The 112,863-nt window shown below is 72.4% G+C and carries 108 protein-coding genes (1 of these 108 only partly in view); 48 read left to right on the top strand and 60 right to left on the bottom strand.

All coding sequences use genetic code 11. The features are described 5' to 3' along the window. Together ACFY1S_RS21095 and ACFY1S_RS21090 are read left to right on the top strand one after the other, a co-directional pair. Positions 1-364, top strand: the 3' portion of a protein-coding gene (locus ACFY1S_RS21095; RefSeq protein ID WP_364373980.1) for a helix-turn-helix domain-containing protein. 224 nt of this gene lie to the left of the window's left edge; only the last 364 of its 588 coding nucleotides appear in the window; its start codon lies off the left edge, out of view; it ends in the stop codon at positions 362-364. Beyond that, on the top strand, positions 364-2,565 hold the full coding sequence (locus ACFY1S_RS21090; RefSeq protein WP_387120559.1) for an MMPL family transporter: 2,202 nt from the start codon (positions 364-366) through the stop codon (positions 2,563-2,565). Before ACFY1S_RS21095 ends, ACFY1S_RS21090 begins: the two co-directional genes overlap by 1 nt. Before the next feature lie 66 nt (positions 2,566-2,631). Here ACFY1S_RS21090 and ACFY1S_RS21085 read toward each other — a convergent pair whose 3' ends face one another. Further along, a complete protein-coding gene (locus ACFY1S_RS21085; RefSeq protein WP_387120556.1) occupies positions 2,632-3,888 on the bottom strand; it encodes an erythromycin esterase family protein in 1,257 nt (418 codons plus the stop codon). 100 nt (positions 3,889-3,988) lie between these two features. Here ACFY1S_RS21085 and ACFY1S_RS21080 point away from each other — a divergent pair, with 100 nt between their 5' ends. Then, on the top strand, positions 3,989-4,180 hold the full coding sequence (locus ACFY1S_RS21080) for a DUF2795 domain-containing protein (protein WP_234585931.1): 192 nt from the start codon (positions 3,989-3,991) through the stop codon (positions 4,178-4,180). 9 nt (positions 4,181-4,189) lie between these two features. Here ACFY1S_RS21080 and erm read toward each other — a convergent pair whose 3' ends face one another. Together erm and ACFY1S_RS21070 are read right to left on the bottom strand one after the other, a co-directional pair. Beyond that, the gene (erm, locus tag ACFY1S_RS21075) at positions 4,190-4,987 is read right to left on the bottom strand and encodes an ErmE/ErmH/ErmO/ErmR family 23S rRNA (adenine(2058)-N(6))-methyltransferase (RefSeq protein ID WP_387120552.1); all 798 of its coding nucleotides are present in this window, start codon (positions 4,985-4,987) and stop codon (positions 4,190-4,192) included. Positions 4,988-5,380: 393 nt separating this feature from the next. Continuing rightward, the gene (locus ACFY1S_RS21070) at positions 5,381-6,280 is read right to left on the bottom strand and encodes a Gfo/Idh/MocA family protein (RefSeq protein ID WP_387121092.1); all 900 of its coding nucleotides are present in this window, start codon (positions 6,278-6,280) and stop codon (positions 5,381-5,383) included. 74 nt (positions 6,281-6,354) lie between these two features. On the opposite strand from ACFY1S_RS21070, the gene ACFY1S_RS21065 reads away from it, so the two are divergent. From ACFY1S_RS21065 to ACFY1S_RS21055, 3 genes are all read left to right on the top strand, one after another. Continuing rightward, positions 6,355-6,828: a cupin domain-containing protein gene (locus ACFY1S_RS21065; protein ID WP_387120549.1), complete on the top strand. Its 474-nt coding sequence runs from the start codon at positions 6,355-6,357 to the stop codon at positions 6,826-6,828. A 137-nt stretch (positions 6,829-6,965) separates the two neighbouring features. Beyond that, entirely contained in the window at positions 6,966-7,358 is a 393-nt protein-coding gene (locus ACFY1S_RS21060) for a hypothetical protein (RefSeq protein ID WP_387120546.1), read from the top strand. Continuing rightward, positions 7,351-7,767 carry a hypothetical protein gene (locus ACFY1S_RS21055; protein ID WP_387120544.1) on the top strand — a complete coding sequence of 139 codons (417 nt, stop codon included), beginning with the start codon at positions 7,351-7,353 and terminating at the stop codon, positions 7,765-7,767. Before ACFY1S_RS21060 ends, ACFY1S_RS21055 begins: the two co-directional genes overlap by 8 nt. A gap of 6 nt (positions 7,768-7,773) precedes the next feature. Here the strand turns inward: ACFY1S_RS21055 and fabG are convergent, their stop codons facing one another. Both fabG and ACFY1S_RS21045 read right to left on the bottom strand, forming a co-directional pair. Next, complete coding sequence (fabG, locus tag ACFY1S_RS21050) at positions 7,774-8,532, bottom strand: 3-oxoacyl-ACP reductase FabG (RefSeq protein ID WP_387120541.1); 759 nt, start codon at positions 8,530-8,532, stop codon at positions 7,774-7,776. A gap of 43 nt (positions 8,533-8,575) precedes the next feature. Next, positions 8,576-10,228 carry an alpha-amylase family protein gene (locus ACFY1S_RS21045; RefSeq protein WP_387120538.1) on the bottom strand — a complete coding sequence of 551 codons (1,653 nt, stop codon included), beginning with the start codon at positions 10,226-10,228 and terminating at the stop codon, positions 8,576-8,578. Positions 10,229-10,291: 63 nt separating this feature from the next. On the opposite strand from ACFY1S_RS21045, the gene ACFY1S_RS21040 reads away from it, so the two are divergent. Both ACFY1S_RS21040 and ACFY1S_RS21035 read left to right on the top strand, forming a co-directional pair. Next, on the top strand, positions 10,292-10,906 hold the full coding sequence (locus ACFY1S_RS21040) for a DUF1349 domain-containing protein (RefSeq protein WP_364374009.1): 615 nt from the start codon (positions 10,292-10,294) through the stop codon (positions 10,904-10,906). Between the two features lie 70 nt (positions 10,907-10,976). Next, positions 10,977-11,648, top strand: coding sequence for a DedA family protein (locus tag ACFY1S_RS21035; protein WP_387120535.1), 672 nt, complete (start codon positions 10,977-10,979; stop codon positions 11,646-11,648). A 12-nt stretch (positions 11,649-11,660) separates the two neighbouring features. Here the strand turns inward: ACFY1S_RS21035 and ACFY1S_RS21030 are convergent, their stop codons facing one another. The 5 genes from ACFY1S_RS21030 to ACFY1S_RS21010 form a co-directional block, all read right to left on the bottom strand. Then, positions 11,661-13,226 (bottom strand): cellulose binding domain-containing protein, encoded by a 1,566-nt coding sequence (locus tag ACFY1S_RS21030; RefSeq protein WP_387120532.1) that lies wholly within the window; start codon positions 13,224-13,226, stop codon positions 11,661-11,663. Between the two features lie 106 nt (positions 13,227-13,332). Continuing rightward, positions 13,333-14,718 (bottom strand): chitinase, encoded by a 1,386-nt coding sequence (locus ACFY1S_RS21025; protein WP_387120529.1) that lies wholly within the window; start codon positions 14,716-14,718, stop codon positions 13,333-13,335. A gap of 148 nt (positions 14,719-14,866) precedes the next feature. Further along, positions 14,867-16,270 carry a carbohydrate-binding protein gene (locus ACFY1S_RS21020; RefSeq protein WP_387120526.1) on the bottom strand — a complete coding sequence of 468 codons (1,404 nt, stop codon included), beginning with the start codon at positions 16,268-16,270 and terminating at the stop codon, positions 14,867-14,869. A gap of 84 nt (positions 16,271-16,354) precedes the next feature. Further along, a complete protein-coding gene (yidC, locus tag ACFY1S_RS21015) occupies positions 16,355-17,098 on the bottom strand; it encodes a membrane protein insertase YidC (RefSeq protein WP_387120523.1) in 744 nt (247 codons plus the stop codon). A gap of 97 nt (positions 17,099-17,195) precedes the next feature. After that, complete coding sequence (locus tag ACFY1S_RS21010; RefSeq protein WP_387120520.1) at positions 17,196-17,489, bottom strand: DUF6412 domain-containing protein; 294 nt, start codon at positions 17,487-17,489, stop codon at positions 17,196-17,198. Positions 17,490-17,718: 229 nt separating this feature from the next. On the opposite strand from ACFY1S_RS21010, the gene ACFY1S_RS21005 reads away from it, so the two are divergent. The 3 genes from ACFY1S_RS21005 to ACFY1S_RS20995 are packed head-to-tail and all read left to right on the top strand — an operon-like array spanning position 17,719 to position 21,301. Further along, complete coding sequence (locus ACFY1S_RS21005; RefSeq protein WP_387120517.1) at positions 17,719-18,855, top strand: glutamate--cysteine ligase; 1,137 nt, start codon at positions 17,719-17,721, stop codon at positions 18,853-18,855. Between the two features lie 23 nt (positions 18,856-18,878). Then, a complete protein-coding gene (locus ACFY1S_RS21000) occupies positions 18,879-20,258 on the top strand; it encodes an FAD-dependent oxidoreductase (protein ID WP_387120514.1) in 1,380 nt (459 codons plus the stop codon). A 26-nt stretch (positions 20,259-20,284) separates the two neighbouring features. Beyond that, positions 20,285-21,301, top strand: coding sequence for a LacI family DNA-binding transcriptional regulator (locus tag ACFY1S_RS20995; protein WP_387120511.1), 1,017 nt, complete (start codon positions 20,285-20,287; stop codon positions 21,299-21,301). 162 nt (positions 21,302-21,463) lie between these two features. Here the strand turns inward: ACFY1S_RS20995 and ACFY1S_RS20990 are convergent, their stop codons facing one another. After that, positions 21,464-22,417 carry a carbohydrate kinase gene (locus tag ACFY1S_RS20990; protein WP_387120508.1) on the bottom strand — a complete coding sequence of 318 codons (954 nt, stop codon included), beginning with the start codon at positions 22,415-22,417 and terminating at the stop codon, positions 21,464-21,466. After that, complete coding sequence (locus ACFY1S_RS20985) at positions 22,414-23,679, bottom strand: AGE family epimerase/isomerase (protein ID WP_387120505.1); 1,266 nt, start codon at positions 23,677-23,679, stop codon at positions 22,414-22,416. Before ACFY1S_RS20985 ends, ACFY1S_RS20990 begins: the two co-directional genes overlap by 4 nt. Before the next feature lie 255 nt (positions 23,680-23,934). Between ACFY1S_RS20985 and ACFY1S_RS20980 the strand changes: the two genes are divergently transcribed. After that, positions 23,935-24,801, top strand: coding sequence for an aminoglycoside phosphotransferase family protein (locus ACFY1S_RS20980; RefSeq protein WP_387120502.1), 867 nt, complete (start codon positions 23,935-23,937; stop codon positions 24,799-24,801). Positions 24,802-24,805: 4 nt separating this feature from the next. Here ACFY1S_RS20980 and ACFY1S_RS20975 read toward each other — a convergent pair whose 3' ends face one another. Beyond that, positions 24,806-25,615 carry an Fpg/Nei family DNA glycosylase gene (locus ACFY1S_RS20975; RefSeq protein ID WP_387120499.1) on the bottom strand — a complete coding sequence of 270 codons (810 nt, stop codon included), beginning with the start codon at positions 25,613-25,615 and terminating at the stop codon, positions 24,806-24,808. Positions 25,616-25,786: 171 nt separating this feature from the next. On the opposite strand from ACFY1S_RS20975, the gene ACFY1S_RS20970 reads away from it, so the two are divergent. The 3 genes from ACFY1S_RS20970 to rocD all read left to right on the top strand — a co-directional run bounded on the left by ACFY1S_RS20970 (position 25,787) and on the right by rocD (position 28,963). Further along, positions 25,787-26,614: a thrombospondin gene (locus ACFY1S_RS20970; protein WP_387120496.1), complete on the top strand. Its 828-nt coding sequence runs from the start codon at positions 25,787-25,789 to the stop codon at positions 26,612-26,614. A gap of 319 nt (positions 26,615-26,933) precedes the next feature. Next, positions 26,934-27,749 carry a dimethylargininase gene (gene ddaH, locus ACFY1S_RS20965; RefSeq protein ID WP_387121088.1) on the top strand — a complete coding sequence of 272 codons (816 nt, stop codon included), beginning with the start codon at positions 26,934-26,936 and terminating at the stop codon, positions 27,747-27,749. Then, on the top strand, positions 27,749-28,963 hold the full coding sequence (rocD, locus tag ACFY1S_RS20960; protein ID WP_387121085.1) for an ornithine--oxo-acid transaminase: 1,215 nt from the start codon (positions 27,749-27,751) through the stop codon (positions 28,961-28,963). The genes ddaH and rocD overlap by 1 nt, the downstream gene beginning before the upstream one ends. Positions 28,964-29,080: 117 nt before the next feature. On the opposite strand, the gene ACFY1S_RS20955 is transcribed toward rocD, so the two are convergent. From ACFY1S_RS20955 to ACFY1S_RS20925, 7 genes are all read right to left on the bottom strand, one after another. Further along, on the bottom strand, positions 29,081-30,235 hold the full coding sequence (locus ACFY1S_RS20955; RefSeq protein WP_387120493.1) for an FHA domain-containing protein: 1,155 nt from the start codon (positions 30,233-30,235) through the stop codon (positions 29,081-29,083). After that, positions 30,232-30,525, bottom strand: coding sequence for a 4a-hydroxytetrahydrobiopterin dehydratase (locus tag ACFY1S_RS20950; RefSeq protein ID WP_364374053.1), 294 nt, complete (start codon positions 30,523-30,525; stop codon positions 30,232-30,234). The genes ACFY1S_RS20955 and ACFY1S_RS20950 overlap by 4 nt, the downstream gene beginning before the upstream one ends. A 139-nt stretch (positions 30,526-30,664) precedes the next feature. Continuing rightward, entirely contained in the window at positions 30,665-31,714 is a 1,050-nt protein-coding gene (locus tag ACFY1S_RS20945) for a fatty acid desaturase family protein (protein WP_387120490.1), read from the bottom strand. A gap of 129 nt (positions 31,715-31,843) precedes the next feature. Next, positions 31,844-35,407, bottom strand: a complete 3,564-nt coding sequence (locus ACFY1S_RS20940) for an SCO7613 C-terminal domain-containing membrane protein (protein WP_387120487.1) — start codon at positions 35,405-35,407, stop codon at positions 31,844-31,846. 48 nt (positions 35,408-35,455) lie between these two features. Next, positions 35,456-35,776, bottom strand: coding sequence for a divalent-cation tolerance protein CutA (cutA, locus tag ACFY1S_RS20935; protein ID WP_139587248.1), 321 nt, complete (start codon positions 35,774-35,776; stop codon positions 35,456-35,458). Positions 35,777-35,910: 134 nt separating this feature from the next. Beyond that, on the bottom strand, positions 35,911-36,915 hold the full coding sequence (locus ACFY1S_RS20930; protein WP_387120484.1) for a 1-acyl-sn-glycerol-3-phosphate acyltransferase: 1,005 nt from the start codon (positions 36,913-36,915) through the stop codon (positions 35,911-35,913). Then, positions 36,915-37,748 (bottom strand): patatin-like phospholipase family protein, encoded by an 834-nt coding sequence (locus tag ACFY1S_RS20925; protein ID WP_387120481.1) that lies wholly within the window; start codon positions 37,746-37,748, stop codon positions 36,915-36,917. The genes ACFY1S_RS20930 and ACFY1S_RS20925 overlap by 1 nt, the downstream gene beginning before the upstream one ends. 144 nt (positions 37,749-37,892) lie before the next feature. Between ACFY1S_RS20925 and ACFY1S_RS20920 the strand changes: the two genes are divergently transcribed. After that, positions 37,893-39,329, top strand: coding sequence for a protein kinase (locus tag ACFY1S_RS20920; protein ID WP_387120478.1), 1,437 nt, complete (start codon positions 37,893-37,895; stop codon positions 39,327-39,329). Between the two features lie 21 nt (positions 39,330-39,350). Here ACFY1S_RS20920 and ACFY1S_RS20915 read toward each other — a convergent pair whose 3' ends face one another. The 9 genes from ACFY1S_RS20915 to ACFY1S_RS20875 form a co-directional block, all read right to left on the bottom strand. Continuing rightward, positions 39,351-40,406 (bottom strand): glycosyltransferase family 4 protein, encoded by a 1,056-nt coding sequence (locus ACFY1S_RS20915; RefSeq protein WP_387121082.1) that lies wholly within the window; start codon positions 40,404-40,406, stop codon positions 39,351-39,353. A 158-nt stretch (positions 40,407-40,564) separates the two neighbouring features. Next, a complete protein-coding gene (locus ACFY1S_RS20910; protein ID WP_387120475.1) occupies positions 40,565-41,224 on the bottom strand; it encodes a BON domain-containing protein in 660 nt (219 codons plus the stop codon). Positions 41,225-41,395: 171 nt separating this feature from the next. After that, positions 41,396-42,943, bottom strand: a complete 1,548-nt coding sequence (locus ACFY1S_RS20905) for a trypsin-like peptidase domain-containing protein (protein ID WP_387120473.1) — start codon at positions 42,941-42,943, stop codon at positions 41,396-41,398. Positions 42,944-43,005: 62 nt separating this feature from the next. Next, positions 43,006-44,562, bottom strand: a complete 1,557-nt coding sequence (locus ACFY1S_RS20900) for an ATP-binding protein (RefSeq protein ID WP_387120470.1) — start codon at positions 44,560-44,562, stop codon at positions 43,006-43,008. Further along, entirely contained in the window at positions 44,559-45,260 is a 702-nt protein-coding gene (locus tag ACFY1S_RS20895) for a response regulator transcription factor (RefSeq protein WP_184178241.1), read from the bottom strand. Before ACFY1S_RS20895 ends, ACFY1S_RS20900 begins: the two co-directional genes overlap by 4 nt. An 80-nt stretch (positions 45,261-45,340) precedes the next feature. Next, on the bottom strand, positions 45,341-45,952 hold the full coding sequence (locus ACFY1S_RS20890) for a helix-turn-helix transcriptional regulator (RefSeq protein WP_387120467.1): 612 nt from the start codon (positions 45,950-45,952) through the stop codon (positions 45,341-45,343). Further along, positions 45,949-46,773 carry a DUF4097 domain-containing protein gene (locus ACFY1S_RS20885; RefSeq protein ID WP_387120464.1) on the bottom strand — a complete coding sequence of 275 codons (825 nt, stop codon included), beginning with the start codon at positions 46,771-46,773 and terminating at the stop codon, positions 45,949-45,951. Before ACFY1S_RS20885 ends, ACFY1S_RS20890 begins: the two co-directional genes overlap by 4 nt. Before the next feature lie 157 nt (positions 46,774-46,930). Further along, positions 46,931-47,860 carry a lysophospholipid acyltransferase family protein gene (locus tag ACFY1S_RS20880; protein ID WP_387120461.1) on the bottom strand — a complete coding sequence of 310 codons (930 nt, stop codon included), beginning with the start codon at positions 47,858-47,860 and terminating at the stop codon, positions 46,931-46,933. Then, positions 47,857-48,621, bottom strand: a complete 765-nt coding sequence (locus ACFY1S_RS20875; RefSeq protein WP_387120458.1) for a GNAT family N-acetyltransferase — start codon at positions 48,619-48,621, stop codon at positions 47,857-47,859. The genes ACFY1S_RS20880 and ACFY1S_RS20875 overlap by 4 nt, the downstream gene beginning before the upstream one ends. A gap of 151 nt (positions 48,622-48,772) precedes the next feature. Between ACFY1S_RS20875 and ACFY1S_RS20870 the strand changes: the two genes are divergently transcribed. From ACFY1S_RS20870 to ACFY1S_RS20860, 3 genes are all read left to right on the top strand, one after another. After that, the gene (locus ACFY1S_RS20870; RefSeq protein WP_387120455.1) at positions 48,773-49,420 is read left to right on the top strand and encodes a hypothetical protein; all 648 of its coding nucleotides are present in this window, start codon (positions 48,773-48,775) and stop codon (positions 49,418-49,420) included. Positions 49,421-49,562: 142 nt separating this feature from the next. Next, complete coding sequence (locus ACFY1S_RS20865; protein ID WP_387120452.1) at positions 49,563-50,498, top strand: ABC transporter ATP-binding protein; 936 nt, start codon at positions 49,563-49,565, stop codon at positions 50,496-50,498. Beyond that, positions 50,495-51,319, top strand: a complete 825-nt coding sequence (locus tag ACFY1S_RS20860; protein ID WP_387120450.1) for an ABC transporter permease — start codon at positions 50,495-50,497, stop codon at positions 51,317-51,319. The genes ACFY1S_RS20865 and ACFY1S_RS20860 overlap by 4 nt, the downstream gene beginning before the upstream one ends. A gap of 50 nt (positions 51,320-51,369) precedes the next feature. Here the strand turns inward: ACFY1S_RS20860 and ACFY1S_RS20855 are convergent, their stop codons facing one another. Next, on the bottom strand, positions 51,370-51,774 hold the full coding sequence (locus tag ACFY1S_RS20855; RefSeq protein ID WP_387120447.1) for a hypothetical protein: 405 nt from the start codon (positions 51,772-51,774) through the stop codon (positions 51,370-51,372). After that, positions 51,771-52,109, bottom strand: coding sequence for a hypothetical protein (locus ACFY1S_RS20850; RefSeq protein ID WP_387120444.1), 339 nt, complete (start codon positions 52,107-52,109; stop codon positions 51,771-51,773). The genes ACFY1S_RS20855 and ACFY1S_RS20850 overlap by 4 nt, the downstream gene beginning before the upstream one ends. 255 nt (positions 52,110-52,364) lie before the next feature. On the opposite strand from ACFY1S_RS20850, the gene ACFY1S_RS20845 reads away from it, so the two are divergent. The 4 genes from ACFY1S_RS20845 to ACFY1S_RS20830 all read left to right on the top strand — a co-directional run bounded on the left by ACFY1S_RS20845 (position 52,365) and on the right by ACFY1S_RS20830 (position 59,896). Further along, positions 52,365-56,120, top strand: a complete 3,756-nt coding sequence (locus ACFY1S_RS20845) for a multifunctional oxoglutarate decarboxylase/oxoglutarate dehydrogenase thiamine pyrophosphate-binding subunit/dihydrolipoyllysine-residue succinyltransferase subunit (RefSeq protein WP_387120441.1) — start codon at positions 52,365-52,367, stop codon at positions 56,118-56,120. 111 nt (positions 56,121-56,231) lie between these two features. Further along, positions 56,232-56,411, top strand: coding sequence for a DUF6104 family protein (locus tag ACFY1S_RS20840; RefSeq protein ID WP_357495886.1), 180 nt, complete (start codon positions 56,232-56,234; stop codon positions 56,409-56,411). Between the two features lie 303 nt (positions 56,412-56,714). Then, positions 56,715-58,784, top strand: a complete 2,070-nt coding sequence (gene pta / locus ACFY1S_RS20835) for a phosphate acetyltransferase (protein WP_387120437.1) — start codon at positions 56,715-56,717, stop codon at positions 58,782-58,784. After that, the gene (locus tag ACFY1S_RS20830; RefSeq protein WP_387120434.1) at positions 58,781-59,896 is read left to right on the top strand and encodes an acetate/propionate family kinase; all 1,116 of its coding nucleotides are present in this window, start codon (positions 58,781-58,783) and stop codon (positions 59,894-59,896) included. The genes pta and ACFY1S_RS20830 overlap by 4 nt, the downstream gene beginning before the upstream one ends. A gap of 1 nt (position 59,897) precedes the next feature. Here ACFY1S_RS20830 and ACFY1S_RS20825 read toward each other — a convergent pair whose 3' ends face one another. Continuing rightward, positions 59,898-60,071 (bottom strand): hypothetical protein, encoded by a 174-nt coding sequence (locus ACFY1S_RS20825; protein WP_364374125.1) that lies wholly within the window; start codon positions 60,069-60,071, stop codon positions 59,898-59,900. Positions 60,072-60,227: 156 nt separating this feature from the next. Between ACFY1S_RS20825 and ACFY1S_RS20820 the strand changes: the two genes are divergently transcribed. Further along, positions 60,228-61,124 carry an alpha/beta hydrolase family protein gene (locus ACFY1S_RS20820; RefSeq protein WP_387120431.1) on the top strand — a complete coding sequence of 299 codons (897 nt, stop codon included), beginning with the start codon at positions 60,228-60,230 and terminating at the stop codon, positions 61,122-61,124. Positions 61,125-61,151: 27 nt separating this feature from the next. Beyond that, positions 61,152-61,697: a nucleotidyltransferase domain-containing protein gene (locus ACFY1S_RS20815; protein ID WP_387120428.1), complete on the top strand. Its 546-nt coding sequence runs from the start codon at positions 61,152-61,154 to the stop codon at positions 61,695-61,697. Here the strand turns inward: ACFY1S_RS20815 and ACFY1S_RS20810 are convergent. Further along, a complete protein-coding gene (locus tag ACFY1S_RS20810; RefSeq protein ID WP_387120425.1) occupies positions 61,579-62,040 on the bottom strand; it encodes a MerR family transcriptional regulator in 462 nt (153 codons plus the stop codon). The genes ACFY1S_RS20815 and ACFY1S_RS20810 overlap by 119 nt on opposite strands. 88 nt (positions 62,041-62,128) lie before the next feature. On the opposite strand from ACFY1S_RS20810, the gene ACFY1S_RS20805 reads away from it, so the two are divergent. Both ACFY1S_RS20805 and ACFY1S_RS20800 read left to right on the top strand, forming a co-directional pair. Continuing rightward, the gene (locus ACFY1S_RS20805; RefSeq protein WP_387120422.1) at positions 62,129-63,178 is read left to right on the top strand and encodes an aldo/keto reductase; all 1,050 of its coding nucleotides are present in this window, start codon (positions 62,129-62,131) and stop codon (positions 63,176-63,178) included. A gap of 97 nt (positions 63,179-63,275) precedes the next feature. Then, complete coding sequence (locus tag ACFY1S_RS20800; RefSeq protein WP_387120419.1) at positions 63,276-64,244, top strand: alpha/beta hydrolase family protein; 969 nt, start codon at positions 63,276-63,278, stop codon at positions 64,242-64,244. A gap of 121 nt (positions 64,245-64,365) precedes the next feature. Here the strand turns inward: ACFY1S_RS20800 and ACFY1S_RS20795 are convergent, their stop codons facing one another. From ACFY1S_RS20795 to ACFY1S_RS20785, 3 genes are all read right to left on the bottom strand, one after another. Beyond that, positions 64,366-65,328 (bottom strand): zinc-binding dehydrogenase, encoded by a 963-nt coding sequence (locus ACFY1S_RS20795; protein WP_387120416.1) that lies wholly within the window; start codon positions 65,326-65,328, stop codon positions 64,366-64,368. 31 nt (positions 65,329-65,359) lie between these two features. Beyond that, positions 65,360-66,538, bottom strand: coding sequence for an NADP-dependent malic enzyme (locus ACFY1S_RS20790; RefSeq protein ID WP_364374140.1), 1,179 nt, complete (start codon positions 66,536-66,538; stop codon positions 65,360-65,362). A 143-nt stretch (positions 66,539-66,681) separates the two neighbouring features. Next, positions 66,682-67,032, bottom strand: coding sequence for a S24/S26 family peptidase (locus tag ACFY1S_RS20785; protein WP_387120413.1), 351 nt, complete (start codon positions 67,030-67,032; stop codon positions 66,682-66,684). Between the two features lie 84 nt (positions 67,033-67,116). Between ACFY1S_RS20785 and sodN the strand changes: the two genes are divergently transcribed. From sodN to ACFY1S_RS20770, 3 genes are all read left to right on the top strand, one after another. Continuing rightward, entirely contained in the window at positions 67,117-67,521 is a 405-nt protein-coding gene (sodN, locus tag ACFY1S_RS20780) for a superoxide dismutase, Ni (RefSeq protein WP_387120410.1), read from the top strand. Between the two features lie 62 nt (positions 67,522-67,583). Beyond that, complete coding sequence (locus tag ACFY1S_RS20775; RefSeq protein ID WP_387121079.1) at positions 67,584-68,039, top strand: GNAT family N-acetyltransferase; 456 nt, start codon at positions 67,584-67,586, stop codon at positions 68,037-68,039. Between the two features lie 32 nt (positions 68,040-68,071). Continuing rightward, on the top strand, positions 68,072-68,479 hold the full coding sequence (locus tag ACFY1S_RS20770) for an ATP-binding protein (protein WP_364374152.1): 408 nt from the start codon (positions 68,072-68,074) through the stop codon (positions 68,477-68,479). A 13-nt stretch (positions 68,480-68,492) separates the two neighbouring features. On the opposite strand, the gene ACFY1S_RS20765 is transcribed toward ACFY1S_RS20770, so the two are convergent. Beyond that, positions 68,493-68,882 carry a hypothetical protein gene (locus ACFY1S_RS20765; protein ID WP_387120407.1) on the bottom strand — a complete coding sequence of 130 codons (390 nt, stop codon included), beginning with the start codon at positions 68,880-68,882 and terminating at the stop codon, positions 68,493-68,495. A 43-nt stretch (positions 68,883-68,925) separates the two neighbouring features. On the opposite strand from ACFY1S_RS20765, the gene ACFY1S_RS20760 reads away from it, so the two are divergent. Both ACFY1S_RS20760 and ACFY1S_RS20755 read left to right on the top strand, forming a co-directional pair. Continuing rightward, positions 68,926-69,876: a diacylglycerol/lipid kinase family protein gene (locus ACFY1S_RS20760; RefSeq protein WP_387120404.1), complete on the top strand. Its 951-nt coding sequence runs from the start codon at positions 68,926-68,928 to the stop codon at positions 69,874-69,876. 447 nt (positions 69,877-70,323) lie between these two features. Next, a complete protein-coding gene (locus ACFY1S_RS20755; protein WP_007072794.1) occupies positions 70,324-70,581 on the top strand; it encodes a WhiB family transcriptional regulator in 258 nt (85 codons plus the stop codon). Positions 70,582-70,669: 88 nt separating this feature from the next. Here the strand turns inward: ACFY1S_RS20755 and ACFY1S_RS20750 are convergent, their stop codons facing one another. The 5 genes from ACFY1S_RS20750 to ACFY1S_RS20730 all read right to left on the bottom strand — a co-directional run bounded on the left by ACFY1S_RS20750 (position 70,670) and on the right by ACFY1S_RS20730 (position 75,292). Beyond that, positions 70,670-71,479 (bottom strand): sirohydrochlorin chelatase, encoded by an 810-nt coding sequence (locus ACFY1S_RS20750; RefSeq protein ID WP_387120401.1) that lies wholly within the window; start codon positions 71,477-71,479, stop codon positions 70,670-70,672. Then, positions 71,461-72,222 carry a phosphoadenylyl-sulfate reductase gene (locus ACFY1S_RS20745; protein WP_364374162.1) on the bottom strand — a complete coding sequence of 254 codons (762 nt, stop codon included), beginning with the start codon at positions 72,220-72,222 and terminating at the stop codon, positions 71,461-71,463. Before ACFY1S_RS20745 ends, ACFY1S_RS20750 begins: the two co-directional genes overlap by 19 nt. Next, positions 72,219-72,380: a hypothetical protein gene (locus tag ACFY1S_RS20740; RefSeq protein WP_167517323.1), complete on the bottom strand. Its 162-nt coding sequence runs from the start codon at positions 72,378-72,380 to the stop codon at positions 72,219-72,221. The genes ACFY1S_RS20745 and ACFY1S_RS20740 overlap by 4 nt, the downstream gene beginning before the upstream one ends. Then, positions 72,377-74,089, bottom strand: coding sequence for a nitrite/sulfite reductase (locus ACFY1S_RS20735; RefSeq protein ID WP_387120396.1), 1,713 nt, complete (start codon positions 74,087-74,089; stop codon positions 72,377-72,379). Before ACFY1S_RS20735 ends, ACFY1S_RS20740 begins: the two co-directional genes overlap by 4 nt. 291 nt (positions 74,090-74,380) lie before the next feature. Then, complete coding sequence (locus tag ACFY1S_RS20730; protein ID WP_387120393.1) at positions 74,381-75,292, bottom strand: helix-turn-helix domain-containing protein; 912 nt, start codon at positions 75,290-75,292, stop codon at positions 74,381-74,383. Between the two features lie 63 nt (positions 75,293-75,355). Between ACFY1S_RS20730 and ACFY1S_RS20725 the strand changes: the two genes are divergently transcribed. After that, positions 75,356-76,381, top strand: a complete 1,026-nt coding sequence (locus ACFY1S_RS20725) for an aldo/keto reductase family protein (protein WP_387120390.1) — start codon at positions 75,356-75,358, stop codon at positions 76,379-76,381. Positions 76,382-76,417: 36 nt separating this feature from the next. After that, positions 76,418-77,947 (top strand): glycosyltransferase family 39 protein, encoded by a 1,530-nt coding sequence (locus ACFY1S_RS20720; protein ID WP_387120387.1) that lies wholly within the window; start codon positions 76,418-76,420, stop codon positions 77,945-77,947. A 108-nt stretch (positions 77,948-78,055) separates the two neighbouring features. Here ACFY1S_RS20720 and ACFY1S_RS20715 read toward each other — a convergent pair whose 3' ends face one another. Together ACFY1S_RS20715 and ACFY1S_RS20710 are read right to left on the bottom strand one after the other, a co-directional pair. Then, positions 78,056-79,639 (bottom strand): histidine kinase N-terminal domain-containing protein, encoded by a 1,584-nt coding sequence (locus ACFY1S_RS20715; RefSeq protein ID WP_387120384.1) that lies wholly within the window; start codon positions 79,637-79,639, stop codon positions 78,056-78,058. A gap of 25 nt (positions 79,640-79,664) precedes the next feature. Next, positions 79,665-80,696, bottom strand: coding sequence for an SIS domain-containing protein (locus tag ACFY1S_RS20710; RefSeq protein WP_387121076.1), 1,032 nt, complete (start codon positions 80,694-80,696; stop codon positions 79,665-79,667). Positions 80,697-80,884: 188 nt separating this feature from the next. On the opposite strand from ACFY1S_RS20710, the gene ACFY1S_RS20705 reads away from it, so the two are divergent. Further along, positions 80,885-82,720 carry a tetratricopeptide repeat protein gene (locus ACFY1S_RS20705; RefSeq protein ID WP_387120381.1) on the top strand — a complete coding sequence of 612 codons (1,836 nt, stop codon included), beginning with the start codon at positions 80,885-80,887 and terminating at the stop codon, positions 82,718-82,720. Positions 82,721-82,772: 52 nt separating this feature from the next. Here the strand turns inward: ACFY1S_RS20705 and ACFY1S_RS20700 are convergent, their stop codons facing one another. The 3 genes from ACFY1S_RS20700 to ACFY1S_RS20690 all read right to left on the bottom strand — a co-directional run bounded on the left by ACFY1S_RS20700 (position 82,773) and on the right by ACFY1S_RS20690 (position 87,945). Then, positions 82,773-83,783 carry a hypothetical protein gene (locus tag ACFY1S_RS20700; RefSeq protein ID WP_387120378.1) on the bottom strand — a complete coding sequence of 337 codons (1,011 nt, stop codon included), beginning with the start codon at positions 83,781-83,783 and terminating at the stop codon, positions 82,773-82,775. Between the two features lie 16 nt (positions 83,784-83,799). Next, positions 83,800-85,995 (bottom strand): hypothetical protein, encoded by a 2,196-nt coding sequence (locus ACFY1S_RS20695; protein WP_387120376.1) that lies wholly within the window; start codon positions 85,993-85,995, stop codon positions 83,800-83,802. A 369-nt stretch (positions 85,996-86,364) separates the two neighbouring features. Then, positions 86,365-87,945, bottom strand: a complete 1,581-nt coding sequence (locus tag ACFY1S_RS20690) for an MDR family MFS transporter (RefSeq protein WP_387120374.1) — start codon at positions 87,943-87,945, stop codon at positions 86,365-86,367. Between the two features lie 111 nt (positions 87,946-88,056). Between ACFY1S_RS20690 and ACFY1S_RS20685 the strand changes: the two genes are divergently transcribed. Beyond that, a complete protein-coding gene (locus ACFY1S_RS20685) occupies positions 88,057-88,668 on the top strand; it encodes a TetR/AcrR family transcriptional regulator (protein WP_387120371.1) in 612 nt (203 codons plus the stop codon). A gap of 13 nt (positions 88,669-88,681) precedes the next feature. Here ACFY1S_RS20685 and ACFY1S_RS20680 read toward each other — a convergent pair whose 3' ends face one another. Beyond that, positions 88,682-89,191, bottom strand: a complete 510-nt coding sequence (locus ACFY1S_RS20680) for a GNAT family N-acetyltransferase (RefSeq protein WP_387120368.1) — start codon at positions 89,189-89,191, stop codon at positions 88,682-88,684. Further along, positions 89,188-89,409 carry a biotin/lipoyl-binding carrier protein gene (locus ACFY1S_RS20675; protein ID WP_364374320.1) on the bottom strand — a complete coding sequence of 74 codons (222 nt, stop codon included), beginning with the start codon at positions 89,407-89,409 and terminating at the stop codon, positions 89,188-89,190. Before ACFY1S_RS20675 ends, ACFY1S_RS20680 begins: the two co-directional genes overlap by 4 nt. A 222-nt stretch (positions 89,410-89,631) precedes the next feature. Between ACFY1S_RS20675 and ACFY1S_RS20670 the strand changes: the two genes are divergently transcribed. Next, positions 89,632-89,706 carry a 50S ribosomal protein bL37 gene (locus ACFY1S_RS20670; RefSeq protein WP_369814844.1) on the top strand — a complete coding sequence of 25 codons (75 nt, stop codon included), beginning with the start codon at positions 89,632-89,634 and terminating at the stop codon, positions 89,704-89,706. 126 nt (positions 89,707-89,832) lie between these two features. Here the strand turns inward: ACFY1S_RS20670 and rsrA are convergent, their stop codons facing one another. The 5 genes from rsrA to ACFY1S_RS20645 form a co-directional block, all read right to left on the bottom strand. Then, positions 89,833-90,120: a mycothiol system anti-sigma-R factor gene (gene rsrA, locus ACFY1S_RS20665; RefSeq protein ID WP_089019138.1), complete on the bottom strand. Its 288-nt coding sequence runs from the start codon at positions 90,118-90,120 to the stop codon at positions 89,833-89,835. A gap of 1 nt (position 90,121) precedes the next feature. Then, positions 90,122-90,949 carry a sigma-70 family RNA polymerase sigma factor gene (locus tag ACFY1S_RS20660; RefSeq protein ID WP_357984315.1) on the bottom strand — a complete coding sequence of 276 codons (828 nt, stop codon included), beginning with the start codon at positions 90,947-90,949 and terminating at the stop codon, positions 90,122-90,124. Between the two features lie 231 nt (positions 90,950-91,180). Continuing rightward, positions 91,181-91,798, bottom strand: coding sequence for an alpha/beta family hydrolase (locus ACFY1S_RS20655; RefSeq protein ID WP_364374195.1), 618 nt, complete (start codon positions 91,796-91,798; stop codon positions 91,181-91,183). A gap of 52 nt (positions 91,799-91,850) precedes the next feature. After that, the gene (locus tag ACFY1S_RS20650; RefSeq protein WP_364374198.1) at positions 91,851-92,243 is read right to left on the bottom strand and encodes a WhiB family transcriptional regulator; all 393 of its coding nucleotides are present in this window, start codon (positions 92,241-92,243) and stop codon (positions 91,851-91,853) included. A 194-nt stretch (positions 92,244-92,437) separates the two neighbouring features. After that, positions 92,438-93,142 (bottom strand): SOS response-associated peptidase, encoded by a 705-nt coding sequence (locus tag ACFY1S_RS20645; RefSeq protein WP_387120363.1) that lies wholly within the window; start codon positions 93,140-93,142, stop codon positions 92,438-92,440. A gap of 103 nt (positions 93,143-93,245) precedes the next feature. On the opposite strand from ACFY1S_RS20645, the gene aroA reads away from it, so the two are divergent. From aroA to ACFY1S_RS20625, 4 genes are read left to right on the top strand one after another with little or no spacing between them, the layout of a single operon-like run. Continuing rightward, positions 93,246-94,547 carry a 3-phosphoshikimate 1-carboxyvinyltransferase gene (gene aroA / locus ACFY1S_RS20640; protein WP_387120360.1) on the top strand — a complete coding sequence of 434 codons (1,302 nt, stop codon included), beginning with the start codon at positions 93,246-93,248 and terminating at the stop codon, positions 94,545-94,547. Further along, positions 94,517-95,680 (top strand): ribosome small subunit-dependent GTPase A, encoded by a 1,164-nt coding sequence (gene rsgA / locus ACFY1S_RS20635; protein WP_387120357.1) that lies wholly within the window; start codon positions 94,517-94,519, stop codon positions 95,678-95,680. Before aroA ends, rsgA begins: the two co-directional genes overlap by 31 nt. Positions 95,681-95,708: 28 nt before the next feature. Beyond that, a complete protein-coding gene (gene hisN, locus ACFY1S_RS20630) occupies positions 95,709-96,527 on the top strand; it encodes a histidinol-phosphatase (RefSeq protein ID WP_387120354.1) in 819 nt (272 codons plus the stop codon). A gap of 26 nt (positions 96,528-96,553) precedes the next feature. After that, on the top strand, positions 96,554-97,441 hold the full coding sequence (locus tag ACFY1S_RS20625; RefSeq protein WP_387120351.1) for a hypothetical protein: 888 nt from the start codon (positions 96,554-96,556) through the stop codon (positions 97,439-97,441). Between the two features lie 16 nt (positions 97,442-97,457). Here the strand turns inward: ACFY1S_RS20625 and ACFY1S_RS20620 are convergent, their stop codons facing one another. After that, entirely contained in the window at positions 97,458-98,657 is a 1,200-nt protein-coding gene (locus ACFY1S_RS20620) for a glycosyltransferase (RefSeq protein WP_387120348.1), read from the bottom strand. Positions 98,658-98,867: 210 nt separating this feature from the next. On the opposite strand from ACFY1S_RS20620, the gene ACFY1S_RS20615 reads away from it, so the two are divergent. The 3 genes from ACFY1S_RS20615 to ACFY1S_RS20605 all read left to right on the top strand — a co-directional run bounded on the left by ACFY1S_RS20615 (position 98,868) and on the right by ACFY1S_RS20605 (position 101,312). After that, the gene (locus ACFY1S_RS20615) at positions 98,868-99,866 is read left to right on the top strand and encodes an SDR family oxidoreductase (protein WP_387120345.1); all 999 of its coding nucleotides are present in this window, start codon (positions 98,868-98,870) and stop codon (positions 99,864-99,866) included. A gap of 59 nt (positions 99,867-99,925) precedes the next feature. Next, complete coding sequence (locus tag ACFY1S_RS20610; protein ID WP_387120342.1) at positions 99,926-100,663, top strand: ATP-binding protein; 738 nt, start codon at positions 99,926-99,928, stop codon at positions 100,661-100,663. 76 nt (positions 100,664-100,739) lie between these two features. Continuing rightward, positions 100,740-101,312, top strand: coding sequence for a DUF5709 domain-containing protein (locus ACFY1S_RS20605; RefSeq protein ID WP_203175605.1), 573 nt, complete (start codon positions 100,740-100,742; stop codon positions 101,310-101,312). 6 nt (positions 101,313-101,318) lie between these two features. Here the strand turns inward: ACFY1S_RS20605 and ACFY1S_RS20600 are convergent, their stop codons facing one another. Then, entirely contained in the window at positions 101,319-101,984 is a 666-nt protein-coding gene (locus tag ACFY1S_RS20600) for a response regulator transcription factor (RefSeq protein WP_364374222.1), read from the bottom strand. Continuing rightward, the gene (gene macS, locus ACFY1S_RS20595) at positions 101,981-103,105 is read right to left on the bottom strand and encodes a MacS family sensor histidine kinase (RefSeq protein WP_387120339.1); all 1,125 of its coding nucleotides are present in this window, start codon (positions 103,103-103,105) and stop codon (positions 101,981-101,983) included. The genes ACFY1S_RS20600 and macS overlap by 4 nt, the downstream gene beginning before the upstream one ends. 120 nt (positions 103,106-103,225) lie before the next feature. Here macS and ACFY1S_RS20590 point away from each other — a divergent pair, with 120 nt between their 5' ends. Next, the gene (locus ACFY1S_RS20590; protein ID WP_364374227.1) at positions 103,226-103,681 is read left to right on the top strand and encodes an ATP-binding protein; all 456 of its coding nucleotides are present in this window, start codon (positions 103,226-103,228) and stop codon (positions 103,679-103,681) included. Positions 103,682-103,736: 55 nt separating this feature from the next. Here the strand turns inward: ACFY1S_RS20590 and ACFY1S_RS20585 are convergent, their stop codons facing one another. Further along, the gene (locus ACFY1S_RS20585; RefSeq protein WP_357984278.1) at positions 103,737-104,675 is read right to left on the bottom strand and encodes a ribose-phosphate pyrophosphokinase; all 939 of its coding nucleotides are present in this window, start codon (positions 104,673-104,675) and stop codon (positions 103,737-103,739) included. 77 nt (positions 104,676-104,752) lie between these two features. Here ACFY1S_RS20585 and glpK point away from each other — a divergent pair, with 77 nt between their 5' ends. Beyond that, on the top strand, positions 104,753-106,237 hold the full coding sequence (glpK, locus tag ACFY1S_RS20580; RefSeq protein ID WP_387120335.1) for a glycerol kinase GlpK: 1,485 nt from the start codon (positions 104,753-104,755) through the stop codon (positions 106,235-106,237). 10 nt (positions 106,238-106,247) lie between these two features. Here glpK and ACFY1S_RS20575 read toward each other — a convergent pair whose 3' ends face one another. Continuing rightward, positions 106,248-107,081: a phosphoribosylaminoimidazolesuccinocarboxamide synthase gene (locus ACFY1S_RS20575; RefSeq protein WP_387120332.1), complete on the bottom strand. Its 834-nt coding sequence runs from the start codon at positions 107,079-107,081 to the stop codon at positions 106,248-106,250. 151 nt (positions 107,082-107,232) lie between these two features. On the opposite strand from ACFY1S_RS20575, the gene ACFY1S_RS20570 reads away from it, so the two are divergent. Further along, positions 107,233-108,555 carry an ABC transporter substrate-binding protein gene (locus ACFY1S_RS20570; protein WP_387120329.1) on the top strand — a complete coding sequence of 441 codons (1,323 nt, stop codon included), beginning with the start codon at positions 107,233-107,235 and terminating at the stop codon, positions 108,553-108,555. Between the two features lie 14 nt (positions 108,556-108,569). Here ACFY1S_RS20570 and ACFY1S_RS20565 read toward each other — a convergent pair whose 3' ends face one another. Beyond that, positions 108,570-108,821: a hypothetical protein gene (locus tag ACFY1S_RS20565; protein ID WP_357984266.1), complete on the bottom strand. Its 252-nt coding sequence runs from the start codon at positions 108,819-108,821 to the stop codon at positions 108,570-108,572. Between the two features lie 169 nt (positions 108,822-108,990). Between ACFY1S_RS20565 and ACFY1S_RS20560 the strand changes: the two genes are divergently transcribed. After that, a complete protein-coding gene (locus ACFY1S_RS20560) occupies positions 108,991-112,758 on the top strand; it encodes a S8 family serine peptidase (protein ID WP_387120325.1) in 3,768 nt (1,255 codons plus the stop codon). The last annotated feature ends 105 nt before the right edge of the window (positions 112,759-112,863 follow it).

Genomic DNA, 112,863 nt, shown 5'->3' with positions numbered 1-112,863 from the left:
CCTGACCGGGGCCGCCGCCCAGGAGGTCGCCGCGACCGGCTTCGTCGACCTCGCGGTCCGGTTCCGCCGGGAGATCGCGGTCCTGCGCGGCGAGTTCCCCGAGCTGCTGTGCCAGCCGGCCTTCACGCACATCCAGGAGATCTCCGACCGGCTGCGGAACGCGCTGGCCGGGTACTCCGACCGACCGAGCGCCCAGATCGCCGCGCTGGTGCTGCTGGCCGGCATCTCCGAGGCGTGCGCCGAGTTCGTCGACGTGCCCGAGGACGACCTGCGCCCCGCCCTGCTCACCCTCGTCCGGCGGGCCGTCGAACCCGTCGACGCACCCCAGCCCCAAACACCCACGACCGAGGACAAGGAATCCTGATGGCCACCCTGCTCTACCGGCTCGGCCGGGGCGCGTTGCGCCGGCGACGGCTCGTCGTCGCGCTCTGGCTCGTCGTACTCGTCGGCGCCGGCATCGCCGCGGCGACCCTGCGCGGCCCGACGGCGAGCAACTTCACCATGCCGGGCACCGAGAGCCAGCAGGCGCTGGACCTGCTCTCCGAGCAGTTCCCGGCCGCCAGCGGGGCCACCGGCACCATCGCGGTCAAGGCACCAGGTGACGGCCAACTGGCCACGCCGGAGGGCCAGGCCGTCGTCCGGGAGCTGGTCCAGCAGGCCGCCACGCTGCCCGGCGTGGTCGGCGCCGTCGACCCGTTCCAGGCCGGCGCGGTCTCGCCAAACGGCCGGTACGCGCTGATCCAGGTCCAGTTCGCCACAGGTGGCGACGAGGTGACCGACGAGCAGCGCACCGCGTACGAGGAGGTCGGCTCGGCCGCCGAGGCGAAGGGTTGGCAGGTCGCCCCGGGCGGCGAGGTGCTGGGTGGCGAGCCGGAGATCGGCTCCACCGAGGCGCTCGGCGTGCTCGTCGCCGCGATCGTCCTGATCATCACCTTCGGTTCCCTGGTCGCCGCCGGGATGACGATGCTCAACGCGCTGATCGGCGTGGGTGTCGGCATGGCCGGACTGTTCGCGCTGAGCGGTGTCATCGAGTTGACCACCACGGCGCCGATCCTGGCGCTGATGCTCGGTCTCGCGGTAGGCATCGACTACTCGCTGTTCATCACGTCCCGGCACCGGCAGAACCTGCTCGAGGGCCTGTCCCCCGAGGAGGCGGTCGGCCGGGCCGTGGGTACCGCCGGTTCCGCTGTGGTCTTCGCTGGTGCCACGGTGGTCATCGCCCTCGCCGGGTTGGCCGTGGTCAACATCCCGTTCCTCACCGTGATGGGTCTCGCCGCCGCCGGTACCGTCACCATCGCCGTGCTCGTGGCGATCACCCTCCAGCCCGCGCTGCTCGGCTTCGCCGGCAACCGGGTGCTCCCGCGCCGGCTGCGCTCGGCCGTCGATGCCGCAGCTCCGGGCGACGCGGTGGGCGAAGAGAAGCTGCCGGTCGAGGACCGCTCCGGGTTCGGCTTCCGCTGGGCGCGGTTCGTCACCCGCTTCCGGGTGCCGGTCATCCTGGTCGCGCTGCTCGGCCTGGGCCTGCTCGCGCTGCCCACGCCGGACATGCGGCTGGCCCTGCCGGACGCCAGCACAGCGACCGAGGGCTCCCCGGCCCGGGTGGCGAGCGACCTGACCACCGAGGGCTTCGGTCCGGGCTTCACCGGTCGACTCGCGGTGGTCGTGGCGGGCGACGACGCGCAGGCGACCGCAGCCGCGGTGCCGCAGGTGACCGCGATGATCCAGCGCACCGACAATGTCCTCGCCGTGGCACCGCCGCAGCTCAGCCCCGACGGCCGGACCGCGCTGCTCGGCGTGGTGCCGAAGACCGGCCCGACCGACGAGGCCACCGAAACCCTGGTGCACGACGTCCGCGACGCGGTCGGCGGGGTGCAGGACGCCGAGGTGCTGCTCACCGGCGCCACCGCGATCGGGATCGACGTCTCGGAGAAGCTCTCCGACGCCCTGCCGATCTACCTGCTGCTGGTCGTCGGGCTGTCGGTGCTGCTGCTGATGCTGGTGTTCCGCTCGCTGCTGGTGCCACTCAAGGCGGCGCTCGGCTTCCTGCTCACCGTGGCCGCCACGTTCGGCATCACCGTGGCGATCTTCCAGCAGGGCCACCTGGCGGACCTGGTCGGCCTGGACACCCCGGCGCCGCTGGTCAGCTTCCTGCCCATCCTGCTGATCGGCATCCTGTTCGGGCTGGCCATGGACTACGAGGTGTTCCTGGTGTCCCGGATGCGGGAGGACTTCGTGCACGGCGACACCGCGCGCGAGGCCACGATCAGCGGCATGGGCCACGGCGCCCGGGTGGTCACCGCCGCCGCGCTGATCATGATGTCCGTCTTCGGCGGCTTCGTTTTCCTCGACGACCCGATCATCAAGTCGATGGGCTTCGCGCTCGCCATCGGCGTGGCCATCGACGCGTTCGTGGTCCGGATGACAATCGTCCCGGCGGTGATGTCCCTGCTCGGCGACCGCGCCTGGTGGCTCCCCCGCTGGCTCGACCGGGCCCTGCCGAACGTCGACATCGAGGGTGAGGGCCTGCGCACCCACCTGGAGGACCGCACTCCGACCCGGGTGTGACCCGGTAGACGAACGAAGGCGCGGTGTCCGCTCGGGCACCGCGCCTTCGTCACGTCCGGACCGTGCTCAGACGCCCGCCGGGTACGTCTCCATCTCACCTGCCGCGGCCGGGACGGGCAGCGGGTGCAGGGCAGTCGTCTCGTCGCACCAGATGAAGGCGTCGTAGCGTTCGCCCAGGCGGGTGGGCACGTAGTTGCCCCAGGACTCGAACGACGGGTCGTAGACCACCCCTATCGCCCGGTGGTCCGCCGTCCCGGTGACCCACCCCGGCTGGTCGTCGCCACCGAAGACCAGCACCGCCCGCTCCGGCATCAGCTTGTGCAACAGGCGCTCCACCGAGCCCTCCCGGGCCGGCGGGACGACCATCGCCTCCGACGGCGAGCCCCACCGCGGCGCGGCGATCACCGTGCCCCGGTAGCTGCCGAACCCGACGAGCGCCACCGCGTCGTCGCCGTGCCGCTCCCGCGCCAACTGACCGATGTTGACCATCCCGTCGGCGGCCATGTCGGTGGCCCGCGCGTCCCCGACGTGCGTGTTGTGCGCCCAGACGATCCCCCGCGCGTCCGGGCCGTACCTCTCGAGCAGCCGGTCCAGCGTGTCCTGCATGTGCGTGTCCCGGATGTTCCACGAGTCGGGCCCACCGGCCACCATCGCCCGGTAGTAGCGCTCCGCGCCGGCCACCACCTCCGCGTTCTGCCAGGCCGAGAAGCGGTCCGGGCCGTCCGACATGGCCTGTTCCCGGGTACGGGCCAACAGCCGGACGACCTCCTCCTCACAGCGTGCGGAGACGAACCGGCTGGCCGCGCCGTACTCCTCGACCCGCTTGCCGTACGGCTCGAAGCACCGGTACGCGTCCTGCGCCGCCTCCAGCGAGGTCGGATCCTCCTCCCCCAGATAGTCGAAGATCGCCTGCATCGACTCCCAGAGGCTGTACACGTCGAGGCCGTGGAACCCGGCCCGCTGACCGTCCGGCCGCTCCAGGTTCCACGCGCGCAGCCAGCGGCAGAACCGGGACACCTCGGCGTTCGCCCACATCCAGGTAGGCCAGCGTTCGAAGCCCTCCAGCGCGATCTGCGGATCGTGGGCCCCGCCGGGCGCGGCGGTCACCGACCGGTGCACCCGGTCGCAGTCCGGCCAGTCGCCCTCCACCGCCACGAACGAGAAGCCGCACTCCGCGATGAGCCGGCGGGTGAGCTGTTCGCGCAGCCGGTAGTAGTCGTAGCTGCCGTGGGTGGACTCCCCGATCATCACCACCCGGGCGTCCCGGACGCGCTCCAGCAACGGGTCGAAGTCGCTCGGCGCGCCGAGCCGCTGAACCAGCATGGCAGCGGCTACCCGGCGCTCGCGCCGACAAACCGTCGGCGCGCCGCCCGGCGACACGCCGACGGCGTGTACGGGTGGTCCGAGCGGGTAGCCGACCGGCATGACCGTCACCGGGGTGCAGTTGCAGGAGTACCTGGCCGGGCTCGACTACCCGGTCTCCCGCGAGGACCTCGTCCGCTGGGGGCAGGAGAACGGGGCCAGCACGGCCATGTTGCAGATGTTGCAGGCGTTGCCGGCCGAGCAGTTCGAGTCGCCTGCCGAGTTGAGCGAGGCGCTGACCACCCTCGCCTGACTGCCCGGTTCACCGCGCGTGCAGCAGCCGGAACAGCACCAGCCACTGTTCCGGCCAGACGTACCCCACAGGGGTTTGCGGCGCGATCCGCGTCGCCCGCAGGGCGGCCGCGACCCGGGCCGGCGGGTGGTGCCGGCGCAGGGTCGCGTCGAGGGAACCGCCGAGGCCCTCGAAACCCCACCCCACGAGCCTCCGGTACGCCGGCAGCGCCGCCGCCGACAGCAGCGGCTCTGACCGCCGTTCGATGCGCAGGATCCCGGCGTCGACAGCCGGCACCGGCCGGAACGCGGTACGCGGCACCCGCCCGGCCAGCCGCCACTCGATCTCCGGCCAGGTCTGCACGGTGAGCCGGGTCCACCTGCCGTAGTCGCCGCTGCGCCGACGGGCGTACTCCAACTGGGTGAGCAGGGTCGCCGAACGTAACCGGGGCGCGGCGAGGCACCAGCGCACCACGGCGGAGGTCAGCGACCACGGGATGTTGCCGACCACCGCGAACGGCTCCGGTGGAGGTTCCGCCGCGAGGAAGTCGGCCTGCCGGTGCTCGACGTTGGGCAGGGCCGCGCAGGCGGCGGCCAACTCCCGGCCCGCGGCCGGGTCCACCTCGTACGCCGTCAGTCGCCCGCAGCGGGCGGCGAGCGGCCGGGTCAGCTGACCGCGGCCGGCGCCGACCTCCAGCAGGAGCCCGGTGGGGTCGGGGTCGGCGACGCGGACCAGCCGCGCCACGGCGGCCCGGTCGGTGAGGAAGTTCTGGCTGAGTACGCGACGGGACCTGTCACGTTCGGTCCGTCGAAGGTTGCGGGGCGCCACGGGTCGTCGTCCTGTCTGTCGCCACTCGGCGACGGGCTGGACAGGCAGCCGGGATTCCGGGCCTGTCCGAGTGGATCGGGACTCGGACGGCCCTGGACGATGGCACGGGTACGCGACGACGAGGCGACAGCCTCGTGCCGTTGCGGAAGATCAGCGGGGTGGGGCGACGGCCCCGACTCACCGCGAGAATGGACCGATCAGCGGCAGGTTGCGTCCCAGCCGGCCAGGGCCGGACGCCGGACTCGCGGACGGGACACCAGCAGGGCGGCCCGGGCGGCCGGCGCACCGACCCCCTCGATCAGGGCATGCGTGAACATGCCCGCCACCCTACCGATCCCACTCCCCCATCCCCACCGATTTCCTCCCACCCCTCCCGACCGGGGTTGGCTGGGGTTACGGGAGGGGGATGGTGCGGGATTCGGTGCGGGCGGTTTCGGCGGCGGAGAGGATGGTGACCACCTCGCGGCCGAAGCGCACGTCGCAGCGGTGGTCACGGGTGCCGGCACGGACCTGCTCGACGAGCTGGTCGATGGCCACGCCGAACGCGGTCGCGGCGTCGTTCTCGCCGTACGGCACGGTCTCGATGCCGTTCTCCCCGTAGAACACGAACTCGCGGGTCATCGACTCCTGCGGCGCGTCCAGGGAGAGCGAGGCGCTGCTGGTGGCACCGCCCTCGTGGGTGAGCAGCAGGTGCACCATCCCGCTCGGCCCGTCCATCGCGGCGACCTGGGTCACCCGGCCCAGCACCGGCAGCAGGATGGAGAGCGCGTGCGGGGCGATGTCCCAGAGTGCTCCGTGCTCCCGACGCCACAACGAGCCGCCGTACGGGCTGCCGTCCTGGAAGATCGACGCGAAGGCGACGGTCCGCCCGTGCTGCCAGCCCCCGGCGGCGGCGGTGGCGGCGAGGAACGCCGTCACGTTCGGCTGGAACCGCTGGGTGAAGAAGACGACCGAGGCGACCCCGGAGGCCTCGGCGGCGGCAACCACCCGGTCGGCGTCGGCGACGCTGAGCGCCAGCGGCTTGTCCAGCAGCAGGTGCCGGCCCGCGGAGGCGGCCCGGACCGCGATGTCGGCCTGGATGTCCGGGGGCAGCGCCACGGCCACCGCCTCGCACTGCTCGATAAGCGCGTCCACGTCGCCGTACGCGGGCACCCCGTACCGTTCGGCGAGCGCGGAGGCCCGCTCCGGGTTGCGCCCCCACACCCCGACCAGTTCCGCGTCCGGGTGCGCGTGCAACGCCTTGCCGTGCGTCTCGATCGCCCAGTGACCGGTGCCGAACAACCCGAACCGCAGCACGTGTACCTCCGCTGTCTCCCCCGCCCGCGGCAACGCCACGGACGTGATCCACGCTAGTCGCACCGGCAGCCGTGACGGCGGCGGGTTCAACCAATCGAAGCAGCCCACCCTGGTCTGATCCCGGTAGCGCCGGGTCCGATTGCCGCCAGACGCACCGGGTGCGGCGCGGCAGTCTCGACGACATGCCGAGCAACGATCCAGCGATCACCAGCGGTGTCGCGACCTTTGAACACTGGTACGACTTCACCGAGGGCGGTCCCGTGCACCGCGCCCTGCTGCCGTTCCCGTCGACGGCACCCGCCCCGTTCGAGGTTGCCCGCTGGTCGGTCGCCCCGAACACCTCGAACGACCTCGACGTCCATCGGTCTCGCGAGGTGTGGATCATCGTGTCCGGTACCGGAACCCTGACGTTCGCCGATCGGACGGACGTCCTGCGGGCCGGCGACGTCGCGGCGTTCGACAGCACGGTGCCGCACCAGATCCGGAACGACGGACCGGAACCGCTCCTCGCCGTATCCGTCTACTGGCTGCAGGCAGGCGACTGACGCCGGCCCGGGAAGCGGAGGGCTTGCGGAACACGCCACCTCGACGGCGCGCGTCACAGGCGGAGAGGCAGGGCACGCCTTTACTACGACGGTTAGTAGGCTGTGCCGGTGACCGAGGCAACGACCGGGTGGGTCCGGTGACCGGCGTGGGCGCCGACTCGCCTGTGGACGGGATCGTCGCGACCGTGCCGATCGTGCTGTCGCTGCTCGTCGCGGCGTGGGCGCTGGTGGCGGCGGTACGCCACAGGCCACCGGACCGGGTGCAGTTCGTCGGTCTGGCCGTCCTCGAGGTGGCGTTGCTCGTGTTGGGCGTGCTGGCGCTCGTCGCGGTGGGCAGCGGGGATCGGCCCGGCGAGCCCGGCGCCTTCTTCGGCTACCTGGTCACGCTTGTCTGCCTGCCGCCGCTGGCCTGGGTGCTGGCCCGGATGGAGCCGACCCGTTGGGGGTCGGCGATCGTGTGCGCCGTCTGCCTGGTGGCCCCGGTGGTGGTGGTCCGGTTGCAGCAGACCTGGGAGGTGCTCGGTGGTTGAGACCGGAACGGCCAGGCCTCGCACGAACTCCGGCCCGGGCCGACTGCTGATCGCTGTCTACCTGCTGTTCGCCATCGCGGCGACGAGCCGGGCCGGCCTGCAGATCGCCACGAAGTTCGGCGAGGCGCCTGTGGCGTACCTGCTGTCCGCGCTGGCCGCGCTCATCTACATCGTGGCGGCGGTGGGCCTGGCCCGGGCCGGGCACACCGGCCGGCGCGTCGCGTTGGCGTGCTGCTCGGTGGAGCTGGTCGGCGTGGTCGCGGTCGGCGTCCTGAGCCTCGTCGACAGGGAACTCTTCCCCGACGAGACGGTCTGGTCGCAGTTCGGCAGCGGGTACGGCTACATTCCGCTGGTGCTGCCGGTGCTCGGCCTGTTCTGGCTGTGGCGCACCCGCCACGACCACGCCTGACCAGGCTCAGTTCCGGGGGCCGCCGGCGACGTAGATGACCTGCCCGGAGACGAAGCCCGCGCCCTCGCTCACCAGGAACGAGATGGTGTGCGCGACGTCCTCCGGCCGGCCCGGTCGGCGGACCGGGATCTCGGCTGCGGCGTGCTTCTGCAGGTCCTCGAAGTCGACCTTCATCCGGGCGGCGGTGGCCGCGGTCATGTCGGTGACGATGAAGCCTGGCGCCACCGCGTTGGCGGTGATCCCGAACGGCCCCAACTCGATGGCGAGCGTCTTGGTGAAGCCCTGGAGGCCGGCCTTGGCGGCGGCGTAGTTCGCCTGGCCCCGGTTGCCGAGCGCGGAGGTGCTGGACAGGTTGACGATCCGGCCCCACTTGCGGTCCACCATGTGCTTCTGGGCGGCCTGGCTGAACAGGAACGCGCCGCGCAGGTGCACACCCATGACGGTGTCCCAGTCGGCGTTCGTCATCTTGAACAGCAGATTGTCGCGGAGCACGCCCGCGTTGTTGACGAGCACTGTGGGCGCGCCCATCTCGGCGGCGATGCGGGCCACCGCCGCCTCGACCTGGTCCCGGTCGGACACGTCGGCGCCCACGCCGAGCGCCCGGCCGCCGTCCGCCGCGATGGCGTCCACCGTCTCCTTGGTTGCCGACTCCTCGATGTCGACAACGGCGACGGCCAGACCGTCAGCGGCCAGCCGCCGGGCGGTGGCCGCGCCGATACCGCGCGCGGCTCCGGTGACGATGGCGACGCGGGGCTCCTCCGACATGACTACCTCCGGGTAACTTTGGGGTGATCGGAGGAGCTTAGCGTCAGAACCCCCGACCCCGGCATAGGCGAATCCACCGGTATCCGTGGCCGGAGACCTTCACCGCGCCGAGCTTGCCCAACTCGCCGTAGCCCCTGTCGCTGAGCACGTCGATGGGCAGGTCGGCCTCCGGCTCCAGGCTGCTCAGGTCCACCTCGACGTCGTCGGTGCCGAGGTTGTGCACGAAAACCATGGTCCCGGTCGGCCCGTCCGCCCGGTGCGCCAGCACCCCTGCGGGCATCGCCACGTCGATGTGCGTGGTCGAGCCGGAGCCGATCTCCGGGGCCTCCCGCAGCGTACGGATCATGCGCTCGAACCAGGCGAGCAGCGACTTCGAGTCGCTCCGCTGGGCGGTGACGTTGACGTTCTGGTAGCCGAACTCACCCTTGTCGATCACCGGGCGGACCAGCTTCTCCGGGTCCGCGGTGGAGAAGCCGGCGTTCGGCTGGTACGACCACTGCATCGGGGTACGGATCGCCTCCCGACCGGGAAGCGACAGGTCCTCGCCCATCCCGATCTCCTCGCCGTAACGCAGCACCGGTGTGCCGCGCATCGAGAACTGCAGGGCGTACGCCAGTTCGAGGTGCCGCCTGTCGTTGCCGAGCATCGGGGCGAGCCGGCGACGGATACCCCGGTCGTAGATGCGCATGTTCTCGTCCGGGCCGAACTTCGCGTACACCTGGTTGCGTTGTTCGGTGGTCAGCCGGGACAGGTCGATCTCGTCGTGGTTGCGCAGGAACGTGGCCCACTGACCTCCGACGGGCAGCTTCGGGGTGTCCCGCAGTGCCTCGATCAGCGACTCCGGGTCCTCGCGCGCCAGGGCGAGCATGAGCCGGCCGTTGAGCATGAAGTCGAAGAGCATGTGGATGCGGTTGCCGGAGCCGCTGCCGTCACCGAAGAACGTCGGGAGCTGGTCCGGTTCGACGTTCGCCTCGGCCAGCAGGACGGCGTCGCCGCGCCGCCACTGCACGTGCTGGCGCATCTCGGTGAGGAACTCGAAGTCCTTCGGCGAGTTCGGGTTGCCCGGCTCGGTCAGCTCGATGATGAACGGCACCGCATCCATCCGGAACCCGGAGACGCCGAGCTGGAGCCAGAACGACATGATCTTCTTGACCTCGGCCCGGACCTGCGGGTTGGCGAAGTTGAGGTCCGGCTGGAACTTGTAGAACCGGTGGTAGAACCACGCCTTGGCGGTCCGGTCGTAGCTCCAGGTCTCCTTCTGCTCGCCGGGGAAGACCATGCCCTGGTGCCTGTCGTCCGGCTCGGTGTCGGACCAGACGAACCAGTCCCGGTACGGCGAGTCCGGCGACGAGCGGGCGGACTGGAACCACGGGTGCTCGTCGGAGGTGTGGTTGACCACCAGGTCGATGATCACGCGGATGCCCCGGTTCTGCGCCTGGTGCAGCAGCTCGGCGAAGTCACCGAGGGTGCCGAAGCGGGGGTCGACGTTGTAGAAGTCGGTGACGTCGTACCCGTCGTCGCGGTTCGGTGACGGGTGGATCGGGTGCAGCCACAGGCAGGTCACGCCCAGCCGGGCCAGATAGTCCAGCCGGCCGATCAGCCCACGGATGTCACCGACCCCGTCGCCGTCCGAGTCGGCGTACGTGTCGATGTCGAGGCAGTAGACGACGGCTTCGGAATACCAACGGTCACCCATGCCTGAGGAACATCTCCCAACGACCACGGCGGCAAACCGGATCCGGCAAGTACCGTGCCGGTCATGAACACCGACCTCGTACCGCCTGGCGAACCGTTGGACTGGTCCCAGGGCCGGTGGTTGAACCCGCCGCTGCGCGCCGAGCAGGGCCCGGCCGGCGAGTTGGTCGTCGAGGCCGCCGCGGAGACCGACTTCTGGCGGCGGACCAGCTACGGCTTCGTCCACGACAACGGCCCCGCCCTGCTGGCACCGCTGCCGGTCGGCAGCGCCATGGAGGTGAGCTTCCGGCTGGATCTGAGCGGGCAGTTCGACCAGGCCGGCGCGCTGGTGCGGGTGGACGAGCGGACCTGGACCAAGGCCGGCGTCGAGATGAGCGACGGCGAGCTGCAACTCGGCGCGGTGGTGACCAGGGAGTTCTCCGACTGGTCGGTGGGGCCCGTGCCGAGGTGGGCGGGTCGGCAGGTGACCGTCCGGGTCAGCCGGGCCGGCGACGCGCTCACCGTACGGGCCCGGGCCGACGACGAGCCGTGGCAGCTGGTCCGGCTCGCCCCACTGGACCCGGCGGCCGAGGCCGTGGCGGGCCCGTTCTGCTGCGCTCCGGTCCGCGCCGGCCTGAGCGTGGTGTTCACCGGTTGGCGGCGGGGGCCGGCAGACACCGCGCTGCACCCGGAGCACTGAGCGCAGGTGTGGGACCGGCGCTGCGGGGTATCACCCTCCGATCCCCGACAGCCGACCCGGAAGGACGACCATGGCCTACGCCCAGACTGGTGACCCGTCCGAGTTCACCGGGTTGACCGGTTGGGTGGCCTCGGTGATCGAGGCGATGGGCCCGGTCGGTGTCGCGTTGCTGGTCGCCCTGGAGAGCATCATCCCGCCGATCCCCAGCGAGATCGTGCTGGCGATGGCCGGCTTCCTGGCCCACGAGGGCCAGTTCAACGTCGTGCTCGTGGTGGTCGCCGCGACGGTCGGCTCGCTCGTCGGTGCGCTGGTGCTCTACTGGCTCGGCGCGGCACTGGGCGAGGAACGGCTCAAGCGCTGGCTGGACCACATCCCGCTGGTGGACCGCGACGACCTGGAGAAGGCCGACCGCTGGTTCGAGCGGCACGGCCGGTGGGCGGTGCTGATCGGCCGGATGGTGCCTGTGGTCCGCAGCCTGGTGTCCGTCCCGGCGGGGGCCAACCGGATGCCGCTTGGCGAGTTCGTCCTGCTCACCACGATCGGCAGCGGGCTGTGGAACGCTCTCATCGTCGGCGCCGGCTACGCGCTCGGCAGCCGCTGGCAGAACGTCGAGCGCTACAGCGACTGGTTCAACTACGCGATCATCGCGGTCTTCGCGGTCATGCTCGTCACCTGGGTGATCCGTAAGGTCCGCCGCCGCCGGGAACGCGACGACCGGCGGTCGGTGACCGCCGGTCGCTGATCCGCGTCGCGCTCAGTTGAACTGCGCGCTGATCGACGTGAACTCCCACGTGTTCTGCGCGATGCCTGAGCAGTTGGAGACGACTCCCCCGCCCGGGCACGGCCGGTCCCGGTTGACCGACCAGAACGTGAACCGGCTCAGCCCACGCGCCTTCGCCCAGTCCCGGATCTGGGTCCAGGTGGCCGGCGTGGTCAACTCCTGCTGGTCGGAGAGCCCGTTCATCCCGGAGATTCCCATGTGGGCGTACGCCGTCGCGTCGGACCAGCCGAAGGCCGTCTTCAGCGTGTTCTTCAGCCCCTCGGCGGCGTTGACAGTGCTCTGGTACATGTTGGCCCCGCCACCGAAGTCGAACGGCATGATGGTGAAGGTGTCGATGTTGGCGCCCAGCGCGGCGGCCTGGTTGATCAGGCGGGTGCCGTAGTACGACGGGCCGGTGGTCGACGTGCCGAACGTGATGATCGTCTTCAGGCCCGGGTTGTTCTGCTTCACGATCTTCAGCGCGCCGAGGATCCGGTCCTGTACCACCTCGTTCTCGAACTCGTCGCTGTTCTCGATGTCGATGTCGATCGCCTTGAGCCCGAACGCGTTGATCACCTGCTGGTACGCGCCGGCCAGGGCGCTGGCCGAGGAGCAGTTCGGGCCGAGCTTGTTGCCGCTCCAGCCGCCGATGGACGGGATCACGTCGCCGCCGGCCGCCCGGATCGCCGCGATGGTACTGGCGTGCGCGCCGCCGGTGAGCGGGCCGCCGCCGTCCCAGGCCGGGGTGCAACCGCCACCGGAGAGCACGAAGGCGATGGTGAACCACTTCACGCCTGTCGCCGACATGACGGTCCCCGGGGCGGGCGGGTCACCCCAGCCCGGGTAGAGGTAGGGCGCGACGGCCATCGAGCCGCCGCCACCGGTGCAGCCTGTGGTGTTCGCGGCGACCGCCGCCGAGCGGGCCGACTCCCCCGCCGAGTTGTACGCGGCGACCGTGTAGCTGTGCGCCGAGCAGGCGGCCAGGCCGGAGACGGTCGTCGAGGTGCCGGTGACCGTGGCGCGCACCGTCGAACCCTCGTACACCCGGTAGCCGGTCACCGTGCCACCCACCGCGTTCCAGGCCAGCGATACCGCCGAGGCGGTCGTGCCGGTGACCCGCAGGCCGCCGGGCGTGCCGGGGGCGCCCGGTGGCGTGGTGGGACCGCCGGAGCAGGACGCGCCGTTGACCGTGCAGTTGGTGGGGTCACCGGTGCCGGCGACGATGAAGCCGAACGAGGTGCTCGCACCTGCCGACAGGGCACCGTTCCAGGACAGGTTGCGGGCGGTCACGTGCTGACCGGAGCTGCTCACCTGGGCGTCCCAGGCGGACCCGACGGTGCTGCCGGCCGGCAGGTCGAACTGCACGTCCCAGGAGGTGATCGCCGTTGACGTGTTGTTGGTGACTGTGAACTTCGCCTCGTACCCGCTGCTCCAGCTGCTGGTGCGGGCGAAGGCGGCGGTGGCGGCCGACGCGGCCGGCGGTGCCACGACGGTGGCCGCCACCAGTGCGGCGGCCAGCGCGACGGCGAACGTCGCCGCGCGGGGGGATCGGAGTTTCACGGTGGCCTCCAGGGACCGGTGTGGTGGGGGATGGTGCCCTGCGCGGCCGGGTGGTGCGCCGGCCGCGCAGGTGGTGCGCCGACGCCGGTACGGGCGTCGGCGCCGCTCAGGGCAGGGTGTCCAGGTGCGGGGCGACCGTGCGGGCGAAGCCGTTGCCGTTGCTGACGTCCCAGTTCACCGACCAGGTCATCGCGCCTCGGATGCCGGGGTAGGTGCGCGGCGGCCGGAAGCTGCCGCAGTTGGTGCCCCGGGCCAGGCAGTCCAACGCGGCGTTGACCACGCTTGGCGCGACGATGCCGCCACCGGCCGCGCCCGGTCCGGCGGGCAGGCCGAGGCCGACCTGGTCGGGGCGCAACCCGGCCTCCAGTTGGATGCAGGCAAGCGCGACGATGAAGTTCACGGTGCCCTGGCCGTACGCGGCGTTCTGGTCGCAGCCGAGCATTGCCCCGGAGTTGTAGAACTGGGTGTTGACGACCGTCAGAATGTCCCTGATGTCGAGCGCCAGCTTGAAGTAGCCGCCGGCCGGGTTCTGCATGTCGATGGTCTGCGGCGCCATCGCGATGATCAGACCCGACCCGATCTTGGCCCGCAGGGCGCGCAGCGCCTGTGCCATGTACGTCGGGTTGAGCCCGTTCTCCAGGTCGATGTCGATGCCGTCGAAGCCGTAGCGGGCGATCAGCGTGGCGGCAGTGTCGGCGAAGACGGTGGCCGAGGCGGCGTCATTGACGGTGACCCGGCCGGTCTCGCCGCCCACGGAGAGGATGACCCGTTGGCCGCGGCTGTGCAGGGTACGGACATCTGCGGTGAAGTCCGCGTCGGTGTAACCGCCGAGCGCGGCGGAGAGCCCGGGGTCGATACCGAAGGTGAGCGCGCCAGGCGTCGTGGTGGCCTCGGCGAAGGCGACGGCTACGAGGTCGTACTCGGTGGGGACGTCGCGCAGTCGCAGTTCGACGGCGGGGTTGTCGAAGTTGTGCCAGTAGCCGGTGAGCAGGTGCTTCGGCAGCCCGCCGGTGGGCGGTTCCGTCGGGGGTGGCGTGGTCGGCGGTGGCGTGGTGGGCGGTGGCGTGGTCGGCGGGGGCGTGGTGGGCGGGGTGCTGCCGCCGCACGGCACGCCGTTGAGCTGGCAGCCGGTCGGGGCGCCGGAGCCGCCGGCCAGGAAGCCGAAGGAGACCGAGGCACCCGGGGCGACCGTGCCGTTCCAGGACCGGTTGGTGAAGGTGTGCCGCTGACCGGCGGAGCTGAGTGTCGCGTCCCAGTAGCTGCCCAGGGTGGTGCCGGAGGGCAGGTCGAAGACGAGGCTCCAGCCGTTGATCGTCGATCCGCCGCCGTTGGTGATCGTGTACTTCCCCTCCCAACCGGAGCCCCAGTCGGCGGTCTTGACGAAGCTGGCGGTGGCACCGGCGGCGAAGGCGGGCAGCGCGACCCAGGCCGCACCGAGCGTCGCGGCCAACGCGGTGACCAGGGACAGGACAAGGGATCTGGCAGGCTTCATGCGGCCCTCCGCGCCCGGCTGGGCATCCATGTACGTCAACGTTGGCGCTAATTATTAAGACAGTTAACTGTTTCTGTCCAGAGGCCGACGCGAATGATTGGGTCTCCCGCCGCGCGACGACGCGACGGGAGACCCGCACAGGCCCCCCTCAGCGGCGGAAGGTGAACCAGTTGACGTTGACGAAGTCGTTCGGTTGACCGCTGGTGAAGGTGAGGTAGACCGCGTGCCGCCCGGTCACCGCCCCGACGTTCCCGGGCACCGAGCGCCAGCTCTGCCAGCCACCGGTGTTGCCGATCGCGAAGCTGCCGATGGGTGCCGCCGTCGGGCTGTCCACCCGCACCTCGACCAGGCCGCTCACCCCGCTGCCCGCCCCGGAGGCGACACGCGCCACGAAGTCCCGGGGCCCGGTGGAGCCGAACTCGACGTTGTCGTACCGCACCCAGTCCCCGTTGCGCAGCGCGCCGAGGTTCTGCCCACCCTCGGCGCACGCCTCGACGATCACACCGTTCTGCGCGCTGAACGCCTCGGCCTCGATCTGCCCGTACGCGTCCCTCGTGCCACCGGGCGGCGGAGTGGTGGGCGGGGTGGTTCCGCCACCCCGGCGGTACACCGCCACGTAGTCGACGAGCATCGGTCGACCCGGGACGGTCGCCGCGGTGGGCGTGCCGCTGCCGGCCACGCCGTTCGGGAACGCTCCGCCCATCGCCACGTTGAGCAGCAGGAAGTAGCCCGCGTGCGAGGTCATCTGCGACCAGGCCGGCTCACCGACGCGACTCTGGGTGACGGTGTGGAAGAGCTGTCCGTCGACGTACCAGCGCAGTTGCTGCGGGCTGATGGAGGCGTCCCACTCGAACCGGTAGGTGTGGAACGCGGACTGGCAGCTCGCGCCCGGGCAGGCCCGCGAGGCGCCGATGCCGTTGAACTCGTCGCAGGGTCCGCCGGGAGCGACGCCGCAGTGCAGCACCCCCCACACCGAGTTGATGCCGTTGACGTTCTCCATCACGTCGAACTCGCCGATGCCGGGCCAGTTCTGGTAGTTGCCGCGGTAGGGCGCGCCGAGCGCCCAGAAGGCGGGCCAGTAGCCCGCCGCCGCGGCACCCGTGACGTTCGGCATCTGGATGCGGCCCTCGATCGCGAGCACACCGCCGGCCGGGGCCTTGAAGTCGCTGCGCACGGTCTCGATGCGGGCGGAGGTCCAGCCGCCCCCACCGTCGCGCAGTGGTGTGATCCGCAGGTTGCCGCCGCCGTCGTGGCTGACGTTGGCGGTGCTGGCGGTGTAGGTCTGGATCTCGCCGGTGCCCCAGTTCGCCGGGCCGCCTGGGTAGTTGTGCCCGGTGTCGATGATCCAGTTCGCGGCCGAGGGCAGGGTGCCGGCCGCGCCGGTGAAGTCGTCGCTCCAGACGGTGCTCCAGCCGGTCGGTGGAGGCGGAACGGCCGCCTGCGCGGTCAGGGCGACGCCGGCCAGGGCGGTGGTGGTGGCGATGAGCAGGGCGGACGCCAGCAGGCGGCGTCGGATGGGCGGGGCGGTGGGGGCCGCCGGAGGTGGGGACATGGACGTGCCTCTCTTGCGGGGGACGGTCGAGAGAGCGCTCTCTCAGTGGTTGTACGTCCCGCCGGGACAGTTGTCAACGTCGATCTATGAGGTGCTTGCCGGAACCGCCTGCGGCCGACGGAGCACCACCTGCTCCAACGCCGACCACGCCGTCGTGGCCACCAGGTAGATCACCGCCGCGAGCGGCAGCACCAGCGCCACAAGCACAGTCGTGAACGGCAACAGTGGCAGCAGCCGGCCGAGCGTGGCGGCACCCGGCCCCTCGGTGGGCGTACCGGCCACCGTGCCGACCGCCGCGGACGCCCGACGCGCACGCCGCGACGACCACCAGGCAAACACCAGCAGCAGGACCAGCAGAACGGCGAAGAGCGGACCGGCCGCACCTGTCAACCCGTCGCTGACGTGGTGGCCCAGCGGCACACCGGCCAGCCGCTCGTCCAGCAGCCCCGTGCCGCCCTCGCTGGTGCTGAACAGCCGGTACAGCACCAGCAGGAACGGCAGTTGGAGCAGCAACGGCAGGCAGCCGGCGATCGGGTTGGCACCCGCCGAGCGGTACAGCGTGAACACCTCCCGCTGAAGCGTCGCCGGATCGTCGGCGTACCGCCGTTGCAGCTCGCGCACCTGCGGGGCGAGCGCCGCGCGGCGCCGCTCCCCACGCACCTGCGCGACTGTCAACGGTGAGATCAGCAGCCGCACGGCGACCGTGAACAGCACGATGGCGGCGGCGGTGGCCATGCCGCCGGCCAGCGGTTCGAGCAGGTCGGTGAGCCAGGACAGCGCCGCGCCGGCGGCGGCGACACTGTCGTGCAGTGGTGCGAAGGCGAGCATGGGAAACCCCTCGGTCCGATTCCGGTGGGGTCCTTCCCCGGCGGTGTCCGCCGGGGAAGGACCGGTGACGGCGGGATCGGCCGCGCGGCGCGACGCGCTACGCGACCGAGGGGAGCCCGGGTGCGCGGGGCCGAGGCCGTCCGGCGGCGTCCGGGTCGATCTGACGGGGCATCCGACGCCCCCGGGAGCGGGCCCGCAGCCCGGCCCAGCGACGCGCGACGCCCACCGCCCCCGAGCAGCGCGGCACCCGCGCCGCGAGCAGCGTGGTGAGCAGCACCAGGGCGGTGAGCGCGGCGCCCGCCAGCAGGTCGGTCGGGCGTTCCGCGAGCAGGGTGAGCTGGGTGAACGCGGTCATCCACGCGACCCAGAAGAACCCCAGCGGTACCGGCACAGGCTGAGCATAGGACCCGATGTCACGTCACCTGACCGAATCGCGGGCCCTGCCCGGCACCGCGGGCGCGACGCCGCCCGGCGACGGTGTGCCGGCCGGCGACACCGATCCGGGAGAAACGACGCGCGACGCGCCGCCATCACGTTTCCAGGCATCGCCACGTTGGGTAACCGAACACCCGACCGACGCGGACGGACCGTGGACGGCAGGAACGGACGGTGGTGTCGCGATGACGGGCCAGGTGACGGAGGCGCCAAGCGGAACGACTGCGGGGGCCGAGTTGCTCACCGTGGGTGTCGAGGAGGAGTTCCTTCTCGTCGACCCGCACACCGGAGCCGCGGTCCCCGCCGTCGACCTGGTACTGGAGCAGGTGCCGGCGGAACTGCGCGGGCAGGTGGAGCGCGAGTTCCAGACCAGCCAGATCGAGATCGGCAGTCCGCCCGGCCTGGAACTCTCCTCGATCCGGCACTCCCTCGGCGTGCTGCGCGGCGCGCTCGCCGACGCCGCCGAGCGGGCCGGCGTACGACTGCTGGCCATCGGCACCGGTCCGGTGGACGGCCCGGTTCCGCCGGTGGTGGACAAGCCCCGCTTCGACCGGATGATCGAACGGTTCCGGCTGCTCGTCCCCGGCCCCGGCAACAACGGCATGCACGTGCACGTGGGCGTCCCGGACCCGGACACCGGTGTGCAGGTGCTCAACCACGTACGGCCGTGGCTGCCGCTGTTGCACGCCGTCACCACCAACTCCCCGTTCTCCAGGGGTGAGGACACCGGCTACGCCAGTTGGCGTTCGGTGGAGTGGGAGCGCTGGCCGTCGGTGGCGCCGACGCCCTGGCTGGAGTCGTACGAGCACTACCAGCGGTTGATCCGTCAGTTGATCTCCAGCGGGGTGATGCTCGACGAGGGGATGCTCTACTGGTACGCCCGACTGTCGGCGAAGTACCCGACCGTGGAGCTGCGGATCGGCGACGTCTGCCCGTCGGTGGACGACGCGGTGCTGGTCGCCGCGCTGGTGCGGGCCCTGGTGGCCACCGCCATGTCGGACGTCGAGGCCGGCCGGCCGGCGATCCAGACCGACCACCACCTGCTGGTCGGCGCGCACTGGCGGGCCGCGCACGACGGCCTGGAGGGCGAGGGCGTCGACGTGACCACCGGGGAGCTCCGCCCGGCCTGGGAGCTGCTGGACGAGTTCGTGCAGCGGATGCGGCCGGCGTTGGAGCAGCACGGCGACTGGGCCGAGGTGACCGACCTGCTGGGTGGGCTGCGCCGCCACGGCACCGGCGCCGCCCGACAGCGTGCGGTGTTCGCCCGCACCGGGAAGCTCACCGACGTGGTGCAGGACGTCGCACGACAGACCCGTGGCTGAACACCTCGTGACAGGATGATCCCGTGGCCCAACGGCTGATCGTCATCGGTGGGGACGCCGCCGGCATGTCCGCGGCGTCCCAGGCCCGCCGCCGCCGTGGCCGCGAAGACCTGGAGATTGTGGTCTTCGAGCGCGGTCACTTCACCTCCTACTCGGCGTGCGGCATCCCCTACTGGATCAGCGGCCTGGTGCCCGGCCCGGACGCGTTGATCGCCCGGGATCCGGAGACCTTCCGCACCACGTACGCCATGGACGTGCGGATGCGCCACGAGGTCACGACAATCGACCTGGAGCGCCGAGAGGTCGTGGCCCGGGACCTGGAGGGCGGCGGCGAGGTCCGCGAGCGTTTCGACGACCTGATGTACGCGACCGGCGCGGAGCCGGTGAAGCCGCCGTGGGCGGACACCGACGCGGACGGCGTGTTCGGCATGCAGACCCTCGACGACGGGGCCGCCCTGCGCCTCTGGCTGGACGCCGAGCCGCAGCCACGCCGGGCCGTGGTGGTCGGTGGCGGCTACATCGGCGTCGAGATCGCCGAGGCCATGATCCAACGTGGTCTCTCGGTGACCCTGGTCGAGGCGGGCGACCAACCGATGTCGACGGTGGACGCCGACATGGGCGAGCTGGTCGCCGAGGCCATGCGGGGCCTCGGCATCGCGATCCGCACCGGCCTGCCGGTGACCGGCCTGGAGCAGCGGGACGGCCGGGTGTCCGCCGTGGTCACGGCCGAGGGGCCGATTCCGGCCGACGTCGTGGTCCTGGGCCTCGGCGTACGCCCCAACGCCGCGCTCGCCGAGACGGCCGGACTGCCGATCGGCCCGACCGGCGCGATCCGGGTGGACCGCCGGATGCGGGTGGCCGAGGTGCCGGGCGTCTGGGCGGCCGGTGACTGCGTGGAGACGCTCCACCGGGTCAGCGGACTGCCTGTGCACGTGCCGCTCGGCACGCACGCCAACAAGCAGGGTCGGGTCGCCGGGATCAACATCGGTGGCGGGTACGCCACCTTCGCCGGGGTGATCGGCACGGCTGTGACGAAGGTCTGCGACCTGGAGGTAGGCCGGACGGGCCTGCGCGAGCGCGAGGCGTCGGCGGCCGGTTTCGACTTCGTCTCGGTGATCGCCGAGTCGACCAACCGGGCCGGCTACTACCCCGGCGCCCGACCGATGACCGTCAAGTTGATCGCCGAACGGCCCAGCGGCCGGCTGCTCGGCGCGCAGATCGTCGGCTGGTCCGAGGCGGCCAAGCGGATCGACACGCTGGCAGTCGCTCTGTGGAACGGCATGACGGTGGACGACATGACGGCGCTCGACCTGGGCTACGCTCCGCCGTACGCGCCGGTGTGGGATCCGGTGCTCATCGCTGCCCGAAAGGCGGTCGACGCGCTCGCCGCCCTCGACCGCTGACCCGCGCCTCCGTGGAGGACCACCCCGTGACGCAGACCCCCACCCGGCCGGCCGCACGCCGCCGCCCGACCATGGTCGACGTGGCCCGGCATGCCGGGGTCAGCCTGAAGACGGTGTCCCGGGTGGTCAACGACGAACCCGTGGGGCAGGAACTGGTGGGTCGGGTCCTCGCCGCCATCGCCGAACTGGGCTTCCGGCGTAACGACATCGCCCGCAACCTGCGTTCGCGGCAGCTCAACGCCACGGTGGGGCTGCTCATCGAGGAGATCGCCAACCCGTTCTACGCCACCATCGCCAGTGTGGCCGCCGAGATCGCCGCCGCGCACGGCACGATGTTGATCACCGCCTCGTCGGAGGAGGACCCGGAGCGGGAACGCGCCCTGCTCCAGGACTTCACCCAGCGCCGGGTCGACGGGCTGCTCGTGGTGCCGGCCGGCCCCGACCACTCTTTCCTGCGACGGGAGGTCGAGCTGGGCATGCCTGTGGTGTTCCTGGACCGGCCGCCGCAGGGGTTGCAGGCGGACGCCGTCCTGCTGGACAACCGGGGTGGCAGCCAGGCCGGCGTCGGCGCGCTGCTGGCCGAGGGGCACCGCCGGGTGGGGTTGCTGCTCGGTGCGCCGAGCGTGTCCACGATGCGCGAGCGGCTGGTCGGTGCGCGCGCGGCGCTGGAGGCGGCGGGGGTCGAGCCGGACGAGTCGCTGGTCCGGGAGCGCCTCATCGCGCCGGAGGAGGCGGGCCGGGCGGTCGCCGAGTTGCTCGACCTTCCGGAGCCGCCGACCGCGTTCTTCTGCGCGAACAACAGGCTCACCGTCGGCGCGCTCCAGGAGTTGCACCGGCGGGGCAGTGACGCCGCGCTTGTCGGCTTCGACGACTTCGAGCTGGCCCACCTGATGCCCAGGCCGCTGACCGTCGTCGCCTACGACACCCGTGAGCTGGCGAGAGTCGCCACCGAACGCCTCTTCCAGCGGATTGCCGGCGACGACGACAGCCCTCCGTCAACCACTGTCCTCCCCACCCAACTCCTTCCCCGAGGCCTGTCCTGACCCCGCCCCACCTCGCCCGCTGCCGCCACCGCGAGCGTTGAGCACCGCGTCTTCGCACCGCAGGCCAGGCAGCTGACACCTACTCCCCCTTTGCTCTGCACCCCGATGTGCACCGGTCACGCACCGTAGCCGTCGCATCCGCGGGTGCAGAGCAAAGGATGGTCAGCCTGCGGGAGCGAGGAGGGCCTCCACCTCGGCGCGGCGGGGTGGGTCGGCACCTCGGCGGGCGCAGGTCAACGCGGCCACCGTGGCGGCCCGCCGCAGCACCTCCGCCCACTGCTGGGCGCTCACCGCGGCCAGTCGCTCGGCCGGACGGTCACCGAGCGCGTCGAGGTCGGCCAGCGCGGCCAGCAGACCGCCGGTGAACGAGTCGCCGGCCCCGACGGTGTCGACCACGGTGGTGGGCACCGCCGGCTGCTCGTGCAGCGACCCGTCCGGGGCGAGCAGGACGACGCCGTCCCCACCCCGGGTCACCACGGCGCAGGACACCCCGGCCGCGCGCCACTCGGTCATCACGTCGGCGAGCGTCCGGTCCGGGTGGAGCCAGGCCAGATCCTCGTCGCTGGCCTTGACCACGTGCGCGAGGCGTACCTGCCGCCGTACCCTCTCCTGCTCGGCCGCCCGGTCCGTGACGATGCTCGGACGCAGGTTGAGGTCGATGGAGAGGGTCAGCCCGTCCCGACGGTGTTCGCTGGCGAGCAGGTCCTCCAGCACCTGCGCGCCGGGGGCCAGCGCGAGCGCGAGCGACCCGGTGTGAAAGGCGGTCGCCGGTGATCCGGCCAGCTCGGGCAGCTCGTGTGGCGTCCACTGCCAGTCCGCCGTTCCGGCCAGCCGGAACTCGTAGCTGGCCTGGCCGGTGGCGTCCAGGGTGGCCACCGCCACCGAGGTGGGCTCCTCGGCGCGGACCGCCCATCCCAGGTCGACCCGGTTGGCGCCCAGGTACTCGGTGAGCTGCCGGCCGTACCCGTCGGTGCCGATCCGGGCCAGCAGCCGTACCGGCTCGTCGAGCCGGGCCAGGGTGACCGCCACGTTCGCCGGGGAGCCGCCGGGCACGGCCCGCTCCCCCTCGGCGGTGACCACCAGGTCGATAAGCGCCTCCCCCGCTACCACGATCACGCGGCCACCTCGCCCGGGGCGAGCGGGCCGGGCCCGCCGAGGCCGTGGGCCGAGCGGGACAACAGCACCGCCTGGTACGCGTGGTAGACGTCCGGTCGGCCGTGCCAGACCGTGTCGGCGGGACGGTTCCCCGGGTCCAGCTCGTGCCGCCACCCGGTGCCGTCGACGAGGTGCTGGCGGGCGTACGCCCAGAAGACCCGGTACCAGTCGGCGTAGACCTCGTCGCCGGTGCGCCGGTGCAGGGTGACCGCCGCGCCGACGGCCTCGGCGAGCACCCAGTGCATCCGGGCGCGTACCACAGGCCGGTCGTCCCAGTCGATCGTGTAGACGAAACCGTCGGCGCCGTCGACCGCCCAGCCGCGCCGCACCGAGGCGGCGAACAGCGCACGGGCGTCGTCCAGCAGCCAGCGGGGTGGCTGCGGCAGGACCGCCTCCAGGTCGAGCAGCAGTCGAGCCCATTCGAGCCAGTGGCCGATCGTGGAGCCGTACGGCCGGAACGGGTCGGCGGGCTGGTCCCGGTTGTAGTCGGGCAGCGGCGTCCAGTCGGCGGTGTAGTGCTCGGGCAGCCGCCAGTCGTGCCGGGCGGCTTCGCCGTGCACGAGGTGGTCGGCGATGCGCAGGGCCCGTTCGGTCCAGCTCGCGTCGCCGGTCGCGGCGGCAGCGGCGATGAACGCCTCGACCATGTGCATGCTGCTGTTGGCGCCGCGGTAGTCCTCGGTGACCGTCCAGTCCCTGTTCCACGACTCGCGGACCGAGCCGGTGGCGGCGTCCCAGAACCGGTCCCGCACCACGGCCTGCGCGTCGGCGAGCAACCGGTCCGCGCCGGGTCGTCCGGCGCGCGCGGCACTCGACGCGGCGAGCAGGACGAACGCGTGGTCGTAGCCGGCCTTGTGGTCGTCGACGGGCGTGCCCTGCTGGTCCACGGCACTGAACCAGCCGCCGTACCGCTCGTCGCGCAGCAGTGTGGTGAGCGCGGCGATCCCGTGGTCGACGAGGGCGGCGGCGTCCGGGTCACCATTGCGGTGGGCGAGGGCGGCCACGTGGGTCATCCGGCAGGTGATCCAGGTGAAGACCGGTTCGCCGCGATCCGGTGTGCGGTCGTCGGCCAGCCACCAGAAGCCGCCCTCGGGCCGCACCGAGCGGCGGGCCGTGTCGAGCAGAGTCCGGGTCTGGTCGACGAGGAACTCGTCCAGATCGGGCAGATGGGGTGACCCGGCGGGAGCGGGGGTCGTGTCGGCGTCGGGTCGGGGCACGTCGGTCATCTCAGCTGGTCACCGTCGGGTAGGAAACGGACATACGGTCGGGGTCGGTGCGGATCATGTCCGCGCCGGGACATTGTGAACGCAAAGGCGGACCCAGGTCGGCCCGCCCGGCACTAATTCATGCGTTATGTCCTTTGACATCGTTGTCACTGATCAACCCTGCTCCGGCGGTCGGGTCACTGTCAACTCCGCTCGCGTCACACCGCGCCGCTGCCGCGCGCCTCGCCGACACGATGGATGCCCCAGGATGACCGGATGGATCTACCCAAGGGTCTCGACTGGGTACGTGGGTCACCGGCCGGCCGGGACTGGCTGGCCGTGCTCCCGAGGCGGCTGGCGGAGTGCGCCGAGCAGTGGTCGCTGCGGCTCGGGCCGCCGTTCGAGCAGGCGTACGCCTCCCTGGCTCTGCCCGCCGAACTGCGCGACGGCACGGCGGCGGTGCTGAAGCTCCAGTACCCGGACGACGACAGCCGGTACGAGGCCGACGCGCTGGCCCTCTGGGACGGCGACGGGGCGATCCGCCTGCTCGCGCACGACAGGGAACGCCGCGCCCTGCTTGTGGAACGCTGCCAGCCCGGCACCGCCCTGCACGAGCTGCCGATGGACCGGGCGCTGGACGCGGTGACCGGGCTGCTGCCCCGGCTCTGGCGACCGGCCGGCGGGCCGTTCACCCGGTTGGCCGAGGAGGCCGCCGGCTGGATCGACCGGATACCGCGCAGCTGGGAGCGGGTTGGCCGACCGTACGAACGGCGGCTGCTGGACACGGCACTCGACCTGCTCAGCGGGCTGGCGTCGAGCCAGGGCGAGCAGGTGCTCGTCAATCAGGACCTGCACGCCGGAAACGTGCTCGCCGCCGACCGGGAACCGTGGCTGGCGATCGACCCGAAGCCGCTTACCGGCGAGCGGGAGTTCTCGGTCGTGCCGATGGTGCGCTGCCCGGAACTGGGCCACTCGCCGCCCGCCGTCCGGCACCGGCTCGACCGGCTGAGCGCCGAGCTGGGGCTGGACCGGGAGCGGGTACACGGTTGGACGGTCGGGCAGACGCTCGCCTGGAGCATCGACGGCGACGTCGTGTTCGCGCACCAGATCGAGGTGGTCCGCTGGCTGCTCGGCGGCGACTGACGGCTCAGCCGGCCTGGCAGGTACGGCACCAGTAGAGGTTGCGGCCGGCCAACTCTCCACGGCTGACCTCGGTGCCGCAGACGTGACAGGGCGCGCCGGGGCGGCGGTAGACGTACACCTCGCCGCCGTGCCGGTCCACCCGGGCCGGCCGGCCCATCGCCTCGGGCAGGTGCGGGTCGCGCACGGTGTCGATCCGGCCGTGTTCGGCCGCGAGCCGCATCAACCCGACGAGGTCGGCCCAGAGCGCGTCCCAGCCGTCGCGGGTAAGCAACCGGCCGGGCATCGTCGGCGGCAGCCCCGCCCGGAACAGCGCCTCGGTCACGAAGATCAGACCGGTGCCGGCCACCACCGACTGGTCCAGCAGGAGCGCGGCCAGGGGAGAGGGGCTGCGGGAGATCCGGGCGTACGCCCGCAGTGGATCGGCGTCGGCGCGCAGCGGATCCGGCCCGAGGCGGTCCCGCAGCGCGGCCACCTCGGGCGGGGTGAGCAGTTCGCAGGCCGTGGGACCGCGCAGGTCGAGCCAGTTGCGGTCGCTGGCCAGCCGCAGCCGGATCTGGCCGACCGGGTCCGGCGGCTCGCCCGACCCGTCGGTGAACTTGCCGTACAGCCCGAGGTGCACGTGCAGGGTCAGGTCGGCGGCGTAGTGGTGCAGGAGGTGCTTGCCGTACGCCTCGGTGCCCTCCAGGACGCTGCCGGAGAGCCGGGCGGCGCCCTCGGCGAAGCGGCCCTGCGGGCTGGCGGCGTGCACCTTGTCCCCGGCGAACAGCTCGGCGTGCCGGGCCGCCAGGCGGTGGATCGTGTGTCCCTCTGGCACGGGTGCCAAGGATAGTCAGCCGAAGCCGGACAGGCCCGGGCCTGTCCGGGTTGAGCGCGACAGCCGTACCCGGAATCGGTGTCAGGAAACACCCAGGTGGGTACGTCAGGGCGGTACCGCGTGGATGCCACCCTCTCCGTCGGCCACCACGCATTCATCAGGAGGTGTGTAGTGGTCAGGATTCCTTCGCTGTCCCGCCGGTCCGAGCCGGCACCGACCCGGGACGAGAACCTCGACGGCCGCGTGGACGGCCGCGACACCCCGGTCACCGACCGGAACGACACGACGCTCACCGGCAGCCGGACGGACGACAAGACCGCGGACCGTCCGGTGGTGACCGACCGGGACGCCGACCAGACGACGTACCGCAGCACCACTGCGACCGGCGACCAGGCCAGCGAGGCCGAGCGACGGGCCGCCGAGCGCGCGGCGGTGGCCCGCGCCGCCACCGCCCGGCCGGTGGACGGCGACGCCCGGGCCGTGACCACGGCGACCCCCACCCGTGACCGCACCGCCGACCGGGACGTCGACCTCGACCGGGACCGGGTGACCCCGACCGACACGACGGACCGCGCCATCCGGCCCGCCGACACGACCGACCGGGTCACCACGGACCGCCCGGTCGACCCCACCCCGGACCGGACGGCGCCGGAGCCGCAGGTGACGCGCGGCCCGAAGCCGCGAGCCAGCCTGCTCGCCACCCTCGGCCTGATCGTCGCCGTCGCCGGCGCGCTGTTCGTGCTGACCGGCACCCTGGCCGGTTACGGCATCGGGCTCGGCGCGTTCGGCGCGGTGCTCTCGGTGTTCGGCCTCATGGCCACCCGCCGCCGACACATCGCCGGCAAGACCGACGCGTTGTTCGGCGTGCTGATCGGTCTGGCCGCGGTGGTGCTCGGCGTGCTGGCGATGACCGGCCAGTTCGACTGGCCGACCACCGACGGCGACTGGGTGCAGCGTTTCCGCGAGTGGCTCGACTCACAGTTTGTCGACCGTTTCTAGCGGGCACTGTTCCGCTCGCCGGTGATGCAACCGGCGAAAAGCCGGCGGTTCGCCGGCAGCCCGGACACCCGGTGGTTCACCGGCCGGGCGACACCCTTTCAGGGGCGGCGGTTCGCCGCCCCTGAAGTGTTTCCGGGGTACGGCACGCGCTGACGCAACAAATCACCTTCGGCAGCCGCCCAGACGCAACGAATGTTCGGTCTGCGCAACTCTCGGTGGTGGATCCTGCCGCTGACGCCGCATAACGTTGAGCAACGGCGCCAGCCCGTGGGCCACGGTGGCCGGGCGCGCCCGACCCCTGGGAGCAGGACCAATGACGATGGACGCCACCAGCCAGCGCCTGTTGATGTGCCGGCCGACGTACTTCGCCGTCGACTACGCCATCAACCCCTGGATGGACCCGAGCGCGCCGGTCGACGCCGCGCTGGCCGTCCGGCAGTGGGAGCAGCTGCGCCAGACGTACCGCGACCTGGGCCACACCGTCGAGGAGATCGCTCCGGTGCCCGGCCTGCCCGACATGGTCTTCGCCGCGAACGGCGGCACCGTGATCGACGGCAAGGCGATGGCCGTGCAGTTCCGCGACCCGCAGCGCTCCGACGAGGCACCCGCCTACCGGGCCTGGTTCGAGGCCGCCGGCTTCGAGATGCACGACCCGAAGCACGTCAACGAGGGCGAGGGCGACGTCCTGCTCGCCGGCGACCACCTGCTGGCCGGCACCGGCTTCCGCACCGCGCACGCCTCGCACGCCCAGTTGCAGGAGGTCTTCGGCTACCCGGTGGTCACCATGCAGCTCGTCGACCCGCGCTTCTACCACCTGGACACCGCGCTGACAGTCCTCGACGAGCGGACCGTGGCGTACCTGCCGGAGGCGTTCTCCCCCGGCAGCCAGGCAGTGCTGCGGCGGCTCTTCCCCGACGCCGTGCGCGCCACCATGGCCGACGCGGAGGTGCTGGGCCTCAACGCGGTGAGCGACGGCCGGCACGTGGTGCTGCCCGCGCAGGCCACCGACCTCGCCGCCAAGCTGCGCGACCGGGGCTACGAAACCATCGGTGTCGACCTGTCCGAGCTGCGTAAGGCCGGCGGCGGACCGAAGTGCTGCACGCTGCGACTCCGTCAGGGAAAGGCAAGCAAGTGATCGTGGATGACATCCTGCGTACGCCGGGAGCGGTCCGGGACGCCGAGCGCTGGACGGCGCACAACTACCACCCCCTGCCCGTGGTGATCTCGTCCGCCGAGGGCGCGTGGCTCACCGACGTGGACGGCAAGCGCTACCTGGACTGCCTGGCCGGCTACTCCGCGCTCAACTTCGGCCACCGGCACCCGCAGCTCATCGCCGCCGCGCACGCCCAACTGGACCGGCTCACGCTCACCAGCCGGGCGTTCATCCACGACCAGTTCGCCGACTTCTGCCGGGAGCTGGCCGAGCTGTGCGGCAAGGACCTCGTGCTGCCCATGAACACCGGCGCCGAGGCCGTGGAGACCGGGATCAAGGTGGCCCGCAAGTGGGGCTACCAGGTCAAGGGTGTGCCCGCCGGGCAGGCCACCATCGTGGTCGCCGAGGGCAACTTCCACGGCCGGACCACCACCATCGTGAGCTTCTCCACCGACGAGGACGCTCGCGCCGACTTCGGGCCGTACACCCCGGGCTTCACAGTCGTGCCGTACGGCGACCTGGACGCGCTGGCCGCCGCGATCGACGAGAACACAGTCGCCGTGCTGCTGGAGCCCATCCAGGGCGAGCAGGGCGTGGTGGTGCCGCCGGAGGGCTACCTGCCCGGCGTACGCCAGGTCTGCACCGACCGGAACGTGCTGTTCATCGCCGACGAGATCCAGTCCGGTCTGGGGCGTACCGGCGCGACCTTCGCCTGTGACCACGAGGGCGTCGTGCCCGACATGTACCTGCTGGGCAAGGCCCTCGGCGGCGGCATCGTGCCGGTCTCCGCGGTGGCCGCGAACAGCGACGTGCTCGGCGTGCTCAAGCCCGGCCAGCACGGCTCCACCTTCGGCGGCAACCCGCTGGCCTGCGCGGTGGCGATCGAGGTGGTCCGGCTGCTGGCCACAGGCGAGTTCCAGCGCCGCTCGTCGGAGCTGGGCGAGCGCCTGCGCGCCGGCCTGGAAGGGCTGGTCGGCAAGGGTCTCGTCGCCGTACGCGTCCGCGGCCTGTGGGCCGGTCTGGACATCGACCCGACGCTGATGAGCGGCCGGGAGGCGTGCGAGCGGCTCGCCGCGCGCGGAGTGCTCGCCAAGGACACCCACGGTTCCACCATCCGCCTCGCCCCTCCGCTGGTCATCAGCGAGGAGGAGATCGACCTGGCGGTGGCCGCGCTCGCCGAGGTGCTGGCCGCCTGACGGACCGCACTTGCCAAGATCTGCGCAACTACAGGGAAAGTGCTGCCTCGACACCATCTGAGGCAGCACTTTCCCTGTTCTTGTGCGGATCTTGTCGCGCCGCACCGGCGCTCGGCGTCAGGGTCGGGGTAGGCGCATCGCCATCGTCGGAGCCTCCGCCATCACCGAGGTGGGCGTGAACGGGGCGCCGGTCGGCAGCTCCTCGGCGCGGCCGATCTGCACACCCGGGTACAGCTCCACCATGTCGTTCTCACCGAGCACCCGGGACTGCTGCGGCGCCAGGGGGATCCGGTCCGCCTCGGCCATCGAACCGGCCGGCCGGATGCCCGAGCCGTTTGTGCTCACGTCGGTCACGATGACCTCGCCGACCCGCAGCTCGAAGCGGACGTGACCCCTGCTGATCCACCGCCGGGCCTCGTCGTTGAGCCACTGCCCGAGCATGATCCCGCCTTCCTGCTCGGGCGCGCGGCCAGCCACCACCGGCTGCTCCTCGCTCAACACGAACCGCCGCCGGACCAGACCGCCGACGCGCACCGCCAGCACCTCCGTACGCGGCCGGGGCCCGCCGTCGCCGAGACGCGCGCCATGTCGGGGGCAGGTCGGCACGCCGTTGCGCAGCGAGGGCGGCGGCTGCGCGGCCGGGCTGCGGTCCGCCCCTCCAGCCAGGTCGGCGAACGCTCCGCCCCCACCGCCACCGCCGAACAGCGCGCAGCCCGACTCCGGGCACCGCCACTGCCGGGCCAGCAGCTTCATCCCGGTCGGCGAACGCTTGCCGGCGACCGGGGCGTGCCCGCCACCGACGTGCGCGATGAACACCGGCCCACCCGCGCCGGGCACCGGAGCGACCACCCGGCCGGGCTGCTCGACCAGCCACGGGAACCGCCCGCGCAGCCCGTCGAAACGGACCCGGCTGAGCACCGGCAACCCGAGCAGGTCGGCCACCTCCAGCATCCGGTCACCCGGGTTGTCGAGCACCTCGACGAGCCCGTCGTCGGCCCAACGGCGAACCACCATGCGCTCGTTCGAGGTCAGGTCCGCGTCGGAGAGCAACGCCCGGTGTACGACCGCGTACACCTGGACGCTGTCCTCCTCCAGCTCGCGGGAGAGCGCGTCGATGACCATGCCGAGCCGCAGCAGGCTGGCCGGCCGGCCACCGTCGATGTCCTGGTAACGGATCACCTCGGCCAGGTCGAGCACCGCCCGGGCCAGCGACGGGTCCGTACAGACCCGCCCCTCGATGGCGTCCAGAACCTTGCTGATCTCGAATCTCATGCCGCACTCCGGACGATGTCGTCGATCCGCCGGGCCAACTCGATGTCCCGGTGGGTGACCCCGCCGGCCGAGTGCGTGACACAGCGGAAGGTCAGGGTCCGCCATCGGATGTCGATGTCGGGATGGTGGTCGAGGTCCTCGGCCACCGCCGCCACCCGGTCCACCACCGCGATGGCGTCCGGGAAACTGCCGAGCTGGACCGTACGGCCGATGCCTGTCGGGTCACCCGACCAGTCGGACAACCCGCCCAGCTCTTCTCGCACCGCGTCCGCGGTGAGCAGGTCTGCCATGACCAGACCCTACCGGTGACGCCTGCACCGGACCGGACGCGCCACCGGTGCCGACGGGAGACGGGACGGCCGTGGGGTGGCATCAGGAGATGCCGCCCCACCGGTACGTCTCGCGTCGGCCGCGCCGCGGCCGGTCCGTTCAGCCGCGCAACGGCCGGCCCACCTCGTGCAGGTGACCGAGCGCCTGCCGGTACGACTCGACCAGCCCGGTCTCCGCGTACCCGATGCCCTGCTCGACGCAGTAGGCACGGACGATGGGTTGCGCCCGGCGCAGGTTGGCCCGGGGCATGTTCGGGAACAGGTGGTGCTCGATCTGGTAGTTGAGCCCGCCCAGCGCGGTGTCCACCAGCCGGCTGCCCCGCACGTTGCGGGAGGTCAACACCTGCTTACGCAGGAAGTCCAGCTCGTCCTCGGCGGTCGGCATCGGCATGCCCTTGTGGTTCGGCGCGAACGCGCAGCCCATGTAGAGACCCCACAACGCCTGGTGCACGACGGCGAAGAGCAGCGCCTTGACCGGCGACATGACGGCCAGCAGCAACGCCACGTAGCCGACTGTGTGCGCGACGAGCAGCGCCGCCTCGACCGCCCGGTGCCGCATCGGGGTCGTGTACCGGCCGTTCTCCCGGCCGACGATCGCCCGGATGCTCGCCACGTGCAGGTTCAGACCCTCAAGCAGCAGCATCGGGAAGAAGAAGTACGCCTGCCGCCGGGCCATCCACCGACCGAACCCCCGGGTCTGGAGCGCCTGCTCGGGCGTCCACACCAGGGCGCCCGCGCCGACGTCCGGGTCCTCGTCCTCGTGGTTCGGGTTGGCGTGGTGCCGATTGTGCTTGTCGACCCACCAGCCGTAGCTGAGCCCGACCGCCAGATTGCCGGCCGACAACCCGACCAGCTCGCTGGGGCCGCGCCGGCGGAACATCTGCCGGTGCCCGGCGTCGTGCCCGAGGAACGCGACCTGCGTGGTGGCCACCGCCATCACGGCCGCGAGCGCCAACTGCCACCAGGAGTCGCCGACCAGGAACACGCCGACCCAACCGGCCACGAAGGCGCCGAGGGTGAGCACGATGCGGGTGACGTACCAGCCGGGGCGCCGTTCGAGCAGACCCGCCTGGCTGATCCGTCGGGACAACTGTGCGTAGTCACTTCCTCGCCGCCGTACCGGCGGTTCTGCCACCGCTCCGAGCGCCATCGCTGCTCCCGTTCCACTTGGGCCCGTACCGGGGTGGTTCGGGCCTATTGCCAAGTGTCCCGGCAGCGGTAGCGCAGAGTAACCCTGACAACCCCCGGATGGGGGGTAGGGCGAGCCCTACCCCCCGGCTCAGCCGAGCCTCGTCACGGCGGCCCGCAGCCGGGCCAGGTCGCGGCGGCGGCGCTCGTATGTGGCCGCGAGCCCGACCAGCGCCAGCCCTCCGACAGCCAGGTAGATCCACCGGGGCAGCAGGTCCCATCCGCGCGCCAACTCGTGCAGCGCGAGCAGGGTCAGCACGCCACCGCCGAGCACGACTGGCGCCTGCCAGCGGCGGGCCGCACCGGCCAGCACCACGACCAGCGCCGCCGCGCCGAGCAGCAGCCGTCGCCACGGCTGCGGATCCGGCCCGCTCAGCACCGACACCAGGCTCGGCAGCAGCGCCGCGACGAGCCCCGGGCCGAGGGCCGGCCAGCTGGTCAGCCCCGGCCTGGTCCGCAACGCCAGCAGACCCGCGCCGAGGGCCAGCGCCGCGGCCGGCAGGGTGTACGCCTCCAGCACTGTCACCCCGCCGGCGGCCAGCAACACCCACGCCCCGAGCAGTTCGCTGCCGGCGGCGATGCCCGCGAACGCCCACCGGCGTCCGGCCGGCTCGCCACGGCGCAGCAGCCGCAGCGCCACGGCGACACCCCAGAGCACGCAGACGGTCGCGAGGTGCCGCGCCACCTCGACGGCGAACACGGCAGCCACCAGCGCCACCGCCTGGGCGGCGGCGTCCAGCACCCGCCCGAGCAGTGCCCGCGCCGCAAGCACCTCGACCGGCCGCGACGGGCTGGCCGCCTCGACCGGCGGCGGGCCAGCCGCGACAGTGCCGGACGGGCTGGTCACGGCCGCGACAGCCAAGACCAGCGCGGCCACCGCCAGCAGCGGGTACGCCGCCGCGCGCAGCGGCTGCCCCCCGGCGAGCGGTGCGGTCACCGCCAGCGCGCACGCGGCACCCACCGTGGCGAGGCACCCCGCGACCCGCGTCCCGACAGTCCGCGCCCCCACGGCGACGACCACCGCCGCCACCAGCAAGACCCCCTCGGCGGCGAGCGTGCCGGCCCGCGTGGCGAGCAGCCACACCACGCCGACGGCGACCAGCACCACCCCCACGGGTACGGCGGTCGGCGCGAAAGCCGGACGCGGCGCGGCGAGCGCGGCGAACAGCAGCGCGGCCACACCGGCGAGCAGCACGGCACCCGGCATCACCGGCCAGGGCGCACCGGCCGCGCCGAGCAGCACCGGCAGCGCGGCAGCGGCGAAGGGCAGCGCGGCCAGCAGCGGCGGGCCACCCCGTCGACCAGCCAGCACCACGGCCACCGCCAACGCGACGAGCGCCAGCCCGGCGGGGTACCCCGCCGGGTCCGCCACGGCGTCCGGCGCACCCGACCAGACCGAGCCCCCGCTGACGTACGGCGACGCGAGCGCGTTCAGCACCGCGGGCAGGCTCGCCAGCACCGCCACCGCCGCCAGCAGACCGCCCGCCACCAGCACGCCCGGCCGGCCAACCGCCGGCGTCCCCCCGACCGCCGGCCGGTCGCGGTGTGCCACGAGCGCCACGCCCAACGCCGCCAGGGCCGCGTACAGTGCGATCGGTTCGTCACCCGCCGCCACCAGCGGCACGAGGCCGGACACGGCCACCGCGACCACCGCGCCGGTCACCGCGTACCCGGCCAGCTCCACCCGGTGGCGACGTGCCACGAGGACCGCGACCAGCGGCAGCACGGCGGCGGCCAACGCGAGCCGGACCTGCCACCAGGGCTGCGCGCCCGCGACGAACGCCGCAAGCGCGGCGATCCCGGGCAGCGCGAGCTGCGCAACCAGGAGGCCTCCACCGGCCACCAGGCGGTACGGCCCGGACGCCCGCCGCACCGTGAGTGCCAGACCGACAGCGACAAGGACGCCGAGCGCCACGAGGGCACCCACCGGATCGGCCAGAGCCACCAGCAGTCCGTGCCCGAGCAGGACCATGCCGCCCAGGGCCCGGCTGGACAGCGTGCCCGGTCGCGCCATCGGACGGGCCAGCACGGCGAGCAGCAACGCGGCCCCACCGAGCAGGTCCACTGTCAGCACGGCCGGCCAGGAGGCGGGCCAACCGGCGGGCACGGCGAGCAGCACCGCCACCGCGCCGACCGTGGCCAGCAGCTCCCACGCCCGACGGGGTACCAGCAGCGCCGTCGCCGCGAACGCCAGCGCGAGGGCAGGCGCCACCTGCCAGCCCCAGTCCAGGTCGGGTCCGGTCCCGGCCCCGCCCCACGGCGGCAGCGACCGGCCGACGGCGGCGACCGCAAGCGCGACGGTGATCAGCGCGGCAATCTGCGCGGTTCCCGCCGCGACCAGCAGCGCCCCCACACGCGGGCCGGTCCACAAGCCGCCGCCCCTGACAACCGCCGACCCGGCTGTCGCCGACCCGGCCGCCACCGACCCGGCCGCCGCCGACCCGTCCGCCGCCGATCCGGCCCCCTCCGACCGGATCGACGCCGGCAGCAGTCGCACCGCACCCACCAGGACGACGGCCACCACCGCCGCCGCGATCAGCAGCAGTGCCGGCCGCAGCTCGGCCACCGGCCGCAGCACCGCGACGGCCAGCACCGGCACCAGCAAGCCGGCGGCCAGCGCACGCAGCACCGGCCCGCCGACCACCCGGGTCGCGCCGAGCGCGGCCAACGCGACAAGCAGCAGCGGCGCCCCCGCCAGCAGCGGGGTGCCCGCGGAGCGGCCGATCAGCAATGGCACCAGGGCGCAGGCGGCGGCGCAGGCGAGCGCCACGACGTGCCCGACGCCTGCAACCACCCGGCCGGCCAACGGCACCGTCCCCGGCCGGCCACGCAGGGCCACCACCACGGCCAGATCCAGCAGCGCCACCCCGAGCAGGACCAACGCCCACCCACCGGCGTCGGGCCGCGCCTCGGCGGCGAGCAACGGCAGCACCGGCTGCACACCCAGCAGCCCCGCGAACCACGGCCCGGCCAACCCACTGGACCGCCCGTACGCCACGGCGACCGCCGCGCTGGCCCCCCCGACCAGCGCGGCGTACCGGCTACCCGGCCAACCTGCCACCCCGGCCAGGTCCACCGACCAGGCCGCGTAACCGTCAAGCACCACCAGCAGCAGCCCCACCGCGGCGAACGTCTCCGCCGTCCCGCGCAACCCCCGACGGACCGCCAGCAGCGGGACGGCCAGCGCGAGCGCGGTGAACGCCGCCAGAATCAGCGCCCGGCCACCGACCCCGACCGACGCCCACGCGACGGCAGTGAACACCACAGCCGCGGTGCCCAGCAGGAGTCCACCGAGGACGAAGAGCAGACCCTGGATCGTCCGCGTCGAAGCCTCAGCCGCCCCCGGCGCCGGCTCCCTCCCGACCGTCGACACCGGAACGCTTCGCGGCACCGGCCCGACGACGGACGCCGCGACCCCGGCGCGGACGACCGCCGCCAGCTCGGCCCGCCGGCGCGAGGTGGCCGCCAATCGGCCGGCCAGCTCGGCGTGCGTCCGACGGGCCTGCTCCACCCGCGGCTCAAGCTGGGCCACCTCCCGACCCAGCCGCACCACCTCGGCGGCGACCGGGTCGGGCGGGCGGCGGCAACCGGCGCAGCCGACGCTCAGGTCAGCCGGGGCGCCGCAGGCGGGGCAGGGATAGCGGGTGTCGTCCACCCGCACATCATCGAAACACCACCGGGTCGCGGCCCAGAGTGCGCGTACTCATGGTCGGGTGTGCTCGTGTACCCAGGTCGCGTAGCCGGGGTCGCCACTCTCCACCCTGGACACAAGGATCTCCGGCACCTCGTACGGATGGCTGACCCGGATCTGGTCGACCAACGCGGAGAGCCGGTCCGGGGCGGTCTTGAACTGCACCGACCATTCGGTGCTGGTCTCCACACCGGAACGCCACCAGTAGGTGCTGTCCACCTGACCGCCGACCTGAGCGCAGGCGGCGAGCCGCCCGGCGACGGCCGCGGCCGCCAGCACGTCGGCGACCGAACGCGCATCCACCACAGTCGTCACCACGCAGATCTGGTCCACGACCGCACCCTACGCGGCACCGCCCCGCTGAGCCCGCTTTTCGTTCGCGCCTGCGGGGCTCCGCTTCGCTGCACTCCTCGCGCTCACCGGAGCCCGCTTTTCGTTCGCGCCTGCGGGGCTCCGCTTCGCTGCACTCACCGGTTGGCCGCGATCCACGCGTCGATCTGCGCCCACCAGTCATAGAGCCAGTCGATGCGTTCCTGCCTGCCGGCCGGGACGTCCTCCGGAGGCACCGACCAGAACCGCATCACGATCCGCTTGTCCATCGGCAGTTCGCGCCACACGTCGGCGACGGTGAGCATCCGGTCCAGGCCGGTGTGCGCGACGAAGATGACCCCGGCGTCCGGGGCGGCGTCGAGCGCGGCGAGCATCCCGCCGGGCTGCGGGGCGAGCACGTGGCGCATCCGTTCGGCACGCAGCGCCATCCGTTCCAGGCCGAGCGAACGCAGTCGGGCGATGGCACGCAGCCGCCGCTTGGGCGTGAAGTTGCCGCCCTCCGGGAAGATCACGAACGCGTCGTTGTCGTCCAGGCCGTCCGCGAGGTGCCCCACCTGGCGTACCGTCTCCTCGCCGCGCTCCGGTGTCGGCGCGATGAACCGGCTGGGCAGCCTGTTGAGCAGCACGTCGATAGCCGGGTCCCACTGGAGGCTGTCCTTGAGCACGATGCGCGGCTCCCGGTGGAACCAGTTGACCAACCCGTGGATCAGGATGAACGAGTCGCCCGGCCCGGCGTGCCGGCAGAGCACCACCTCCGGCCGGCCGGGCAGCGCGGTGTCCGGGTCGGTGCCCACCACGTCGATGCTGAGCCGCAACGCCCACCGGGCCTGCCAGAACAGCACCCGCAGGAACCAGCCGGCCAGCACGTAGTGGGCCCGCTGGAAGGCCGGCGACCGGGTCCGCCAGCCACAGCCGGAGACCACCCAGAGCACGAACAGCGCGAGCAGCGCGGCGGCGTCCCACACCAGGTAGACGCAGCCGATCCAGAGCACCCGCAACGGCCGGAACCGGCCCGGGACCAGCGGCGAGGCGGCGGCGGCGAGCAACGCCCAGACCGGCAGCGTGGTGACCACGACGAACGCCAGCAGCACCACGGCGGGAGCGATCAGCAACCGGCGGAGCCACCTGGGGGGCAACGGCATCAGCGTTCCACGTGGGTGGCGAGGTAGCGGCGCGAGGCGGTGTACGCCCGGCTGATCCGCCGGCCCACGGCAGCCATGTCCCGGTACGCCCACGGGGTGTCGTCGCGCGGGTTCAGCCCGCCGGTCGGCAGGACGTGCACCTCCACCCCCTCGGGCAGCGCGGCCATCTCCCGGAAGAAGCGGTGCCGGCGGGATATCTCGAACGCCACCTGGGCGATCTCCCAGGGCCGCCGGGGTGGGGTCAGCTCGCGTTCGATCCGGCCCACCTGGAGGACGAAGATCCGGCCGGCGCCGGCGGCCACCGCCTCGCCGATCGGGATGGAGTTGACGATGCCGCCGTCGACGTAGTGCGCGCCATCGATCTCCATGGGTGGGAGCAGCCCCGGCACCGACGCCGACGCCAGCACCGCCGGCACCACCGACCCGCTGTCGAACCAGTGCTCGGCGGCCCGCTCGATGTGCGCGGCGCAGCAACGGAACGGCACCCGCAGGTCGGCGAACGTGGTGTCGACGCCCAACTCGGATTCGAGCAGCCGGCGCAGGGGTCTCGGCGAGTGCAGGTGGGTGCGGGCGGCGAAGCGGCGCAACTGCCGGGCGACGGAATCGCCGTACACCTCGCTGGCCTCCGGCGACGCCCAGAGCCGGACCAGCCGGTCGGTCACCGCCTCCGTCGGGTCGGCGGCCACCAGCGCGCCGTTCACCGCGCCGATGGAGGTGCCGAGCACCAGGTCGGGTTTGATGCCGGCGCGGAACAGGGCACGCAGCATGCCCACCTCGACCGCGCCGAGGACTCCCCCGCCGCCGAGCACGAACGCCACAGGTCCCCCCGCCATGTCTCTCATCCTGGCACGCGCCCGCCGCCACCGGCATTCGGCGCAGAGCGGGCATCGCCCGGCGACGGCCGGCAGGACGCCGTTGACAGGCCGGACACATTCGCGCAACCTGATACCGCTCCCACCCCGAGGCAGGTGCGATCCGTGAAGGCAGCGCTGCACCCGGGCCGGTTACTGGCCCGCAGGTACCGGCTTGTCGACCAGATCGGCGCCGGCGGCATGTCGGTCATCTGGCGTGCCCGCGACGAGGTGCTGGACCGGGTCGTGGCCCTCAAGGTGCTGGCCCCGTCGTTGGCGGCCGACGCCCGCTTCCGCGACATGGTGCGCGAGGAGGCCCGCGCCGCCGCCCAGTTGGTGCACCCGCACGTCACGTCGGTGCACGACTACGGCGAGACGGTCGACCCGGACGGCTCGATCACCTCGTTCGTGGTGATGGAGTTGCTCAGCGGCGAGGAGTTGGAGCTGCGGCTCACCGAGGGGCCGCTGCCGTGGGCCGAGGCGGTGGAGGTGGGCGCGCAGATCGCCGACGCGCTGGCAGCCGCGCACCGGCTCGGCATCGTGCACCGCGACATCACCCCGGCCAACGTGATGATGACCGCGACGGGTGTCAAGGTGCTCGACTTCGGTATCGCCACCCGGATCGGCGCCCCGGACGAGGACGAGGACGGCGGCACCTTCGGCACCCCCGCCTACGTGGCCCCGGAACGGCTCGACGGCGCCCCCGCCCAACCGGCAAGCGACGTGTACTCGCTCGGCGTCCTGCTGCACGAGGCGCTCACCGGTCGGGTCCCGTACCCGGCGGACACCTGGGAGCAGCTCAGCGCCGCGCTGGCCGACGGCCCGGCGCCGACCCTCGCCGACCTGCCGGAGCTGCCCCCGGCGGTGGCCCGGATCTGCCTGCGCTGCCTGTCCCGCGACCCGGCGGCCCGGCCGACCGCACGGCAGGTGGCGACCACCCTGCGCGACCAACTGCTGCCGGCCGAGCGGCCCGCCCCGGTGTCCACCCTGGCCATGCCCCTCGAACCGGTTCCCGGGCCCACGGCGACGGAAGCCCCAGCCGAGGGGGCGACACCGTCCCCGGCGCGCTCCCGTCGCCGGCTGGCGCCGCTGCTGGTTCCGGCGCTCCTCGCGGTCGGCGTGGCACTGGCCGGGGTGGCCCTGCTGCCCGACGAGCGCTCGACACCCCGGACGCAGCCGTCGACCGGTCCCGTCGCGCCCCCGTCGTCCGCCCCGCCGGCCGTCGAGTCGTCCCGGCCCGCGACCCCGTCACCGTCCGCACCGGCGAGCGCCCGCTCGACCACCTCCGAGCCCGGCACTCTGATCGAGGCCGCCAACCGTGTGGATCGGCTGATCGGCGACGGGCTGAACGCCGGGGAGATCCGCTCCGATGTGGGCCTCGACCTGCGCAACGAGCTTCGGAACCTGACAGTCGCGGTCGGCTCCGGCCGGGACCAGCTGGCGCCGCCGGTGGCCCGGCTGCGGGAGAAGGTCGCGATCCGCCTCGGCGAGGGCGGCATCAGCCCGGCGTACGCGCAGCGGCTCGACGTCGCCATCAGCGAGCTGGGTGCAGTAGGCGTCTGACCCCGGCCACACCTCGGCGGGTCAGCGGGCCGACACGCGGGCCGGTTCGCGGACGTCGTACCGGTCGGCGGCGAAGCGGCGGTAGACGTCCTCGTAGCCGTACGCCATCCGTTCGACCGAGAAGTTCTCCGCGACGTGCGCCACGCAGTCCTGCGGGTCGAGCTGCGCTGCGGCGCGCAACGCCGCCGGCAGGTCGTCCGACGTGTCGCACACCAGCCCGGTCACGCCGGGCCGGACCAGCTCCGGCACCGCGCCCCGGTTCAGGGCGACCACCGGGGTCCCGGTCGCCATCGCCTCCAGCATCACCATGCCGAACGGCTCGTCCCACTGGATCGGCATGATCAGGCAGCGGGCGTCGACGAGCATCCGCAGGGTCTGCGCGCGGTCGGCGTTGAGAACGACCGTCACGTCGTCGTCGAGCAGCGGCTCGACGACCTGCTCGAAGTAGCGGCGCTCGGCGGGCTCGTTGCACTTGCCGGCCAGCAGCAACGGCAGCCCGGCTTCGCGGCACGCCCGGACGGCGACGTCCGGGCCCTTGTCCGGGCTGAACCGCGCCAGCCACAGCACCGGCCCGGGGCCGGGCTCGGTCTTGCGGGGGAAGCCTCGGATGTCCAGCGCGTTGTGCACAGTGCCGGCCCAGGGAAGGCCGGGGTTCAGGCCGCGCTGCGCGTGCGAGATGGCCACCAGGCCGACTCCCCCGTCGGCGTCACCGAGCACGTCGCCGTACTCCCCCACGGGGTTGCCGTGCACTGTCGCGACAGTCGGGACGGCCCGGCGGCCGGCGACCAGCGGACCGATTGTGGTGTGGTCGTGGATCACGTCGAAGTCGGCGGCGGTGATCAGTCGGTTCACCCGGGCCAGGTGGGCCAGCTCCGGCAACGATTCGCCGAGCCGCTCGTACTGGACGTCAGGGACTGTGGAGACGAAACCGCCGGCTGACGTGCCGTGCTGACCGCCGGCGCCGAACAGGGTCACCGCGTGCCCGTGCGCGGTCAGCGCGTCCACCAGGGCGGCGACGACCTGCTCCAACCCGCCGTAGCCGGGCGGCGGCACGGACAGCCAGGGCGGGACCACCATCGCGACGCGCAACGACCGCTCTCCGGAGCGGTCGGCGAGCGGGTGGTTCACGGCCACGGATCCTCCCCCGATTGTCCCGGTTCCGGTGTCGCCGCCGGTCGGCGTGGTCCGCGGCGGTTTCCCGGTGGCGTCGCGGGTAAACCGGACAAGACGGACGCTCACCCGCCGACCAGGAGCTGGTCGTGGACGACCCGTACTCCCGGCGCCGACCAGGCCACCCGCTGGACCTGGTCGCGTTCCCACCACGAGCGGACCACCCCCGCGAGGACAAGCGTGTCGCCGTCCACCTCGACTGTCACCCGGTCCGCGCCGATCGTGCGCAGCAGCGCACGCCGAACGTCGTGCCGCAGCCGATCGCCGGCGGGCGGCGCCGGCGGGCGCACCTCGACGAGGTTGGTGATGCCCCGCACCCCGTCCAGCCGGGTCAGCTCCCCCTCGGCGGCACGGCGCTGCCAGCCGAACTCCACCTCGCCGCGCAGCATCAGCCAGCCGTTGGCGACGGTCACCGCCAGTCGCTCGGCGGGCACGAAGCTGTCCCACTCCAACGCCCGGGAGGCCGCGACGGCGATCTCGGCGTCGGTACGCCCCGGCGTGCCCGCCAGCCGTACCTCGATCTCGTCGGCCACCGCCCGCACCCCGCGTACCCGCTGCGCGCAGCGGGCCGCCGCCCACCGCCGGGCGACGCCGTCCACGAACCCGTGCAGGGTGACCACGCCCTGGTCGACGGTCACGCCTATCTCGTTCGGTTGCAGCCGCGCGTCCCACGCCAGCTCGGCCAGGACGTCGCGCTGGATCCGCTGGTCGTCGTCGGCATTCACCGGTCCCACCCCCGTCTCGGCTCGTCCTGGCGAACCTGCCGGGCATACGGGTGACGGCGGTTCACCCGGATCGGATGAACCGCCGTCGGAATGAGAGGAAGCGGCGGGTGACGGAGCCAACCCCCTTGGCCCCGCCACCCGCCGCCGGAGGGAGGAAGCAGGTTTCTGGTGTTACGACGTCTCGGCGAGGGTCACGGTTGCCGTCTTCTCGACACCGTTTCGCTTGTACTGCACCTCGACCCGGTCGCCGACCTTGCCGGCCTGCACCGCGCCGACCAGATCGTCGGAGTCGTTTATCGCCTTGTCGCCGAAGCGGGTGACGACGTCGCCCCGCTGGAGGCCGGCCTTCTCGGCCGGGCTGCCCGCGGTGACCGACGCGACGAGAGCGCCGCCGCCCTCGGCCTGGTTGACGCCCACCCCGAGCGACGGGTGGCTGACCTTCTCGCCGCGCTGGAGCTTGCCCGCGACGTCCTTGGCCTTGTTGCTGGGGATGGCGAACCCGACGCCGATGTTGCCGGTGCTCTGCCCGGAGGTGGCGATGGCGGTGTTGACGCCGATCACCTCGCCACGGGTGTTGACCAGAGCGCCACCGGAGTTGCCGGGGTTGATCGGCGCGTCGGTCTGGAGCAGGCCGGAGATGGAGCTGACAGCCTGGCCCTGCTGGCTCGGGTCCGGCTGGCCCTCGCCGGCCCGGATGGTGCGGTCGCGGGCGCTGAGGATGCCCGCCGTCACCGAGCCCTGCAGACCCAGCGGGCTGCCCAGGGCGAGCACCTGGTCGCCGACCTGCATGGCGTCGCTGTCACCGAACTTGGCCGCCTTGAGGTCGCTCACCCCGTTGGCCTTCACCACGGCCAGGTCGGTCTTCGGGTCGGTGCCGACGATCTTCGCCTCGGCGTTCTTGCCGTCGGCGAAGACCACCCGCACGGTGTTGCCGGAGGCGGAGGCGACCACGTGGTTGTTGGTGAGCACGTACCCGTCGGTGCTGAGCACCACCCCGGAGCCCTCACCGCTGTCGGTGGTGATCGAGACGACGCTGTCCTGCACGGACGCGGCGATCTTCGGCAGGTCCGCGCTGTTGAGCACGGGGGCCGCCGAGTAGGTGCGGGTGACACCGCCGCCGTCGCCGTCGAGGGCGAGCGCGAGGGCCCCGCCGGCCACGCCCGACCCGAGCATCAGGGCGAACACGGCGACGCCCGCGCCGGCGAACTTCGCGATGCGGCTCGGCCGGGGGCCGCTGCCGGGCGGTGCGACAGGCGGACCCCACGGCGGGACCGGCTGACCCGGCTGGTGCGCGTGCTGCTGGTGCGGGTAGGCGGCACCCGGCTGGCCCCCGCCGGTCCAGCCGGACTGCTGCTGAGCCGCGTACCAGGGGGCGCCGGGAGCCGTCGGCTGCGGGTAGCCGTACTGGCCGGGCGTCGGGTGGCCGGAGACCGGATAGGGCGGCGCGGACGGGGTGGCCGCGGTCGGCGGCTCGTACCCGGTCGGCTGGTGCCCGGCGGCCGGCTGGCCGGCGTACGCGGTGGTCGGCGCGTCGTGCCCGGTGGCGCCGGCAGGCGCGGCGGTGGTCGCCGCGTCACCGGTGGAGGGGACGACCGGTACGGGAGTGGTCGGGGAGTCGGACTGCGCGCGCTCGTCGCGCGGCAGCTCGGCGGTGGGGTGCGACGGCTCGGCGTCGGTGGGGGCCGGCCGGCGCTGCGGGTCGGACTCGAACTCGGTCATGCCACTACCTTCTCCCCAGGCACTGCGATCAAGCTGGAACCGTCCTGGAAGTTGGCTGAAAGTCACTCGCCGGCGTCGTCGGTGGACGGCAGCAGGGGCAACCGGACCCGGAAGGTCGCCCCACCGCCCGGCGTCTCGGCCACCTCGACTGAGCCGTGGTGGGCGGCCACCAGGGCCGCGACGATGGCCAGGCCGAGCCCGGTGCCGGTGTTGCCGTCGGCCCGGCGGGTCCGTGCCGCGTCGGCCCGGTAGAACCGCTCGAAGACCCGCTCGGCCTGCTCCGGGGAGAGGCCCTGACCGGTGTCGGCCACCTCCACCACGGCGAGGTTCCCCTCCTCGGCGCGCAGCCGCAGGCTGACCCTGGCGTCCGTCTGGGTGTGGGTGAGCGCGTTGGTCATCAGGTTGCCGATGACCTGACGCAGCCGCGCGTCGTCGGCCAGGACCACGAGCGGTCCCGATCCGGGTTCGATCTCCAGGTCGATCTGTCGGTCCGGGGCCATCGCCCTGGCGGCGTCCACCGCGTCGGAGGCGAGCACCGGCAGCTCCACCGGGGCGAGGGAGAGTGGCCGTTCCCGGTCCAGCCGGGCCAGGAGGAGCAGATCCTCCACCAGCAGGCCCATCCGGGCCGCCTCGTCCTCGATACGGCGGAGCAGGCCCGCTGTCTCCTCCGGCGCCCGCGCGGCACCCTGCCGGTACAGCTCGGCGAAGCCACGGATGGTGGTCAGCGGGGTCCGCAGCTCGTGTGACGCGTCGGCCACGAACTGCCGCATCCGCTCCTCGGAGCGCCGGGCCCGCGCCTCGGACGCCTGGGCGGCGGCCGCGGCGTCCCGGGCAGCGCTCTCCGCCCACCGCGCCGCGGTCTCCGATGCGGCTCTGGCCGTGAACGCCGCCTCGATCTGGGTGAGCATCGCGTTCAGCGCGCGGGAGAGCCGGCCCAGCTCGGAGGTGGGATGTTCCTGGCCCTGTTCCGGGTCGGGAACCCGCCGGGTCAGGTCACCGCCGGCGATCGCGGCGGCGGTCCGCTCGATCTCGACGAGCGGTTTGAGGCTGGTCCGGACGATCGCCGCGCCGACCGACGCCAACATGATCAGCACCGCGCCGCCCACCAGGAGATCTATCCAGACGAGCTGCTTCACCGCCCGGTCCACCTCGGTCAGCGGCTGGCCCACGGCGAGCACCGACCCGTCCGGCTGGGCCGCGTAGTAGACCCGCCACCGGGTGAGGCCGTCTTGCGAGCGGACCGTCCGCGGCTCCCCCTCCAGCTCCTCGAAGCCGTCGCGGCTCGTCGCGAAGGTGGGCAGTTCCTCGGGATCGAGACTGAATTTGTCGTAGACCGGCTTGTAGACCTGCCGCTCGTCGGCGAGCGACACGACGTAGTCGCTCGGCAGCATGGCGTTGACCTCCCCGCTGCGCAGCTTCGGGAGCAGCTGACCAAGGCCCTGGGCGGTCGACCTGATCTGCCCGTCCACCTGGCCCTGGAGGTAGTTGCGCAGGAAGTAGGCGGTCAGTGAACTGATCACCAGCAGGGCCACGGCGACAAGCGTGAGCACCGAGGTGACCAGCTTCACCCGCAGCGGCACGCTGCGGACCCGCCCCTTGGCCTGCTGGACCGGGTTCACGCCGCCGGCTTGCGCAGCACGTATCCCACGCCGCGGAGGGTGTGGATCAGCCGGGGTTGAGTCGTGTCGACCTTGCGCCGCAGGTACGAGATGTACGACTCGACGATGTTGTCGTCGCCACGGAAGTCGTAGTTCCAGACGTGGTCGAGGATCTGCGCCTTGGACAGCACCCGGTTGGCGTTGAGCATCAGGTACCGCAGCAGCTTGAACTCGGTCGGCGAGAGCTGCACCCGCTGCCCGGCCCGGTGCACCTCGTGGGTCTCCTCGTCCAACTCCAGGTCGGCGAAGGTGAGCCGGGAGGGGGTCTGCTCGCCGGTGGTGGTGCGGCGCAGCACGGCGCGGATCCGGGCGGTCAACTCCTCCAGGCTGAACGGCTTGGTGACGTAGTCGTCGCCGCCCAGGGTCAACCCACGGATCTTGTCGTCGGTGGCGTCCCGCGCGGTCAGGAAGACCACCGGGGTACGCGTACCGCCCTCGCGGAGCATCCGGATGACCTCGAAGCCGTCGAGGTCGGGCAGCATCACGTCGAGCACGACGAGGTCGGGCCTGTGGTCCTTGGCGGCGTTCAGGGCCGCGCTGCCGCTTGTCGCGGTGGCCACGTCGAAGCCCGCGAACCGCAGGCTCGCGGAGAGGAGTTCGAGGATGTTGGGGTCGTCCTCGACGACGAGAAGTCGCGCCTCGGTCTGGGTAGCGGGCATGGCCCCATCATGGGTGACCTCACTGCGCCGGCGCTGGACGCTTCCTGCAAAAACCCTGTGAGTCGCCGTCAGCGTGTCGCTCAGCGCAGCAGGCGGCGCAAACCGTCCAGCGCGCCGTCGAGCAGACGGATCGCCGTCCGAAGCTGGGCGTCGCTGAACTGCCGGGCCCGTGCCAGCCGGCCGACCTCGGCGGTGAACGCGGCCAGCCGCTGGTCGAGCTCGTCGAGCAGGGCGGTGCGTGGCCCGTCGGTCGACGACGGCCGGGGCGGTGGCGGGGGCGCGTCCCACCGGGCACGCCGGGTCTGCCGGGTCGCCTCGCTCAGTTCCCGCTTGAGGTCGCGTACCGAGCCGCGTACCTCGCTGCGGATCTCGCCGGCCAGGGTGGAGAGGTCCGCCACCGAGGCGGCGATGTCGGCCTCCAACGCGGTCAGCTCGTCGGCCCGCTGGCGCAGCTCGGCACGGCCGGCGTCGGTGATGTCGTACGTCTTGCGGCCGCCTGCCGCGGTGTGACTGACGAGGCCCTCGGCCTCCAGCCGTTGCAGGCGGGGGTAGATGGTGCCGGCGCTTGGCGCGTAGAGCCCGAGAAAGCGGTCCTCCAGCAGGCGGATCAGCTCGTAGCCGTGCTTGGGGCCGTCGTCGAGGAGCTTGAGCAGGTAGAGCCGGAGCCGTCCGTGGCTGAACACGGCGGTCACGGCAGCTCCTCGGATTCGTCGTCGACCGCTCGGGCGAGCAGGGCGATGCTGCCCGAGGTCGCGGAGGCCCAGAGTTTACCTTCGCCGTCGCCGAGCACCCCCTCGCTGTTCGGCAGCGGGAACGTCGAGCCCCGCACCTGCGGGAATCCGCTGGTGATCCGGCCGGAGGCGGTGTTCAGCCGGACGGCGAGGTCGCTGTCCTCGCGGACCCGGACGGTGATGCTGCCGGAGATGGTGGTGAGCCGGATCTCGCTGCGTCGGGGGTTGTCGAAATCGCAGGTGATGGCACCGGAGACGGTCTGCGCCCGTACCCGGTCGGCGGCACTGTCGGCGATGATCACCTCTCCGGAGACGGTTTCCAGGGTGAGGTCGCCGCGTACGCCGAGCGCCTCCACCGGCCCTGAGGTGATCTTCGCGGAGGTGGCACCCCGCAGGCCCATGAGGGTGATCTGACCGGCGGCGATGTCGACTCTGGTCTGCCGGCGCAGGCCGGAGACGACCACCGCGCCGGCACCCAGGCCGAGGTCGGCGAGGACGTCGGCGGGCACGGCGAGGGAGACGTCCACCCGTGGGTAGCGGTGCAGCGACCGGAGCCAACGCAGCGCGTCCGACCAGCTCCGGCCCCGTTCCTGGCGGATGCTGAGCCGGCCGTCGGAGTGGTCGACCAGCACCGGCCGGCGGGCGACGTGGGTGATGTCGACCCGGGTCGGGCCGTCGGCGGCGACCACGTTGAGGCGTCCGCTCAGCAGACGGACGTCCAGTCGGGTGACCGGGCCCTCCAGGGTGAGCCGCTGCGGGCTCTCGACAGTCCATCCGGCCATGGCGTCCTCCCTCGACGGCGCGCCGACACGCGCCCCACGAGGAAGACACTAACGCGATACATCGCGACAGAACAAGACTGTCGCGTGTCGTCGCTCCCCGCGGACGCCGCACTGGCTGGAGGCGGCGGGGCGCGGGTGGCGGGCGCGGCCGGCTTCCTCAGGCCGCCAGATCCAGCTCGCTCCCTGCGGCCGGTACCGGCATGCGGACAGGGGGCGCGGTGGGCACCTGACGCCGCCGGGTCCTCGTCGCGTCGGTCCCGGACGGCACCAGGTGTACGGCCGACTCGGCGGCCCGGGCCAGCAACCGCCGGTCGGCGTCGCGGGCCGGGTGCAGGGCGGCGGCGATCGTCACCGAGACCACCAGGTCCCGTGCGGCCACCACCCGGGCCACCGAACGCAGCAGGGTGTCCGCGCCCAGGAAGGCGGCGGCGGTGGTCGACGAGCCGGTGGCCTCGCACCGGTAGCCCAACCGCAACGGCACCACCGGGCTGCCCGTGTCGATCGCCGCCTGGAACATCGCGGGGCGGAATCCTCCACCGGGGCGGCAGTCGCCCTCCCCCGCACACCAGGTCGTACCCTCCGGGAAGACCGCCACCGACCGACCGGCCCGCAGCGCGTCGCCGAGCCGGCGCACGGTGGCCGGCAGTTCCCGAGGCAGGGACCGGTCCACGAAGACCGTGCCCGCCGCGGCGGCCAGCACGCCGACCACCGGCCAGGTACGGACCTCCCGCTTCGCCACCATCCGGGTCGGCGCCACCGCCAGCACGGCGAGGATGTCCAGCCACGACACGTGGTTGGCGACCAGCAGCGCGCGCCGCCGGGGCAGGCGGCCGCGGACCACCAGGCGGACGCCGAACGCCCGCGCCGTCCCTCGAGCCCAGCCACGCAGCGCCGCCTGCCGCTCCCGAACCGGGAGTACGGGCAGCAGCACCGCCAGGCCCACACCGGTCAGCAGCATGCCGGTCGCCGCGACCAGCCGGAGAACCCGGCGGACCACAGGCACGGTGGGCACCTCGCCGGCTGTCGGCAGGCACCCCTCGTCACACCCGGAAACGGGCCGCCACAGGTCGTGCGACACGGCGGTCACCTCTGCACCCCGCCGAGGAAGTGCCGCAGGTAGCGCGGGTTCATCCGGTCCAGCGAGAAGAGCACGTAGAAGTCCGCGCACCCGAAGTCCGGGTCGTACGACGGCTCGCCGCAGATCCACGCGCCGAGCCGCAGGTAGCCGCGCAGCAGCGGCGGCACCACCACTCGTCCGTCGGCGTCGGCGGGGTCGGCTGCCGGCTCGGCGAACCACTGGCGCAGCGGGCGGACCCGCAGCGGCGGTGGCGACAGGTGTCGGGCCTGCGCCTGCGCCCACACCCCGGCGACCGTCCGACCACCGTCGGCCACCGGCACCGAGGCGCAGCCGCCGAGCCAGCGGGAGCCGCGCAGGTGCAGGTACCTGGTGATGCCGGCCCACATCAGGTTGATGACCGCGCCCGAACGGTGGTCCGGGTGTACGCAGGACCGTCCCGCCTCGACCAGGTCGTCGCGGAGCGGGTCGAGCGCGGCGAGGTCGAACTCGTCCTCGGCGTACCACCGGTCGGTGCGTCCGGGCGGCAGCAGCCGGTACGTGCCGACCACCGCGCCGGTGCTGTCCTCGCGGACGACGAGGTGGTCGCAGTGGGCGTCGAAGGGGTCCACGTCCAACCCGGCCCCGCCGGGCCTGAGGGTGGCGCCCAACTCGATGGCGAACACCTCGTGGCGCAGGCGTTGCGCGGCCGCGACCTGGGTGGGGTCGTCGGCGATCAGCAGGGTGTATCCGCTGGTCGTCAGAGGTGCGCCAGCGGCATGCAGAACGGCCATGGGATCTGTGTAGGTGCCCCGGGTTGCCATCCGCGGGCACCACCGGTGTCGGCGGGGTGAACGCCGGCCGGCAGATGCGTCCCACAGGTGGTCGTGCGAGGCTGCGGGACGAACCGGCGCCGGCGCCGGAACACCCCACCGGAGGTCGACGATGCTCATCGGGTCCCGCTACAACGGGCCTCCCGGCTCCGGCAACGGCGGCTGGAGCGCGGGAGTCTTCGCCGCGGCGGCCCGCGGCACCGGACCGGTCGAGGTGACGTTGCGCCGGCCACCGCCGCTGGACACCGAACTGAGCCTCACCGGCGGCGAGGTCCGCGACCCGGCCGGCGAAGTGGTGGCCGAGTTACGACAGGTGGCGGCCGTCGACGCCGTCGTACCCCCGGTGGACCTGGACACCGCGCGCCTCGCCGCGACCGGCTATCCCGGCCTGGTCGAGCATCCGTTTCCCGGCTGCTACGTCTGCGGACCGGACCGGGCCGACGGGCTGCGGATCTTCCCGGGCCGGCTTCCGGACGGCCGGACCGCCGCGCCGTTCCGCGCACCCGACGAGATCGGCGACGCCACGGTCTGGGCGGCCCTGGACTGCCCCGGCGGCTGGACGGTGCTCGCGCCGGGCCGCCCGTACCTGCTGGGCCGGATCGCCGCGGTGGTCACGGCGCGGCCCGCGCCCGGCGACGAGTGCGTGGTGACCGGCGCGTTGATCGGCGTCGACGGCCGCAAGGCGTCGGTGCACACCAGCCTGTACGGGCCGGACGGCACGCTGCTCGGCGCGGCCCGGGCCACCTGGATCGCCCGTTGACCCCTCGCCGTCGTCCGCGGGGATGACGTGCCTCCGCCCCGAGGTGGACCACGCCGTACGGACCGAGCCTGATTGACCTTGTTGCTCGGGACCGTCACGCTGTGCCACGGCGTACCTCGACGCCACTCACGGGAGGAGAACGATGACTGACGGGCAGCGAAGCCCCACCAGCGACGGTCAGATCGTGGTGTCCGGTCTGACGAAGCAGTACAAGAACGTCCGGGCGGTGAACAACCTGTCCTTCACCGTGGCGCCGGGACGGGTGACCGGCTTCCTCGGCCCGAACGGCGCCGGCAAGACCACCACGCTGCGGATGCTGCTGAACCTGGTCACGCCCACCGCCGGTACAGCCACCATCAGCGGCCACCGGTACGCCGACCTCGCCGACCCGCTGCGGCACGTCGGCGCGATCCTGGAGGCGTCCAGCGCGCACAAGGGTCGTACCGGCATCAACCACCTGCGGGTGATCTGCGCGGCGGCCGGGCTGCCGAAAGAGCGGGCCGACGCGGCGCTGGAGCTGGTCGGGTTGACCCCGGCGGCGAAGCGCAAGTTCAAGGGGTACTCGCTGGGCATGAAGCAGCGGCTCGGTATCGCCGCCGCGATGCTCGGTGACCCCCGCGTGCTGATCCTCGACGAGCCGGCCAACGGGTTGGACCCGGAGGGCATCAGGTGGATGCGTGGGTTCCTCAAGAACCTCGCCCACGAGGGCCGCACCGTGCTGGTCTCCAGCCACCTGCTGTCGGAGATGCAGTTGCTCGCCGACGACGTGGTGATCATCGCGGCCGGGCAGTTGGTCCGGCAGGGTCCGGTCGAGCAGGTCCTCGGGTCGATGGCGCAGGGCGCCCAGGTGCGGGTCCGCACCCCGCAGGCCGAGGCGCTTACCACCGCGCTGAAGGCGCAGTCGGCGACTGTCGACACCGGCGAGAACGGCGTCCTGCTGGTCAGCGGGGTGGACGCCCCGACGATCGGCCGGGCCGCCCTGGCCGCCGGTGTGGAGCTGCACGAACTGACCACCGAGAGGCCCGACCTGGAACGGGTCTTCCTGGAGCTGACGGCCGGAAAGGCGGGCATCCGATGAACCTCGTCCGATCCGAGCTGCTCAAGATCCGTACGACGAACACCTGGTGGATCTTCGCGCTCATCACGCTGCCCCTGTGGGCGCTCACCCTGCTCATCAACTGGTTGCAGGCCGACGCCCTCACCAGCAACAACATCGGCGAGGTGACGGCCGAGCAGGCCGCCCAACTCGATGCCGCGGCCAGTCCGGACGCGCTGTCGTCCAACCTGTTCACCACCGGGCAGTTCTTCGGCCTGCTGATCGTGATGCTGCTCGGCATCATCGTGGTGACAAGCGAGTTCTTCCACCAGACGGTCACCACGACCTTCCTCACCAGCCCGCACCGCACCGCGGTGATGGTCGCCAAGCTGGTCGCGGCCGGCGTGCTGGCGCTGCTGTTCTGGCTGGTCACCACCGCGCTCAACCTCGTCGCCGGATCGGCGGTGCTGAACGCGGTAGGGGTGGACTCGCAACTGGGCAACGACGCGGCCTGGCGGGCGATCGGGTTGAACCTGCTCGCGTACCTGCTCTGGGCGGTGTTCGGCGTCGGCATCGGCGTGCTGATCCGCAGCCAGATCGGCGCGACGGTGACAGGCATCCTGCTCTACCTGGGTGGCTCGATCGGTGCCATCTTCGTCATCGCGATCCTGGCCGACAGGTGGGGCGACTGGATCAACAACCTGCAACTGCTGGTGCCGTCGCTCGCCTCGTCGCTGATGGTCACCGGGGCGGACATCCCCGGCAACCCGCCGCGCTGGGCGGGCGCCGCCGTGCTGATCGGGTACGCGGTGGTCACCGGTGTGGTCGGCACCCTGCTGATGCGCCGGCGCGACATCTCCTGACCGAACCGGGGTGGCGGCGGCACGGCCGCCACCCCGCAACGGCCCGTCGGTCAGCCGCCCGGGCAGCCGTGGCCGCCGCTGCGCGGTATGCACTGCGTGATCGCCGGGGCGGGCCCGTCGTCGGCGGGAGTGTGGCCGATCAGGACGTCGGTGGCCATCCGGCTGACGAGGACGACAAGCAGGTAGAGCAGCACCATCCCGCCGATCGCCCAGCGGAAGTGCCGGTGCCAGCCCTCGTCCTCGGCCAGCCCGGCGAAGAGCAGGCCGATCAACGGGAGCGCGTTGAGCAGGAGACCGACGATCAGCAGAGCGTCGGTGGTCGCGCCGAACGCCTCCGCCGCCTCCCGGGTCGGCGCGTACGGCTTGGCGGTTCGCCGGATCAGGCCCACCAGGAGCAGGAACGGCAACCCGTACAGCCAGACGAAGAAGAGGCCGCCGAGGCCGAGCCGCTTCACGAGCGCCCCGCGTACACGGCGGCGCAGATCGTGACGGTGACCAGCGCGGACAGGGTGCCGGCGAGCACCGCCGAGGGGACCAGGCGCACCAGCAGCGCCGTCACCAGCGCCGTCACGACGAGCAGCCCGGCGAGCACCGGCCCACCCCACACCAGCATGACCAGCGCCAGGGACTCCCCCGGCGACAGGCAACTGAACCAGGCCGAGCAGTCCGTCGACGGCGGGCTGGGCACGCTCGCCAGACCCACCGCCACGGCCGCGCCGACAGCCACGTACCAACCGGACGCCACCGCCATGCTCCGGCCGTAGCGCCCCCGTACCCCGTGGTGACCCATGCGGCCGATCCTCGCGGGCCACCGCTCCCCGGACATCGGTACCCGTACTCAGTTGGCCATAGCAGTCACCGCCGGTGGACGCAGGGGTTGCCGAACTTCTGGCATCTTCTGTGAAACCGGCCACCCGACCGAGGCGGAAATGCCTGCGGGATCCGTACGGCGTAGCCTGGGAGTCGTCCTGTCCGTAGTCCCCAGTCGGGGGCGCGACGGACACCGCGTGACACACAACCCGCGTGAAAGAGGCGATTACCGGCCGTGTCGACCCAGCAGACTTCGCAGGAGAACCCACTGGCGGGTTTCGGCCCGAACGAGTGGATCGTCGAGGAGATGTACCAGCGCTACCTCGCCGACCCAACGAGCGTCGATTCGGCCTGGCACGACTTCTTCGCCGACTATCGACCGGCGCCTGGAGCCGCCACACCGCGCGGGGCTGAGGCGTCGGGCAAGCCGGCCGCCGCTCCGGAGCCGGACGGGCAGCCTGAGGCGTCCGCCTCGGTCAGCCAGCCGAGCGCCGCCGCACAGCCGGCCAGCAAGCCCGCCGCCGCACAGCCGGCACCGGCCAAGCCTGCCGCCGCGCCGACCAAGGCCGCCGAGAAGGCCCCGGAGAAGGCGGCCCCGGCCAAGCCTGCGGCGAAGGCCACCGCCCCGACCGCCGACGGTCCGCAGACCACGCCGCTACGCGGTGTCGCCGCGAAGATCGTCCAGAACATGGACGCCTCGCTGAGCGTGCCCACCGCGACAAGCGTCCGCGCGGTCCCGGCCAAGCTGCTCGTCGACAACCGCATCGTGATCAACAACCACCTCGCCCGCGGGCGAGGTGGCAAGGTCAGCTTCACCCACCTCGTCGGGTACGCGATGGTCCGGGCGCTCGTGCAGCACCCGGAGATGAACAACTCCTTCGCGGAGGCCAACGGCAAGCCGGCGGTGGTCCGCCCGGCGCACGTCAACCTCGGCATCGCCATCGACCTGGCCAAGCCGGACGGCAGCCGCAACCTGGTGGTCCCCTCCATCAAGGGCTGCGAGCAGATGGACTTCCGGCAGTTCTGGCAGGCGTACGAGGACGTGGTCCGTCGGGCGCGGCGCAACGAGCTGACCATGGAGGACTACTCCGGCACCACTATCTCGCTGACCAACCCCGGCGGCATCGGCACGGTGCACTCGATGCCGCGGCTCATGCAGGGGCAGAGCGCGATCATCGGTGTCGGCGCGATGGAGTACCCGGCCCCCTACCAGGGCATGTCCGAGGCCACCCTCGCCGAGCTGGCGGTCAGCAAGGTCATCACGCTGACCAGCACGTACGACCACCGGATCATCCAGGGCGCGCAGTCCGGCGAGTTCCTCAAGGTGATGCACGAGCTGATCCTGGGCGAGCACGGCTTCTACGACCAGATCTTCACCTCGCTGCGCATTCCGTACGAGCCGGTGCGCTGGGTGCGCGACGTGGCCGTCAACTCCGAGGGTCAGATCAACAAGACCGCCCGCGTGCACGAGCTGATCCACGCGTACCGGGTGCGCGGTCACCTGATGGCCGACACCGACCCGCTGGAATTCACCATCCGCAAGCACCCGGACCTGGACGTCCTCCAGCACGGGCTGACCCTGTGGGATCTGGACCGGGAGTTCCCGGTGAACGGCTTCGCCGGCCGCCAGCGGATGAAGCTGCGCGAGATCCTCGGTGTGCTGCGCGACTCGTACTGCCGCCGGGTCGGCATCGAGTACATGCACATCCAGGACCCGGAGGAGCGGCGCTGGATCCAGGAGCGGATAGAGCGCAAGTACGAGAAGCCGACCGCCGACGAGCAGAAGCACGTCCTCAACCGGCTCAACGCCGCCGAGGCGTTCGAGACCTTCCTGCAGACCAAGTACGTCGGGCAGAAGCGGTTCTCGCTCGAGGGCGGCGAGTCGCTGATCCCGCTGCTCGGCGAGGTGCTGGAGTGCTCGGCCGAGAACGGTCTGGACGAGGTGGTCATCGGCATGGCGCACCGGGGTCGGCTCAACGTGCTGGCCAACATCGTCGGCAAGCCGTACGAGAAGATCTTCTCCGAGTTCGAGGGTCACCTGGACCCGCGCTCGACGCAGGGCTCCGGCGACGTGAAGTACCACCTGGGGCAGAACGGCAAGTTCACCACCCCCGACGGCGAGCACGCCGTCAAGGTGTCGGTGGTGGCCAACCCGTCGCACCTGGAGGCCGTCGACCCGGTGCTGGAGGGCATCGTCCGGGCCAAGCAGGACCGGATCGACCTCAAGCTGGAGGGCTACACCGTGCTGCCGCTCTCGGTGCACGGTGACGCCGCGTTCGCCGGTCAGGGTGTCGTCGCCGAGACGCTCAACCTGTCGCAGCTGCGCGGCTACCGCACCGGTGGCACGGTCCACGTGGTGGTCAACAACCAGGTCGGCTTCACCACCGCCCCGGAGTACAGCCGGTCCAGCCTCTACAGCACCGACGTGGCCCGGATGATCCAGGCGCCGATCTTCCACGTCAACGGCGACGACCCGGAGGCCGTGGTCCGGGTGGCCCGGCTGGCCTTCGAGTACCGGCAGGCGTTCAACAAGGACGTCGTGATCGACCTGGTCTGCTACCGCCGGCGCGGGCACAACGAGGGCGACGACCCGTCGATGTCCAACCCACAGATGTACAAGATCATTGACTCGAAGCGCTCCGTACGCAAGCTCTACACCGAGGAGCTGATCGGTCGCGGCGACATCACCGTGGAGGACGCGGAGGAGCTGCTGCGCGACTACCAGTCGCAGCTGGAGAAGGTCTTCAAGGCCACCCGGGACGCCGCCGCCGCGCCCCGCCAGCTGAACCGGCCGCGCCGCGAGGAGGAGCCGGAGCCGCAGGTCGACACCGCCACCGACGCCGCCGTCGTCAAGGCGATCGGCGAGGCGCACACCAACCTGCCGGAGGGCTTCACCCCGCACAAGCGGATCCAGCAGTTGCTCGACCGACGGGCCAAGATGTCCGTCGAGGGCAACATCGACTGGGGCTACGGCGAGATCATCGCGTTCGGGGCGCTGCTGCACGACGGTGTGACCGTCCGGCTCGCCGGTCAGGATTCGCGTCGCGGCACGTTCGTCCAGCGGCACGCCTCGGTGGTCGACTCCCGTACCGGCGACGACTACCTGCCGCTCATGTCGCTCACCGGCGACGGCGAGCGTTCCCGGTTCTTCGTGCACGACTCGCTGCTCAGCGAGTACGCCGCGATGGGCTTCGAGTACGGCTACTCGGTGGAGAACATCAACGCGCTCGTCGCCTGGGAGGCGCAGTTCGGCGACTTCGTCAACGGCGCCCAGTCGGTGATCGACGAGTTCATCTCGTCAGGCGAGGTGAAGTGGGGCCAGCGCTCCGCGGTCACCCTGCTGCTGCCGCACGGCCACGAGGGCCAGGGCCCGGACCACACGTCCGGTCGTCCGGAGCGGTTCCTGCAGATGTGCGCCGAGGACAACATGCGCGTGTCCATCCCGACGACCCCGGCGAACTACTTCCACCTGCTGCGCCGGCAGGCCCTGTCGCCCAAGCGCAAGCCGCTCGTGGTGTTCACGCCGAAGTCGCTGCTGCGGCACAAGCTCTGCGTCTCCTCGGTGGAGGACTTCACCACGGGTACGTTCCAGCCGGTGCTGCGTGACACGGCCGCGCCGGCGCCGGAGGCGGTGAAGCGGGTGCTGCTCTGCTCGGGCAAGGTCTACTACGACCTGTTCCAGGCCCGGCAGGAACGTGGCGTCAGCGACACCGCGATCCTGCGGATCGAGCAGCTGTACCCGCTGCCGGTGGAGGAGATCCGGGCCGCCCTGGCGCAGTACCCGAACGCGGAGGACTTCGCCTGGGTGCAGGAGGAGCCGGCCAACCAGGGTGCCTGGTCGTTCGTCGCGCTCAACCTGCTGGAGCACCTCACGGACGTCCGGCTGCGGCGGATCTCCCGCCCGGCCGCGGCGGCCCCGGCGGTCGGCTCGGCCAAGACCCACGAGGTCGAGCAGACCGCGCTGATCGAGGCGGCTCTCCCCCGCCCGTGACCTGACCGCACCGCGTGAGCCGGGGCAGGGCCGTTTCCACGGTCCTGCCCCGGCTCACGTCGGTCCATCCGCCCGGCCACACACGCCGGGCCGAGCACGAGGACGTACGCCGTGTACTTCACCGACCGTGGCATCGAGGAGCTGGTCGAGCGCCGGGGTGACGAGCAGGTGACCCTGGAGTGGCTGGGCGAGCGCCTGCGCGACTTCGTCGACCTCAACCCCGAGTTCGAGACGCCGATCGAGCGCCTGGCCACCTACCTGGCCCGCCTGGACGACCCCGACGAGGACTGAACAACCCGGCCGCCCGTCAGGGCGGAGACCACCCAGAACAATCGCCGGATCCTCCGGTGAGCGCCGGGTCGGGAAGGTCCGTCGCCGTCGACCGACCGGATCGTGGCCGCGACCCGGCAACGGGCGGGCGTCACCCATCGACCGGGCCACCTCGACCATCCGCCCCGGTAGCCTGGCGAGGCGAAGGCGGCACGTTTTCGTAGTCGTGGACCGCTCACGCCCGACGGGCGGCGGGCGGAGGGCACACGTCACAGGGCCATTGGACCCCGGACGGGCCCGGCGGTGATCTTCTAGGGTGGGTGCGTGGCCCGCAGCGTCTATCTGACCAGCGTGGGGTCCGGCGGCGGCAAGTCGACAATCGCCCTCGGCCTCGCGGAACTCCTCTCCCGGCAGGTCGAACGGATCGGCGCGTTCCGACCGCTGGTCTCCGGCGCCGGTCCCGACCCGATCCTCGCCCTGCTGCACGACCGCTACCGGATCGACCTGCCCGAGGCCGAGCTGACCGGCGCGACGTACGCCGAGGCGGCGGCAATGGTCGCCGAGGGACGCCGGGAGGAGCTGATCTCCCGGATCGTCGAGCGTTATCGGGCGGTCGAGCGGCGCTGCCCGGCCGTGGTCGTGGTCGGCAGCGACTTCGCCGACGGCGGAGACGGCGCCGGCCCTCGGGAACTGGCCTTCAACGCCCGGCTCGCCACGGAGTTCGGCAGCGTGGTGGTCCCGGTGGTGGACGGCTTCGGGCAGCAGCCGGAGGCGATCGCGGCGACGGCGCGTGGGGCGTACCACGATCTGGCGGACCTGGGCGCGACGGTGCTCGCGGTGATCGCCAACCGGGTGACAGGTCCGATGACGCTGCCGGAGCTGCCGGTCCCCGCGTACGGGATCCCCGAGGTCCCGACGGTCTCGGCGCCGACGGTGGCCGAGGTGGCGGCGGCGCTCGACGCCACCCTGCTCGCCGGCGACGACGCCGCGCTCGGCCGGGACGTGCTCGACTACGTCGTCGGTGCGGCGCACGTGCCCATCCTGCTCGACCACCTGACCGAGGGGGCGCTGGTCATCACCCCAGGTGACCGCGCCGATCTGCTGGTCGCGGCAAGCGCCGCGCACGTCGCCGGACAGGTCTCACTTGCCGGCGTGGTGCTCACCCTCGGCGAACACCCGGACCCCCGGGCGATGCGCCTGGTGCAGCTGCTCAACACCGGTGTCGCCGTGCTCTCGGTGCGCAGCGACAGCTACGACACGGTGGAGGCGTCGAGCCGGATCGAGGGACGACCCAGCGCGGCCAACCCGCGCAAGGTCGAGGCCGCGCTCGGTGCCTTCGAACGCTGCGTGGACACCGACGACCTGGCCCGCCGGCTGCGGGTCAGCCGCTCCGAGCGGGTCACCCCGCTGATGTTCGAGAACGACCTGATCGACCGCGCCCGCTCGAAGCCCCGGCACCTGGTGCTGCCGGAGGGCTCCGACGAACGGATCCTGCGGGCGGCGGAGATCCTGCTGCGCCGGGGCGTCGCCGACCTGACCCTGCTCGGCCGGCTGGACGACATCGCCAGGCGTACCCGGGAGCTGGGCATCGACCTCGGCGACGCCACAATCGTCGACCCGGTCACCAGCGAATGGCGGGACGACTTCGCCGCCGAGTACGCGCGGCTGCGCGCCCACCGGGGCGTCACCGCCGAGCTGGCGCACGACATCGTGGCCCAGCCCAACTACTTCGGCACGCTCATGGTGGCCACCGGGCGGGCCGACGGCATGGTCTCAGGCGCGACGCACACCACCGCCGCGACCATCCGCCCGGCGTTCGAGATCATCCGTACCGTGCCTGACGTCTCGGTGGCGTCGAGCGTCTTCTTCATGCTGCTCGCCGACCGGGTGCTGGTCTACGGCGACTGCGCCGTCAACCGCGACCCGGACGCCGCCCAGCTCGCCGACATCGCGATCTCGTCGGCCGACACCGCCGCCCGGTTCGGCATCGAACCCCGGGTGGCCATGCTGTCGTACTCGACGGGCAGCTCCGGCGCGGGCGCCGACGTGGAGAAGGTCGCCAAGGCCACCGCGCTGGTCCGGGAACGCCGACCCGACCTGCTCGTCGAGGGGCCCATCCAGTACGACGCGGCGATCGACCCGGCGGTGGCGGCAACGAAGCTGCCCGACAGCCCCGTCGCCGGGCACGCCACGGTCTTCATCTTCCCGGACCTGAACACGGGCAACAACACGTACAAGGCGGTGCAGCGCTCGGCCGGGGCGGTCGCCGTCGGCCCGGTCATGCAGGGTCTGCGGCGGCCGGTGAACGACCTGTCCCGGGGCGCGACAGTGCCGGACATCGTGAACACGGTGGCGATCACCGCCATCCAGGCAGCCACCGAGGAGGCCTCGTGAGCCGGGTGCTGGTGCTCAACTGCGGTTCGTCGTCGGTGAAGTGGCGCCACTACGACGGTGACCGGGTGCTCGACCAGGGCACCGTCGAACGCATCGGTGAACCCGACGGCGGCCCGACGGACCACTCCGACGCCGTCCGGCGGATCCTGGACGGGCTGGACCTGACCGGACTGACGGCGGTCGGGCACCGGGTGGTGCACGGCGGCCGGAAGTTCACCGAACCGGTGCTGATCGACGACGCGGTGCTGACCGCGATCCGGGACCTGATCTCGCTGGCTCCGCTGCACAACCCGGTCAACCTGGCGGGCATCGAGGTGACCCGCGCGGCCCTGCCGGACGTGCCGCAGGTCGCCGTCTTCGACACCGCGTTCCACCACACCCTGCCGGACGCCGCCGCGACCTACGCGATCGACAGGGACACCGCCGAGCGGTACGGCATCCGCCGGTACGGCTTCCACGGCACCTCGCACGCGTACGTGTCCCGCCGTGCGGCCGACCTGCTGGGCCGCCCGTACGACACGCTCAACATCATCACCCTGCACCTGGGCAACGGCGCCAGCGCCTGCGCGGTGTCCAACGGACGCAGCGTCGCCACCTCGATGGGCATGTCCCCCCTCGAAGGGCTGGTGATGGGCACCCGCAGCGGCGACATCGACCCCACGGTGATCTTCCACCTGCGCCGGGAGGGTGGGCTGTCGGTCGACGACATCGACGACCTGCTCAACCACCGCAGCGGCCTGCTCGGCCTGACCGGCGTCAACGACATGCGCGAGGTGCTCCAGCGCCGGGCCGCCGGGGACCGCGCGGCGGCGTTGGCCTTCGACGTGTACTGCCGGCGGATCACCGAGTACGTCGGGGCGTACTACGCGCTGCTCGGCCGGGTCGACGCGATCGCCTTCACCGCCGGGGTCGGCGAGCACGCGGCGCCGGTGCGGGCAGCCGCGCTTGCCGGCCTGCACCGGTTCGGCATCACCGTCGACGAGGCTCGCAACGACGGCGAGGGCGACAGGCTGATCTCACCCGACGGAGCCGAGGTGAGCGTCTGCGTCATCCGCACCGACGAGGAACGGGAGATCGCCCGGCAGACCCGGGACGTGGTGGGGGCGGGCTGACTCAGCCCATCGCCAGCCAGGCGACGAGGGCCACCAGCAGCACGACGACCACCGCCGCACCGACGATGAGCGGCAGGCGGGACGGCGCGTCCGCCGGGCCGGCCGCCTCCGGCGTCTGGGAGAAGGCGCGGAACGCCTCGGTGTTGCCGCTGGGGTCGGTGTAGTTCTCAGGCATGCGGTGACCCTAGCGAAGCCGGTGGCGCCGTACCGCCCCCGCCCACGTCACCCCGGCGGGTCGACCCGGGCGGCGGAGGCCACCCGGCCGGGTGGCGGGCACAGCCGGTCCGGACGGTGGGGTCGCCGAGCCGGCCCGGGCACCTACCGTGGAACGATGGGGGCGGGGCGGCTCACGGCCGCACTGGTGACGTTGCTGCTGGCCGGTTGCGCACCGGCGAGCGCCGTGGCCGGCGGGTCCACCGGACCGGTGTCGTCACGCCGGGCGCCCGAGGGGTCGTACGCCGTCGGCGTGCGTACGCTCACCCTCGATCCACGCTCGGCGCGCCCCCTGCCGGTGACGATCTGGTATCCGGCCTCGGCCGACGGGGTCGCGGCCGGGCGGTTCCCGGTGGTGGTCTACAGCCACGGGCTGGGCAGTCTGCCCGAGCTGCACTCCGGCCTGACCACCCGCTGGGTGGCAGCCGGTTTCGTGGTGGCCGCACCCGCGTACCCGCACACCCGCCGGGGCGCCGCGCACTTCACCCGCGCCGACGTACGCAACCAGCCCGCCGACGCCTGGCGGCTGATCAGGCACCTGGGCCGCCTCGACGCCGAGCGCGGCGACCCGCTCGCCGGGCATCTCGACCTCACGTCGATCGCCGCCGCCGGGCACTCGGCGGGTGGCTTCACCAGCTCCGGCATGTTCTCCGAGGGGCATCAGGCGCGGTTGCGGTCCGGAATCGTCATCGCCGGGGGCGGGCTGCCCGGCAGCTTCGCCGGACCGGCCGCGCCTGTGCTCTTCGTGCACGGCACGGCCGACTCCGTGGTGCCGGTGACCGTCGGCCGAGCCGCGTACGCGCGTACCCCCGGGCCTGCCGCGTTCCTCAGCCTGCTCGGTCAGGACCACGGCGCGTACCTCACACCGGGCCACCCGGGCTTCGCCCAGGTCCTCGCCACCACCACCGACTTCCTGCGCTGGACCCTCTACGGCGACCGGGCCGCCGGTGCCCGCCTCCCCGCCGACGCCCACTCCCCCGCCCTGACCAGTTACGAGTCCCGCCCGGCCCACTGACCCCGCCGACACCGGTACGGTCTTTCGGTGGACGAGCTTGCGCGCCGGCAGTTGGCGAGCATCGCCGAGATGGTCGAGGTGGCCGGGGCGGCCGGCATCCCGGTGTGGCTGCGCGGCGGCTGGGCGATGGACTTCCAGCTCGGCACGGTGACCCGCCCGCACGTCGACGTCGACTGGTACTGCTGGCGCGACGACGCGGACCGGCTGGCCGACCTGCTGCTGGCCCGGGGCTGGCTTCCCGACCCGCGAACACCCGTGGAGTCGCAGCTCGACCTGTTCGCCGCCGGCGTGGAGGTCAGCGTCGCGTACCTGGGTCGCGACGTCGGCGGACGACCGACGGTGGGCGCCGGGCACTGGGCCGGCACTCCGCTGCCGGCGGGGATGCTGGCCGCCCCACCCGGCCGGATCGGCCCGCTCAGCGCGCCGACCATCTCGGTGGCGGCCCAGATCGAGTTCAAGCAGATGTACCCGGTCTGGATGCCGGAACGTCCCCGCCGCCCGAAGGACGCCGAAGACCTGGCCCGGCTGCGCGCCGGACCTGATCGAGCAGATCCTCGTACACCCCGACCTTGAAGGTGATCAGGTCCAGGCATTGGGCGAGCCGGCCCATCTGGTCGGTGACGCGCCCGTGGTGCTCGCGCAGGAGCGCGAGTCGTTCCTCCTCGTTGCCCGCGCCCTCGCGAACGAGGTCGGCGTAGCGGCGGAGCGCCGGCAGCGGCATGCCGGAGGCGCGGAGGATGATGCAGACGTTCAGCCAGTCGACGTCGTCCTGGCTGTAGACGCGACGCCCGGCAGGCCCACGGCGTACGGGGCTGACGAAGATACCCTGCTGCTCGTAGAAGCGCAGCGCGTGCACGCTCAGACCGGTGCGTCCGGCGACCTGTCCGATGCTCAGACCCGCGGTGACCTCAGCCATGCCGAGCAGGGTAGCGGGGGTTGACCTAGAGCCGACTCTAGCTCCTACGGTGCCAGGTGATCACCACCGAACACCCAGGAGAATCGGCATGCGCTATCGCACCCTCGGCGGCACCGGCATCGAGGTGAGCACCCACTGCCTCGGGACCATGATGTTCGGTGCCGTCGGCAACCCCGACCACGACGACTGCGTACGCATCGTCCACGCCGCCCTCGACCAGGGCATCAACGCCGTCGACACCGCCGACATGTACGGCGGGGGCGAGTCCGAGCAGATCGTGGGCAAGGCGTTGCGCGGGCGCCGCGACGATGTCGTGCTCGCCACCAAGGTGCACTTCCCGATGGGCGAGGGCCCCAACCACGGTGGCAACTCGCGGCGGTGGATCCTCAAGGCGGTCGAGGGGAGCCTCCGGCGGTTGGACACCGACTGGATCGACCTCTACCAGGTGCACCGTCCCGACCCCTCGACCGACATCGAGGAAACCCTCTCGGTGCTCACCGACCTCGTCCGCGAGGGCAAGATCCGCGCCTTCGGCTGTTCGACGTTCCCCGCCGAGGAGATCGTCGAGGCGCACCAGGTCTCCGAACGCCGCGCCCTCGGACGCCTGCGCACCGAGCAGCCGCCGTACTCGATCCTGGCCCGCGGCGTCGAGGCCTCGACCCTGCCGGTCTGCCAGCGCTACGGCATGGGGGTGCTGGTCTGGAGCCCGCTCGCCTTCGGGTTTCTCAGCGGGAAGTACCGCCGGGACCAGCCCGTCGACCTGTCGACGGGGCGTGCCGCTCTGCGGCCGGCGCAGTTCGATCCCACGATCGCCGAGAACGCCGCCAAGCTCGACGCCGTCGAGCAGCTCGTCGACCTCGCGGCCAGCATCGGCTGCACGCTTCCACAGCTCGCCATCGCCTTCACGGTGGCCCATCCGGCCGTCACCTCGGCGATCATCGGACCGCGCACCATGGCGCAACTGGAGGACCTGCTCAAGGGTGCCGCGCTCACCCTGGACGACGCGACCCTCGACCGGATCGACGAGATAGTGCCGCCCGGCACCAACCGGTACAACCCGAACGCCGCCTTCCGGCAGCGTGCCCTGACCGACACGGCACTGCGGCGACGCCCTCTCGCCGACCGTGCCGCGGCCTGAGGGCATCTGAAGCGGGGACGCAGCGGCGCGTGACCGGGTGGGCACAGCGCGTCGAAGCCCGCGGGGCGGGTCCGCCGGGCAGGGCACAATTGGATTCATGTCGCATCGCGTCACCCCCGCACTGATGGCCAGCACCGTGCTGCTGGCCGGTCTGGTCGGCTGCTCAGCGGACACCCGCCCGAGTGAGAGCGGGCAGGCACCACCCGCCGAGCCGAAGGCCGCCGCCACGCCGACGCCGCAGGTCCCCGCCGGAAAGGCTCCGCAGCGCGCCTTCGCGGTAGGCGTACGCCAGCTGAAGCTGAACCGGGACGGCCGTGCGCTGCCGACGACGCTCTGGTATCCGGCGACCGGGCAGGCCGGTGGCGCCGCGAAGCGGTCGGCGGCGGCGGCCGAGGGCCGGTTCCCGGTGGTGATGTTCAGTCACGGCCTGGGCGGGCGGCCGGACGACTACGCGACGCTGCTGACCCGCTGGGCGGCTGCGGGGTTCGTGGTGGCCGCGCCGACGTTCCCGAAGACCTCCGGGGGCGGCGACAACGACATCCTTGACGTGCTCAACCAACCGGCAGACGTGTCGTACGCGCTGACGCAGGTGCTGGCGCTCGACGGCAGGGCCGGCGACGCGCTGCGCGGCAGGCTGGACGCCGAACGGGTGGCAGCCGCCGGGCACTCGGCTGGTGGCGTGACCACCATCGGCCTGTTCACCGCCGGCCGGGACGAACGGCTGGACGCGGGCGTGGTGTTCGCTGGCACGGCGCTCGGCGTGGGCACCGCGTTCGCCGGCGCGGCCGCCCCGCAGCTCTTCGTGCACGGCGAGCTGGACGAGGTGGTCGAGTACGCGGCCGGCAAGGCCGCCTACGACAAGGTGCCCTGGCCCAAGGCGATGCTGAGCCTGCCGAAGGGCGACCACGGGCGGGCGCTGCTCGGCGACGGCGCGACGCTGCGGGTCGTCTCGGACACGACTGTGGAGTTCCTCCGCTGGTCGCTGTACGGCGACGCGGCGGCGAAGGAGCGCATCTCCACCGACGCGACGCGCGGCGACATCGCCACCTTCGACAACCACCTCTGAGGGCGCCCGCGCCCCTCTGCCCTACGCGATCTTGCACTTACGGTCGCGACACAAGGGATGTCGTCGGCAAATCACCGACCGAAAGTGCAAGATCGGCGGGACTGTGTGGTGGGGCGGCTCGTCAGGCGGTGTGGTCGATGACGACCTTGCCGAAGGTGTCGCCGGAGTGCAGGCGGGCGAAGGCCTTCTCGACCTGGCTGAACGGGACCACGCTGTCGACGACGGGGCGTACCGCGTTGTCCGCGCAGAACGCCAGCAGCTCGTACAGCTCGCCCGGGGTGCCCATCGAGGTGCCCAGGATCTCCAGCTGCATCGCGAACACCCGACGCAGGTTGACTGTCGGCTCGTGACCGGCGGTCGCGCCGGACACCACGATCCGGGCCATCGGCGCGGCCGACTTCAGCGAGTGGTCGAAGGTCGCCGCGCCGACCGTCTCGATCACCACGTCGACCCGTTCCGGCAGCCGGGCACCGGGTTCCACGGCTGTGGCGCCGAGCGCGGCGATCCGTTCCCGCTTGGCGGCGTCGCGGCTCGTCGCGTACACCCGCTTGCCCATGGCGACGGCGAGCGCGACGGCCGCGGTGGCGACGCCGCCGCCCGCGCCCTGCACGAGCACGCTGTCGGCGTCCTCGGCTCGGCCCTTGGTGGTCAGCATCCGCCACGCGGTGAGCCAGGCCGTGGGCAGGCACGCCGCGTCGGTCGCCGCCAGGCCGTCGGGCAACGGGACCAGGTTCGACCGGGGTACGGCCACCCGCTCGGCGAGCGTCCCGGCGAAGTGCTCGGAGAGGATGGACACCCCGCGCGGGTCACCCGGGGTGACCACCACCGGGTAGACGACCACCTCGTTGCCCTCGGGGTCCACGGCGACCGCGTCGCAGCCGAGGATCATCGGCAGCTGCGCCTCGGTCAGCCCCACCCCGCGCAGTGACCACAGGTCGTGGTGGTTGAGCGAGCTGGCCCGGACCTGCACCGTCACCCAGTCGTCTTCCGGGAGGGTCGGCTCGGGCCGCTCACCCACAGTCAACGCGGACAGCGGGTCGGAGTCGTCGAGGCGGGAGGCGAAGGCAGCACGCATGATCGGCACGGTAACAAGCTGAGCGCTCGTTAAGAAGGGCCTACCGCCGGGCGACTCCGTCGCGGCGGGCGGCCTCGGCGACCGCCTCGGCGACGGCCGGGGCGACACGCGGGTCGAGCGGCGACGGGACGATCGCCTCGGCGGTCAGCGACTCGGCAACCACACCGGCGATGGCGTCCGCCGCGGCGACCTTCATCCCCTCGGTGATCCGGGTGGCACGGGCGTCCAACGCACCCCTGAACACGCCGGGAAACGCCAGCACGTTGTTGATCTGGTTGGGGTAGTCGCTGCGCCCGGTGGCGACCACCGCGACGTGCCGGGCGGCCACCTCGGGGTGCACCTCAGGGGTCGGGTTGGCCAGCGCGAACACGATCCCGCCGGGCGCCATCCCGGCGACCGCGGTCTCCGGGATCTGCCCGCCGGAGACGCCGATCAGCACGTCCGCGCCGCGCAACGCCTCGGTGATGTCGCCCTCGCGGCCGTCGGCGTTCGTGGTGGCCGCCAGCTCCGCCTTGGTGCCGGTCAGCTCGGCCCGGTGCCGCCCGATGATCCCCCGCGAGTCGCAGACCACCACCTGGTCGGGGTTGACGCCCCCGGCGACCAGCATCTTCGTCACCGCCACCCCTGCCGCGCCCGCGCCGCTCACCGTGACCCGCAGGTCACCGAGCTTGCGGTTGAGCAGGGCGGCGGCGTTGCGCAGCGCGGCCAGCACCACGATTGCGGTGCCGTGCTGGTCGTCGTGGAAGACCGGGATGTCGAGCGCCTCGTCCAGCCGGCGCTCCACCTCGAAGCAGCGCGGCGCGCTGATGTCCTCCAGGTTGATCCCGCCGAACGAGGGGGCCAGCGCCCGCACCACCGCGACGATCTCGTCCACGTCCTGCGTGTCCAGGCAGACCGGCACCGCGTCCACGCCGGCGAACTGCTTGAACAGCACCGCCTTGCCCTCCATCACCGGCAGCGCGGCCCGCGGGCCGATGTTGCCGAGCCCGAGCACCGCCGAACCGTCGGTGACCACCGCGACGGCGTGCGCCGCCCAGGTGTAGTCGTCGGCCAGGTCGGGGTCGGCGGCAATCGCCTCACACACCCGGGCAACCCCGGGGGTGTACGCCAGGGAGAGGTCCTCCCGGCTGGTCAGCGGCACCGTCGAGGCGACGGCCATCTTGCCGCCGACGTGCAGCTGGAAGACGGGATCAGCGGGGTCCACGATGGACGAAGACATGGCGGTGACTCCAGGATCTGTCGAGCAGACGGGGCGGCCGGCCTCGCCGCGAGGTGGGCGGCGAGCGGTGGCACGCGGTGCGGGGGGTCACCCGGGCACTTTCCGAGCATAGTGTCGTCACCTCCGCTCGGATGTGAGCAGGGTCATAACGGTGGGCGGGGCACCCGTCCGGGGCGCGGCCAGTAGCGCGCCACCACCCTGCCCCGCACGTCGGCCACCCCGTACGCCCGGGAGTCGTCGGTGACCAGGTCGTTGTCCCCGCGCAGCCACCACCCGCCGTCCTGCGGCCGGACCGCCCGCTTCACCACCAGCAACTCCGGACGCGTCCGGAACACGGCGACCACCACGTCACCGGGCCGGATCGGGCGTCCACCCGTACGGACCAGCAGCGCGTCGCCGTGCCGCAACGTCGGCGCCATGGACGGGCCGGTCACCGACACGGCCGTCAGCGGACCGCGCAGGAGCGACGCCTCCGTCGGGTGGTCGGCGTCCACTGGTTTCACCTCCACCCCGTCCGGGGAGCACTCTCAGGAGTAATGTCGCCTTTGATCATCGCAAACTTCCCATGGAGGATCCCGATGCGACTTCCCCGCATCCTTGCGCCCCGCGTCACCGCGAGCGCTCACTGCGACCTGCCGTGCGGCGTCTACGACCCGGCTCAGGCCCGGATCGAGGCCGAGTCGGTCAAAATGATCTGCGAGAAGTACCAGGCGAACACCGACCCGGAGTTCCGCACCCGCGCGATCATCATCAAGGAGCAGCGCGCCCAGCTGGTCAAGCACCACCTGTGGGTGCTCTGGACCGACTACTTCAAGGCGCCCCACTTCGAGAAGTACCCGAACCTGCACACCCTGTTCAACGAGGCCACCAAGCTCGCCGGCGCCGGTGGCGTCAAGGGCAGCCTCGACCCGGCCACCGCCGACCAGCTGCTCGCGAAGATCGACGAGATCGCGAAGATCTTCTGGGAGACCAAGAAGGCGTGACCACTCCGGTCATCCCGACGATCCGGCCGGTACGTCCCGAGGACGTGCCGGCCGTCGTCGCCATGGTGCACGAGTTGGCGGAGTACGAACGCGCTCCGGACGAGTGCCACCTCACCACCGACCAGCTGACCTCGGCCCTGTTCTCGACCGCTCCGGCGCTGTTCGGCCACGTCGCGGTCGACGAGCGCGACGAGCCGATCGGCTTCGCGCTGTGGTTCCTCAACTTCTCCACCTGGGCCGGCGTGCACGGCGTCTACCTGGAGGATCTCTACGTCCGACCGGCGGCCAGGGGCACCGGCGCTGGTCGGCTGCTGCTCGCCACCCTGGCCGACATCTGCGTACGACGCGACTACCGGCGACTGGAGTGGTGGATGATCGACTGGAATCCGGCAGCCGGGTTCTACGCCTCCATCGGGGCGCAGCAGATGAGCGAGTGGGTGCCCTACCGGCTCAGTGGTGACGCGCTACGCGAGTTGGCCGGTCAGGCGACGGCCGCCAACACGCGTTCCGGCGACTGACCGGGTAGAGTCCCCGACCGGGGGGATGAGGCGTGACTCAACTGACCGGCCAGCCAACGACCGACGACGATGTGGTGCACCTCACGGTGCCCGCCGACGGCGGTTACCTAGGCGTGCTCCGTACCGCTACCGCCGGCCTCGCGGCCCGGTTGCAGTTCGCGCTCGACGAGATCGAGGATCTGCGGATCGCGGTCGACGAGGCGTGCGCGATGCTGCTCGCCATCGCCACCCGTGACGCCGAGCTGGAGTGCCGCTTCGCCGTCACCGAGGACGCGCTGACGGTCGAGGTGACGGTGCCGACCGTGCGGGGCGCCACCCTGCCCGCCGAGTCGTCCTTCGCCTGGAAGGTGCTCACCGCGCTGACCACGTCGGCGTCCGCCACGGCCGCCGACGGCCGGGCCACGATCTCGCTGCTGACCCGCCGCTCGGGCGGCTACTGACCGGCAGGTCCGGTCACTCGAAGCCGAGAGCCCGGGTCGTCGGAGGGCTCACCAGCAGCCACGCCACGCCCAGGCCGAGTGCCATCAGCGGCACGCCCAGCCACCCCAGCCCGCCCTGGATCATGAACCAGCCGATCGGCAGCAGCATCAGCTGGAGCACGATGGCGGGGGCGCGCGCACCGGCTCGGCGGCGCAGCAACGCACGGCCCAGGGCCCAGAGCACGACGGCCGCCCCGACGGCGAACACCGTCACCAGCACCGCCGACAGCAGGTCGGTGGTGGTGGCCGTGAGGTCCGCCCAGATCAGCCAGACGGCGATCAGCCCGACGACGACCGCTTCCGCCCACAGGAGCCGGACCGCCCAGCGGAGCGTGACGGGAATCGGGGCCGAGTCGATGGTCACGCGCGCCACGATACCTGGGCTACCGGGAGGTACAGTGCCGCCCATGCGGGCCGTCCTGGTGGTCAATCCGAAGGCCACCACCACCAGCGAACGCAGCCGGGACGTGCTCGTCCGGGCGCTGCGTAGTGAAGTCGATCTGAGCGTGCGCTACACCCGCCGTCGCGGGCACGCCATGGCGCTGGCCCGGGAGGCCGCCGTGGAGGGGGTCGACCTCGTTGTCACCCTGGGTGGCGACGGCACGGTGAACGAGGTGGTGAACGGCCTGATGGCGGCCGAGCCGCCGGCCGGCGCCGCAGGCGCCACGAAGGCGGATCGACTTCCCGCGCTGGCGACAGTCCCTGGCGGTTCGACGAACGTCTTCGCGCGCGCCGTGGGCCTGCCCCGGGACTGGCCGGAGGCGACCAGCATGATCCTCGAAGGGCTGCGCCTGGGCCGGCACCGGACGGTCGGGCTGGGCCTGGCGGACGACCGCTACTTCACGTTCTGCGCCGGGTTCGGCCTGGACGCCGCGGTCATCCACCGGGTCGAGCAGGCCCGGCGCAAGGGTCGGGTGTCGACTCCGTCGCTCTACCTGCGCTCGATCATGAACCAGTACTTCCTCGCCTCGGATCGGCGGCACCCGGCGATCACACTGGAGCGCCCGGGCGAGGCGCCGGAGGGCGAGCTGGGCACCGTCATCATCCAGAACACGGCGCCGTGGACCTACCTGGGCGACCGGGAGGTGAACCCGAACCCGGAGGCGTCGTTCGACCTCGGGCTCGACGTGCTGGCGTTGCGTCAGCTGCGGGTGGCTAGCACAACACGGACAGTGACGCAGTTCCTGTCCCGGCGCCCCGATCCTCGAGGTCGTCAGGTGTTACGACTCCATGACACGGCGGAGTTCACCCTGCTCTCCGCGCGTCCGCAGGCGTTCCAGCTGGACGGCGACTATCTCGGCGAGCGGGAGAAAGTCAGATTCACATCCGTTCCCGCCGCACTGAGAGTAATCTGCTAGGTCTCGGGTACTGCCCTAGGTCGACGCGGCGCCACACCGCATCGGCGCCGGCACCGCCACACCGAGAGGCAGGTGCCGGAAATGTCAGCAATGTCACGCGGACTGTACTATATTGATCCTCGGCTGTGGCACGGCGGGTAACCGGGAACGCACCGAAACCCGGACAAATGGGTTGTGGGCTTGCTCACCGCCCGGAGTTTTTCCGAGCGTCACCCTTGACATCGGCAATGTTCGTGAAAGTATTCACAAGCGAACTTGAGTTACCGGGACATTGCCTGGATATGCTCGTCAGGTTGAGCTGTTCCAGCAGGTCCCCGGAGCTAACTGCCTGCTCACGCACTGCCGAATGGACGGACGCGAACTGTCACCGTCGGCATTGCTGATGCATATAGGAAAAGCACGACAAGCAATAATTGCCACCCATCCAGAATGAGGAGTGTTGCCGCCATGGACTGGCGTCACCATGCTGTCTGCCGCGACGAGGACCCGGAGCTGTTCTTCCCTATCGGGACGTCCGGACCGGCTCTCCTGCAGGTCGAGCAGGCCAAGGCCGTCTGCAGGCGCTGCTCCGTGACCGACCAGTGCCTGCAGTGGGCGCTCGAGTCGGGTCAGGACGCCGGCGTCTGGGGCGGGATGAGCGAGGAGGAGCGGCGCGCTGTCAAGCGGCGCGGCGGCCTCCGGGTGCTGCGCGCTCACTCCGCCTGATCCCAACGACACAGCTGCACGCCCCGGTGGGTCCGCCCGCCGGGGCGTTCCGCTGTCCGCAGACGGGTGCGGCGGTGACGGCCCGGAATCACCCGGCCGGCGCCACGACCCGCCCGGACCGGTCGTCGACCCGGCGCAGCACCAGATCAACCACCTCCGGCGCGTCCGTCAACGGCGCGGACACCGCCACCGCACCAGCCGCCCGAGCCGACTCGGCCACCGCGTCGTAGAACAGGCCCGGCGCCAGGAAGTACCCGGCCACCGCCACCCGCCGGGCACCCGCCGCCCGCAACCGGGACACCGCCACACCGGCCCCCGGCGGAGCCGCCGAGGCGTACGACACGCGACAGGGCACCCCGAGCTCGACGCCAAGCGCGTCCGCCACCCGACCCACCGAGCCACGCGCCCGCGCGTCCCTGGTGCCCGCGGCCGCCAGCACCAGCGCGTCGAAACGACCCGGGCACACCTCACCGAGGCGACGCCGCAGCCCGGCCAGCAGTGCCGCGTCTACCGACCCGTCCGCCGGGCCGAGCACGCCGGTGACCCGCACCGCCAGCGGTGGCCCGGACCGGGTCGCCTCGGCGACGGCCGCCGGGATGTCCACCCGACTGTGGTACGCGGCGGTCAGCAGCAGCGGCACCAGCACCGCCCGCCGGTGACCGGCCACCGCCAGCGCACGCAGCACCTCGGTCGGCCCAGGCTCGGTATGGTCCAGCCAACTCGGCCACACGTCGACGCCGGGGCGGGCCGCCGACACCGCCCGGGCCAACGCCCGGGTGGCATCGGCCGCCCGCGGATCACGGCTGCCGTGCGCCACAAGCACCACCGGGTCCGCCCCGCCTGCCGCGTCGAGGCCGGTCGGGGGCGACACCGGGGAGGTCAGACGTGCAGTCCGCACTCGGTCTTCTCGAACATGGCCCACCGGCCCGCCCGCGGGTCCTCGCCCGCCTTCGTCCGCCTGGTGCACGGCCAGCAGCCGATCGAGCCGTACCCCTGCTTGAACAGCTCGTTGACAGGCACGTTCCACCTGGCGATGTAGCCGTCCACGTCCGCCTGCGACCACGCGGCGATCGGGTTGACCTTGACCTTGCCGCGACGGGCGTCGAAGGTCACCACGGGCGTGTTGGCGCGGGTCGGCGACTCGTCCCGACGCAGGCCGGCGGCCCACGCGTCGTACCCGGACAGCGCCCGCTCCAACGGCTCCACCTTGCGCAACTGGCAGCAGTCGTCAGGCGACTTGTTGAACAGGCGCGGACCGTACTGGCCGTCCTGCTGCCCCACGGTGAGTCGCGGCCGGATCGACCTGACGTTCACCGGGAGCGTCCGCGCCACCTCGTCGCGCACCCGCAGCGTCTCGGGGAAGTGCAGGCCGGTGTCGAGGAAGACCACGTCGACCCCCGGGGCCACCCGGGACACCAGGTGCGCCAGCACCGCGTCGGCCATCGAGCTGGTCACGCAGAACCGGTCGCCGAACGTCTGCGCCGCCCACCTGGCGATCTCCAGCGCCGGAGCGCCCTCCAGGTCCCGGGCGGCCTCCTCGGCCAGCGTGCGCAGCTCGTCCGGGCCGCGCCGGGACGGGTCGGCGGGCGTCGGGCCGCCCGGACCCACCAGGCCCAGGCCCGCGGCGGAGACCAGGCTCATCGGGTCACCGCCCGCGACAGCAGCCCGGTGAACTTCACCGAGAAGACCCGGGCGCAGGCGTGGCACTCCCAGGCGCCGTGCCCCGCCTCGTGCGGCCGCAGGTCCTCCTCGCCGCAGTAGGGGCAGTACAGAGGTGCCGCTCGGTTCTCGCTGCTCACCGCAGTTCCTCCTCGTCGACTCTGATCACCCAGTTGGCGAACGTCTCGCCCTCGCTCCGACCGGCCAGGTAGCGGCGGGCCAGTCGTTCCACGTACTCCGGAAGCTCGTCGGCGGTGGTCTTCAGGCCGCGCAGCTTGCGGCCGAAACCGGCCGTCTGCCCCTGCGCCATGCCCAGGCCGCCGCCGAGGTGCACCTGGAAGCCCTCCACCTGTCGGCCGTCGGGGCCGACCACCAGCTGGCCCTTGAGCCCGATGTCGGCCACCTGCGTGCGCGCGCAGGCGTTCGGGCAGCCGTTGATGTGGATCGAGATGTCCGCGTCGAAGTCGCGCAGCCGCTGCTCCAGCCGGGCCACCAGCTCCTCGCCGCGGGCCTTCGTCTCGACGATGGCGAGCTTGCAGTACTCGATCCCGGTGCACGCCATGGTGCCGCGCCGCCAGGCCGACGGCCGGGCCTCCAGGCCGATCCCGCGCAGCGCGTCGACGAGCGACTCCGTCCGCTCCGACGGCACGTCGAGGACCAGCAGCTTCTGGTACGGGGTCAGCCGCACCCGGTCACTGCCGTGCGCCTCGACCACGTCGGCGAGCTGGGCGAGCTGCCCGCCCGAGACCCGTCCGACCACCGGCGCGGCGCCCACGTAGTACCGCCCGTCGGCCTGCTCGTGCACGCCCACGTGGTCGATCGGCTTCGCCGGTAGCTCCGCCGGCGGCCCGTCGAGCAGCGTCCGACCCAGGTACTCCTTCTCCAGGACCTCGCGGAAACGCTCCACGCCCCAGTCGGCCACCAGGAACTTCAACCGCGCCCTGTTGCGCAGCCGGCGGTAGCCGTAGTCGCGGAAGATCCCGACCACCCCGGCCCACACGTCCGGCACCTCGGCCAGCGGCACCCAGACACCGAGCCGCTGGGCGAGCATCGGGTTGGTGGACAGGCCGCCGCCGACCCAGACGTCGAAGCCGGGGCCGTGCTCGGGATGCTCGACACCGAGCAGGGCGATGTCGTTCGACTCGTACGGGGTGTCCACCAGCCAGGAGATCGACGTCTTGAACTTGCGGGGCAGGTTGGAGAACTGCTTGTCACCGACGTACCTGGCGACGATCTCGTCGATCGCCGGCGTCGGGTCGAGCACCTCGTCGCGGGCCACCCCGGCGACCGGACTGCCGAGCACGATCCGCGGGCAGTCGCCGCACGCCTCGGTCGTCTGAAGGCCCACCGACTCCAGTCGACGCCAGATCTCCGGCATGTCCTCGACCCGGATCCAGTGGTACTGGATGTTCTGCCGGTCGGTGATGTCGGCGGTGTCCCTGGCGAACTCCCGGGAGATGTCCGCGATCACCCGCAGCTGGGCCAGGCTGAGCTGCCCGCCGTCGATGCGGACGCGGAGCATGAAGAACTCGTCCTCCAGCTCGTGCGGCTCCAGCACCGCCGTACGCCCGCCGTCGATGCCGGCCTTGCGCTGGGTGTAGAGGCCCCACCAGCGGAACCGGCCGCGCAGGTCCTGCGGATCGATGGAGGCGAAACCGCGGTGCGCGTAGATGGTCTCGATCCGCGCCCGGACGTTGAGCGGGTCGTCGTCCTTCTTGATCCGCTCGTTGGGATTGAGCGGCTCGCGGTGGCCGAGCGCCCACTGACCCTCACCCCGAGGCTTGCGCGGCGCCCGGGCCGGGCGTGCCGTCGAATCTCCGGAACGGGCCGGGATGCTGCTGACCGCCATCGCGGCGTCCTCCGTTGTCTGCTGTGCCTCGGGGTACGCGGGGCGCGGCGGCCGGCCCGGCGAAGCGGGCGGGACAACGGTGTCTTCAGACAGCCGGCGCGGAGCGCGCCCGAGACGGATTGGTCGGGCGTCGTCAGTAGGCCGGACAGATCGCGCTACGCACGCGGCCGTAATCGACGTGGCGACGTGCCACGAAGCGGCGGACGACAGCGGCGGTCATGTGGTCATGCTGCCACACCCCATGGGGGCCGGCCAATGTCCGCGTGCTGGATCCCACATCACGGGCCAGGCCTAGCCGACCAGCTGGTCACCGAGGACAGTTCGGGCATAACGCACCACCCGCCCATGCCGAACACCGGCAATCAGGCCATTGTCCCGGAGGGTGGTGAGGTGGTGGGAAGCAGTCGCCGGCGCGAGCCCCAGTATCGCGGCCAGCTCCCCGGTGCTCAGCGGCGTGTCGAGCAGCGTGAGCGCCGCCGCCCGCGTCCCGCCGAGCAAGGCGCCCAATGCGGCGTCGGGGGGCGGCGAGGCCCACAGCCCGCCCAGCCCGATCGGCGGATAGCAGAGGGCGGGCCCGGCGTCACCCTCCATGATCGCGTGTACGGTCGGGCCGGAGAACGAGGTCGGTAGCAGAGTCCACGGGCGTCCGTCCTGTCCCGTGGGCCGGCTGGTGCCGACGGCGACGCGCAGCGCCGCACCGTCCCACCGAATCGACGGGTGCAGCTCGCGCAGCAGTGTGCGCCCACCCTGGTCCGCCGCGAGGAGCGTGCGCCGCCGAATGTCGGCCAGAGCTACCGCCCGCAGCCGTGGCCAGTCCGGTGCGATCAGCAGGGTGAAGTACCGGCGAAGTTGCGCGACCAACTCGTCCGGGGCGAGTCGGGGCGCACCGGCCCGGTCCAGTTGCCGGCGCACCCGGGACGGATCGGTGTGGGCGACAGCCCGCAGCTCGGCAGCCAGATTGGGGGCCACCCCGATCGGGGTGAGGAAGTCCGGCACGTACCCGTTTGACGATCGGAGCACCGCCAGCAACGGCTCCAGCCCGGCGCCCTGCAACAGTCGCTCGGCGCGCTCCAGCCATGGACGGTGCATCCAGTACTTCATCGGCTTACGTAACGCCCAGCTACTTGCCACCAGCTCAGCCAGCGGCGAGTGCACGAACCGGACGCGGCTCAGGTCGTCGGGCGAGAACCGGACCTCGATCACCCACGGATTCGACCACGCTCGAAGGGTTCGGCGACAGCGCTGGGCCCACCCGAAGATCGGCGCATGGAGTACAGGCAACTGGGCCGGTCGGGCCTGCGCGTCAGCGCGGTCGCGTACGGCAACTGGGTGACCCACGGCAACCAGCTCGACGACGACGCGGCGGCCGCGTGCGTGGCCGCCGCCCTGGACGCGGGCATCACCACCTTCGACACCGCCGACAGGTACGCGCAGGGTCGGGCCGAAGAGGCACTGGGCAAGGCGCTGAGCGGCGTCCGACGGAGCTCCATCGAATTGTGCACCAAGGTGTGCCTGCCGGTCGGGCCGGGCGCCAACGACGCCGGGCTGTCCCGCAAGCACATCATCGAGGGCTGCCACGCCTCACTGAACCGGCTGGGCACCGACTACATCGACCTCTATCAGGCGCACCGGTACGACGACAGCGTGCCGCTGGAGGAGACGATGCTCGCCTTCGCCGACCTGGTCCGTCAGGGCAAGGTTCTCTACGTCGGTGTCTCCGAATGGACCGCCGTCCAGCTGCGCGCGGGTCAGCGACTCGCCGCCGAGCTACGCATCCCGTTCATCGCCAACCAGCCGCAGTACTCGATGCTGTGGCGGGTGGTGGAGGCCGAGGTGTCGCCCGCCTGCGCCGACCTGGGCCTGGGCCAGCTCGCCTGGGCGCCGCTGGCGATGGGCGTGCTGAGCGGTAGGTACGAACCCGGTCGACGTCCGCCGGCCGGCTCCCGCGCGGCGGACGGCTTCGGTGGCTCGTTCATCGCCCGCTACTCCTCGGATCTGCTGCTCTCCCGGGTACGCCGGCTCCGACCGATCGCCGAGGCCGCCGGCTGCACGATGGCCCAGTTGGCGGTGGCGTGGGTGCTGCGCCAGCCGACCGTGGCGGGCGCGATCGTCGGCGCGTCCCGGCCCGAACAACTCGCCGAGACGGCCGAGGCCGCCACGGTACGGCTCGACGACGAGTTGATGGCCCGGGTCGACGCCGTCCTCGACGAACTCGTCGAGCGTGATGCGGCTAAGACCGCCCGACCGAACGACGTGATGCCCGCCTGGCGCCCACCGCCTGCCGCTGGCTGACGCCCACGGAGGACGTGGCCGTGGCAGGCTCGGACCGTGGGGCAATTGTCCGAGAGGTCGGCCGGGGCGGCGCGGAATAACCTGCGCCGCACGCCGGTCTGGCTCCCCCCCGCGCTGCTCACCCTGGTGGTGACGTCGACCGGGCTCGGGTCCGCCCAGCTGTGGCGCGACGAGCTGGCCACGTGGAGCGCGGCCACCCGCTCGCCCGGCGACCTGGCCCGGTTGGCCGGCACCATCGACGCCGCCACCGGCCCGTACTACCTGCTCATGACCGGCTGGACGAGGTTCGCCGGCGATTCCACGATCGCCCTGCGGGTGCCCGCGGTGTTGGCGATGACCGTGGCCGCCGGGCTGCTCGCCGTGCTCGGCGCGGCGCTCGCCGACAGGCGGGCCGGCCTCTTCGCGGGGTTGCTCTTCGCGGTGCTCCCCGGCACCTCCCGCTACGGGCAGGAGGCCCGCCCGTACGCGCTGGCCACCATGCTCGCGGTGCTCGCCACGCTGCTGCTGGTGACCGCGCTGCGCCGGCCGAGCTGGCCCCGCTGGGCCGGCTATGCAGCCGCCGTCACCGCGCTCGGTCTGATCCACCTGATCGCGCTGACGCTGCTCGCCGCGCACGCGCTTGTCGTCCTGGTCGCCTGGTGGTGCGGCCCGGCCGGGGCGGGCGTCGCCACCCGGGACCAGCCCGCCGCCAATCGGGACCGTCCCGCCGCCGGACGGGATCGGCGGTTGTGGTGGTGGGTGGTTGCCGTGGTACCGGTCGCGCTGGTGGCCGGTCCGCTGCTGGTCAAGGCCCGGACCCAGCAGTCCCGGCAGCTGAACTGGGTCCACCTGGCCCGGCTGGACGATCTGAGCGCGCTGCCCGGGGGCGTGGCCCAGAGCGGTGTGGTGGGCGGCCTGCTGGTCGGCGTCGCCGCGCTCGGTGTGGCCCGGCTCGGGCGGCGCGCCCTGCTGCCGCTGAGCGCGGTGCTGCTGCCGGTGCTGCTGCTCTTCGCCGCGGGTGCGGTCGTACCCCTGTGGGTGCCCCGCTACCTGGTCTTCGTGGTGCCCTTCGCCTGCCTGCTGGCCGGCGCGGCACTGGACGCGGTGGCCGCGCCGGCCGCGCTGGCCGTGGTGGTCCTGGCCGGCCTGCTCGGCCTTCCCGACCAGGCCGCGCTACGGCGGACCCACGAGTGGCCGCGCAGCGCGCCGGTGGACTACGCGGGCGCGGCGCGGGTCATCGCCGAGGGGCAGCGGCCGGGGGACGCGGTGGTGTACTCCCCCAGGCACAGCTGGCTCTTCCTCGACCTGGGCATCGAGTACCACCTGGGTGATCCGCCGCGCGACGTGCTGGTCACCGAGGACGATGTGCGCCGGGGTGACCTGTGGGCCGCGGAGTGCCCCCAGCCTGCGCAGTGCCTGGCCGGCACGGCACGGGTGTGGCTGGTCGTCGCCGGCCGGCACGCCGAGCCGCTGGCCACCGTCTCCGGCGCCAAAGGGGACGCGCTGCGCGAGGACTTCACCGTCGCGCGGGTCTGGCAGCGCCAGGGCCTCACCGTGGCCCTGCTGAGCAGCCGCCCCGGCCGCTGACCCGGCGCAGCCTGACGGCGGCCCGCAGCCCGGCACGCCGGACCGAGGCCGTCAGCCAGGCGGTCGGAACGGGCGGCTCCGGCGGCGGCCACCAGGCGGCGGGTCAGGTTACGCGCGGCCGTCGTGGGCGTTGCGGGCCAGCGGAACGACGAGCACCGCCTCGGTGCCCCCGTTGGCGCCCGCGCGCAGTTCGATGGTGCCGCGCAGCTCCCCGGTGACCAGCGCCCGGACGATCTGAAGGCCGAGCCGGCTGCCGCTCTCGGCGTCGAAGTCCGGTGGCAGCCCACGCCCGTTGTCGGCCACCGAGACGTGCAACATCTTGCGGAACCGGTGCGCCGAGACGACCACCTCCGGCCGCACCGACGGGTCGACCTCGGGGACGGCGGCAGGCACCACGTCCGTGGCGGGCCCGGAGGGCTCCTCCGCCTCGTCCGAGGGTGGGAAGCCGTGCTCGACGGCGTTGAGCAGCAACTCGTTGAGGACCATCACCAGCGAGGTGGCGATCTCCGCCGGCAGCACACCGAAGCTGCCCCGCCGGCGCATGCCCACGCTCACCTCGGTCGCCGCGACCTCGGTGGCCGCGCTCGCCACCCGGTCGACGATGCCGTCGAACTCGACAGCCTCGTCACTGGACATGGAGAGCGTCTCGTGCACCAGGGCGATCGAGGCGACCCGTCGTACCGACTCCTCCAACGCGACGCGGGCCTCCGGCATGGACACCCGGCGGGCCTGCAACCGCAGCAGCGCGGCCACCGTCTGGAGGTTGTTCTTCACCCGGTGGTGGATCTCCCGGATGGTGGCGTCCTTCGTGATCAGCGCCCGGTCCCGGCGACGGACCTCGGTGATGTCCCGGACCAGCACCAGCGCGCCGATCGGCACCCCGGCGGGCATCAGCGGCAGCGCCCGGGTGAGCATCGTGGCCCCGCGCGCGTCGATCTCCCGCCGGGGTGGCGCCTCCCCGCGGAGCGCGGCCAGGATGCCGTTCGCCGCCTCGGTGCCGTCCAGCGGATCACCGGCCAGCCGCCGGTGAAGCGCGGCCAGGTCCTCCCCCACCAGGTGGGAGGCGTGGCCCAGGCGGCGGTACGCGGACTGCGCGTTCGGGCTCGCGTAGGTGACCTTGCCGCCGGCGTCGAGCCGGACCAGGCCGTCACCCACCCGGGGCGCGGAGGTGGTCTCGCCCGGGTGCCGGGGCGGCGGGAAGGTGCCGTCCGCGATCATCTGGGCCAGGTCGTCGGCGGTGGTCAGGTAGTTCAGCTCCAGCTGGCTGGGGGTACGCGCGGTGGAGAGGTTGGTGTCCCGCCCCACCACGGCGATCACCTCGCCGGCCTCACCCTCGGCGGTCCGCAGCCGGACCGGGATCGCCTCGTGCCGGGCCGGCACGTCGCCGTACCAGACCGGGTCGCCCTCGCGCCAGATCCGGGCCTGCGAGTACGCCACCCCCAGGTGCGCCACCTCCGGTCCGCCGACGATCCGCCCCACCTGGTCGTCCTGGTACGCGGTGGGGGCGGTCGTCGGGCGGACCTGCGCGACGCAGAGGAATGTGCCGTCCGCGTCGACCGGCACCCAGAGCAGCAGGTCGGCGAAGGACAGGTCGGACAGCAGCTGCCAGTCGCCGGCGATCCGGTGCAGGTGGTCGATGTCGGCCGGACGGAGACGGGTGTGCTCCTCGGCGAGGTCGCGCAGCGTGGACACGGGGACCAGCGTGCCACGCCACGCCTCACATCGTCGCGGTGACCTTCTTCAGGCCGCGCGGCGCGTCCGGATCCTCGCCCCTGGTGAGCGCCAGCGCCAGCGCGAGGCGCTGCAACGGCAGGATGTCCAGCAGCGGGGCGTACCGTTCGTCGACCTCGGGAACGGCGAGCCGGGTCGCGCCCGAAACGTCTGCGGAGCCCACCACCACCACGTCGGCGCGGCGTTCGCCGAGGCGGGGCAGCACCTCCCCCATCGACCGGCCACCGGGGCCGGAGCCGACCACGGCGAGCACCGGCACCTCCGGGTCGGTCATGGCCAGCGGCCCGTGCAGCAGGTCGGCGCCGGAGAAGGCGAGCGCCGGCAGGTACGACGTCTCCATCAGCTTCAGCGCCGCCTCCCGGGCGGTCGGGTACGCGTACCCCCGGCCGGTGGTGACCAGTTGCCGGGCGAAGCGGTAGCGCGGCGCGAGCCGGGCCGGGGTGTCGTCGGCCAGGGTGCGGGCGGCCAGGTCGGGTAGCGCGGCGAGCGCCTCCCGTTCGGCGGCCGGGAGTACGCCGTCGCCGGCCCGGACGCCCTCGACCAGCATCAGCAGGGCGAGCAGTTCGGCGGTGTACGTCTTGGTGGCGGCCACCGCCCGTTCGTGGCCGGCGGCGATGTCGATGCTCAGTTCGGCCACGTCGGCCAGCGGCGAGTCCGGGGCGTTGGTCACCGCGAGGGTCAGCGCGCCGGAGGCCCGGGCGGCGCGCAGCACCTCGGCCAGGTCGGGTGAGCCGCCACTCTGGCTGACGCCTACGACAAGCGCGTCGGACAGGTCGGGGCGGGCGCCGTAGAGGGTGACGACGCTGGGCGAGGCGAGCCCGGCGGGCAGGCCGAGCCGGATCTCGGTGAGGTACGCCCCGTAGAGGGCGGCGTGGTCGGAGGTGCCGCGAGCGGTGAAGACCACGTGCCGCGGGCGGCGTTCGGCAACTGCTGCCGCGACCCGGGCGATCTCCCCGGCGTTGGCGGCGGACAGCAGACGCTCGTAGCCGGCCGGCTGCTCATCGATGTCGGCGGCCATCCCGGCCCCTGCACGTGTCACTGACACTCCCCTCCTGCGCGGTTGCCGCGCGTTTCCTGCTCAGTCTTGCACCTTTCAAGGCAACCGAGCAATCGAACGAGCAGTAGTGCGCAGTTGATCACCTAATCATCCCAATATCAACTACAGTTGGCCCGCTCTGTCAGCTGCACCTGCGACGAGAGGACACCGTGCCCGAGGGAAGGGACGACCCCGCGCTCTCCGCGACGGAGGAGCTGGCCCTTGCCCGGCTGGCGCTGGACGAGGGCGACCTGCACCACGCCGCCGGCCACCTCGCCGGCGCGCTGGCCCGCGCACCCACCCTGCCGGAGGTGCACGAGACGCTCGCCCGCCTGGCCGCCACCAGCGGAGGCGGGCTCGACCTCTTCCCGATCAACCACCACACCTTCGTCGGCGCGGTCGTCGCCCGCGCCCACCTGCTGGCTGCCACCGGCCGTCCCGCCGAGGGGCTCGAACTGCTGGCCGCCGCGACCGGGTACGCCCCCGGCACCGAGTGGGCCGCCGTTCCCTGGGTGACCACACCCGAACTCGCCGAGCGGCTCGACCCGGAGCACACCGCCCGGATCCTCATGCAGGTCTGCTCCGCGCTGCCCGACCCGGTGCCCCGGATCGGTCGGGCGGCCCTGGCGCCGTACCTCACGCTTGCCCGCAACGCGGTCACCGTCCGCCCCGACCACGGCCTGCTGCTGGGCGCGGCGTCCGCGCTGGCCCGGCGCCTCGGCGAGGTCGCGCTGGCGATCCGGTGGGCCGCCCGGGGCGTACGCACGCAACCGTCGAAGATGGGCGAGGTCTGGCTCGGGTACGCGTACCGCAGCGCGGGCCGGACCCGCGACGCCCTCGCGGCCCTCAACCGGGCCGTCGCGCTCGACCCCGACGACCTCGCCGTCTACGCGGACATCGCCGGCACCCTCGCCGAGACCGGCCGGCTCGACGAGGCGTTGGAGTGGACCGAGCGGGCACTGGCCAAGGACCCGTCGTTCGACTGCGCGGTGCACACCGCCCACCGCCTGCGGCATCAGCGCGACGGCGACCTGGCCCACCTCGTCGCGCTCGCCGACTTCGTCAGGGACCACCCGGACGACAGCCACGAGCACGGCGACCTGGCCCAGTGCTGTCGGGGCCGGCCCTGGCTCGGGCAGCTCACGCCCGCCGGTGGCCCGCTCATCGACGCGATGCGCCGGGCGGTGGCCGACGACGACAACGGCATGGGCAGCGCGGTCCGGTTGGCGGCGGCCGCGCCGCCGAGCGCCGTGCGGACTGTCACGTCGACGGCGCCCGGGCTACGGATCGAGATCACCGGCACGCCGGAGCCGGACCCGCGCGAACCCCGCCGGGCGTCCGCCCAGCGGTTGTGGGACTACGCGGACAGCGTCCCGACGCCCGCGCTGCCGGAGCCCTCGGCGGCGGCGGTCGAGCGGATCGGGCAGGTCGCTCACCCGGCGTGGCCGCATCCCCCGGCTGCGTACGACGCGGCGGTCGGCCTGGCCGGCCTCGACGCGGCCGATCTGCTCGGCCTGCTGGTGCACCCGCCGGCGGCGCCCGCCAACGCGGTGGGCCGGCTGCTGGCCGCGCACGACCCGTCGGTCTGGGTACGCGGCGTGCAGGTGTGGGCGTGCCTGGGCCTGCTGCACCACCGCACCGACGAGCCGTGGGACACCTCGACGCGACGCCGGGTGCTGGTGGACCTGGTCTGGGGCGTGGAGGACTGGATCACGGAGGCGGCGCTGTTCGCCCTGGTCACCGCCGCCTGGGTGGATCCGCAGGTACGGCCGGACGTGGCACGCGTGGTGGCTGAACGGCTGGCCGACGTGGTGGCGGTGGCCCGGGTCCGCCCGGTGCCGATCGCCACCTCGCTGGCCCACCTGGCCCTGGCCACCCCGACGCTCGACGGGGGGACGACCGCCCTCGCCGCCGGTCTGCTCCGCGCCGGGACCGGCGTTCCCCGCCCGCGCAACCCGCTGCACCGCCTCTGGCGTCGCCTCACCCGACCCCTCCGCCGCCCCTGAGCACCGGGCGTGCCCGGGGCTGGCCCTCGCACCGCCGGCCGGCCCTACGCGGTCATCGGCCGCCCGTCCGGCGCTCTGCCACGGCGGCGTCGAACCAGTCCCGCAGGTCCTCGGCAGCGGGCGGGACGCGCGGGTTCCCCGGGTCGGGGTTGCGCAGGTAGTAGACCTTCCCGAGAAGCGGCTTCAGCGCGGTGACCGGCTCCAGGTCGCGGCCCGGCCCGGCCAGCACCGCCTGACCTTCGTACAGGTATCCCCGGGTTTCTCCGCGCCCGATTTGCCAGCTCAACCCGGGTACGGCGTGGCGCACACACTCCACCGCGTAGAACGAGACCGCGTCAATCAGCGCGAGGGACTCGTCCGACCAGATGTGCGGCGCGAGGAGCGGGCTGCGCCCGTACCACATCGGCAGGACAGCGTCCGTCGGGCGCTGGAAGACACTCCCGTCCTCCAGTACGACCTTCTCCCGGGGAGCGTCGGCTGGGCGCGATTCGAGCCGGCCGATGGCCCAGCCCCAGAGCGGGGCCAGGCTCTCCCGGGAGAAGTCGAGCCTCTGCGGGCCACCGGTCCTGGTGGCCTCGGCGTGCAGCCAGGCGAGCCGCTGATCCCCGGCGGCGAGGTAGCGCCGCAGGTAGTCCTCGGCGGACTCGGCGATGCTCCCGAGGACCATCCCGGTGGGCGTTCGGCCGTCCTCGTCGGGGGAGATCAGGTCGAGCACCTGGCGGAGCGGCGCGCCCGTGACGTCACCCTCCTCGACGACGAAGCGACCGCGGGTCGCCTGCGCCAGTTCCTGCAGCACCTCGACGACCGGGGTCACCGCAGCTCGGAGTCCTGCGGCCGGCCCGAGCGGGTGGGCGTCCCAGATCGAGACCACCAACTCCCGCACGCCGGTCTCGCCCGGGTGGACGAACCATTGCATGCTGATTCGCTCGCCGTCCCGGACCAGTTCGGCGTACTTCCCGGCGGCAACGCCCTGGTGTAGCTCCGGATCGTCGCCCAGCAGCCTGCTGAGCAGGGAGACCACCGTCCCCCTGCTCAGCTCGACCCCGGACGGGACAACGCCCATCTCCAGACTCACTGCACTACGCCTCGCTGGGTGCGTGGATCGTGAAATCGATGTTGTTGTTCTTCAAGCACTCCAACAGTGGCGGGTGGATACCGATGCTGTTGTATGAGGCGCTCGCGAAGAAGTGCCAATGTACCCTCTTGACGTCCTGGCCGTGGACCTTCCTGCCCTCGTCAGTGGTGATCCAGGCGTCCTTGAGGCACTCGTCGATCAGGCTCTCGGTCCAGGTGGGAACACCGGTCTTGACCTCGTGCAACGTCAGCGAGCCGTCGGCGGCGTCCTCCTCCGCGCAGTCGGCCTTGCGCCACTTGGACCCCGCCCGCGGGTAACCGGGCGTGTTCACCTGGTGCTGTGGCTTGCAGTTGCTCAGGAGCGTCTTCAGGTATTCCTCGCCAGCGGTGAAGTTCCACTGGGGCGGGACCGCCACGCCCGGCTTGTGGTTGGGCAGCTTCATCGCTTCCTCGATCGACTTCCACTTGGTGCGGTCGCCGCGGGACAGCTGGCGGATGTCGGCATCACTGAAGCGTGAGCGGCCAGCCAACGCGGTGAAGTTGAAGGTGGTGTCGCCGCTCTGAAGGTAGTTGTAGGTTTCGCCGAGGATCAGCTCGAGAGCCAGGTCCTTGACCGCGTCGGAGAGCTTGTCGTAGCGGGTGACGAACCGGACCACGCCGTCCATCCGGTGCAGGTACCGGAGCGCGAACTTGGCGACCTTGGCCGGGATCGCGACAGCGTCGCCCGCGTACGGGATCAGGCCGACGACGCTGAACCCGGCACTAACCCAGTCGCCGCGGATCGCGGCGGCCACGGCGTCCCGGATATCGGTGACCGCGCCGACGATCCAGCCGACGACCGGGATGAGGCTCAGGGCCCCGGAGCAGACGTTGCCCGCCAGCCACGCCATCGAGTCCCGCATCGCGAACTCGCCCGCGACCAGGCCCAGCGCGAAATCAGAGACGTACGTCCATTTGCTGATCTGCTCGTCCGGGCGGCCAGGGTCCAGGCCCTGGGACTCGGCGTTGGCGACCTCGTAGTCGTCACGCAGCCCATCGCCGTCGGAATCCTGACCGAGAGCGTTGATGCCCCAGTCGTTGACCTCCGTGCCATCGGACAGGCCGTCGCCGTCGCTGTCCACGTTGTTCTTGTCGGTGAGAACCTCGTCCTCCGCGATGTCGATGAGGCCATCGCCATCGGTGTCGCTGAGGTTCGGCGCCGGGACAATCGGTGGCACCGCGCCGGGGGCCGGCGGGGCACGCGGCTGGTCGGCGACCAGCGGGTTGCTGCCCCGCGCCACCTCGGTGCCGTCGTTGACGCCGTCGCCGTCGGTGTCGGGGTTGGTGGGTGAGGTGCCGAGATCCTGCTCCTGGAGGTTGGAGAGGCCGTCGTTGTCGATGTCCTCGGCGCCGTCGGCGATCGAATCCTTGTCGGTGTCGACCGCGTTCGGCATGGTCCAACCGGCGAGCTCGGTGATCTCGAACTTGTCGGTCAGACCGTCACTGTCGGAGTCGACCAGCAGCGGGCTGGCACCGAACCGCAGCTCCACCACGTCCACGACACCGTCGTTGTCGTGGTCGCCCTCGTAGGTGATGCCCAGCCGGGTCAGCACGTGGAAGCCGTTGCGCCAGGCGCTGCCGGCCCGGATCGTCGCGGGTTCCGGGTTGGCCTTGTAGAGCATGTCGTCGGCCTTGGCCAGGTCGACCTTCGCCGCCGCCAGGTCCGCGAACGCCTCAGTCAGCCCCGCTGGGGCGGGCGCGGGTGGCGGGCTGGCCCGGAACGGGCCGATGGTCGCCTCGGCGTCCTGGATCGCCGCGTCGGCGAGCAGCCGTACGCCGGTGAGCGTCTCCACCAGCGCACGAATGTGCGCTTGCTCCGCCTGCCCGTTCGGCGGGCTGGCGCCGGTCATCCGGCTCTTGAGGAACGACTCCAGGTGCTGGAGGTTGTCGAACGCGACCTCGCCGTTGGCGTCGCTGTCGAGCCGGGCACCGTCGAAGTAGCGGTTGCCGACATCCGCCAGCACCGGGCCGATCCGGCTGTCCCCGAGCCCGCCACCGACGTACGGGCGCAACGCCTCGGTGGCCTCGGTGATGTACAGCCGGGCGTCCCTCGTGTACTCAGCGGTAGGGATCTTCGCGACCTCCACCTGCCAGAGCGGCGTGTCGCTCGCCGTCGCTTCACCGCCGAAGATCGCCAGCTGCGCGACGATGGCCGTCGCCACCGCCGCCGCCAGACTCCTTCGTCGTAATCGTGCATGGATGCGCATAGACACTCCCGTCCCTCCGTTGTGGAGCATGGTGACGGAAAGTGCAGTAACGAGGATCGATGTCGTGTGCCCCCGCCAGCCTGCGCTAAGCATCAGCCGGCGTCAATCGTGGCTGCGCCCGGGCATGGGTTGGTTCGTCGAGGCCTACGTCACCCGGGAGGCCGCCGGAACAGCCATCCGAGCGAGACGGCGAGGAGCCGGCCGGGCGACGGACAGTCGCGGCACCCGCCGCCCACGGGGTGACGGCAACGGTAGGGGCGGGGGGGGGGGAACAGAGGACGCCGCGCCGGGACTGGCCCGACGCGGCGCGGCGACACCCCTGGGTCAGGCCACCGGGGCCTTGCCGAGGGCCACCTCGGCCTCCTCCTCCGGGGAGGCCTGCGGTGGGGCCTCGTTCGCCGTCCGCAGTGGGATCTCCTTGATGAACCAGGCGAGCACCGGGATGGCGATGGTGAACAGCACCGCCCAGAGGAAGACGTGCGAGATGGCGTCGGCGAGCCCACCGAGCACCAGCTCCCGCGCCTGGGCGGGCAGATCCTTGAGCATCTCCAGGTCCATCTCGGCGCCGGACTTCCCACCGAGCGCGCCGCCCGCGCTGGAGCTGGCCAGCCGGTTGGCGAAGATCGCGCCGAACAGCGAGATGCCGAACGAACCGCCGATCGACCGGAAGAAGGTGGCCGCGCCGCTGGCGGCACCCAGGTCCTTCTGCTCCACGCTGTTCTGCGCGATGAGCATCGAGGTCTGCATGAGGAAGCCCATGCCGACGCCGAGCACGACCATGTAGAGCGAGGACTGCAGCTTGCTGGTGCCCAGGTCGAGCTGGGTCAGCAGCGCCATGCCCGCGGTCATCACCACGCCGCCGATGATCGGGTACGCCCGGTACCTGCCGTTCTTCGTGATCGCCCGGCCGATGACCAGCGAGACGACGAGCATGCCGAACATCAGCGGCAGGAGCAGCAGACCGCTGTTCGTCGCCGACGCCCCCTGCACGGTCTGCTGGTAGAGCGGCAGGAAGTTCATCGCTCCGAACATCGCGAAGCCGAGCAGGAAGCCGATCACCGAGATCAGCGCGAAGTTGCGGTTGGCGAACAGCCCCAGCGGCAGGATCGGTTCCGGGACCCGGCGCTCGACCAGGCCGAACGCCACGAGGGCGAGCGCGGCCAGCACGGCCAGACCGAGGATCTGCGGTGAGGTCCAGTCGTACTGGTTGCCGCCCCAGGTGGTGATCAGCACGATCGCGGTGATGCCGACCGAGAGCAGCCCGGCGCCGAGCCAGTCGATCCGGTGCTCGGTGCGGTACTTCGGCAGGTGCATCGTGGTGATCAGCACGAGCAGCGCGACGCCGCCGAGCGGCAGGTTCACGTAGAACGCCCAGCGCCAGGAGAGGTGGTCGGTGATGAAGCCGCCGACCAGCGGGCCGGCCACCATGGCGATGGCCATGATGCCGGCGATCATGCCCTGGTAGCGCCCACGCTCGCGGGGCGGGACCAGGTCACCGATGATCGCCATCACGCCGACCATGAGGCCGCCGGCGCCCAGGCCCTGCACGGCCCGGAACGCGATGAGCTGGACCATGCCGTCCTGCGGGCCGCCGAACATGCCAGAGCCGGCCATGCCGCAGAGGGCCGAGCCGACGAGGAAGACGACCACCGAGGTCAGGAAGACCGACTTGCGGCCGTAGAGGTCACCGAGCTTGCCCCAGATCGGGGTGGAGACGGTGGTGCCCAGGACGTACGCGGTGACGACCCAGGTGAAGTGGTCGAGGCCGCCGAACTCGCCGACGATCCGCGGCAGCGCGGTGCTGACGATCATGTTGTCGAGCATCGCGAGCATCATCGCGATCATCAGACCGAACAGCACGACCCGTACGTTGGGTCGTGCGCCGGCCTGGGTTGCCTGAGTCATGGGTAAGCTCCCCCCGAGAGTTGCCGCACTTACTTGCCGCCCGGCTAGTCACCTTACTAGCCGCACGGTAAGTTGACGAGCAAGACCGGTCAACCCAATTGGAGGGCGTGGGTGAGCGAGAGCACAGGCGGGACGCGCGAGCGGATCAAGGCCGTCGCGCTCGAACTCTTCACCGAGCAGGGGTACGAGAAGACCTCGCTCCGGGAGATCGCCGAGCGGCTCAACGTCACCAAGGCCGCCCTCTACTACCACTTCAAGAGCAAGGACGACATCGTCGCCAGCTTCGTCGAGGACCGGCTGAAGCAGATGGACGAGCTGAACTCCTGGGCCGAGACGCAGCCGCCCACCCTGACCACCCGACGTGTGCTGATCTCCCGCTACGCCGACACGATGTTCGGCGGCGACATGCCGTCGGTGATGCGCTTCTTCGAGCAGAACCAGACAGTGCTCAAGAGCCTCTCCTCCGGCCAGCAGATGCGCGGCCGGCTGATGCAGCTCGCCAACGCGCTCTGCCGGGGCGACGACTCCCCCGCCGCGCAACTGCGCGCCGCCCTGTCGCTCTTCGCCGTGCACACCAGCTGGTTCGCCGTACGCGCGCCGGACCTGACCGACGCGGACCGCCGCCGGCTCGCGTTGGAGGTGGCCGACGAGCTGCTGGCCGCGATCGGCGGGGCGCCCGACGAGACGGCGGCCACCGCCAGCTCGGGCGGCACGCCCAGCTGACCGGCCGGGCCGGTCAGCCGCGGGGCAGCTCCAACCGCAGGCCGAGCAGGTCCACGCCCTCCACCGGCGACCAGTCCTTCTCCGGCGACCTGACGAAGCCGAGCCGCTCGTAGATCCGGTGCGCCGAGACGGCCATCCCGGCCCGGACACAGATCACCACTGCCGCACAGCCCAACCCGGTCGCGCGGTCCACGCACGCCCGGACCAGCGCCACGCCGACGCCACGCCCCTGCGCGGCCGGGTCGACAGCGAGCATCCGGAACTCCGCCTCGCCCGGCCCGGACAGCTCGGCGAACGGAGTGCCCGGCAGCACGAACGTGACCGAGCCCAGCACCGCGCCCGTCGCCTCGTCCACCGCGACAAGCACCTCGCCGCTGGCGGCCCGGGTCGACACGTCGGCCAGCACCACGCCGTACCCGTTCTCACCCTTGAGCTGACCGTCAGCCTCGTACGCGGCAACTGTCAGCCGCGCCACCGCCGGGAAGTCGACCGGCTCGGCGCGCCGGATCAGCAGGCCGGTCAACCGATCACCGCGATCAGGTCACCGTCCTGCACGACGTCACCCTCGTTCACGGCGAGCTGCTGGACGACCCCGTCGGACTCGGCGATGACCGGGATCTCCATCTTCATCGACTCGAGGATCACCAGGGTGTCACCCTCGGACACGGTGTCACCGGTCGTCGCGACGACCTTCCAGACGTTCGCCACCATCTCGGCGCGGATCTCCTCGGCCATGTCCAGGCCCTCCCTTTTCGCGATGTGCCTGCCGACGTATCCAATCATGCGGCGGTGGGACGCGGGTGCGGGAGCGGCGCGGCCGGTTGCCGGTGTCAGCCCTGCGGAAGGTGACGCGCGTCGGCCGCACTACCATCAGCGGGTCGGACCCGACGCCGGGCGGCCGGAGGGTGCACGGTCGCCGAGGTTGTGCGCACGACGGATCCGACCCATCACGAGGAGGTCAGCATGGCGAAGAAGTCCCGCAAGAAGAAGGCTCGTAAGAAGAGCGCCGCGAACCACGGCAAGCGTCCCAACTCCTGAGTCGGCGCGGCGGGCCGCACGGTCCGTCACCGATCAGCCCCGCACCCGGCGGACACCGGGTACACCGGTGGCCCGGGTCGACATCGACCCGGGCCACCGGCTTTCGTCAGTCGGATGGCGCGACGCTCAGTCGGCCAGCTCACGGGAGTCACTGGTCTCGAAGACCACCAGCTCGGTGAGCTTGACCCGCAACCGCTCGCGCAGCTCGTCCGGCGCGGTCTCGTTGCCGCAGCAACGGGCGACAAGCGCGCGGACCTCCTGCTCCAGCCCGTACTCGCGCAGGCACGGCCCGCACTCGTCGAGGTGGTGCCGGATCAGCGTCCGCCGCTCGTCGGCGCACTCCAGATCCAGGTAGAGGTAGACCTCCGCGAGCACCTCACGGCAGTCCGTCTCGTGCGGCTCCCCACAGCTCACGTCACACCTCCCGGCCGGCAGCGGCAGCGGTCGAGCCCTTCGACGAGCGGGCGGCACTGAAACCCCGCTCCGAGGCGTAGCGCTCGAGCAGCTTCCGCAGATTACGACGGCCCCGGTGCAGACGCGACATCACGGTGCCGATCGGCGTACCCATGATGTCCGCCACCTCCTTGTAGGAGAAGCCCTCGACGTCGGTCAGGTAGACCGCCAGACGGAACTCCTCGGGCAACTGCTGGAGGGCTTCCTTGACGTCGCTGTCCGGCAGCCGGTCGAGCGCCTCGGTCTCCGCCGAACGCAGACCGCTGGAGGTGTGCGACTCGGCCTCGGCGAGCTGCCAGTCGGTGATCTCCTCGGTGGGCGCCTGGATGGGCTGGCGCTGCCGCTTGCGGTAGGAGTTGATGTAGGTGTTGGTCAGGATCCGGTAGAGCCAGGCCTTCAGGTTGGTGCCCTGCTCGAACTGGTGGAAGGCGGCGTACGCCTTCAGGTAGGTCTCCTGGACCAGATCCTCGGCATCCGCCGGGTTGCGTGTCATTCGCAGCCCAGCAGCGTAGAGCTGATCGACGAATGGCATCGCGTCCCGCTCGAAGCGGGCCCTGCGCTCGTCCGTCTTCTCGGTGGTCAACCGCACATCCCCTCGCGTCGGATGCTTTCTCGCCGAGGATACGCGCACGGACGTGACCACAGATTCACTTCCGGCTGGTGTGCCCGTGCTCACCGCTCCCACCCCGCCCGGTTCCACCGTCGCGGGCCACTCCGGAGCGTCCAGCAGCCGCTTGAGCTGCCGGGCCTCCCGTTCGTCCCGTTCCCGGATCCGTGTCTCGGTCGGCACCGGTCACCCCCCTCGAAAAAGTCGTCCGGGGGTAGTAACGCGGGACGGCGGGTGGGGCATTCCGTCCGACTCTCCCCGTTCCTGGTCCCGGCCCCGACGGGCGGCCGGCGCTGGGACCAGGAAGGGCCTGGGAGGGTTGGCACCTCCCGCCCGAATCGGTCCGGTGGCACCATCGGATGCAACGACCCGCGCCCGGCACCGGACACGGTTCTCCCGAGCGCCCGGGCCGGTTCAGTCGGCCGTCCAGCCCCGGGCGCGCAGCCAGTCCCGCACCACGTCCGCCGTGCCGGCCGGATCCCGCCGCAGGTCGTGCGTCTCCCCCGGCCGGGTCACCACGTGCGCCGACGGCCCCGGCTGCGGCACCCCGAACGGGTCCCGGTCGCCGTTGACCACGAGCGTCGGCAGGCCGGTGTCCAGTTCGGCGGCCCGCGAGCGTTCCGGACGGCCGGGCGGGTGCAGCGGAAACGCCAGCGCGACGACACCGGCCGCCCCCACCGCGTGGGCTGTCCGGCAGGCCACCCGCGCGCCGCTGGAGCGCCCGCCGACCACAAGTGCCGGCGGGTCCGGGTACCTGTCGCGGACGGCGGCGAGCACCGCCGTCCAGGCCTCGTCGAGGTGGCCGGCGGGGGCCGGCGCGCGTCGGCCGGCGACCCGGTAGGGCTGGGTCACCCGGACCACCGCCACGCCGGCCGAGACCGCCGCGTCGCGTACCGCGAGCAGGTCGGGCGAATCCACGCTGCCGCCCGCACCGTGCCCGAGCACCAGCAACGCGGCGGCCGGCCGGGCCGGCAGGTCGGTGTCGATCCGCGCCGGACCGCGCGGGGTGTCTATCTGGTCGCTGAGCGGCACCGGCCCATTCTGCGCCGCTCCGATGCCGATCGGGTGGCGACCGGGCCGATGGTCAGCTCAGCGGGACCAGGGTGAGCAGCCGGTCCCGTACCGGTGGGCCGGCCTCGTCGGCGGCGGCCGGGTCGGGTTCGACCTCGCCGCGCCACGCGACGAGCATCGCCCGCCGTTCCCGGGGCGTGGTGGCGCCCCACACCCCGTGGCAGTCACCGACCTCCAGCGCCCAGGCCAGGCAGGACCCCTGCACGTCGCATGTTCGGCACAGTGCGACGGCGGCGTCCGCCGGCTCGTTCGGCGCTGGAAAGAACGTCTCCGGATCGACGCTCTGACATGTGCCTCTGGTGCGCCACGCGTCGTCCTGTCGCCGCTCCCGCAAGGCTCTCAGCAGTCTCGGATCTCGCCGCGCCGCAGCCACCTCGTGCGGGCGGGGCATACGTGCCCGTGTCATCCACCCACCTCCCCCGTGGGACCGGCAAGATCGGTGGATGTCGTCCGCCCCGTGCGAATCGACACCCACTACCGGCGCTGTGTTCTATCGCACTTGTGCGCGCCGAAACAAGGGGCTGACGGGAACATGACCGAACGGCCGGGAGACGAATAGCGCGCAACCCTGCCAAATCGGCACCCGACGATGCGTGAACGTCAGAACAGAGTCAGCTCCTGCGGCGCCGGACCCACAGGCACCCGCGCGGTCAACCGCGGACCGTCATTGCGGACGTCGCCCACCGCCGGACCCACAGGACGGATCTCCAGACCGGCCAGCCAGTCCGACGGCGGTGGGGCGAGCAGGCGCTCCGGCTCGTCCGTCGGCTCCAGCCACGACGACCACCGGTCCGCGGGCAGCAGCACAGGCATCCGGTCGTGCACCTCGGCCAACTCGCCGAGCGCCGCCGTCGTCAGCACGCTGAAGGTCAGCCGGCTGTCCGCGCCGGACTCCCAGACCGACCAGATGCCGGCCAGCGCGAGCACCGATCCGTCGGCGGGGGTCATGAAATACGCCTGCCGGCCGCCGTCGGGAAGCCGGACCCACTCGTACCAGCCATCGGTTGGAACCAGGCAGCGGCGACGGGCGAACGCCCGGGCGTACGCCCGGCTGGTGGCCACCGTCTCCGCCCGCGCGTTGATCATGCGGGCCGCCCCGGCCGCCGAACGGGACCAGTGCGGCAGAAAGCCCCAACGGCCCACGCACAGGCTGCGGTGCCCCTCCGGGGTCACCCGGACCAGCGGCACCGGGTCGGTCGGCGCGACGTTGTGATCCGGCCCGACCCCGCCGTCGGTGTCGTCGGACGACTCGAACAGCGCGCTCAGTTCGCCGGAACTCCGGGTCGTCGCGTACCTGCCACACATGACACACACGCTAGTCCGTCGGACGCCCGGTCGGCTGTCCCGCCAACCGGGAGTACGACAGCCGGTTCCCGCCGCCGACCGGCCTGCGCGGCAGAATGTAACCGTGGGGAATCTGACCGCGACCCGGCCGCCGCAGCCGTGGACCGCACCTACCGCGTCCGACCCGGTGGCGGCGACACTGCGCCTGCCCGGCTCCAAATCGATGACCGCCCGTGCCCTGGTGCTCAGCGCCCTGGCCGCCGGCCCGTCGACGCTGGCCCGGCCGCTGCGCGCCCGCGACACCGAGTTGATGGCGGCCGGCCTGCGGGCGATGGGGGCGCACGTCTCGATCAGCGACGACGAGCGCTGGCTGGTCCGACCGCACCCGCTGGCCGGCCCCGCGCACGTCGACGTGGGCCTGGCGGGCACGGTGATGCGGTTCGTGCCGCCGGTGGCGGGCCTGGCCGACGGGCAGGTCACCTTCGACGGCGACCCGTACGTCCGCACCCGACCCCTCGGTCCACTGGTCGGCGCCCTGCGCTCGCTGGGCGTCCGGATCGACGTCACCGGCTCCGGCAGCCTCCCGCTGACCGTGCTCGGCACCGGCCGGATCACCGGCGGCGAGGTGGTGATCGACGCGTCCGCCTCCAGCCAACTCGTCTCCGGGCTGCTGCTGGCCGCCCCGCGCTTCGACAGGGGTGTCGTGGTGCGCCACGTCGGGCCGCCGGTGCCGTCCGCGCCGCACCTGCGGATGACCGTGCAGATGCTGCGGGCCGCCGGCGCGGCGGTCGACGACACCACCCCCGACGTGTGGACCGTCGAGCCCGGCCCGCTCAGCGGGCGCGGCTGGGAGATCGAACCGGACCTCTCCGGAGCGGTGCCGTTCTTCGCCGCCGCCCTGGTCACCGGCGGTGAGGTGACCCTCCAGGGCTGGCCGCATGGCGGCATGCAGCCGGTCGAGCAGCTCCGTTCGCTGCTGCAACGGATGGGCGGCGAGGTCAGCCTCTCCACCGACGGGCTGACCGTGCGGGGCACAGGCGTGGTGCACGGCCTGACCGCCGACCTGTCCGACGTCGGCGAGCTGACCCTCGTGCTGACCGCGCTGGCCATGCTTGCCGACTCGCCGTCGGTCTTCACAGGCGTCGGGCACATCCGGGGCCACGAGACCGATCGGCTCGCCGCGCTCGCGCGCGAGTTCGGCGCGCTCGGGGCGGACATCACCGAGACACCTGACGGGTTGGAGATCCGGCCCCGCCCGCTGCGCGGCGGGATCTTCCACACCTACCACGACCACCGGATGGCACACGCCGCAGCGGTGGCCGGGCTCGCCGTGCCCGGCATCGAGGTGGACGACGTGGGGTGCACCTCCAAGACCATGCCCGAGTTCCCGGCACTATGGTCAGCGATGGTGACCGGCAAGAACTGACGCGAGAGAGAGGGCAGGTCCTGGCGACCAGACGGCGGGAGTACGACGAGGACGACGTACGGGTCCGACCCGGCAAGTCGTCGCGCCCGCGTACGCGCACCCGCCCGCAGCACGCCGACGCCGTGGACGGGTTCGTCATCGCTGTAGACCGGGGGCGCTACACGTGCGTGCTGTCCGGGGCCGAGCGCGGCGTGGTCGGCGCCGACCTGCCCACTGTCACCGCGATGCGGGCCCGCGAGCTGGGCCGCAAGTCGGTGGTGGTGGGTGACCGGGTCAGCCTGGTCGGGGACACGTCGGGCGCCGAGGGCGCTCTGGCCCGCATCGTCCGGATCGCCGAGCGCCGCTCGGTGCTGCGCCGCACCGCCGACGACGACGAGACCACCGCCGAGGGCCGGCTGGAACGCGTGGTGGTGGCGAACGCGGACCAGTTGGTGATCGTGAGCGCGTTGGCCGATCCGCCGCCACGTACCGGGTTCATCGACCGTTGCCTGGTGGCCGCGTACGACGCGGACGTCGAGCCGCTGCTCTGCCTCACCAAGGCCGACCTGGCCGGGCCGGAGGAGGTGCTCGGCTACTACACCGAGCTGGAGCTGCCGTACGTGCTCAACCGCCCGGACTCGGACCTGGACGCGCTCCGTGCGCTGCTGAGCGGCAAGGTGTCGGTGATGGTCGGGCACTCCGGGGTGGGCAAGTCGACGCTTGTCAACCGCCTCGTTCCGGACGCGCTGCGCGCGGTGGGCGTGGTGAGCGCGATCGGCAGGGGGCGGCACACGTCCACAAGCGCGGTGGCGCTGCGGCTGCCACCGGTGCCGGGCGTCGACACCGACCCGGGCTGGATCATCGACACCCCGGGGATCCGCAGCTTCGGGCTGGCGCACGTCTCGGCCGACAGCCTGCTGCACGGCTTCCCCGACCTGGTCGAGGGCACCGTCGACTGCCCACCGAACTGTCCGCACACCGCCGACGAGACCGACTGCGGGCTGGACGCCTGGGTGGCCGCCGGCAAGGCCGACCCGCGCCGGCTGGCGTCGTACCGCCGCTTGCTCGCCTCCCGGGCGGGCGACGGCGACGCGCGCGGCGACACCGACCAGCGCGGGCCCGGCGAGGGTGACAGGCGCGGGCCCGACGAGTGACCCGCCGGGCGTCGGCTAGGTTGCCGGCATGACCGGGTACGCCGACGACCTCGCCCTCGCCCACCTGCTCGCCGACCGGGCGGACGCCATCTCCACGGCCCGGTTCCGCGCTCTCGACCTGCGGGTGGAGGCGAAGCCCGACCTGACTCCCGTCTCCGACGCGGACACCGCGGTGGAGCGGGAGATCCGCGCCCTGCTTGCCGAGCACCGGCCGGCCGACGGGCTGCTCGGCGAAGAGTACGGCGCACAGCCGGCCAGCGGCCCCGACGACCGTCGATGGATCGTCGACCCGATCGACGGGACGAAGAACTTCGTCAGGGGTGTGCCGGTCTGGGCCACCCTCATCGCGCTGTACGACGGTGAGCGCCCGGCTGTCGGTGTGGTGTCCGCGCCGGCGCTGGGCCGACGCTGGTGGGCCAGCGCGGGCGGGGGCGCGTACGCCGGTCCGGGGCCGGCCGCCGGCACGCGGATCGGTGTCTCGGCGGTGCGTCGGATCCAGGACGCCAGCGTCTGCTACTCGTCGCTGACCGGGTGGGAGAGCGCCGGGCGGCTCGACGCGATGCTCGATCTGATGCGGGCCAGTTGGCGCAGCCGCGCGTACGGCGACTTCTACGGCTACATGCTGCTGGCCGAGGGTGCACTCGACGTGATGGCCGAGCCCGAACTGTCGCTGTGGGATGTGGCGGCGCTGGTTCCGATCATCACGGAGGCGGGTGGCACGGTCACGGATCTGCACGGTCGACAGTCGCCGACCGGCGAGCCGGGCACGGAAAGCAGCGTGGTCGCCACCAACGGTGCGCTGCACGCCGACATCCTCACCCGGCTGCATCGACCAGCCGAGCGCTGACCCCCGGCAACCTCTATCCTCGCCAGGTGGTCTCCTCCGGCTGGTGTTTTCTCGCGGCGATGATCGTCGCGTACGGCTTCGCCAACCTGCTCCAGTCGGTGGCCGCGGCCCGCACAACGGTCCACCACACCTTCGATCCGGGTCTGCTGCTGCGGCTGGCCGGGCACCGCACGTACCTGATCGGGTTGGGCTGCCAGATCGGCGGTTTCGTGCTCGCCTTCCTGGCCCGAAGGGATCTGCCCCTGTTCCTGGTGCAGGCCAGCGTGGCCGCCGGGCTCGGGGTGACGGCGATTCTCGGCGTGGTGGTGCTGAAGTGGCGGTTGCCGGTGGCCGAGGTGGCGCTGCTGGCCCTGCTCTTCGGAGGGATCACCGCGCTGGTGCTGTCCGCCCGTCCGGCGCCGTCGAAGCAGCTCGGCACGGCCGGCTCGGTGGCGCTGCTGGTGGCGCTGGGTGTCATCGCCGTGGTCGGTGTCTTCGCCGTCCGGCTGCACGGGGCGCCCGGGTCGGTGGCGCTCGGTTCGCTGGCCGGGCTGGCCTTCTCCTCGGCGGCGGTGGCGGCCCGCCCGCTGGCCTCCGCGCCATCCGCCGAGGCGTTCCTCGCCGATCCCCTGTTCTACCTGCTGATCGCCCACTCGATCGTCGGGCAGCTGCTGCTGGGCCTTGCCATGCAGCGGGGCTCGACGACCGCGGCTGTCGCCGCGATGGACGCGGCCGGGGCGGTACCGGCGGCGATCGTCGGCCTGCTGCTGCTCAACGACAAGATCTGGCCCGGACGGGAGTGGCTGGCCGCTGTGGGTTTCCTGGTCACCCTGACCGCGGTGATCGGGCTGACCCGGTACGCGCAACCCCAGCAGCACCGCGCGGCGCCGCGCCGCCGGGATCCGGCAATGGTCGGCGCCGGGCGACCCGTCTGACCGGCGCCTCCCGGCGTCACGCCTCGACCGGCTTGCGCCGGCTCACCACCCGCTCGTAGAGGCGCTCCAACGCGCCAGCCGTCCGGTCCCAGGTGTAGCTGCTGCGGACCCGGTCCACCGCCGCGTGGCCGTACGCGAACCGGCCGGCGTTGTCGGTCAGCAGCCGGCGCAGCGAGACCCCGAGTGTCCGCACGTCGCCGGGGGGCACCAGCCGACCGGTGACCTCGTCGACGACGGCGTCCGCCAGGCCGCCCATCGCGTAGCCGACCACGGGCACCCCGCAGGCCATCGCCTCCAGCGACACCCGGCCCGCCGAGGAGTAGTGCGGCGTGCAGGCCACCACGTCCGCCGACCGGTACCAGGTGGCCATCTGGTCGTGTGGCACCGCGCCAACGAGGCGTACCTGGTCGGCCACCCCGACCTGCTCGGCCAACTCCCGCAGCCGACGCGCCTCCGCGTGGTTGACCAACGCCTCGGCAGGTGGCCCGCCGGCGATCACCAGTTCGGCGTCGCCGACCAGCCGCATCGCCCGGATCAGGTCCTCCTGCCCGTGGCCTGGGGAGAGCCCGCCGACGGAGAGGATCCGCGAGCGTTGCTCGCGCGGCGCGGCCTCACCGTCGGGGTGGAACTGCTGGGTGTCCACCCCGGCCGGCACCATCGCCACCAGGCTGCGTTGCAGGCCCATCCGGGTCAGCTCGTCCACCTCGTCGTTGCACTGGGCAACCGCGATGTCCACCGCCCGGGTCAGTGCCCGCTCCAGCGGGATGCGCTGCCCCGGGCCGTCGTACCTGCCGCCCAGGTGTCGCAGCTGCTCGACGCCGAGTGAGTGGAACGTCTGTACCACCGGGATGTCGGTCTCCCGCACGGCGTGCGCGGCGGCCAGCCCCCCGACCCAGTAGTGCCCGTGCACCACCTCGGGTCGCCAGGCGCCTGCCCACTCGTCGGTCAGCCAGCGGCCGAACGCCGTGACGTGCGGGATCAGCTCGGCGGTGGGCAACGGGGTGGGTGGGCCGGCGGACACCCGGTGCACCTGGTAGCCGTCGACATCCGTGGTGGCCGGCAGCTCCGGGTCGTCCCGACGCTCGTAGATCCGGACATCGTGGCCTCGGCCGGCCAGCTCGGCGGCGACCCGCGCGATGTGCTGTTGGGTACCGACCGGCGGGCCGTCGGCGTGCCGGTACGAGCTGGTGTGCGCGCAGACGAGGCCGACGCGCATGGGTCACCTCCCTGCGATCTTTTCCTCGGCGGTGGTCCTCCCGGTCAGAGCGTCCCATTAACCCGAGGGCCCGGAGTCGAAACCTGGCAGATCGGGAACAGTCCCCGCAGGTGCCGCCGACGCTTGCGCCACGACAACAATGGCGGCCGACGCCGTGATCAGACACCTACCGGTGGTATGAGCAGCCCCGGGCGGGGGTACCGCTGAGAAATGCCCCTGACCCGCAGTCTCGACGATTCGACAGTGGTGATCACCGGTGCGTCCAGCGGGATCGGCACGGCCACCGCGTACGCGCTGGCCCGCCGTGGCGTCGCCGTCGTACTGGCCGCCCGCAGCGAACCGGCCCTGCGCGAGGTGGCGCACCGCTGCCGGGAGCTGGGCGGCCGGGCCCTTGTCGTGCCCACCGACGTGGCCGACCTGGAGTCGGTACGGCAGTTGGCGGACCGGGCGGCTGCCGAGTTCGGGCGGATCGACGCCTGGGTGAACAACGCCGCGGTGAGCGCGGTGGGCCTGTTCGACGAGATTCCGGTCGCCGAGTTCCGCCGGGTGCTGGAGGTCAACCTGCTCGGTGCCGTGCACGGCATCAAGGCCGCGCTGCCGTACCTGGAGGCGGCCGGCGGCGGTGTCCTGGTCAACAACGCCTCGGTGCTGGCCGAGGTGGCGATGCCCTACCAGTCGGCGTACAACGCCACCAAGCACGGCATCCGAGGGCTCGCCGACACGGTCCGGCAGGAGCTGCGGGTCACCGGGCGGGGGCAGATCTCCGTCTGCACGGTCCTGCCGGCAACCCTCGACACCCCGTTCTTCAGGCACACGGCCAACCACACAGGCCGCGAACTCGCGCCACCCCCGCCGGTCTACCCGCCGGAGGTCGTCGCCGAGACGATCGTCCGGCTGCTGCGCCGGCCACGCCGCGAGGCGTACGCGGGTGGCGCCGCCCGGCTCATCGGCCTTCAGTGGCGGCTCGCGCCAGCCCTGGTCGAGCGCACCCTGGCCTGGTACGCCCACCGCACCCAGTTCGGTCCTGGCGCCCGCATGGACAGCAGCGGCAACGTGTTCGACGCCGACGCCGAGGCACGCCGGGACGGCGGCTGGCACGGCCGGCGTCGCCAGTTGGTGCGGATGACCGCCGCGTTCGGCCTCGCCGCCGCGGGTACCGCGGTCGGCACGATGGCGGCCATGAACCGCCGATCCCGGTTGGTCCGCTGATGTCGGGCGTCGACCGACCGGATGCGGCAGTCGTCGCGGGCGCGCACAATGGGGCGATCATGCCGACCGCTTCGCGTTGCCTCGTCGAGATCGACGACTCGTCGGCTGTGGTCCGGTTGACGGGTGTGCTCGACGCCGGCGCGGCGGACGTGGTCCGCGCCGCCCTGCTCACCCGGCTCAGCGACCGCCCCGGCCCGGTGGTGGTCGACCTGACCGGGCTGCGGGTCGCCGAACCGGCGGTGCGGGGCGTCTTCGCCGAGGTGCGCCGGGAGGTCGCCGACTGGCCGGCCGCGGACCTGCTGCTTGTCGACCCGACGGTCGCCGGGCCAGACCAGCCGGACGCCGCACCGGGCGTCCCGGCCTGGCCCACCCTGGACGGCGCGCTGGCGGCGGTCGCGGCGGCACCGATGGCGGCGGTGCTCACCGCCGACCTGGCTCCGGCTGTGGGAGCCGCCCGGGAGGCCCGCGAGATGGTCACCACCGGGTGCGAGCGCTGGGGCATGCCGACCCTCGTCGACCCGGCGTGCATCGCGGTCACCGAGATGGTCAACAACGTGGTGGCGCACGCCCGGACGGCGATGACGGTGCGGCTGGCGCCGCACGACAGCGCCCTGCACCTGGCGGTCCGGGACCACTCCCCGCGACAGCCGACGTTCGCGGGGCTGTCCCCGCCGGACCGGGTGGGCGGCCGGGGGCTGCTGCTGATCGACACGGTGGCCCGCCGGTGGGGCAGCAGCCCCGTACCGGACGGCAAGGTCGTCTGGTGCGTGCTGCACCCGGACGACGAGGCCGGCTGACCCCGCTGCCCGGTTCCGAGTCGTACCTGCGGGGATGGCCCGGTTACGGCGGGAGGGCAGCGGGTAGTGATCAGACATGCGCGACAACGAGTACCCGACCCCCGTGTCCGACACCGAGTCCCAGGGGCTGCCGGACACCGCCGATGACGACTCGACAGCCAACGACGACGTCCTCACCGGGCGCGAGGCGGACGGCCCGGACCCGGCCCAGCTGCCCGGCGACCGCACGCCGGTCGCGGTGGACCGGTTCGGGACCACCGCCGAGGAGCAGCTCGACGGCGAGTCGTTGGACTACAAGCTCGACCGGGAGGTCTACGAGCGCCCGGCGGACGACCCGCTGGCCGGGACGATCGACCCGAAGATCGCCTTCGAGGCGGACAACCTGGAGGCCGCCGCGGAGGCCCAGCTCGACGCCGACGTGATGGACCCGGGGCCCACCTCCGACCCGAACTCGCCGGTCTCCCTCTACGACCACGGCCAGCTCGGCACTGTGGCCGACGCGACTGTGGGTCGGCTTGTCGAACCGGACGAGGGGGCGCACACCGACCAGGAGACCGACTCGGTGGCGTACGACGCCGGCTCGGCAGGTGGCGGGGCGAGCGCCGAGGAGCTGGCCATCCACGAGACGGAGCCGCCGCGCTCGGTCTGAGGCCGGTCAGTCGTCCAGGCCGCGTTCGATGGCGTACCGGGTCAGCTCGACCCGGTTGTGCAGCTGCAGTTTGCCCAGCGTGTTCTGCACGTGGTTCTGCACGGTGCGGTGCGACAGCCCGAGCCGCTGGGCGATCTGCTTGTACGACATCCCCTTCGCCACCAGCCGCAGTACCTCGGTCTCCCGGTCGGTGAGCCGGGGCGCGCCCGGTTCCGTACCGTCGCCCGGCCCGGCCACCGGCCCGGCTGCCAGCCGGCGGTACTCGCCGAGGACAAGCCCCGCCAGGCCGGGGGTGAAGACCGGGTCGCCCGCCGCGGTGCGGCGTACGGCGTCGAGGAACTCGGCAGGCGCGGTCGACTTCACCAGGTAGCCGGTGGCGCCCGCCTTGACCGCGTCCAGCACGCTCTGCTGTTCCCCGCTGGCGCTGAGCATGAGCACCCGCACGTCGGGCAACGCCGCGCGCAACCCGAGGATCACCTCGACCCCGGAGATGTCAGGTAGTTGCAGGTCGAGGACGACCACGTCGGGGCGGGCGGCGGCGGCGACCCGGACCGCCTGCCGCCCCTCCCCGCTGGTCGCCACCACCAGGAAGCCGGCCTCGGTGAGGTCGCGGGCCACGCCCTCGCGCCACATCGGATGGTCGTCGACGACCATCACCCGCACCTGCGTCATCGCCGCGCCCTCGGCACTGTCAGTTCGATCTCGGTCCCGGCCTCCGGCGCCGAGATGATCCGGACCGTCCCGCCCAGGTCGGTGACCCGGCCCCGGATCGACTGGCTCACACCGAGCCGACCCTGGTCGGCGGCTTCGGTCAGCCGGCCGTCCGGAATGCCGGGCCCCTCGTCCCGGATCGACACGGTCACAGTCGTCCCCTCGTCCTCGATCAGTACCCAGGCCCGTCCGCCTGCGTGCCGTCCCACGTTGTCCAGGGCCGCGCCGGTCGCGGCCGCCAGATCCCCGGCCACCTGCCGGGGCAGTGACACCGGGGTGGCGGGGGCCGAGAGCGACACCGCCGACGAGGCGTACCGCCCGAGCAGGCTCCGCAGGTCCACCGTGTCGGCGTCCGACCCGCCGGGGGTGGCGGTGCCCGCGATCAGTGCCCGCAGCGCCGCTTCCTGCTCACCGGCGAGCCGGGCCAGGTCGCCGGCCTCGCCGGGCAGGTCCGCGCCGCGCCGCTGCACGAGCGCCAGCACCTGGAGCACCGAGTCGTGGATGTCCCGGGCCAGCCGCTCCCGCTCCCGGGTTGCCGCCTCCAGCTCGACCGCGCGTTGCAGCCGCTCCTCGGCGGCCACCGCGAGTCGGGCCACGTGCCCGACCACCACCCCGGCGAGCAGCATCAGGATCACGCCTGTGAACGAGGACTGGCCGATCCGTTCCCGGGTGGCCAGGTCCGCGCCGGCGACCACGAGCGCCGCCACAGTGCCGCGACGGCGTCCGCCGGAGACGGCCCAGGCCAGCACCGGGCCGGCCATCCAGGCCACCCCCAGGGTGGGTACGCCGTGGGCGAGCGCCGTCCGGCCGACCACCCAGGGGGTGGACAGCACGATGGCCACCACCACCCCGAGGTCGGCCAGCAGCAGCGGCCAGCGCCGCCAGGCCGGGCGGGCGTAGCCGATGGCAGTCGCCGTGGTCCAGGCGATCATGACCAGGACCAGGGCGCCGGCGGCGTACGGGTGGGCGTACCTGTCGGCGTCGCGTACCGAGAGCACGCACACGTACCCGAGGGACGCCACCCGGAACACCGCTAGGGCACGCCAGAGTGGCACCTCGAAACCGCCCGGCGGTGACGACATGGCGGTCAGGATGCCACAGCGGGGCCGGGCGCGCGGTAGGCGGCGAGTGCGGTTCGGGAAACCCTGACGTACGGTGGAAATGCCGCGAAATACTTCGAGCTTCGCCGTCGGGACGGGCCCATGACGAACGCAGATCCGCACGCACCGCGTACGGTTGTGCCCATCGAACCCGCCCTCCTTATCGCCGAAGCCTTTGACCAGGCCCAGGTGACCGAGATCCGACACTCGGTCACCTCCTGCGCGCACGCCTGCGGGCTGACCGGCCAACGGCTCGACGACTTCGTGCTGGCGATCAACGAACTGATCACGAACGCGGTGCGGCACGGCGGTGGGCGGGGTTGGCTGCGGCTCTGGCAGGAGCCAGGGGCACTGGTCTGCGAGGTCGCCGACCACGGGCACGGGATCAGCCCGCAACGGCTGGGCGACCGCAGTCGTCCGGCGCCGGACACGGCCGGCGGCTGGGGTCTCTGGCTGGCCCGCGAGCTGACCGACGCCATGGAGGTCGCCACCGGCACCACAGGCACAACTGTCCGCATCATGGCCGGCCTCACCGACCACTACCGCACCACGCGCTGACCCGGGCGCGGCCCCGCCGCGCCGATCCCGCAGTCACCGGATCGGCGAGGACGGGTCAGGCGAAGAGCGCCGAGACGGACTCCCCGTTGTGTATCCGCCGCATCGCCTCGGCCAGGGCGGGCGCCACCGAGAGCACCTGGAGTTTCGGCACCCGCTTCTCGGCGGCGATGGGGACCGTGTTGGTGCAGACGATCTCCAGTACGCCGTCCTGGTCGCTGAGCCGGTGCAGGGCGTCGCCGGAGAAGAGTCCGTGCGTGCAGGCCAACCGGATCGAGCGGACCTTCAGGCCGCGCAGGTGCTCCATCAGCTCGACCACCGTGCTGCCCTTGGCGATCTCGTCGTCCAGCACGATGACGTCCCGGTCGGCCACCTCGCCGATCACCGCGCTGATCTTGACGAGGTCGTCGCTGAACCGCTGCTTCGCCCCGGCCGCCACGGGCGTGCCCAGCAACCTGGCGAAGGCAGCTGCCTCCTTGGCGTTACCCAGGTCGGGCGAGACCACCACGGTGTCGCTCAGGTCGTAGCGGCGGAAATGGGTGGCCAGCTCCCGCAGCGCATGCAGGTGGTCCACCGGGACGCTGAAGAAGCCGTGCACCTGCGGCGAGTGCAGGGTCATCGCGAGCACCCGGTCCGCGCCGGCCGAGGTGAGCAGGTCGGCGACGAGCCGGGCGCCGATCGAGATCCGTGGGGCGTCCTTCTTGTCCGAGCGGGCGTACGCGTAGTGCGGCAGCACCACGGTGATCCGCCCGGCGGACGCCCCCCGGGCCGCGTCGATCATGAGCAGCAGCTCGACCAGGTTCTCCTGCACCGGCGGCACCAGCGGCTGGATCAGGAACACGTCCCGCTCGCGGCAGTTGGCCTGCAACTGGACTTCCAGGCAGTCGTTCGCGAACCGGGAGACCCGCACCGGATGCAGCGGCACCCCCAGATGGGCGCAGATCTCGGCGGCGAGGTCGGGATGGGCGGTTCCACTGAAAACGGCGATGTCGCGCACGTTCGCACATCGTAGGCGACGCGTGGGCCGACGTGACGGCGGTCGCACCTCACCGCCGGTCCGGGTACGGTGCTGCGGTGACCCCCGAGTACGTCGCCGCCATCGACCAGGGCACCACCTCCTCGCGGTGCATCGTCTTCGACTCCGCCGGGGACATCGTCGCCGTGGCCCAACGCGAACACCGGCAGATCTTCCCCCGGCCGGGTTGGGTGGAGCACGACGCCGAGGAGATCTGGGACAACGTCCAGCAGGTGGTCGCCGAGGCGCTGCGGGCCGCCGGCACCGACGCGGCAGGGCTCGCCGCCGTGGGCATCACCAACCAGCGGGAGACCACTGTCGTCTGGGACCGGGCCACCGGCCGCCCGGTGGCCAACGCCATCGTCTGGCAGGACACCCGCACCGGGCCGCTGCTGCGCGAGCTGGCCTCGACGTACGGCGAGGAGCGGTTCCGGACCCGCACGGGCCTGCCGCTGGCCACCTACTTCGCCGGGCCGAAGCTGCGCTGGCTGCTCGACGAGGTCGACGGCCTGCGTGAGCGCGCCGAACGCGGCGAGGTGCTGTTCGGCACCATGGACAGCTGGCTGATCTGGAAGCTGACAGGCGCGCACGTCACCGACGTGACGAACGCCAGCCGGACCATGCTGATGGACCTCACGACGCTCGACTGGGACCCGGAGCTGCTGGACGCGATGGGCGTACCGGCGGCGATGCTCCCGGAGATCCGCTGCTCCGCCGAGGTGTACGGCACGGCCAACGGTGTGCTCGCCGGGGTGCCGGTGGCCAGCGCGCTCGGTGACCAGCAGGCCGCACTGTTCGGGCAGACCTGTTTCCAGCCGGGCGAGGCGAAGTGCACCTACGGCACCGGCAGCTTCCTGCTGCTCAACACCGGGGCCACCCCTGTCCCCTCGACGCACGGCCTGCTCACCACAGTCGCCTACCAGATCAAGGGCCAACCCCCGGCGTACGCCCTGGAGGGCGCCATCGCCGTCACCGGCTCGCTCGTGCAGTGGCTGCGGGACAACCTCGGGTTGATCTCCTCCGCGGCCGAGGTGGAGGCCCTGGCCCGCACCGTGGACGACAACGGCGGCTGCTACGTGGTGCCGGCGTTCTCCGGGCTGTTCGCCCCGCACTGGCGGAGCGACGCACGGGGCGTCATCGCCGGCCTGACCGGCTACATCACCAAGGGGCACCTGGCCCGGGCGGTGCTGGAGGCGTCGGCGTGGCAGACCCGCGAGGTGGTCGACGCGATGGACGCCGACTCCGACGTGGCGCTGCGCCGGCTCCGCGTGGACGGCGGGATGACCGCGAACGCCCTGCTCATGCAGTTCCTCGCCGACGTGCTCGACGTGCCTGTCATCCGCTCCCGGATCACCGAGACCACCTGCCTCGGCGCGGCGTACGCGGCCGGCCTGGCGGTCGGCTTCTGGCCCGACCTGGCCACCCTGCGCGCGAAGTGGCGCTCCGACGCCCAGTGGCAGCCGTCCATGGCCCCGGACCTGCGCGAGCGGGAGCTGCGCCAGTGGCGCAAGGCCGTGCAGCGCACCCTCGACTGGGTGGAGTGACGGCCGGCGGTCACTCCCAGCTGTTGCCGGTGAGCTTCTCGTAGACCTCGATGTAGCGGGCGCGGGTCACCTCGACCACCTCGTCGGGCACGTCCGGCGCGGGGGCCTGCTTGTTCCAGCCGCTGCCGGTGGCCCAGTCGCGCACGTACTGCTTGTCGTAGGAGAACTGCACCCGCCCCGGCTGGTACGACTCCGCCGGCCAGAACCGCGACGAGTCGGAGGTGAGCAGCTCGTCGGCGAGGACCAGGGTGCCGTCCGGCGCCCAGCCCAGCTCGATCTTGGTGTCGGCGATCAGGATGCCCCGGTCGGCGGCCAGCTCGGCGCCGCGCCGGTAGATGTCGATGGTGATCTGCCGCAGCCGCTCGGCGGTCTCCTGCCCCACCTTCGCCACCACGTCGTCGTACGTGATGGGTTCGTCGTGCTCGCCCATCGGGGCCTTGCTCGACGGCGTGAAGATCGGCTCGGGCAGGATCGACGCCTCGCCGAGCCCTCGGGGCAGGGTTATGCCGGACACCGCGCCGGTCTGCTCGTACTCCCGCAGGCCGCCGCCGGTGAGGTAACCGCGGGCGACGCACTCGACCGGGACCATGTCGAGCCGCTGGCAGCGGATGGCCCGCCCGGCGAACTCGGCGGGCACGTCGGTGGCGGAGATGACGTGGTTCGGCACCAGGTCGGCGAGCTGCTCGAACCACCAGAGCGAGAGCGCGGTGAGCAGGCGACCCTTGTCCGGGATCGGCGTCGGCAGCGCCACGTCGTAGATCGAGATCCGGTCCGATGCGACCAGGATCAGGTCGTCGCCGTCGGCGTAGACGTCCCGAACCTTGCCCGAGTGCAGAAGTTCCACGCGCCCTAGTACACCACGCGGCATCGGGGAGCCTGATTCGCCCACCCGCGCCGGGCGCGGACGCCGGGGTGACCGGACGGACGTTGACACCCTCCTGCGCCGCCTGCGTGAATGGTCCGACCGTCGCCCACGCAGGTGCCAGGAGACCCCCGTGCCCGTTGTTCGACCTCCGATCGACGCCGACCCGGGCCGACGCCGCCTGCTCACCGCGCTGGCCGGCGCTCCCCTGCTGGCTGCCGGCGGGCTGGCCGGGTGCAGCGACGGCGCCACCACGTCCAGCCAGGACGGGCCTGTCGAGCTGTCGGTCTTCTGGTGGGGTGGCCCGAGGCGGGCGGAACTCACCGAGAAGGTGCTGCGGCTCTACTCGGCGCGCAACCCCCGGGTCACCTTCCGGGTCACCTGGCAGGGCGTCGACGGCTACTACGAGCGGCTGGCCACCCAGGCGGCCGGCGGCAACGTGCCGGATCTGATCCAGATCGACGACTCCGTGCTCGCCGACTACAGCCAACGCCAGATCCTCCTCGACCTCACCGACCGAGTCGCCGATCACCGGGTGGACCTGCGCGGCCTGCCGGAGGGCCTGATCCGCTACGGCACTGTGGAAGGCCGGACGATGGCCGTCGCCGCTGGGCAGACCCTCGCCGGGGTGGTCTTCAACCGGGACCTGCTGCGGGAGTTGCGGATGCCGGAGCCGCGCGCGGCGATGAGCTGGACCGACTACATCTCCTGGGCGACGCAGGTCACCGAGGCCGGCGACGGCCGGGTGGCGGGCACCATGGACGGGTCCGGCGACTACCGCGCGCTCTGGCTGTGGCTGCGTTCGCAGGGCGGCGAGTTCTACCGGGGGCGGCAGTTGGGCTTCGGCGCGGACGAGCTGATCAGCTGGTTCGAGCTCTGGCAGCGGGCCCGCGCCGACCGGGCGACGCCCGGCGCGGCGCTGATCGAGCAGGCCGACAGTGGCGAGCCGGCCCGGCAACTGGTCGTTACCGGCCTGACCGCCGCGTCCTTCGCCTGGTCGCACCAGCTACCGGAGATGCAACGACTCACCGGGGCCGAGTTGGGTGTGGTCGGCTTCCCCGGCCCATCCGGGGCGCAGTGGGCGCGGGCGTCGATGTACTGGGCGGCGTTCCGGGGCACCCGCCACCCGGACACGGTCGCCGACGTCATCAACTTCCTGACCACGAACGGCGAGGCCGGCACCGTCCTCGGCCACGAGCGTGGCCTGAACCCCAGCCTCGCCGTCCGCCGCTACGCCGAGGGCAGCGTCGCCGACCCCGTCCAGCGACGGGCCGCCGCGTTCGGCGCCAGCATCGCCGACCAGCTCGGCCCGGCGCCGGCGCCACCGCCCAAGGGGCACGCAAGGGTACGGACCCTGCTGGTCACCGCCGCCGAGCGCATCCGCGTCAAGCGGGACGGCACCCGTGAGGCCACCGCACGCTTCCTGTCCCAGGCCATCGCGGCGCTCGCAGGCTGAGCACCGGCGGCCGGTCAGCGCGGCGGGCCGCCCCGACGGTTACGGGTCAGGCGAAGCACCAGGAACACGATGACCGCCACCACCACCAGGCAGCAGAGCAGCCCGAGGAAGCCGAAGCCGCCGCCGCGGGACCGCCGCCGCGCCGCCTCCACCACCAGTTCGCCGGTGCCCGTCGACGCCCAGGCCGCCACCGGCACGAAGACCGCCAGCACGACCGTACCGAGGACCGCGCCGAGCCGGCCCCACCACCTACCGAATGAAGACATGTGCCCATCCTCGCCGAAGGGCGCAACATCGGCACGTCAGTCCATGCCGAATTCACGGGACCGGGCGGCCCGGCCGCAACGATCTCGCAACCTCCCGGCAAAGATGATGATCTTTACATGAATCTCCGGAAGTGATCAGATTCGCCAACTGGTCAACTCTGGAGGCACTGTGCGGCTCTCTCCCATCCGAAGATCTGCGGCAGCGGCGGTCGGCGTCACCCTCGTCGCCGCCCTGGTCACCCCCACTGCGGCGCACAGCGCCCCCGCGTCCCCACCGCCGCCGGCACCACCGGCCCCGGCCGGCGGCGCACACCGCGCACCCGTCACGGTCACGCTGATCACCGGCGACAAGGTGACGCTGACCCCGGGACGCGACGGGACACCGCCCACCGTGGACGTCGAGCGCGCGCCGGGCGCCACCGGGGCCGTACGCGTCGCCACGGAGAACGGGGACACGTTTGTGTATCCCGACGAGGCGCTGCCCTATCTCGCGACCGGACGACTCGACCGGCAGCTCTTCGACGTCACCCAACTCGTCGCCCAGGGCTTCGACGACGCGCGCACCAGCGCACTCCCGCTGATCGTCACCCGTACGACGGACTCGGTCGCCCGCCGCGGCGGAACCGCGCTGCCGGGTGCGGAGACAGTCCTGGACCTCCCCTCCGTGCGCGGCGAGGCGGTTCGTACCCGCCGGTCCCAGACGGCCGACTTCTGGTCGGCCCTCACCGGCGACGGCGCGTACGCCCGCCCGACCGGCCGGTCCGCCGGCACCCCGGCGCCCTCCTTCACGGCCGGCGTCGACCGGGTGTGGCTCGACGGCAGGGCGAAGGCGGCCCTCGCCGACACCACGGCGCAGATCGGCGCCCCCGCGGCGTGGGCCGCCGGGGGTACGGGCAGCGGCGTCCGCGTCGCCGTCCTGGACACCGGAGTGGACACGACCCATCCGGATCTCGCGGACCGCGTGGTCGCGTCCAGGAGCTTCATCCCCGGTGAGGACGTCGTCGACCGCAACGGGCACGGCACCCACACCGCCTCGACCGTCGCCGGGACGGGCGCCGCATCCGACGGGAAGGAACGGGGAGTCGCGCCCGACGCCCAACTGGTGATCGGCAAGGTCCTCGACAGCAACGGGAGCGGGTCGATCTCGGGGATCATCGCGGGCATGGAGTGGGCGGCGCGTACCGAACACGCCAAGGTCATCAACATGAGCCTGGGCGTCAGCGCCTGGCACACCCAGGACGACCCGCTGAGCCAGTCCCTGAACCAGTTGACCGCCGAGACCGGCGCGCTCTTCGTGGTCGCCGCCGGCAACGGCGGGCCCGACCCGTACACCCTCGGAGCGCCGGGAACCGCGGACGCCGCGCTCACCATCGGCGCGGTCGACGGCACCGATCACCTGGCGGACTTCTCCAGCGCCGGGCCGCGGATGACCGACGACGCCCTGAAGCCCGACATGACCGCCCCCGGCGTGGACGTGCTGGCGGCCCGCTCGCAGCACATCCCCTGGGGTGAGGGCTTCTACCAGGTGGACAGCGGCACCTCGATGGCCGCGCCCCACGTGGCCGGCGCCGCCGCTCTGCTGGCTCAGAAACACCCGCAATGGAGCGCGCAGCAGATCAAGGACGCTCTGATGGGCACCAGCGCGCGTACGCCGGACTACAACGCTTACCGGGCCGGCAGCGGGCGGCTGAACGTGGCCGCCGCCTACCACCAGGATCAGATCATCGCGACCGGGTCGGTGGACGCGGGTCTGGTCGGTTGGTCGCCCGGTACCCAGCCGCAACGGATCAGCCGGAAGATCACTTACACCAACACCACTGACAGTCCGGTTACGCTTGATCTCGCCGTCGATCGTGGCGACTCCCCCGCGACGACGTTCACGGTGGACGCCAGCCAGGTTACGGTGCCGGCCCGGGGAGCCTCCGCGGTCGACGTGGTGGTGGACCCGCGGGGTCTCGCCGCGGGCCGGTTCTCCGCCCAGGTCACCGCACGCCACGCCGCCGGTGCGGTGCACACGGCGGTCGGGGTCGCGGTGGAATCCAGGAAGTACGACCTCACCGTCCACCTGAAGGACCGCAGCGGTCGTCCGATGAGCGGCGAGGTGGAGATCGTCAGCGCCGACGGGGTCTCCACCTTCATGTGGGTGCGGGACGGAGAGCTCACCAGCCGTTGGGAGCCCGGCTCCTACACTCTCGTCGCCGCCGCCGACGTGGAGGGCCTGCACGGCGCCCACTCCCTCGGCCTCGCGATGCTCACCGCCCCGGAGGTGGAGCTGACCGCCGACCGGGTCGTGGACCTCGACGCCTCAAAGGCCCGCCAGGTGCGGGTGGTGACAGCGAAGCCGACCGCCGTCACCAACAGTCGAATCGACGTCTACCGCTCCTTCACGTCCAGCGAGCCGACGCCCAGCGACCCGAACGCCCTGCGCGAGACGTTCTGGCCCGGCACCCTCTATGACAGCCTGTGGGCGCTGCCGACCGGGAGCGCGGTGAAGAAGGGCAGTTTCGTCTTCACCACCCGGATCCGCGCCGAGCAGACGCCGCTGGAGCTCGTCCACAACGGCCACCGCGCCGGCGACCCCCTCGTGCAGCCCGGCTCCCGGCCGCTGCCCGACGGCACCGTACGCCTGGACGCCGTCTTCGCCGGCACCGGCTCGACGGCCGAGTACACAGGCGTGTCCGCCCGCGGCAGCGCCGTGGTCGTCCGCGCCGACGCCGCCGCGACCCGCACGGATCAGGTGGCCGCGGCGCACGCCGCCGGCGCGGCGCTGCTGCTGGTGGTCAACGACGGCGAGGGCCGTGCCAGCGAGTGGTCCGGAAACCCGGACGGCACGACGGCCGGGCCGATCCCGGTCGCCTCGCTGGTCAGGGGCGAGGGAGAGACCCTGATCACGAAGATCACCGCCGCCGGCCGCAAGGGCGTACGGCTCACGGTAACCGCCCACCCCTCGTCGGCGTACCTGTACGACCTCGTGGACTACCACCGTGGCGGGGTCCCCCGGGACCCGTCGGCCAGGACGGCTCCCCGCGACCTCGCGCGGATCGATCTCGAGTTCGCACCGCCGCCGGGCCAGCAGGCCGCCGAGACGCGGATGGACTTCCCGCCGTACGAGTGGGCGGCGGCCCGCCCGTTCCCGTTCCAACCGGTCGCACCGGGTGCGCGTACCGACTGGGTCTCGGCGGGCGAGGGCATCAGGTGGAAGCAGGTCGCCGACGTCGTCAACTGGTCGCGGTCGAACACCGACGAGATCACCTACCGGCCGGGCAGCGTCCAGAAGGACCGTTGGTTCGGGCCGATCACCCGGCCACGCCTGCTCACCTACGACATCCCGTTCCGCGGCGAGTACGGAATCAGCGCCTACATCCAGGGGTTCGGCGACGCGGGAGCCGCGCACAGCGGCGGCGCCGGCATGTTGCAACGGATCTCGCTCTACCAGGGCGACAGGCAGCTGCTCCAGTTCGAGAACTGGCCGGAGCTCTTCGCCGGCGACCTGTCACCGCAGACGCTGCCGTACCGGCTGGTCGTCGAGACGGAGACCAACCTGGCCTACAGCCCGTACTCCTCCACCACCCGCACCGACTGGAGTTTCCTCTCCGGCGCGGCCGAGGGCGTGCAGGCCATCCCGCTGGTCCAGCTGGACTACGGGACGGACCTGGACCTGGCGGGCCGCGCGGCACGCCGGACCGACCTGGCGATCACACCGGTGGTGGTGGGCAGCGCCGCGGCCCGGGACGGGGTCTCCTCGCTCGGCCTGGAGGTCTCCTACGACGACGGGCGCACCTGGCACCGGCAGGACCTCAAGGTGCGCGGGGGCGTCTGGACGGCGTCCCTGAGCGCGCCGCAGCGGGCTGACCACGTGTCCCTGCGGGTCACCGCCACGCAGCGCAACGGCGGCGGCGTCACCCAGACCGTCATGCGGGCCTTCGGCCTCAGGTGACATCCGCGAGGGGTGGGGGGGCGGGGGGGCCCCCCCCCCCCCCCGGGGGGCCGGCGGAGGGGGGAACCCCCCCCCCCCCCCCCCGCGGCCGGGGGGGGGGGCTGT

Source organism: Micromonospora sp. NPDC000663 (genome assembly GCF_042898105.1).
GTDB lineage: Bacteria > Actinomycetota > Actinomycetes > Mycobacteriales > Micromonosporaceae > Micromonospora.
Note: the sequence above shows the minus strand (reverse complement) of the source record. Positions and strands in the feature narration are given on the sequence as shown.

Excerpts from the sequence above, each read along its gene's own strand:
- ACFY1S_RS21090 (WP_387120559.1), top strand. The coding sequence starts at position 364 with ATGGCCACCCTGCTCTACCGGCTCGGCCGGGGCGCGTTGCGCCGGCGA.
- ACFY1S_RS21085 (WP_387120556.1), bottom strand. The coding sequence starts at position 3,888 with ATGCTGGTTCAGCGGCTCGGCGCGCCGAGCGACTTCGACCCGTTGCTG.
- ACFY1S_RS21080 (WP_234585931.1), top strand. The coding sequence starts at position 3,989 with ATGACCGTCACCGGGGTGCAGTTGCAGGAGTACCTGGCCGGGCTCGAC.
- fabG (WP_387120541.1), bottom strand. The coding sequence starts at position 8,532 with ATGTCGGAGGAGCCCCGCGTCGCCATCGTCACCGGAGCCGCGCGCGGT.
- ACFY1S_RS21045 (WP_387120538.1), bottom strand. The coding sequence starts at position 10,228 with ATGGGTGACCGTTGGTATTCCGAAGCCGTCGTCTACTGCCTCGACATC.
- ACFY1S_RS21040 (WP_364374009.1), top strand. The coding sequence starts at position 10,292 with ATGAACACCGACCTCGTACCGCCTGGCGAACCGTTGGACTGGTCCCAG.
- ACFY1S_RS21035 (WP_387120535.1), top strand. The coding sequence starts at position 10,977 with ATGGCCTACGCCCAGACTGGTGACCCGTCCGAGTTCACCGGGTTGACC.
- ACFY1S_RS21025 (WP_387120529.1), bottom strand. The coding sequence starts at position 14,718 with ATGAAGCCTGCCAGATCCCTTGTCCTGTCCCTGGTCACCGCGTTGGCC.
- ACFY1S_RS21020 (WP_387120526.1), bottom strand. The coding sequence starts at position 16,270 with ATGTCCCCACCTCCGGCGGCCCCCACCGCCCCGCCCATCCGACGCCGC.
- yidC (WP_387120523.1), bottom strand. The coding sequence starts at position 17,098 with ATGCTCGCCTTCGCACCACTGCACGACAGTGTCGCCGCCGCCGGCGCG.
- ACFY1S_RS21005 (WP_387120517.1), top strand. The coding sequence starts at position 17,719 with ATGACGGGCCAGGTGACGGAGGCGCCAAGCGGAACGACTGCGGGGGCC.
- ACFY1S_RS20985 (WP_387120505.1), bottom strand. The coding sequence starts at position 23,679 with ATGACCGACGTGCCCCGACCCGACGCCGACACGACCCCCGCTCCCGCC.
- ACFY1S_RS20980 (WP_387120502.1), top strand. The coding sequence starts at position 23,935 with ATGGATCTACCCAAGGGTCTCGACTGGGTACGTGGGTCACCGGCCGGC.
- ddaH (WP_387121088.1), top strand. The coding sequence starts at position 26,934 with ATGGACGCCACCAGCCAGCGCCTGTTGATGTGCCGGCCGACGTACTTC.
- ACFY1S_RS20955 (WP_387120493.1), bottom strand. The coding sequence starts at position 30,235 with ATGAGATTCGAGATCAGCAAGGTTCTGGACGCCATCGAGGGGCGGGTC.
- ACFY1S_RS20950 (WP_364374053.1), bottom strand. The coding sequence starts at position 30,525 with ATGGCAGACCTGCTCACCGCGGACGCGGTGCGAGAAGAGCTGGGCGGG.
- ACFY1S_RS20945 (WP_387120490.1), bottom strand. The coding sequence starts at position 31,714 with ATGGCGCTCGGAGCGGTGGCAGAACCGCCGGTACGGCGGCGAGGAAGT.
- ACFY1S_RS20930 (WP_387120484.1), bottom strand. The coding sequence starts at position 36,915 with ATGCCGTTGCCCCCCAGGTGGCTCCGCCGGTTGCTGATCGCTCCCGCC.
- ACFY1S_RS20925 (WP_387120481.1), bottom strand. The coding sequence starts at position 37,748 with ATGGCGGGGGGACCTGTGGCGTTCGTGCTCGGCGGCGGGGGAGTCCTC.
- ACFY1S_RS20915 (WP_387121082.1), bottom strand. The coding sequence starts at position 40,406 with ATGGTGGTCCCGCCCTGGCTGTCCGTGCCGCCGCCCGGCTACGGCGGG.
- ACFY1S_RS20905 (WP_387120473.1), bottom strand. The coding sequence starts at position 42,943 with ATGACCGAGTTCGAGTCCGACCCGCAGCGCCGGCCGGCCCCCACCGAC.
- ACFY1S_RS20895 (WP_184178241.1), bottom strand. The coding sequence starts at position 45,260 with ATGCCCGCTACCCAGACCGAGGCGCGACTTCTCGTCGTCGAGGACGAC.
- ACFY1S_RS20885 (WP_387120464.1), bottom strand. The coding sequence starts at position 46,773 with ATGGCCGGATGGACTGTCGAGAGCCCGCAGCGGCTCACCCTGGAGGGC.
- ACFY1S_RS20875 (WP_387120458.1), bottom strand. The coding sequence starts at position 48,621 with ATGGCCGTTCTGCATGCCGCTGGCGCACCTCTGACGACCAGCGGATAC.
- ACFY1S_RS20870 (WP_387120455.1), top strand. The coding sequence starts at position 48,773 with ATGCTCATCGGGTCCCGCTACAACGGGCCTCCCGGCTCCGGCAACGGC.
- ACFY1S_RS20865 (WP_387120452.1), top strand. The coding sequence starts at position 49,563 with ATGACTGACGGGCAGCGAAGCCCCACCAGCGACGGTCAGATCGTGGTG.
- ACFY1S_RS20860 (WP_387120450.1), top strand. The coding sequence starts at position 50,495 with ATGAACCTCGTCCGATCCGAGCTGCTCAAGATCCGTACGACGAACACC.
- ACFY1S_RS20850 (WP_387120444.1), bottom strand. The coding sequence starts at position 52,109 with ATGGGTCACCACGGGGTACGGGGGCGCTACGGCCGGAGCATGGCGGTG.
- ACFY1S_RS20825 (WP_364374125.1), bottom strand. The coding sequence starts at position 60,071 with ATGCCTGAGAACTACACCGACCCCAGCGGCAACACCGAGGCGTTCCGC.
- ACFY1S_RS20820 (WP_387120431.1), top strand. The coding sequence starts at position 60,228 with ATGGGGGCGGGGCGGCTCACGGCCGCACTGGTGACGTTGCTGCTGGCC.
- ACFY1S_RS20810 (WP_387120425.1), bottom strand. The coding sequence starts at position 62,040 with ATGGCTGAGGTCACCGCGGGTCTGAGCATCGGACAGGTCGCCGGACGC.
- ACFY1S_RS20805 (WP_387120422.1), top strand. The coding sequence starts at position 62,129 with ATGCGCTATCGCACCCTCGGCGGCACCGGCATCGAGGTGAGCACCCAC.
- ACFY1S_RS20800 (WP_387120419.1), top strand. The coding sequence starts at position 63,276 with ATGTCGCATCGCGTCACCCCCGCACTGATGGCCAGCACCGTGCTGCTG.
- ACFY1S_RS20790 (WP_364374140.1), bottom strand. The coding sequence starts at position 66,538 with ATGTCTTCGTCCATCGTGGACCCCGCTGATCCCGTCTTCCAGCTGCAC.
- sodN (WP_387120410.1), top strand. The coding sequence starts at position 67,117 with ATGCGACTTCCCCGCATCCTTGCGCCCCGCGTCACCGCGAGCGCTCAC.
- ACFY1S_RS20775 (WP_387121079.1), top strand. The coding sequence starts at position 67,584 with ATGGTGCACGAGTTGGCGGAGTACGAACGCGCTCCGGACGAGTGCCAC.
- ACFY1S_RS20760 (WP_387120404.1), top strand. The coding sequence starts at position 68,926 with ATGCGGGCCGTCCTGGTGGTCAATCCGAAGGCCACCACCACCAGCGAA.
- ACFY1S_RS20755 (WP_007072794.1), top strand. The coding sequence starts at position 70,324 with ATGGACTGGCGTCACCATGCTGTCTGCCGCGACGAGGACCCGGAGCTG.
- ACFY1S_RS20745 (WP_364374162.1), bottom strand. The coding sequence starts at position 72,222 with ATGAGCCTGGTCTCCGCCGCGGGCCTGGGCCTGGTGGGTCCGGGCGGC.
- ACFY1S_RS20735 (WP_387120396.1), bottom strand. The coding sequence starts at position 74,089 with ATGGCGGTCAGCAGCATCCCGGCCCGTTCCGGAGATTCGACGGCACGC.
- ACFY1S_RS20725 (WP_387120390.1), top strand. The coding sequence starts at position 75,356 with ATGGAGTACAGGCAACTGGGCCGGTCGGGCCTGCGCGTCAGCGCGGTC.
- ACFY1S_RS20710 (WP_387121076.1), bottom strand. The coding sequence starts at position 80,696 with ATGGCCGCCGACATCGATGAGCAGCCGGCCGGCTACGAGCGTCTGCTG.
- ACFY1S_RS20700 (WP_387120378.1), bottom strand. The coding sequence starts at position 83,783 with ATGGGCGTTGTCCCGTCCGGGGTCGAGCTGAGCAGGGGGACGGTGGTC.
- ACFY1S_RS20690 (WP_387120374.1), bottom strand. The coding sequence starts at position 87,945 with ATGACTCAGGCAACCCAGGCCGGCGCACGACCCAACGTACGGGTCGTG.
- ACFY1S_RS20650 (WP_364374198.1), bottom strand. The coding sequence starts at position 92,243 with ATGACACGGGCACGTATGCCCCGCCCGCACGAGGTGGCTGCGGCGCGG.
- ACFY1S_RS20645 (WP_387120363.1), bottom strand. The coding sequence starts at position 93,142 with ATGTGTGGCAGGTACGCGACGACCCGGAGTTCCGGCGAACTGAGCGCG.
- rsgA (WP_387120357.1), top strand. The coding sequence starts at position 94,517 with ATGGTCAGCGATGGTGACCGGCAAGAACTGACGCGAGAGAGAGGGCAG.
- hisN (WP_387120354.1), top strand. The coding sequence starts at position 95,709 with ATGACCGGGTACGCCGACGACCTCGCCCTCGCCCACCTGCTCGCCGAC.
- ACFY1S_RS20620 (WP_387120348.1), bottom strand. The coding sequence starts at position 98,657 with ATGCGCGTCGGCCTCGTCTGCGCGCACACCAGCTCGTACCGGCACGCC.
- ACFY1S_RS20615 (WP_387120345.1), top strand. The coding sequence starts at position 98,868 with ATGCCCCTGACCCGCAGTCTCGACGATTCGACAGTGGTGATCACCGGT.
- ACFY1S_RS20610 (WP_387120342.1), top strand. The coding sequence starts at position 99,926 with ATGCCGACCGCTTCGCGTTGCCTCGTCGAGATCGACGACTCGTCGGCT.
- ACFY1S_RS20605 (WP_203175605.1), top strand. The coding sequence starts at position 100,740 with ATGCGCGACAACGAGTACCCGACCCCCGTGTCCGACACCGAGTCCCAG.
- ACFY1S_RS20600 (WP_364374222.1), bottom strand. The coding sequence starts at position 101,984 with ATGACGCAGGTGCGGGTGATGGTCGTCGACGACCATCCGATGTGGCGC.
- macS (WP_387120339.1), bottom strand. The coding sequence starts at position 103,105 with ATGTCGTCACCGCCGGGCGGTTTCGAGGTGCCACTCTGGCGTGCCCTA.
- ACFY1S_RS20590 (WP_364374227.1), top strand. The coding sequence starts at position 103,226 with ATGACGAACGCAGATCCGCACGCACCGCGTACGGTTGTGCCCATCGAA.
- ACFY1S_RS20565 (WP_357984266.1), bottom strand. The coding sequence starts at position 108,821 with ATGTCTTCATTCGGTAGGTGGTGGGGCCGGCTCGGCGCGGTCCTCGGT.